101 protein-coding genes and 1 tRNA gene (1 of these 102 running past the window's edge) are annotated in these 115,343 nt (G+C 68.1%); 39 read left to right on the forward strand and 63 right to left on the reverse strand.

All coding sequences use genetic code 11. From position 1 onward, the window contains the following. Window positions 1–265: 265 nt before the first annotated feature. Window positions 266–772, reverse strand: a complete 507-nt coding sequence (locus DI276_RS36260) for a hypothetical protein (RefSeq protein ID WP_112272055.1) — start codon at window positions 770–772, stop codon at window positions 266–268. Window positions 773–917: 145 nt separating this feature from the next. On the opposite strand from DI276_RS36260, the gene DI276_RS36265 reads away from it, so the two are divergent. Then, window positions 918–2,051, forward strand: coding sequence for an integrase core domain-containing protein (locus DI276_RS36265; RefSeq protein WP_232837156.1), 1,134 nt, complete (start codon window positions 918–920; stop codon window positions 2,049–2,051). After that, the gene (locus tag DI276_RS36270; protein ID WP_112272068.1) at window positions 2,048–2,371 is read left to right on the forward strand and encodes an ImmA/IrrE family metallo-endopeptidase; all 324 of its coding nucleotides are present in this window, start codon (window positions 2,048–2,050) and stop codon (window positions 2,369–2,371) included. Before DI276_RS36265 ends, DI276_RS36270 begins: the two co-directional genes overlap by 4 nt. Window positions 2,372–2,569: 198 nt before the next feature. On the opposite strand, the gene DI276_RS36275 is transcribed toward DI276_RS36270, so the two are convergent. The 15 genes from DI276_RS36275 to DI276_RS36345 all read right to left on the reverse strand — a co-directional run bounded on the left by DI276_RS36275 (window position 2,570) and on the right by DI276_RS36345 (window position 21,760). After that, entirely contained in the window at window positions 2,570–3,538 is a 969-nt protein-coding gene (locus DI276_RS36275) for a hypothetical protein (protein ID WP_157985156.1), read from the reverse strand. Window positions 3,539–4,444: 906 nt separating this feature from the next. After that, window positions 4,445–4,518: transfer RNA gene (locus DI276_RS36280), tRNA-Pro, on the reverse strand. A gap of 205 nt (window positions 4,519–4,723) precedes the next feature. Further along, window positions 4,724–5,842, reverse strand: a complete 1,119-nt coding sequence (locus DI276_RS36285) for a sensor histidine kinase (RefSeq protein ID WP_232837157.1) — start codon at window positions 5,840–5,842, stop codon at window positions 4,724–4,726. After that, on the reverse strand, window positions 5,839–6,471 hold the full coding sequence (locus DI276_RS36290) for a response regulator (RefSeq protein WP_232837158.1): 633 nt from the start codon (window positions 6,469–6,471) through the stop codon (window positions 5,839–5,841). The genes DI276_RS36285 and DI276_RS36290 overlap by 4 nt, the downstream gene beginning before the upstream one ends. A 43-nt stretch (window positions 6,472–6,514) precedes the next feature. Beyond that, window positions 6,515–7,933 carry a ribosome biogenesis GTPase Der gene (der, locus tag DI276_RS36295; RefSeq protein WP_112272077.1) on the reverse strand — a complete coding sequence of 473 codons (1,419 nt, stop codon included), beginning with the start codon at window positions 7,931–7,933 and terminating at the stop codon, window positions 6,515–6,517. After that, window positions 7,930–8,562 (reverse strand): lysophospholipid acyltransferase family protein, encoded by a 633-nt coding sequence (locus DI276_RS36300; protein ID WP_112272080.1) that lies wholly within the window; start codon window positions 8,560–8,562, stop codon window positions 7,930–7,932. Before DI276_RS36300 ends, der begins: the two co-directional genes overlap by 4 nt. Continuing rightward, window positions 8,559–9,245, reverse strand: a complete 687-nt coding sequence (gene cmk, locus DI276_RS36305) for a (d)CMP kinase (RefSeq protein ID WP_232837184.1) — start codon at window positions 9,243–9,245, stop codon at window positions 8,559–8,561. The genes DI276_RS36300 and cmk overlap by 4 nt, the downstream gene beginning before the upstream one ends. A gap of 112 nt (window positions 9,246–9,357) precedes the next feature. Next, complete coding sequence (locus DI276_RS36310; RefSeq protein WP_112272084.1) at window positions 9,358–10,113, reverse strand: hypothetical protein; 756 nt, start codon at window positions 10,111–10,113, stop codon at window positions 9,358–9,360. Between the two features lie 196 nt (window positions 10,114–10,309). Next, window positions 10,310–16,375, reverse strand: coding sequence for an RHS repeat-associated core domain-containing protein (locus DI276_RS36315; RefSeq protein WP_157985157.1), 6,066 nt, complete (start codon window positions 16,373–16,375; stop codon window positions 10,310–10,312). A 203-nt stretch (window positions 16,376–16,578) separates the two neighbouring features. Next, on the reverse strand, window positions 16,579–16,941 hold the full coding sequence (aroH, locus tag DI276_RS36320; RefSeq protein WP_112272088.1) for a chorismate mutase: 363 nt from the start codon (window positions 16,939–16,941) through the stop codon (window positions 16,579–16,581). 10 nt (window positions 16,942–16,951) lie between these two features. After that, window positions 16,952–18,250, reverse strand: a complete 1,299-nt coding sequence (locus tag DI276_RS36325; RefSeq protein ID WP_112272090.1) for a hypothetical protein — start codon at window positions 18,248–18,250, stop codon at window positions 16,952–16,954. A 289-nt stretch (window positions 18,251–18,539) separates the two neighbouring features. Then, window positions 18,540–18,860, reverse strand: coding sequence for an STAS domain-containing protein (locus DI276_RS36330; RefSeq protein WP_157985158.1), 321 nt, complete (start codon window positions 18,858–18,860; stop codon window positions 18,540–18,542). A gap of 10 nt (window positions 18,861–18,870) precedes the next feature. Then, window positions 18,871–19,617 carry an ATP-binding protein gene (locus tag DI276_RS36335; protein WP_157985159.1) on the reverse strand — a complete coding sequence of 249 codons (747 nt, stop codon included), beginning with the start codon at window positions 19,615–19,617 and terminating at the stop codon, window positions 18,871–18,873. Next, window positions 19,617–20,507 carry a hypothetical protein gene (locus tag DI276_RS36340; RefSeq protein WP_157985160.1) on the reverse strand — a complete coding sequence of 297 codons (891 nt, stop codon included), beginning with the start codon at window positions 20,505–20,507 and terminating at the stop codon, window positions 19,617–19,619. The genes DI276_RS36335 and DI276_RS36340 overlap by 1 nt, the downstream gene beginning before the upstream one ends. 152 nt (window positions 20,508–20,659) lie before the next feature. Continuing rightward, a complete protein-coding gene (locus DI276_RS36345) occupies window positions 20,660–21,760 on the reverse strand; it encodes a DUF1015 family protein (RefSeq protein ID WP_112272099.1) in 1,101 nt (366 codons plus the stop codon). Between the two features lie 18 nt (window positions 21,761–21,778). On the opposite strand from DI276_RS36345, the gene DI276_RS36350 reads away from it, so the two are divergent. From DI276_RS36350 to DI276_RS36370, 5 genes are all read left to right on the forward strand, one after another. Next, on the forward strand, window positions 21,779–22,252 hold the full coding sequence (locus DI276_RS36350) for a cation:proton antiporter regulatory subunit (protein ID WP_112272101.1): 474 nt from the start codon (window positions 21,779–21,781) through the stop codon (window positions 22,250–22,252). 27 nt (window positions 22,253–22,279) lie between these two features. Next, window positions 22,280–23,431 (forward strand): cation:proton antiporter, encoded by a 1,152-nt coding sequence (locus tag DI276_RS36355; protein WP_408610613.1) that lies wholly within the window; start codon window positions 22,280–22,282, stop codon window positions 23,429–23,431. A 63-nt stretch (window positions 23,432–23,494) separates the two neighbouring features. Beyond that, window positions 23,495–24,652: a S8 family peptidase gene (locus DI276_RS36360; RefSeq protein WP_112272105.1), complete on the forward strand. Its 1,158-nt coding sequence runs from the start codon at window positions 23,495–23,497 to the stop codon at window positions 24,650–24,652. Next, entirely contained in the window at window positions 24,649–24,870 is a 222-nt protein-coding gene (locus DI276_RS36365) for a hypothetical protein (RefSeq protein ID WP_232837159.1), read from the forward strand. Before DI276_RS36360 ends, DI276_RS36365 begins: the two co-directional genes overlap by 4 nt. A gap of 94 nt (window positions 24,871–24,964) precedes the next feature. Beyond that, complete coding sequence (locus DI276_RS36370; RefSeq protein ID WP_232837160.1) at window positions 24,965–25,396, forward strand: DUF6319 family protein; 432 nt, start codon at window positions 24,965–24,967, stop codon at window positions 25,394–25,396. A gap of 60 nt (window positions 25,397–25,456) precedes the next feature. On the opposite strand, the gene DI276_RS36375 is transcribed toward DI276_RS36370, so the two are convergent. Both DI276_RS36375 and DI276_RS36380 read right to left on the reverse strand, forming a co-directional pair. After that, a complete protein-coding gene (locus tag DI276_RS36375; RefSeq protein WP_112272107.1) occupies window positions 25,457–26,428 on the reverse strand; it encodes a quinone oxidoreductase family protein in 972 nt (323 codons plus the stop codon). 1 nt (window position 26,429) lies between these two features. Next, window positions 26,430–27,224 carry an SDR family NAD(P)-dependent oxidoreductase gene (locus DI276_RS36380; protein ID WP_232837161.1) on the reverse strand — a complete coding sequence of 265 codons (795 nt, stop codon included), beginning with the start codon at window positions 27,222–27,224 and terminating at the stop codon, window positions 26,430–26,432. A 134-nt stretch (window positions 27,225–27,358) separates the two neighbouring features. On the opposite strand from DI276_RS36380, the gene DI276_RS36385 reads away from it, so the two are divergent. Next, window positions 27,359–28,111, forward strand: a complete 753-nt coding sequence (locus DI276_RS36385; RefSeq protein WP_232837162.1) for an SDR family oxidoreductase — start codon at window positions 27,359–27,361, stop codon at window positions 28,109–28,111. Window positions 28,112–28,114: 3 nt separating this feature from the next. After that, window positions 28,115–28,567 carry a MaoC family dehydratase gene (locus DI276_RS36390; protein ID WP_112272113.1) on the forward strand — a complete coding sequence of 151 codons (453 nt, stop codon included), beginning with the start codon at window positions 28,115–28,117 and terminating at the stop codon, window positions 28,565–28,567. On the opposite strand, the gene DI276_RS36395 is transcribed toward DI276_RS36390, so the two are convergent. Beyond that, a complete protein-coding gene (locus DI276_RS36395; protein ID WP_232837163.1) occupies window positions 28,554–29,123 on the reverse strand; it encodes a TetR/AcrR family transcriptional regulator in 570 nt (189 codons plus the stop codon). The genes DI276_RS36390 and DI276_RS36395 overlap by 14 nt on opposite strands. A 38-nt stretch (window positions 29,124–29,161) precedes the next feature. Here DI276_RS36395 and DI276_RS36400 point away from each other — a divergent pair, with 38 nt between their 5' ends. Continuing rightward, entirely contained in the window at window positions 29,162–30,211 is a 1,050-nt protein-coding gene (locus tag DI276_RS36400; RefSeq protein ID WP_112272117.1) for a DUF2855 family protein, read from the forward strand. Window positions 30,212–30,320: 109 nt separating this feature from the next. On the opposite strand, the gene DI276_RS36405 is transcribed toward DI276_RS36400, so the two are convergent. The 7 genes from DI276_RS36405 to DI276_RS36435 all read right to left on the reverse strand — a co-directional run bounded on the left by DI276_RS36405 (window position 30,321) and on the right by DI276_RS36435 (window position 45,001). Continuing rightward, window positions 30,321–30,695: a hypothetical protein gene (locus tag DI276_RS36405; RefSeq protein ID WP_112272119.1), complete on the reverse strand. Its 375-nt coding sequence runs from the start codon at window positions 30,693–30,695 to the stop codon at window positions 30,321–30,323. Further along, window positions 30,696–37,325 (reverse strand): polymorphic toxin type 30 domain-containing protein, encoded by a 6,630-nt coding sequence (locus DI276_RS36410; RefSeq protein ID WP_112272120.1) that lies wholly within the window; start codon window positions 37,323–37,325, stop codon window positions 30,696–30,698. Between the two features lie 23 nt (window positions 37,326–37,348). Then, the gene (locus DI276_RS36415) at window positions 37,349–41,170 is read right to left on the reverse strand and encodes a LamG domain-containing protein (protein WP_198681130.1); all 3,822 of its coding nucleotides are present in this window, start codon (window positions 41,168–41,170) and stop codon (window positions 37,349–37,351) included. 148 nt (window positions 41,171–41,318) lie between these two features. Further along, entirely contained in the window at window positions 41,319–41,861 is a 543-nt protein-coding gene (locus DI276_RS36420; RefSeq protein ID WP_112272124.1) for a 3'-5' exonuclease, read from the reverse strand. A gap of 29 nt (window positions 41,862–41,890) precedes the next feature. After that, the gene (locus DI276_RS36425) at window positions 41,891–42,649 is read right to left on the reverse strand and encodes an SDR family NAD(P)-dependent oxidoreductase (protein WP_112272126.1); all 759 of its coding nucleotides are present in this window, start codon (window positions 42,647–42,649) and stop codon (window positions 41,891–41,893) included. Further along, window positions 42,649–43,845, reverse strand: coding sequence for an acetyl-CoA C-acetyltransferase (locus tag DI276_RS36430; protein WP_112272128.1), 1,197 nt, complete (start codon window positions 43,843–43,845; stop codon window positions 42,649–42,651). The genes DI276_RS36425 and DI276_RS36430 overlap by 1 nt, the downstream gene beginning before the upstream one ends. A gap of 10 nt (window positions 43,846–43,855) precedes the next feature. Further along, window positions 43,856–45,001 carry an acyl-CoA dehydrogenase family protein gene (locus DI276_RS36435; protein ID WP_112272130.1) on the reverse strand — a complete coding sequence of 382 codons (1,146 nt, stop codon included), beginning with the start codon at window positions 44,999–45,001 and terminating at the stop codon, window positions 43,856–43,858. A gap of 92 nt (window positions 45,002–45,093) precedes the next feature. Here DI276_RS36435 and DI276_RS36440 point away from each other — a divergent pair, with 92 nt between their 5' ends. Further along, window positions 45,094–45,717 (forward strand): TetR/AcrR family transcriptional regulator, encoded by a 624-nt coding sequence (locus DI276_RS36440; RefSeq protein ID WP_112272132.1) that lies wholly within the window; start codon window positions 45,094–45,096, stop codon window positions 45,715–45,717. Here DI276_RS36440 and DI276_RS36445 read toward each other — a convergent pair. Together DI276_RS36445 and DI276_RS36450 are read right to left on the reverse strand one after the other, a co-directional pair. Continuing rightward, complete coding sequence (locus DI276_RS36445; RefSeq protein ID WP_112272139.1) at window positions 45,710–45,982, reverse strand: GlsB/YeaQ/YmgE family stress response membrane protein; 273 nt, start codon at window positions 45,980–45,982, stop codon at window positions 45,710–45,712. The genes DI276_RS36440 and DI276_RS36445 overlap by 8 nt on opposite strands. A gap of 85 nt (window positions 45,983–46,067) precedes the next feature. Further along, window positions 46,068–46,847, reverse strand: coding sequence for a sporulation protein (locus tag DI276_RS36450; RefSeq protein WP_112272141.1), 780 nt, complete (start codon window positions 46,845–46,847; stop codon window positions 46,068–46,070). 180 nt (window positions 46,848–47,027) lie between these two features. Between DI276_RS36450 and DI276_RS36455 the strand changes: the two genes are divergently transcribed. The 3 genes from DI276_RS36455 to secA2 all read left to right on the forward strand — a co-directional run bounded on the left by DI276_RS36455 (window position 47,028) and on the right by secA2 (window position 53,876). Further along, entirely contained in the window at window positions 47,028–50,039 is a 3,012-nt protein-coding gene (locus DI276_RS36455; RefSeq protein WP_332874731.1) for a carboxyl transferase domain-containing protein, read from the forward strand. A gap of 70 nt (window positions 50,040–50,109) precedes the next feature. Then, the gene (locus tag DI276_RS36460; protein ID WP_232837164.1) at window positions 50,110–51,345 is read left to right on the forward strand and encodes an MFS transporter; all 1,236 of its coding nucleotides are present in this window, start codon (window positions 50,110–50,112) and stop codon (window positions 51,343–51,345) included. 245 nt (window positions 51,346–51,590) lie between these two features. Continuing rightward, on the forward strand, window positions 51,591–53,876 hold the full coding sequence (gene secA2 / locus DI276_RS36465; protein ID WP_112272147.1) for an accessory Sec system translocase SecA2: 2,286 nt from the start codon (window positions 51,591–51,593) through the stop codon (window positions 53,874–53,876). Here secA2 and DI276_RS36470 read toward each other — a convergent pair. From DI276_RS36470 to DI276_RS36485, 4 genes are read right to left on the reverse strand one after another with little or no spacing between them, the layout of a single operon-like run. After that, window positions 53,873–54,136: a hypothetical protein gene (locus DI276_RS36470; RefSeq protein WP_112272451.1), complete on the reverse strand. Its 264-nt coding sequence runs from the start codon at window positions 54,134–54,136 to the stop codon at window positions 53,873–53,875. The two genes, secA2 and DI276_RS36470, sit on opposite strands and share 4 nt — an antisense overlap. A 43-nt stretch (window positions 54,137–54,179) precedes the next feature. Further along, a complete protein-coding gene (locus DI276_RS36475) occupies window positions 54,180–55,292 on the reverse strand; it encodes an aromatic ring-hydroxylating oxygenase subunit alpha (RefSeq protein ID WP_112272149.1) in 1,113 nt (370 codons plus the stop codon). After that, entirely contained in the window at window positions 55,289–56,395 is a 1,107-nt protein-coding gene (gene solA / locus DI276_RS36480; protein ID WP_269814330.1) for an N-methyl-L-tryptophan oxidase, read from the reverse strand. The genes DI276_RS36475 and solA overlap by 4 nt, the downstream gene beginning before the upstream one ends. Further along, entirely contained in the window at window positions 56,392–58,761 is a 2,370-nt protein-coding gene (locus tag DI276_RS36485; protein ID WP_112272152.1) for a GcvT family protein, read from the reverse strand. Before DI276_RS36485 ends, solA begins: the two co-directional genes overlap by 4 nt. A 149-nt stretch (window positions 58,762–58,910) precedes the next feature. Here DI276_RS36485 and DI276_RS36490 point away from each other — a divergent pair, with 149 nt between their 5' ends. From DI276_RS36490 to DI276_RS36500, 3 genes are all read left to right on the forward strand, one after another. After that, a complete protein-coding gene (locus DI276_RS36490) occupies window positions 58,911–59,252 on the forward strand; it encodes an MmcQ/YjbR family DNA-binding protein (protein WP_112272154.1) in 342 nt (113 codons plus the stop codon). Continuing rightward, the gene (locus DI276_RS36495) at window positions 59,245–60,231 is read left to right on the forward strand and encodes an acyl-CoA dehydrogenase family protein (protein WP_112272156.1); all 987 of its coding nucleotides are present in this window, start codon (window positions 59,245–59,247) and stop codon (window positions 60,229–60,231) included. Before DI276_RS36490 ends, DI276_RS36495 begins: the two co-directional genes overlap by 8 nt. A 108-nt stretch (window positions 60,232–60,339) precedes the next feature. Continuing rightward, window positions 60,340–60,630 carry a hypothetical protein gene (locus DI276_RS36500; protein WP_157985161.1) on the forward strand — a complete coding sequence of 97 codons (291 nt, stop codon included), beginning with the start codon at window positions 60,340–60,342 and terminating at the stop codon, window positions 60,628–60,630. Window positions 60,631–60,806: 176 nt separating this feature from the next. Here the strand turns inward: DI276_RS36500 and DI276_RS36505 are convergent, their stop codons facing one another. Further along, window positions 60,807–61,577, reverse strand: coding sequence for an IclR family transcriptional regulator (locus DI276_RS36505; RefSeq protein ID WP_198681131.1), 771 nt, complete (start codon window positions 61,575–61,577; stop codon window positions 60,807–60,809). A gap of 120 nt (window positions 61,578–61,697) precedes the next feature. Between DI276_RS36505 and DI276_RS36510 the strand changes: the two genes are divergently transcribed. The 5 genes from DI276_RS36510 to DI276_RS36530 all read left to right on the forward strand — a co-directional run bounded on the left by DI276_RS36510 (window position 61,698) and on the right by DI276_RS36530 (window position 67,586). Continuing rightward, window positions 61,698–62,018: a bifunctional 3-phenylpropionate/cinnamic acid dioxygenase ferredoxin subunit gene (locus tag DI276_RS36510; RefSeq protein ID WP_112272160.1), complete on the forward strand. Its 321-nt coding sequence runs from the start codon at window positions 61,698–61,700 to the stop codon at window positions 62,016–62,018. Beyond that, entirely contained in the window at window positions 62,015–63,118 is a 1,104-nt protein-coding gene (locus DI276_RS36515) for an NAD(P)/FAD-dependent oxidoreductase (RefSeq protein ID WP_112272162.1), read from the forward strand. The genes DI276_RS36510 and DI276_RS36515 overlap by 4 nt, the downstream gene beginning before the upstream one ends. A 78-nt stretch (window positions 63,119–63,196) precedes the next feature. Continuing rightward, a complete protein-coding gene (locus tag DI276_RS36520; protein WP_232837165.1) occupies window positions 63,197–64,636 on the forward strand; it encodes an aldehyde dehydrogenase family protein in 1,440 nt (479 codons plus the stop codon). Beyond that, complete coding sequence (locus DI276_RS36525) at window positions 64,633–66,105, forward strand: GMC family oxidoreductase (protein ID WP_232837166.1); 1,473 nt, start codon at window positions 64,633–64,635, stop codon at window positions 66,103–66,105. Before DI276_RS36520 ends, DI276_RS36525 begins: the two co-directional genes overlap by 4 nt. Further along, window positions 66,105–67,586, forward strand: a complete 1,482-nt coding sequence (locus DI276_RS36530; protein WP_112272169.1) for an APC family permease — start codon at window positions 66,105–66,107, stop codon at window positions 67,584–67,586. Before DI276_RS36525 ends, DI276_RS36530 begins: the two co-directional genes overlap by 1 nt. On the opposite strand, the gene DI276_RS36535 is transcribed toward DI276_RS36530, so the two are convergent. From DI276_RS36535 to DI276_RS36585, 11 genes are all read right to left on the reverse strand, one after another. Further along, entirely contained in the window at window positions 67,566–69,116 is a 1,551-nt protein-coding gene (locus DI276_RS36535) for a helix-turn-helix domain-containing protein (protein ID WP_232837167.1), read from the reverse strand. The two genes, DI276_RS36530 and DI276_RS36535, sit on opposite strands and share 21 nt — an antisense overlap. Then, a complete protein-coding gene (locus DI276_RS36540; RefSeq protein WP_112272171.1) occupies window positions 69,113–70,396 on the reverse strand; it encodes an MFS transporter in 1,284 nt (427 codons plus the stop codon). The genes DI276_RS36535 and DI276_RS36540 overlap by 4 nt, the downstream gene beginning before the upstream one ends. A 10-nt stretch (window positions 70,397–70,406) precedes the next feature. Further along, the gene (locus tag DI276_RS36545) at window positions 70,407–71,138 is read right to left on the reverse strand and encodes a 3-hydroxybutyrate dehydrogenase (protein WP_112272173.1); all 732 of its coding nucleotides are present in this window, start codon (window positions 71,136–71,138) and stop codon (window positions 70,407–70,409) included. A 295-nt stretch (window positions 71,139–71,433) separates the two neighbouring features. Beyond that, window positions 71,434–72,450 (reverse strand): LCP family protein, encoded by a 1,017-nt coding sequence (locus DI276_RS36550; protein ID WP_112272175.1) that lies wholly within the window; start codon window positions 72,448–72,450, stop codon window positions 71,434–71,436. Between the two features lie 75 nt (window positions 72,451–72,525). After that, on the reverse strand, window positions 72,526–72,912 hold the full coding sequence (locus DI276_RS36555) for a DUF3037 domain-containing protein (RefSeq protein WP_112272177.1): 387 nt from the start codon (window positions 72,910–72,912) through the stop codon (window positions 72,526–72,528). Beyond that, window positions 72,896–73,663, reverse strand: coding sequence for a HipA family kinase (locus tag DI276_RS36560; protein ID WP_232837168.1), 768 nt, complete (start codon window positions 73,661–73,663; stop codon window positions 72,896–72,898). Before DI276_RS36560 ends, DI276_RS36555 begins: the two co-directional genes overlap by 17 nt. A 22-nt stretch (window positions 73,664–73,685) precedes the next feature. Continuing rightward, complete coding sequence (locus DI276_RS36565; RefSeq protein WP_112272181.1) at window positions 73,686–74,141, reverse strand: SRPBCC family protein; 456 nt, start codon at window positions 74,139–74,141, stop codon at window positions 73,686–73,688. Beyond that, complete coding sequence (locus tag DI276_RS36570; RefSeq protein WP_112272183.1) at window positions 74,138–74,440, reverse strand: ArsR/SmtB family transcription factor; 303 nt, start codon at window positions 74,438–74,440, stop codon at window positions 74,138–74,140. Before DI276_RS36570 ends, DI276_RS36565 begins: the two co-directional genes overlap by 4 nt. Window positions 74,441–74,465: 25 nt before the next feature. Then, entirely contained in the window at window positions 74,466–75,188 is a 723-nt protein-coding gene (locus DI276_RS36575) for an SGNH/GDSL hydrolase family protein (RefSeq protein WP_198681132.1), read from the reverse strand. 49 nt (window positions 75,189–75,237) lie between these two features. Further along, window positions 75,238–76,314 carry a lactonase family protein gene (locus DI276_RS36580; RefSeq protein ID WP_232837169.1) on the reverse strand — a complete coding sequence of 359 codons (1,077 nt, stop codon included), beginning with the start codon at window positions 76,312–76,314 and terminating at the stop codon, window positions 75,238–75,240. Between the two features lie 121 nt (window positions 76,315–76,435). Beyond that, complete coding sequence (locus DI276_RS36585; RefSeq protein ID WP_112272188.1) at window positions 76,436–77,266, reverse strand: PPK2 family polyphosphate kinase; 831 nt, start codon at window positions 77,264–77,266, stop codon at window positions 76,436–76,438. A gap of 140 nt (window positions 77,267–77,406) precedes the next feature. Between DI276_RS36585 and rocD the strand changes: the two genes are divergently transcribed. The 3 genes from rocD to DI276_RS36600 all read left to right on the forward strand — a co-directional run bounded on the left by rocD (window position 77,407) and on the right by DI276_RS36600 (window position 80,597). Then, the gene (gene rocD, locus DI276_RS36590; protein ID WP_112272200.1) at window positions 77,407–78,636 is read left to right on the forward strand and encodes an ornithine--oxo-acid transaminase; all 1,230 of its coding nucleotides are present in this window, start codon (window positions 77,407–77,409) and stop codon (window positions 78,634–78,636) included. A gap of 79 nt (window positions 78,637–78,715) precedes the next feature. After that, the gene (locus DI276_RS36595) at window positions 78,716–80,095 is read left to right on the forward strand and encodes a DUF2252 domain-containing protein (protein ID WP_112272202.1); all 1,380 of its coding nucleotides are present in this window, start codon (window positions 78,716–78,718) and stop codon (window positions 80,093–80,095) included. 97 nt (window positions 80,096–80,192) lie between these two features. After that, complete coding sequence (locus DI276_RS36600) at window positions 80,193–80,597, forward strand: GNAT family N-acetyltransferase (protein WP_112272204.1); 405 nt, start codon at window positions 80,193–80,195, stop codon at window positions 80,595–80,597. A gap of 238 nt (window positions 80,598–80,835) precedes the next feature. Here the strand turns inward: DI276_RS36600 and DI276_RS36605 are convergent, their stop codons facing one another. The 4 genes from DI276_RS36605 to zapE form a co-directional block, all read right to left on the reverse strand. Next, on the reverse strand, window positions 80,836–81,135 hold the full coding sequence (locus DI276_RS36605) for a hypothetical protein (RefSeq protein WP_157985162.1): 300 nt from the start codon (window positions 81,133–81,135) through the stop codon (window positions 80,836–80,838). Between the two features lie 98 nt (window positions 81,136–81,233). Then, a complete protein-coding gene (locus tag DI276_RS36610) occupies window positions 81,234–82,829 on the reverse strand; it encodes an ABC-F family ATP-binding cassette domain-containing protein (RefSeq protein ID WP_112272208.1) in 1,596 nt (531 codons plus the stop codon). Window positions 82,830–82,877: 48 nt separating this feature from the next. Further along, complete coding sequence (locus tag DI276_RS36615) at window positions 82,878–83,123, reverse strand: DUF3040 domain-containing protein (RefSeq protein WP_157985163.1); 246 nt, start codon at window positions 83,121–83,123, stop codon at window positions 82,878–82,880. Window positions 83,124–83,196: 73 nt separating this feature from the next. Continuing rightward, entirely contained in the window at window positions 83,197–84,186 is a 990-nt protein-coding gene (zapE, locus tag DI276_RS36620) for a cell division protein ZapE (RefSeq protein WP_112272213.1), read from the reverse strand. Window positions 84,187–84,252: 66 nt separating this feature from the next. On the opposite strand from zapE, the gene DI276_RS36625 reads away from it, so the two are divergent. The 5 genes from DI276_RS36625 to DI276_RS36645 all read left to right on the forward strand — a co-directional run bounded on the left by DI276_RS36625 (window position 84,253) and on the right by DI276_RS36645 (window position 89,565). Next, window positions 84,253–84,897, forward strand: a complete 645-nt coding sequence (locus DI276_RS36625) for a dihydrofolate reductase family protein (protein WP_232837170.1) — start codon at window positions 84,253–84,255, stop codon at window positions 84,895–84,897. Between the two features lie 17 nt (window positions 84,898–84,914). Further along, window positions 84,915–85,979 carry an ATP-dependent DNA ligase gene (locus DI276_RS36630; RefSeq protein WP_112272217.1) on the forward strand — a complete coding sequence of 355 codons (1,065 nt, stop codon included), beginning with the start codon at window positions 84,915–84,917 and terminating at the stop codon, window positions 85,977–85,979. An 81-nt stretch (window positions 85,980–86,060) separates the two neighbouring features. Continuing rightward, window positions 86,061–87,218 (forward strand): glycosyltransferase family 4 protein, encoded by a 1,158-nt coding sequence (locus tag DI276_RS36635; RefSeq protein ID WP_112272219.1) that lies wholly within the window; start codon window positions 86,061–86,063, stop codon window positions 87,216–87,218. A gap of 5 nt (window positions 87,219–87,223) precedes the next feature. Beyond that, window positions 87,224–88,303, forward strand: a complete 1,080-nt coding sequence (locus DI276_RS36640; protein ID WP_198681133.1) for a glycosyltransferase family 4 protein — start codon at window positions 87,224–87,226, stop codon at window positions 88,301–88,303. Beyond that, on the forward strand, window positions 88,300–89,565 hold the full coding sequence (locus tag DI276_RS36645; RefSeq protein ID WP_112272223.1) for a lipopolysaccharide biosynthesis protein: 1,266 nt from the start codon (window positions 88,300–88,302) through the stop codon (window positions 89,563–89,565). The genes DI276_RS36640 and DI276_RS36645 overlap by 4 nt, the downstream gene beginning before the upstream one ends. 67 nt (window positions 89,566–89,632) lie before the next feature. Here DI276_RS36645 and DI276_RS36650 read toward each other — a convergent pair whose 3' ends face one another. Next, window positions 89,633–90,370 (reverse strand): class I SAM-dependent methyltransferase, encoded by a 738-nt coding sequence (locus tag DI276_RS36650; protein ID WP_112272225.1) that lies wholly within the window; start codon window positions 90,368–90,370, stop codon window positions 89,633–89,635. A 49-nt stretch (window positions 90,371–90,419) separates the two neighbouring features. Beyond that, window positions 90,420–91,619, reverse strand: a complete 1,200-nt coding sequence (locus tag DI276_RS36655) for a glycosyltransferase family 2 protein (protein WP_112272227.1) — start codon at window positions 91,617–91,619, stop codon at window positions 90,420–90,422. Between the two features lie 135 nt (window positions 91,620–91,754). Here DI276_RS36655 and DI276_RS36660 point away from each other — a divergent pair, with 135 nt between their 5' ends. Beyond that, window positions 91,755–93,287, forward strand: a complete 1,533-nt coding sequence (locus DI276_RS36660; protein ID WP_112272229.1) for a DUF2142 domain-containing protein — start codon at window positions 91,755–91,757, stop codon at window positions 93,285–93,287. A 96-nt stretch (window positions 93,288–93,383) separates the two neighbouring features. On the opposite strand, the gene DI276_RS36665 is transcribed toward DI276_RS36660, so the two are convergent. From DI276_RS36665 to DI276_RS36675, 3 genes are all read right to left on the reverse strand, one after another. Beyond that, complete coding sequence (locus DI276_RS36665; protein WP_232837171.1) at window positions 93,384–94,457, reverse strand: class I SAM-dependent methyltransferase; 1,074 nt, start codon at window positions 94,455–94,457, stop codon at window positions 93,384–93,386. Beyond that, window positions 94,454–97,102, reverse strand: coding sequence for an HAD family hydrolase (locus tag DI276_RS36670; RefSeq protein WP_112272231.1), 2,649 nt, complete (start codon window positions 97,100–97,102; stop codon window positions 94,454–94,456). Before DI276_RS36670 ends, DI276_RS36665 begins: the two co-directional genes overlap by 4 nt. Window positions 97,103–97,244: 142 nt before the next feature. After that, the gene (locus DI276_RS36675; protein ID WP_232837172.1) at window positions 97,245–98,114 is read right to left on the reverse strand and encodes an EamA family transporter; all 870 of its coding nucleotides are present in this window, start codon (window positions 98,112–98,114) and stop codon (window positions 97,245–97,247) included. Between the two features lie 175 nt (window positions 98,115–98,289). On the opposite strand from DI276_RS36675, the gene DI276_RS36680 reads away from it, so the two are divergent. Both DI276_RS36680 and DI276_RS50405 read left to right on the forward strand, forming a co-directional pair. Then, window positions 98,290–99,792 carry an alpha/beta hydrolase gene (locus tag DI276_RS36680; protein WP_232837173.1) on the forward strand — a complete coding sequence of 501 codons (1,503 nt, stop codon included), beginning with the start codon at window positions 98,290–98,292 and terminating at the stop codon, window positions 99,790–99,792. A gap of 34 nt (window positions 99,793–99,826) precedes the next feature. Then, window positions 99,827–99,976, forward strand: a complete 150-nt coding sequence (locus tag DI276_RS50405) for a hypothetical protein (RefSeq protein ID WP_157985164.1) — start codon at window positions 99,827–99,829, stop codon at window positions 99,974–99,976. 273 nt (window positions 99,977–100,249) lie between these two features. On the opposite strand, the gene DI276_RS36685 is transcribed toward DI276_RS50405, so the two are convergent. From DI276_RS36685 to DI276_RS36705, 5 genes are all read right to left on the reverse strand, one after another. Next, a complete protein-coding gene (locus DI276_RS36685; RefSeq protein ID WP_112272237.1) occupies window positions 100,250–100,930 on the reverse strand; it encodes a DUF6319 family protein in 681 nt (226 codons plus the stop codon). A 102-nt stretch (window positions 100,931–101,032) separates the two neighbouring features. After that, window positions 101,033–101,947: a DUF1996 domain-containing protein gene (locus DI276_RS36690; RefSeq protein ID WP_112272239.1), complete on the reverse strand. Its 915-nt coding sequence runs from the start codon at window positions 101,945–101,947 to the stop codon at window positions 101,033–101,035. A gap of 88 nt (window positions 101,948–102,035) precedes the next feature. Beyond that, complete coding sequence (locus DI276_RS36695) at window positions 102,036–102,236, reverse strand: hypothetical protein (RefSeq protein WP_112272241.1); 201 nt, start codon at window positions 102,234–102,236, stop codon at window positions 102,036–102,038. A gap of 74 nt (window positions 102,237–102,310) precedes the next feature. Beyond that, the gene (locus DI276_RS36700; protein WP_112272243.1) at window positions 102,311–103,114 is read right to left on the reverse strand and encodes an aminoglycoside phosphotransferase family protein; all 804 of its coding nucleotides are present in this window, start codon (window positions 103,112–103,114) and stop codon (window positions 102,311–102,313) included. Between the two features lie 30 nt (window positions 103,115–103,144). Beyond that, window positions 103,145–104,023, reverse strand: coding sequence for an NAD(P)-dependent oxidoreductase (locus DI276_RS36705; RefSeq protein ID WP_112272245.1), 879 nt, complete (start codon window positions 104,021–104,023; stop codon window positions 103,145–103,147). Window positions 104,024–104,161: 138 nt separating this feature from the next. Between DI276_RS36705 and DI276_RS36710 the strand changes: the two genes are divergently transcribed. Next, window positions 104,162–104,491: a winged helix-turn-helix transcriptional regulator gene (locus DI276_RS36710; protein ID WP_112272463.1), complete on the forward strand. Its 330-nt coding sequence runs from the start codon at window positions 104,162–104,164 to the stop codon at window positions 104,489–104,491. Here the strand turns inward: DI276_RS36710 and ligD are convergent. Both ligD and DI276_RS36720 read right to left on the reverse strand, forming a co-directional pair. Then, complete coding sequence (ligD, locus tag DI276_RS36715) at window positions 104,488–105,492, reverse strand: non-homologous end-joining DNA ligase (RefSeq protein WP_112272247.1); 1,005 nt, start codon at window positions 105,490–105,492, stop codon at window positions 104,488–104,490. The two genes, DI276_RS36710 and ligD, sit on opposite strands and share 4 nt — an antisense overlap. Before the next feature lie 9 nt (window positions 105,493–105,501). Next, window positions 105,502–106,101: a TetR/AcrR family transcriptional regulator gene (locus DI276_RS36720; RefSeq protein WP_112272249.1), complete on the reverse strand. Its 600-nt coding sequence runs from the start codon at window positions 106,099–106,101 to the stop codon at window positions 105,502–105,504. 40 nt (window positions 106,102–106,141) lie between these two features. Here DI276_RS36720 and DI276_RS36725 point away from each other — a divergent pair, with 40 nt between their 5' ends. From DI276_RS36725 to DI276_RS36740, 4 genes are read left to right on the forward strand one after another with little or no spacing between them, the layout of a single operon-like run. Then, entirely contained in the window at window positions 106,142–107,287 is a 1,146-nt protein-coding gene (locus tag DI276_RS36725) for an acyl-CoA dehydrogenase family protein (RefSeq protein WP_112272251.1), read from the forward strand. Window positions 107,288–107,300: 13 nt separating this feature from the next. After that, a complete protein-coding gene (locus tag DI276_RS36730; RefSeq protein WP_112272253.1) occupies window positions 107,301–108,470 on the forward strand; it encodes an acyl-CoA dehydrogenase family protein in 1,170 nt (389 codons plus the stop codon). Between the two features lie 15 nt (window positions 108,471–108,485). Continuing rightward, window positions 108,486–109,232: a MaoC/PaaZ C-terminal domain-containing protein gene (locus DI276_RS36735; protein WP_112272255.1), complete on the forward strand. Its 747-nt coding sequence runs from the start codon at window positions 108,486–108,488 to the stop codon at window positions 109,230–109,232. Beyond that, window positions 109,229–109,789, forward strand: coding sequence for a LuxR family transcriptional regulator (locus tag DI276_RS36740; protein ID WP_157985165.1), 561 nt, complete (start codon window positions 109,229–109,231; stop codon window positions 109,787–109,789). Before DI276_RS36735 ends, DI276_RS36740 begins: the two co-directional genes overlap by 4 nt. Window positions 109,790–109,998: 209 nt before the next feature. On the opposite strand, the gene DI276_RS52630 is transcribed toward DI276_RS36740, so the two are convergent. After that, on the reverse strand, window positions 109,999–111,945 hold the full coding sequence (locus tag DI276_RS52630; protein ID WP_232837174.1) for a helix-turn-helix transcriptional regulator: 1,947 nt from the start codon (window positions 111,943–111,945) through the stop codon (window positions 109,999–110,001). Window positions 111,946–112,131: 186 nt separating this feature from the next. On the opposite strand from DI276_RS52630, the gene DI276_RS36750 reads away from it, so the two are divergent. Beyond that, window positions 112,132–112,515 carry an SsgA family sporulation/cell division regulator gene (locus tag DI276_RS36750; protein ID WP_112272259.1) on the forward strand — a complete coding sequence of 128 codons (384 nt, stop codon included), beginning with the start codon at window positions 112,132–112,134 and terminating at the stop codon, window positions 112,513–112,515. Window position 112,516: 1 nt separating this feature from the next. Here the strand turns inward: DI276_RS36750 and DI276_RS36755 are convergent, their stop codons facing one another. Next, window positions 112,517–114,838, reverse strand: a complete 2,322-nt coding sequence (locus DI276_RS36755; RefSeq protein WP_112272261.1) for an ATP-binding protein — start codon at window positions 114,836–114,838, stop codon at window positions 112,517–112,519. Continuing rightward, window positions 114,835–115,343, reverse strand: partial view of a helix-turn-helix domain-containing protein gene (locus tag DI276_RS36760; RefSeq protein ID WP_112272263.1) — the end only. It continues 1,597 nt past the right edge of the window; 509 of the gene's 2,106 nt are visible here — the last part of the coding sequence; its start codon lies beyond the right edge, outside the window — the gene reads right to left on this strand; its stop codon occupies window positions 114,835–114,837. The genes DI276_RS36755 and DI276_RS36760 overlap by 4 nt, the downstream gene beginning before the upstream one ends.

The raw sequence follows: 115,343 nt of genomic DNA on the forward strand, positions 1-115,343 counted from the left end.
GCCAAAGACTCCAAATGGGCTAATCAAGGCATACTTCCCGTCACAAACCAGAAGCCACCGTCAGAGACAATGGCCTGGTGCACGCCGCCACCGGAAGCCATCTACACGCGGCGTAGCCGAAGTCGCACAACGACTCCTCAACGCTCCCGATACCATCAACCCACACGTCGCCGAGCCGAACGCCCATCCACGCAACGGTCGACCACGCCGGTAGCAAGATCTTTAGCGAACAAGGCTGCCCCCCAGAGGGACAGCCTTGAGCGCCCTAACGTGTCTGTGCCGGAGAAGTGGTGTTGGCACAGCTATAGGTGCCGCCGTTGAAGTGGAACGCCACGAACAGATCAGTGTCCGGATTATCCCCGAGCCCCAGGAATATCTCCAGCGTCACGTTCGGCTCTGCCGGGTTTTCGTAGCACTGGTGGGGCTCACCTGTGCGCAGCCCGTCGGGTTCACGAGAGAGTCCTGGCAGTTCCTGCCGCAGCCCCCATCCCTGCTTGGGAAACTCCTCACGGAAGTAGGTGAGCAGCTCACGGTCCTTCAGCGTGGACGTCAACTGCCTGCTCACCGAGCCGAGATTGTCGTCATCGTCACACGGTCTCTTCGAGTACGGTTCATGAGCCGTCGTATCAGGAGGGATGAGCTGGAGCACCGGGCTTGCTTCCAGCCTCCTCATGACGGCGTCGGCCTCCGGGGTGCACTTCCGCCCCACGATCCCGCCGAAGCCACATCCGGCCAGGCCGGGCGTGGCCACAAGAAGCGCCACACCCAGCACCGACCAACGAAACGTTCGTCTCACACAGTCCTCAATCGTCCAGTTCTCAAAAGTGCGTAACAGCTACTAACCACTACGCCCCACGATGCCCACATTCCAACCCTGTGGGTGCCGGAAACCCTGTCCGCGGTGCACGACCTGCAGGTTGTTCACCTACCAGATCATCCAGAAGGCATCATCGCGAACCGTGCTCCTTCGCCTGTCCTACCTCGCCCTCACCGGAATGGTCACCTGCCTCAGGCTGCTGCCGCTGAGCAGCACTGATAAGGACATCGAGATCCTCGTACTGCGACACCAACTCGCGATCCTGCAGCGCCAGGTCGACAAGCCACGCCTGGCCACACCCGACCGCATGCTCCTCGCCGCCCTGCTACAGCACATACCCCGACCAACCCTGCGACGACTACAGCTGATCGTCTCCCCCGACACCGTTCTACGGTGGCACCGCAACCTCCTCCGACGCAGACACGCGCAGGCATCCCGCCCAAAGCGACCAGGCCGGCCGCCCACCATCCGCAGCATCCGTGCCCTCGTCCTGCGACTCGCCCGCGAGAACCCCAGTTGGGGTTACCGCCGCATCCACGGAGAACTCGCCACACTCGCGATCAAGGTCGCGCCCTCGACAGTCTGGAAGATCCTCAAGACCCACGGCATCGACCCGGCACCCCGTCGCCACCAGGTCACCTGGGCGACTTTCCTCCGCAGCCAGGCACACGCCATCCTCGCAACCGACTTCTTCGAAACCAGAACCCTGACCGGCGCACGGCTGTACGTCCTCGCTGTGATCGAACACGCCACCCGCCGCATTCACGTCCTCGGCGCAACCGCCCACCCCACCGCGGCCTGGACCACACAGCAAGCCCGCAACCTCGTCATGGACCTGCAGGACGCGGGCACCGCCGTGAAGTACCTGATCCGGGACCGCGACAGCAGATACACCGCGCAGTTCGACACCGTCCTCGCCGACAGCGAGATCACGATCGTCAAGACCGGGATCCGCATCCCGCGAATGAACGCGATCATGGAACGCTGGATACGCACCTGCCGAGTCGAACTTCTCGACCGCACCCTCATCCTCAACCGCACACACCTACTGCACGCACTCCGCGAATACGAAACCTTCTACAACCAGCACCGGCCCCACCGCGCACTGAACGCCGCCGCACCCACTCGTCCGTCACCCACGCCAATCACCAATCCCTCCGCACTCACTCACCTCACCATCAGTCGACAAGATCGACTCGGTGGCATCCTTCACGAGTACCACCACGCCGCTTGACGTGGCCGGACGAGGTTTTCGGCACCTACAACGTCGACCCCGACCACTACATCGTCGAGGAGATCGACGACCCGCAATCGGCCCACAGCGCACATGAAAAGGAAGCCGACGACGCCGCAGGAGACCTGCTGTTCCCCGACGGACCCCCGCGGGTTCCGGCGCGGATCAGTGGGCCGTGGGTCGACCAGATCGCCGCCGAGCTCGGCGTCCCGCGCATCATCGTCATCGGCCACCTCCAGCACCTGCGTCGCCTGGACTGGCGCACCACGCTGGCGAAGAACGCACCGTCGGTCAGCGACGCCTTGGAGTCATGGGAGTAGTCGCCGAGCCTCTGGGAAGCGCGAAACTGGGGCCCGGCCGATCGGCATCCCATCAGCCACGGCCGCGCGAGCAGGCGCCACCAGGTCGCAGCAACAGTCGTCCACACATCGGCATGAACGAGCGACCTGCGGCAGAAGAGTGCGTTGGTGGCGGCTAACGGTGCGCGTTGTGAGTGCGCGTGGCCCTGTAATGCTCGTTCAACCGAGTGCTGTCGACACCGTTGGGAGGACGTCGGCAATGTTGCGGTGGTGGACGTGTGCGGCGTGTCGGGTGAGGAACTCGCGTACCGGGATGCCATCGGTGCCGTAGCGATCGTGATAGCGGGTGCGGAGGTGGTGTGAGGCCCTCGACAGCAGGTCGCCGACGAGGATGGTGCTTGTCCGGAGGAACCGCGTTGGTTCGGTGCCGGCGACCCAGAGTTCGGGGCGGCGGCCGGACTGGTCGAGGGCAAGGTGGACGAGGTCGGCGGTCAAGGTGCGTTTGCGCATCATGTCGCCGCTGGACCAGAGCGCGACCTTGAATTCGGCGACTCGGCGGTTGGTTTCCAAGTCGTAAGGGCGGGTCTTGTCGTTACCGGGGCCGAGCGAGGGCCGGTTCGAGATGACTTCGCCCGGTTCGAGGATCTTGGGGAGCACCAGCGCTATGACAGTGGCATGGATGACATCGCTGACCCGACCGACGTCACGACGTACGACCAGCGCCGCTTCGAGCAGCTCCTCGCTGAGCCCGGCGGCGCCGGTCACTACGGGCGCTGAGGAGATGTCGGTGTCGACCAGGTCGCGTTCAAGGCGATCGATGCTCGCGGTGAATGGGGCATGGCGTAGGAACGCGACCAGCGTGGCGAACGCCTCTCCCGCTTCCTCAATGCTGACTGCCGAACCTGACGCAGGTGGGCGCGGCTCGGCGCGGCCGTGCCTCTGGTCCGGGGCGTTGCTGGTCAGGAAGCCGAGCCTGGCGAACTGGGAGCGCGCCATGTGTGACGTGAAGGTCGTACGACTCACCCCGAGCACTGCTTCGAGGGCCTGCTTGACCGGGAATCTCACTCCGCCGACTTCGACCCAGTGAACCTGTACGGGTTCAGGTTCTCGCCCCAGCAGTCGACCAATTACCGTGCTGGCGTCGACCTCGAACTGATCGCCGTTCAACGTAAACCGCACTGCCAACACACCCTCTCGACGGCTCCTCGGTCCACCAGGTGGATCGCCACCGCGCCGATCCTGTTTCAGACACTCGGCGGTATAGAAAGACGTTCTGCGTGTCGGTTCGTGGGATGGGAATGCCCTCCTGATGCGCATGTCGGGCTTGGTGTCCCATCGCAGGAGGAGGACGTTCACGAGTGACGGTAGCGGGGTGTCCTGGGGTGATCGCAACCGCAACGTCGCCTCGCTCATCGGCATGTGCGGACACTGCCTTGTCCCCCGCGCGGGGAGCTACTCGCTGAGCAAGCGCAGGTTCGAATCCAGGTTCTGGAACACATGAAGCTTCAGGTGAACCCCAAAGACACCAGAAACACCAGGTCAAAGGCTTGCAGGGGGTTCATCTGTCGCAGGCCGGTCTCTTGCCGGGATTCGAACCTGCGCACGCCTTGACAAAGCAGAACTGCCACTTGATCACTCACACAGTGAGCCACGCGCTGGCGAGTAGACCGAAGTTGACGATGACGTGCCGCACTTGCAGGTACAGCACTGTCCCGCAAGAAACCCGCCCGTCGGATGAGCTGTCTTGCGGGACAGTCGCTGCGGTTCAGGTCAGCACGGCGCAGTTTGGACACAGCGCCAGCTTCGAAGCACCCGTCGGTTACTGCCTGTCACGGCAGCACGCCGCCATGCCAGTTTGACGCCGACGACGTCAGTGCGCGCAGGTTCACGCTTGTTCAGCACCGTTCGGGAAGTCACCCATTCGTGGCGACCCCATCTGACGTTAGTCAAAACGAAGGAGCCAGCGGCTCCAGTTTCACTCCTTCATCCGCCTGTTGATCATGAAAATGATGATCAAGCGAAGATCATTTCCGGCGCACGAAAAAGCCCGCCGACCTGGGCTTTCACCCAGAATCAGCGGGCTGATTCAGACCGTCGGGACGACAGGATTTGAACCTGCGACCCCTTGACCCCCAGTCAAGTGCGCTACCAAACTGCGCCACGTCCCGGCCACACTCCCGGTTCCCCGGCGTGCAGGAAGAATCCTACAGCACCGCGAACAGAGATCAAAAACGGCCCCTCACACAGCCCCCGAGCTGCGGAAACCCCCAGGAGAGCCCCAGGAGAGCCGCCGGAAATACGGCGGGGACCCGACGTCGGGTCCCCGCGTCCCTCGGTCCGACCGATCCCCCGATCCTCGACCGACACCAAGAACTATGCGTTGGCGGAGGATCGTGCACCACCGCCGAAAGTCGAGTCTTGTCCGTCAACCTTCGACTTACCCGGCGGTAGGACGGCCGTGACGCTGAAGCCGCCGTCCGCGCGGTAGGAGGTGGTCAGGGTGCCGCCGACCAGGCGTACGCGTTCGGAGAGGCCGTGCAGGCCCGCGCCGCCGCCTTCGGCCAATGACGGCAGGTCGCCAGGGCCGTTCACCACCGAGACGCGTACGGGGGATGAGCGGTCCACCGTCACCGAGACCGCTGCGCCCGGGGCGTGTTTTGTCACGTTGGTCAGGGCTTCTTGGACCACTCGGAACAACGCTCGGGAGACGGCTGGGGTCAGGACGGCTTCGCCCGTTTCGGACAGCGTCACGTGCACGCCGGCCACGCGGGCGCGGTCTACGAGTTCCTGCAGCGACGGGTACGAGACCTCCGAGGAGGAGTTCAGCAGGCCCAGGGCTGTGCGCATCTCCGACAAGGATTCCTTGGCCAGGGCACGTAAGCGCAGGGCCGTCTCGCGGACTGCGGGATCGGATGCGGTGGCGGCCAGGGCTGCCGATTCGACGGCGATGAGAGTGGCGTGGTGGCCTACGGCGTCGTGGATCTCGCGGGCTATGCGGGCTCGTTCGGCGGCTCGGGCGGACGTTTCCTGGGCTTCCAGTTCGGCGGCTCGGGCTCGGCGGGTTTCGTACAGCGACCGGGTCAGGTCCTTGCGGGTTGTCACCAGTGCGCCCAGTGCTGTGGGGGCGGCGGCCAGGCCGAAGACGAAGGCTGTGGCCAGCAGCAGCGGGCCGAACGGGATGTCTTCGGTCAGCAGGACCGGCGCTATCGCGGCCACGGTCATCAGGACTACCCAGAACACCTGGATGGGGATGGACTTTTCCTTGCGGCCCAAGCGGTATTGGGCCACCAGGGCTGGTGCCCAGCCCAGGCCGCCGGCTACCGCGGGGACGCACAGCAGAGAGGCCAGCCACGGCCAGCGCAGGCGTATGGGCAGCAGCAGTGACGCCGCCACGGCGGTCCACAGCGACCAGGAGAACGGGCGGTCCTGGGTCAGCAGCACGACTCCCGTGGTGATGCCCACGGTGAGGACCTCGCGGACGACGACCCTCACCACACACCGACCTGGTGTGCCACCAATGCCGCCTGCACTCGGTTTTCGACGCCGAGTTTGGTCAGCACGGTGGAGACGTAGCTCTTCACCGTCGCCTCGGACAGGCAGAGCTCGTCGGCGATCGCGTGGTTCGAGCGGCCGCCGGCCAGCAGTTCCAACACCTGGCGTTCACGGGCCGAGAGCGAGTCCAGCTGGCGGTTGGCCCGGAAACCGCGCAGCCGGGGCAGCAGGCGCGCGGTGATGCGCGGGTCCAGGACGGCGCCGCCGGCTGCGAGGTCGACGACGGCGCGGACCAGGGTCTCGGGCTCGGCGTCCTTCAGCAAGAACCCCTGAGCGCCCAGGTCCAGGGCCGTTGCGACGTAGTCGTCCAGGTCGAACGTGGTCAGCACGGCGATCGCGGGCGGGGTGGCCCACGTTCGCAACCGGCGGACCGCCTCCAGGCCGTCCACGCCCGGCATCTGCACGTCCACCAGGACGACGTCGGGCAGACAGGCCAGCACGACTTCGACCAGTTCGGCGCCGTCGGCGGCCTCGCCGACCACCTCCACTCGGCCGTCGGCCTCCAGGAGGACTTTCAGGCCCCGCCGCAGCAGGGCCTCGTCGTCGGCAAGCACCACTCGTACGGCCACGAACCCAACCAACCGCACTCAATGCCAAAGGGCAACCAAAGAGCTACCTCTTGGCGGCGCCCGCCTTCTTCTTCTCGCGCACGCGCACGGAGATGCGGACCGGGCTGCCCTCGAAGCCGAACTCCTCACGCAGCTTGCGCTCGATGAACCGGCGGTACGAAGCCTCCAGGAAACCCGTCGTGAACAGCACGAACGTCGGCGGGCGGGTCGAGGCCTGGGTCGCGAACAGCACCTTCGGCTGCTTGCCGCCACGAACGGGCGGCGGGGTGGCGGCGATCAGGTCCGAGAGCCACTGGTTCAACCGGCCCGTGGGCACGCGGGTGTCCCACGAGTTCAACGCGGTCCGCAGAGCAGGCGCAAGCTTGTGGACGGAGCGGCCGGTCAGGGCCGAGATGTTCACCCGGTCGGCCCACGGCACGCGCACCAGGCCGCGCTCGAGCTCGCGGACCATCTCGTTGCGGCGGTCCTCGTCGACCAGGTCCCACTTGTTGAACGCCAGCACGCACGCGCGGCCCGACTCGACGACCATCGTCAGCACGCGCAGGTCCTGCTCGGACAACGGCTCGTGCGAGTCCAGCAGCACGATCGCGACCTCGGCCGTCTCGATGGCCGACTTGGTGCGCAGCGACGCGTAGTACTCGGCGCCGCTCTCGAACTTCACCCGTTTGCGCAGGCCCGCGGTGTCGACGAAGCGCCAGATCTCGCCGTCCAGCTCGACCAGCGAGTCGACCGGGTCGACGGTGGTGCCGGCGACCGAGTCGACGACCGAGCGGTTCTCGCCCGTCAGGCGGTTCAGCAGCGACGACTTGCCCACGTTCGGCTTGCCGACCAGCGCCACGCGCCGCGGACCGCCGGCACCGGAGCGGAAGTCGTCGCGCGGCGTCTCCGGCAGCTTCGACAGGATCACGTCGAGCAGGTCACCGGAGCCGCGGCCGTGCAGACCGGACACCGGGAACGGCTCGCCGAGGCCCAGCGACCACAGCGACGCGACGTCGGCCATCAGGCGTTCGTCGTCCACCTTGGACGCGCAGAGGATCACCGGCTTCTTCGACCGCCGCAGCACTCGAGCGACGGCCTCCTCGGTCGTCGTCGCGCCCACCGTCGCATCCACGACCACCAGGATCACGTCCGCGGTGGCCATCGCGAGCTCGGCCTGCGCGGCGACGGCGGCCTGCAGGCCCACCGCGTCCGGCTCCCAGCCGCCCGTGTCGACCACGGTGAACTTGCGGCCGTTCCACAGCGCGTCGTAGGCCACGCGGTCACGCGTCACGCCCGGCACGTCCTGCACCACGGCCTCACGGCGGCCGATGATGCGGTTGACCAGCGTGGACTTGCCGACGTTCGGCCGGCCGACCACCGCGAGCACCGGCTGCGGCGGCGTGGCCTCCTCCTCGTCGGAGGAAAGGTCGTCGAAGGCTGACCAGTCGGCCTCGTCCTCCCAGGTGCCGTCCAGGTCCGTCATCGTCTTCCCTCACTCTTGCGATGTCCATCAAGTTCGGCGACCAGTGTCGCCAGGCGATCGCGCACCTGCTCGGTGGCAACGCCGAGGGCCGCCCGTCCCTTCCCGTCGGGGAGGTGGAACGGCTCACCGATCAGCACGTCGACCTCGGGCCGCCAGCCCTTGGCCTGAAAAGTCCCGCGGCACGCGACCGGCAGCACTACCGCACCGCCGACCCGGGCCAGCCACGCCGCGCCGTTCTGCGCCGAGGCCACGTCGCCCTCGCCGCGCGTGCCCTCGGGAAAGATCCCGACCACACCACCGGCCTTGAGCACGGACAACGCGCTGGTCAGCGCTGTGCGGTCGGCTTCTCCCCGCTTGACGGGGATCTGCCCGATCTTGCCCAGCAGATAGCCCACGACGCCCTTGAACATCTCCTGCTTGATCAGAAACGTCATGCGTCGGGGCACAACACCGAACAGGATCGGTCCATCAGCCATCGAGCTGTGGTTGGCGACGACGACCACGCCGCCGCTCAAGGGTACGCGGTCGCGTCCGTGCACCCGAATCCGGAACTGCCACGCGTACGGCCGGCGCGCGATCCAGCGGCCGAGGTCGGTCAGCCATCCCCAGCTGCCGGCGGGAACGGTCACCCGGTCACCCGCAGCCCGCGCCGTTCCACGAGGTCCAGCAGAGCGTCCACAGTGCCCGCGAGGTCGAGCTCGGTCGTGTCCACCTCGACGGCGTCGGAAGCGGCCTTCAACGGCGACACCGCCCGCGACGAGTCGTAGTTGTCGCGCCGCTGCACGTCCTTGAGCACCGCGTCCACAGTGGACTCGCGCCCGGCCGCGTTGTCCTGCTTGGTCCGGCGAGCGGCACGTGCGTCCGCGGAGGCCGTCAGGTAGACCTTCAGCGGCGCGTCCGGCGACACCACGGTGCCGATGTCGCGACCCTCGACGACGATGCCCCCGACGTGGTCGACGGCGTCCGCGATGATCGCCCGCTGCTGCGCCACGAGCAGCTCCCGCACGTGCGCGGTGGCCGACACCGGCGACACCGCCAACGTCACTTCGGGCCCGCGGATCTCGACCGACACGTCGTCGCCGTCCAGCGTGATGCCCGGCGCCGTCGGGTCGGTGCCCACCACGAGCTTCGCGCCGCCGGCGACCTCACCGACCTTGACCTCGTCCGTCGGGTCGACCCCCGCCCGCAGCACGGCGACGGTGATCGCCCGGTACATCGAACCCGTGTCGAGGTAGCGCGCGTCCAGCGCCATCGCGAGGCGCTTCGCCACCGTGGACTTCCCGGTGCCGGACGGTCCGTCGAGAGCCACCACACCGCGCAACTGACCCTGGCCCACCACAGCTCCCTCCGAGACGCCCACGGGCACCATTGTGCCTGGTGCGGAGGCTCACATCGGCAGCGGGACGGTCCATGCGGCGGGACGCTCACCGATCTTCCTCGCCGGCATCCGGAAACCGCCGCCTGAGATCGAGCTCGACGCAGGTTGCCTGGACACGCTCGGCGCACGAACTCGCCTCCGCGGCCGCCGCGGCAAGAGCGCTGTTGCCCTGATCACCGAGCCGGCGCGCATCCCGCCACCACGAGTGGTCCTCCAGCTTGGCGAGTCCGCTTTCCACCTTGCCGTCAACCAGGTGAAAGGCCTCAAAAACCCGCTCTGTGCAACCCGCGATGGAGTTGACGTCCCCCCTTCTCGACACGTCATCAAGAAGGGAACGCAGCCCCAGCAGCAATGAGGCCAAACCAGCCCATTCAGGGGATGCACCAACAGGATCATCGATGCGAGCGATGGTGTTTCCCACGGCCTGCAGGACCTCACGCTCCCCTCCTCCGGCCGAGATGCGTTCAGCCAGACGCCGAAAGTCACTCGCTTCCCCGGCCAACGCGGCCACCAACGGCTCGAGGCGCACCAGTGACAGGGCCAACCAGTTCAGCTGAAGGGTGACCGGGAGAGGCTGGAGCAGGTCGCGCCGCTGCCGCATGAACTCCGGATACCGGGCTCTCGGAACCGCGCCGATCAGCCACAGCCTGGCGATCCGCTCATCGATGCGACGCCAGGTCACCGAGGCGGCACCGATGCGCATCGGCTCCGGAAGCGAGCTGTCGTAGTCGCAGATCATCGTCAAGATCCCCGGCTCGGAAGCCTCGAACCGGACCTGCATGACAGCATCGGAGTCCTGCACAGCCAGAGAATCTGCCCTCGCCATCAGTTCTCGGGCCGGAACTTGGTCGAGGGTCCGCAGATCCCACCTTGCCCGCTCACGACCTTCTCCGAGATCGTCGGAAGGCGGCCAGGAGACGACATTGACCCTGATGGACCTCGATCCCGCCCAGTCAAAGCTCATTGCTGTCCCCTGCCCGCTCTTCCGAGTACGCGTGCTACAGCGGCACGTGGGCGACCACCTTCAGGAAGGGAAGTGCTCCTGGCCCGAAGATGGTCTCCTCAGGCATGCCCTGTCCCGTCACCCGGGTGGTGATGTGCCCTTCCCGGACGAGTCGATCATAGGTGCACTTGCACATCCTGGTGATCACGACCGAAGCGCCGTCGATGAGACCGCCGTTCCTGGTGACTCCCCATTGAGCGGCGATGCTCAGGTTGGGATCTTCACCCCCGGAGACCCGGTAGGTGAAGAACTTCCCAGGCTGACCGACACTGCCACCGCTCGAAGCGGCCCTTGCGGCAGCGGAGTTCAACCCGTTCTCCGTGATGTTCTCCGCGTGCGCCGTCGTCGTCCCATGGGCGAAGTCCATGGTCTCGCCGCAGTTGTGCACCAACAGCGGAGTCGAACCGGCGAGCGCGTAGTACGTGCTGGTGCCGTTGATGGTCAGGTCGTACGTGCGTTGCGAGGCCTTGTAGGCACGCACCGCCGAGATCTGCACGAACGTCCCGGCCGCGGTCTTGAGCAGGTCACCGGCGCGAAGATCACCCGCGTCCACCCAGCGTCCCGCGGTCACCGACCAGAACGGGTGGTTGTCCGTCGCCGTGATCGTGGACTTCGACCCGTCCTCGGCCACCACGGTGACGTCCACATAGGACTTGTCGTGGTCGGTCCGGATCGTGAAGTACACCTGCTGCGCCGCCGACTTGCCGGACTTCTCGCCGGTGGACACGACGGTGTCGCCGGGCTGGACCTCCTCGATCGGCTTGGTGGTGCCGTCCGCGAGCAGCACCCGCGTACCCGCCGGGAAGCTGTGCTTGCGGCCGGCCGGACACGTATCGGGTTTCTTCTTGGTGGCCGCTTTCGCCTTGGCCGCCGCAGCTTTGGCACGTTCAGCGGCCTGAGCGGCAGCCTTGCGCGCCGCTTCCTCCGCCGCGGCACGGACCTTCGCCGCCTTCTCCGCCGCTGCCTTCGCGGCCGCCGCGGCCGCCGCCTTGGCCGCCTCCGCGGCCTTCTCCGCGCCTTGGATGATGGCGCGCGCCCACTTCAGCTCCTGGAAGAAGGTGACGACGGCCTTGCCCGCCTTGAAGATCGCCCCGATGATCTTCGGCGCCTTGAAGATCTTGCCCCACGGCAGCGCGCCCACGACCAACGAGACACACGCGCCCAAGTCGCCCTTGAGGCAGCTCATCAGGTCGTTGATCCCCAGGAACTCCATGAGGATCTGACCACCGGCCTCCAGGATCACGTCGAGCAAGCTCTTGCTCTGGATCTGCTGGGCCTTCGCCACGTCCTCGGGGCTCGGCCCGGTCGGTTCGGTGGCGCCGTTCTCCAGCGTCGTGCCGCCGCCTCCGCCCGCGTCGACCACCGCACCGGTCGGGTCGGTGAACGCCAGCGGGTTGTTCTCCGCGTAGGCGTAGGCGGAGATCGCGGGCCCCGGTTGCGGCATCGGGTCGGTCGAGGTGAACCGGCCGGTGTCCGGGTTGTAGTTGCGGGCCCGCAGGTAGTAGTTGCCGTCGCCGGAGGTGGAGTCCTGGTACTGCCCGGTGAACTTCAACGGGTTCGCCGGCCCGGCAGGATCTCCCGGCGTCAGGGTCGGGCCCTGGCGCGGGTTGCCGAACGGGTCGTAGTCGTAGCCCGCCAGCGGTTTTCCGTCCGGCGACACCATGTTCGCGATGCCGCCGAGCCAGTCGTGCGTGTACGAGTGCACGCCCGCGGCCGGGTCGATCAACGCCAGTGGCTCGTCGTCCGGGCCGTATGCGAAGGTGCGCTTCTCCAGCACCCCACCCGAAGCGTTCACAGTGGAGTCCACCGCGATCTGCGGCAGCGTGCCGTTGACGTCCCACGCCCAGCGCTTGGTGTTCTCACCACTCACACCCGCGAGCCGCAGACCCGTTGCGTCGTAGGAGAACGTCGTCTGCTGACCACCGGCGTTCGTGGCCGTCGCGAGTGAGTTGTCCAGGTTGTAGGTGAACTTCTCGCGACCGGCCTTGGTCTGGTTGCCGTTGAGGTCGTAGTCGTAGTCCGTGATCGTCGGGCTGCCACCACGCGGATCAAAGATCTTCTTGGTGAGCTGGTTCGCCGCGTCGTAGTGGTACCGGGTGATGTCGTCGCCCGCGGTGCCGGACCTCTTCTGCGACAGTCGGTTGCCGACCAGGTCGTAGGAGTAGTCGATCCGGCCCGCCGACGGCGTGTGCTTGCCGCAATCCGCCGCCGCGTAGCACGCCGACGTCACGCGGTCCGCCTCGTCGTAGGAGTACGCGACGGTCTCGGTCACGCCACCTCGGGTCGTGTCGACCTTCGTCGCGTTGCCGACCGGGTCCAGCGTCAACTTGTAGGCGGAGACCGGGTCCTGCACGTCCGGCCGCGCCGGTCCGACGCGCTCGGTGCCGATACCGGTGAGCCGGCCCGCGTCGTCGTACGTCCGGTTCTCCGCCAGCCCCGTGGCACCGGGCAACGTCGTGCGCGTCCGTCGGCCGGCCACGTCGTAGCCGAAGTTCCACGTCGCGCCCGCCGCCGTCACCTGCGTGACCCGGCCGTCCTTGTCGTAGCCGGACGTGACCCGCGTGCCGTCCGGGTACTCGCGGCTGGTGATGTCGCCGCGGACGTCGTACTCGTAGTTGAACGTCTCGGTGCGGCCACCCGCTTCGCGACGAACGACCTTCTTGATCTGGTCCTCGTCGTCGTAGGTGACCTCGCGGACGCCCAACGGGTCGCCGTAGGACGTGACACGGCTCTTTGCGTCGTAACCCCACGTGTAGACAGGGCCTGCACTGCCCAGCGCACGGCGTTCGCGCCGGTTCACGATGTCGTAGGTGTCGACGATCGTGCGCTTGGCCCGTTCCTCGTCGGAGATGTGCTCGCCCTGCCGGCGGGTCATCGCCGTGACGAGGTTCGCCTCGGCGTCATAACCCGCTTCGACCTTGCGTCCCAAGGCGTCCACCGAGCTCACCGGACGTCCGGCCCGGTCGTACTCGATGCGCGTGCTGTGGAAGTTCGGGTCCCGCACCGACTTCAGCAGACCGTCCTCGTAGTAGTCGTAGACGGTCGCGTTGATGTCCGGCGCGTGCGGGAAGTACTTCGCATCCGCCTGGTGGACGCTGTGGACCTGGTCGTCCTCCCGGTAGCGGTAGCGGGTGGTGTGGTTGTTGGCGTCGGTGACCGAGGTCATCCGGTTGTTGGCGTCCCAGGCCGTCGTCGTGGCCTGGTCGAGCGCGTTGATCACCTTGGCGCGGTTGCCCGCGAGGTCGTACTCGACGTGGGAGGTGAACCGCTCCTTGTCCGCACCGGGCACGTTGCCGCGCGGCTCGGTGGTCGCGACCATCAGGCCGTCGTCGCTGTACTCCCACGTCGTCTTGCCACCGGACGCGTCGGTGCGGCTGGTCTTGTTGCCCGCCTCGTCGTAGGTGAACTTCGCGGAGTTGCCGCCCGCGTCGGTCTGCGAGGTCTGCCGCCCGTTGCGGTCGTAGCCCATCTCGAGCTCACGGCCGAGCGTGTCCGTCGCCGAGGTGACCTGGCCGTTGTTGTCGCGCCGGTTGGACGACGTCTTGTTGAACTCGTCCACAGTGGACGTCGTGCGGTCGAGTTCGTCGACCTTGATGTCGCGGTGCACGACCTGGCCGCCCGGATACGGCCGGGACATGCGGACCAGGTTGTCGTTCGCGTCGTAGCGGTACGTGGTGGTGAAGTCCGCCGGGTTCGCGCCGGGCACGTTGCCGCGCGCCGACGTGGTCGACTGCAGCAGACCCTTGGCGTTGTACTTGTACGACGTGACGAGGTCAGGACCGTCGCCGCGCATCTCGACGCGCGTGGCCAGGCGCCGGCCCGCGTTGGTGTAGGCGATCGACGTCGTCTTGCGCGGGTCGATCACCGCGTCGAGGCGGCCGTTGTCGAGGTAGCGGTTCCTGATCTCGAGGCCCTCGGGGTTGATCGTCGCCCGGACCCGGCCCACCTCGTCGTAGAACGTGCGGTACGAGTGGTCCTTGCCCGGTTCCTGCACCTCGACGACGTGATCCAGCTCGTCGTAGCTCGTCTTCGTGGTGTAGTCCCAGCGGTTCGCGCCGGGAACCGTGCCGCGCGGGTCGGTCTCGAAGACGCGCCGGCCGGTCTTGTCGTAGCCCAGCTCGGAACGCCTGCCCTCTGGCGAGACGACCGCGGCGAGCAGACCAGCGTTCTGCTGCCCTGCCGCGAAGTACTCGTACTTCGTCACCTTGCCGCGCTGGTCGGTCTGGCTGGTGCGCAGGCCGCGTTCGTCGTAGGCGTAGGTGATCGAGTGGTTCTCCGCGTCCGTGCTGCGGATCAGCTCGTCGAACTCGTTGTACGTGTTCTTCCAGACGTTGCCGTTCGCGTCGGTGAACTCGATCGGGTTGTTGTGCGCGTCGTACTTCGTCTTCTCGTCGAACCGCATTGGCGCCGGCGCACGACGAGTGACCGGGTTGCCGTTGAGGTCGTAGAGCGACTCGTGCTGGTTGTGGTTGCCGTTGACGACCAGCGCGCGGTTCAACGACTTGTCGTAGCGGTGGTTGTCCGTGTCACCAGCACCACGACGCGTGTAAAGCAGCACGTTGCCGCGGTATCCGTCACGGATGATCACACCGTCCGCGTCGGTGGTGGTGGCCTCCTGCGTCTCGCCGTTCCACGCGAACGACGTGGCGTTGCCCAACGCGTCGAGCTGCTTCGTGACGCGGCCGTCGGCACCGTACTCGTTGCGCACCAACAGGATTCGCTTGTGATCCTGCGGGCTCTGCACCTCGGTCAACCGGCCGTCCGCGCCGTAGCCGTACTTCCACCTGAAGCCGCGCACGTCCTTGAAGGCCTTCAGCCGCCCGGCATCGTCGTAGTCGTAGAACGTCTTGCGGTGGTCGGGCAGCTGGATCCAGCGGATCCGCTCGTTCTCGACCCGCACCTTCACCACTCGGCCGGACGGATCGGTGATCTCGATGCCCTCACCGGTGTACGCGAACTTCGTCGTGACACCGCGCGGCGTGCGGATCGCGATCAGCCTGCCCTGGCCGTCGAACTCGTGCACGATCTGCGTGAGGGTGACCAGTTCCCAGCCGGTCGCGGTCTTGCGCAACGTCGAGCGCACGCCCGGCGGACGCTGGAACCCACCGCCGTCGGCGTTCTTGTAGAGCACCTGCGCGCCGTCGTCGGCCAGCACGAGAGCGCCCTGGTCGGTCGGCGTGACGCGCATGTTGTAGGACCAGGCCCAGCCCGGCCCGAACGGCCCGGGAATCGTGAGGCTGGACGAGTACACGCGGTTCGAGGCGAACGGGATGCCGAACGACGCCATCGCCAGGTCGGGTTCGAGCCGGCTGTACGCACCGGTCGCGGTGTTGACGCCGTCACCGCGGAACGCCGGCCGCGCACCGGTGCTGCTCAGCGCCGCACCGCAGCCGCAGCCGGACACCTGCTCGATCGGCAGCGGATCCGGCAGCTCCGTCGTGCGCGGCCTGCTGTTCGGGCTCGGCGCCGACACGAGCTCGCCGCCCTCGTCCAGCAGCGCGGCGATCGTGACGAAGTAGTCCTTCTCGCGGTCGAGCACCCAGCCGTCAGCTGCGCCGAACGACCGGCAGAACTGCCGCACGGCTCCACATTGGACGTTCAGGTCGGACCGCGGCAGCGTGGTCGAGGCCTGCTCGGTTCCGCTGGCCGTGTCGAACACCCTGACCCGCCAGGACTGCCACGGCCGCGGGTCGTCCTTGACGTCGAAGTAGGCCACCAGCGAGGTGTCGCCGAGCACGAAACCCGAGCGCAGCTCGACGTTCGCGAAGACCTCGTCGGCTTCGGCCCTGACCTGCGCGAGCCGCGCCCGGTCCACCTTGGCCGGTCCGCCACCGGCCTTCAGTCCGGCCGGGACGACCGGCGGCCACTTGTCCGGTGGGACGGCCTCGTCCGGCCGTGCGGACGCGGGCGCGGGCCGGTCGACCGGCCCGGCACCCGCGGTGACTCCGGGCGCGGCCCCTGCCGCCGGCCCGTAAGTCACGGCCTGGAGCAGGCTCGCGCCCACCACCACGACACAGCTCAGCGCTAACAGGCGCGCACGGCGCGCCGCTCGAACCCCCACGGTTCCCCCTGCCCCCAAGGTTTCCGCCTGTTCGCGTCAACGCCGGTCACGACTTCCCCTAGGTGACCCAGAACAATGCGCGATACGAACCAGACGGGTGGTTTCCCGTCCTTCCTAGCGGTATCCAGGCAGGGGCAAAACACCCATTTGGGTGAGCCGAGGCATTCCAGGTCGCACAGAAAGAAGGGTATTCCCGAAAACGATCAGTGATTCAGATCGGTGCGCAACGCGGCCGCTCCGCGCAGATACACGTGCTTCACCGACGACCGCGGCAGGTCGGTTTCGACGTGCGCCAGCAAGCGGATCACGCGCGGCATCGAGCCCGGCACTGCGATCTCGGTGGCGGACAGCAGCGGCACGTCCGAGAGCCCCGCCTGGCGCGCGGCGTAGGCGGGGAACTCGGACGTGAGGTCGGGTGTGGCGGTTAGAACGACGCTGATCAGGTCGTCGGGCGAGAGGGCGTTGCGCTCCAGCACCTCGCGCACCAGCTCGGCCGTGGCCTCCAGCAGCAGGTCGCGCGAGTCCGCGTCGATCTGCGTGGCTCCCCTGATCGCTCGTACCGCCATACGCCCGACCCTAGCGCGGTACGACCTCGTACGCGCGGATCACCGTGTGCGTCGCCGAGTTGCCGAGGGAATCGACCACGGACATCCGCAGCGAAACGAACGATTTACCTTGCGGATGGCACAGCAGGGCATGTTCACCCACAACCAGAGCGCGCTCCCACGTTTTGCCGTCGTCGTACGAAACGTCGACGCGGCACACCAATTCGGCCGTAATTGGCCCCCTTCCGCTTGTGCACCCTGAGTTCGAGCGGGAAACAGCGACCGGACGGCGCGAGCCCCTCGCTGTCCGTCTTGCCCGACGCACGGACGACCAGCAACGGCAGTGCGGTGCGTGCGGTAGTCGTGCCGGGCGAGTTGAAGGTCCACGAAGCCGAAGCGTGCCGAACGCCGAGTAAGGCGCGGGCCGGTCCGTCACCGTCGACAGCGCGTACCGGCCGACAGCACCGGCGTTGGCGGAGATCCAGCCGGGATAAGGCGACGCCGCGATCTCCTTGCCGTCCAACGACAACTTCGTGGCGGCGTTCGCATAGGAACCCCACGACTCGGTGTACGACCAGTCCCACGCCGTCGAGAACAACGGGATCGAGGCGTTCAGCACGTCACCGGTTCGCGAAAGTCCCCAACCGTCCTCATAGGACCCCAGCGATGGCCCCAAAGGCGATCTGTTCCACACCACCGTGTACGAACGCACCGAGTACGCGCGGCGAGGTGAACGCTGGTACTCGCCCCAGCCGCCGCCGCGGAACCCGAACGTGCTGTCCCACTCGACGTCCGGCCCTGGCGTGTAGAACTCGGTCCGCTCGGCCGGCACCGGCATGTCCAGCAGCACGGTCACGTTAGGCGCCACGCCCTTGTAGTAGCCGTAACCGCCACGCACACCAACGGCCGGAGCACCACCCTGGGACTGATAGGTCGCACGGATCCGCGCCAACGAGGAATCCTTCGCCACCAGCGAAGCCGGATCCGGAATCTGCCCGTCCCGCACGAACATCAGGTTAGTCACGCGCCTCGGCGACCCCGGTGAGATCCGGTGCCCCTGGTCCCAGCCGCTGTCCAGATCGGCGATCGTCACGCCCTTGCCGGTGATCCCCGCATCCCACGCCGCAGGCGCCCCGACCTGCCGCGTGCTCTGGTCCAGCACGAAGCGAGCCCGTCCGTCCAGCCACACGCGAGCCGACCCGTGCAAGGCCGCCTGCCACACCTCGGCCGAGGCGGGCACGACGGCGGCGTTCAACGAGGACAACGCGGTGCGGCCGGGGCCAGGGCGGTCCGGGGTGAGCTTCGTGCAGCAGACCGGCACCCCGGACATCTCGGTCGTGCCGTCCGACGCGCACCGTTGCTGCGGGACGGCCGGCTGGATCCGCGGCTGTTCAACATCTCAGAGCTGGAACGGCAGGGCTCGCCGGTTCTCCGCTGCCGCTGTCCGGGTTGCCCGGTGCCTCGAGGAGGAGCAGCCGAAGCAACCGCGGGCAGGCCCAACGCAACTAAAGCAACCACCAAGAGCACAGGTCTGCGCATGAACGTTCCATCGTCACGTGGAACATCCAGCGACCCGCGGCAGACGGAAAACTAACGCGTCAGTCGGTTTTGAGGAAGACTCATTGGTCGACGACGATGTTGGGATACCGCAACGTGAGATCGAGCAGGTTCACCACGTAGACGGCCCACCCGCCGCCGTGCAGCACCAGCCGCCGCTGCCCCAGCGCCGTCGCGGTCTCGATCAGCACGTGCAGGCCGCTCGACCCGATGAACGTCAACGCGCTGAAGTCGATCACCACGTCCCCGGCGCCGTCCCCGGACGCGCAGGCCAGTGCCAGCTCCGACCTCAGCAGCTCACTGGTGTTGAGGTCGACCTCGCCTGCCAGCGCCACCACCGCGCCGTGGCGACGTACCTCCAGCAAGCCTGGTTGCGGTTCCATGTCGGGTGCCTCACGGGTCGGGAGACAGCAGGTCGCGAACCGCCGCGAGCACACGCAGTGGATGCGCCGGTTTCGGTAAGTAAGCATCGGCAACGTGAGTGGCCGGCTCGATCGCCGAAACGGCTACAACCGGTACTCCGAAGCTCCGTGCGACGGCCGCGAACCGTGTCCCCTCACCATGAGACGTCAGCAGGTCGACCACCGCCAGTGCCGGATGGCTCTGCAACGCCGACTCGGCGGCCGCGATCGTCGTCACGAGCGTCACCTCGTAGCCCTCGGCGTGCAGGAACGCCGCGAGCGACTGGCCGGAGAACCGGTCACCGTCCACGAGCAACACACGTGGGCGTCCCGGTGGCGCGGGCAGGTCCGGAACGCCCGCACGGGACCAGACCCGCACGAGCGCGCGCACGACCGTACCGGGCCACGTCGGTTTGCCCGGCCGCACCTGCACTTCGTCGGCGACGCCGAACAGCAGGCGCAGTCCCAGCGGCCGGCCGTCGGTGCCCGCCGCGACGTCGAACACGCCGTCGTCCTCGATGGTCAGCAGCACGGCGTGGTCCTGCGGCTCCCACGTCACCCCGACGACGGACGCGCCCGCGCGTTGCACCGCGTTGTCCGCCGCCTCGGACACCGCGAGCAACACGTCCCGCGCGTCGTCACCGTTCAGCCCGGACGCACCGGCGAGATCGCGCACGAAGGCCCGGATCTCGGGCAACGACCCCGGGATCGCCGGAAACCACCGGGTCTGCGCGCTCATCACGCGGCGTGCGAAGGAGTCACCAGCAACGGCGTGATCAACTCCCTCAGTCTGGTCGCGCGCCGTCTGTCCGCTTCGGCGTGCAGCGGTTCCAGCTTCTTGCGCGTCCGTGCCGACATGATGTCCCCGGTCTGCGTGACGGCCAGGCCCGCGACCACCGCCGCTTCGTCCGCGTCTCCCTCCACGAGATGGTTGAACGACAACGCGATCAGCGCGAACGTCCGGCTGCGCGCCATGTCGTCGCAATAACCCGTCACGGCCTGCCCCAACGACGTGATGGCCGGCCGCGCAAAGCTTGTGTCCACCGTGCGCGCGAGACTCGTGTAGACGGCACCGGTGATGCCCGCCAGATCATTCACGTCGAAGAACGCGGCCCACGGCGCCGCACCGTCCACATCCGCGCGTGCGAACTCGTCGTGCGCACGCCCCAGCAGTGCCAGCGCAGGCACCCGCTGCCCGAGCTCGGCGTAACACCACGCCTGGTTCGCCGCCAGGATCGCGTTCGTGTGGTGACTCGTCGCGACGAGACCGGCGAGCCGGAACATGCCGAGCGCTTCGGCGGGCCCACCGTGGTGCAGGTGGACCCGCCCCATCCGATAGCGGATGTTCGCCACCAGATCACCGTCCTGGGCGAAGTTCAGGGCGAGATCGAAATGGCGGTGCGCGGACCCACCGAGCCCGGCGTCGAAGGCGGTCCAGCCCGCGAGCGCGTGCAGTTCCGCGATGGCGCAGCCGAAGTCACGACGTACCGCGGCACTGGCCGAATGCGCGAACGCCTTGTCACACCACGACAACAGCGCCTGCACCTGCATACGGCACGACCCGCCGCCGTAGCGGTAGTCGACCGCGCGCAACGCCGCCGTCATCGCCCTCAGGTGCCTGACGTGCACAAGTCCAATCTTGGAGTGAGGTGGCGGCAACGAGGGTGACGGCTCGTAGCGCATCTGCAGTTCTCCATACGCGGCTCGGGGGGACCGTGCTGTCGAGTCTGTTCCCGAGTCCTCGCGGTCAACAGGGCCGAACGAATCCGCCCAGCAGGGCCCTACGGTTTCAGGTCCGCCAGCAACAGCCCACTCCGCGGCTTCGGCGTGAAATACGTGCTCTTGCGCGGCATCTTGGTGCCCGCCAGCACTTCTTTCATCGGCACCGGCGCGATGAGCAGCACCGCTTCGGCCTCCACCGAAGCGTCCACAACGGGCCGGACGCAAGGACTCTCGGGGTCGAGCCCGAGCGCCCGGTCCAGCAGCAAGGACTCCACCACCGCGTGGTCGATCCCTTGTCCCGCAGGCAGTTCGACCCGCAACACCTCGTCCGGGCAGCGCACCACGACCACGCCGGGCTCCGGCTCGACCACGTAGGGCAACGTCGACACCGCGAGCCCGACCCGTTCCCACGCCGTCACCAGATCGGACGCGCCCAACCCGGTGCCCACGATCGCCCGGTGGATCGGCCCGACCCGCAGTCCCGGCCCGGACGTGACGAGCGCCAGCAGCCCGGCCAACCCGGCCGACCGCGCCGCCGCCACCCGGTGGTTGCCGTCCGCCACGAGCAACGGATGGGCGCCCGCGGCTTCGAGGAACGCGTCCTGCAGTGCCCCTGGTGCCACGAGCCACACCCAGTGCCTGCGCCCGCCGGAGTCCACAAGCGACACCGCGGGCTCCTCGTCCATGCCGAGCACCAGGTCGGTGAGTTCGTCGTGCGGCGTGATCGGGATGAGCATCGCAGCACTCGTGGCGGTCCCGAGCGAGGCGAGCACCTGACCGCGTTCGGCGACCACGTCCGGGTAGACGTCCTCGGTGTGCGCGATCGCGTCGGGGTCGACGAGACACAACACCCCGCACGCCGTCCCGTCCGGTCCGTCCACCCGGTACGGCGCGACGACGTCGGTCACCTCCCGGTACGCCCGCCGGATCAGCGCCGCGAGCTCGACCCGCGCGTGCGGCAACGCGTCGAGCAGCCCGGTGCCCGCCGCCAGTGCCGCCGGCGTGCGGTGGGGGTGCTGAACGGCGAGCAGCGTGCCGTGCGGGGCTCTGGCGAGCGCCCCGATCACCTGACCGGGTTCGGCGAACTCGTCGACATCGGGGCCGGGCACGCGGTCGCGCACCACCCACCCGCGTCGCACTGGGCGTACTCGCAGACTCATCCACGTATCATGATCTGTGTGAACGTAGAGATCACGCCTTTGCCCGGAATCGGAACGCGCCAGGACTTCATGATCCGCGCCGGCCGCCGCGTCGGCGTGATCACATATCGGGACGGCCGGTTCGAGCTGATCCTCTCGAAGGCTTCGGATCCCGATTCATGCGCCGCCTCGATACCCCTCTCACCGGAAGAGGCGAGCACCCTCGCGGGCCTGCTCGGCGCGCCGCAGCTCGTCGCGCACCTGCAGGAGGAGACCCGCGGCATCGGCGGCATCACGACCCGTCAGCTGCCGGTCACCGCGTTCGCCAACCACACGCTCGGTGAGACCGCTCTGCGCACGAGGACCGGTGCGTCCATCGTGGCCGTCGTGCGCTCGGGCAACGCGCATCCGTCGCCCGGCCCCGACTTCATCTTCGAAAACGGTGACCTCGCTGTCGTCGTCGGCACCGCGGAGGGCCTCGACGCCGCCGCTGAGATCCTCCACGGCGGTTAAAGCACAGTGCACGAGACAACTATCGCCATGATCCAGCTCGGCGCGGTGTTCTTCGGCCTCGGACTGCTCGGCCGCGTCGCCAGGCGGATCGGCATCTCGCCCATCCCTCTTTACCTCATCGGTGGCCTCGCGTTCGGCACCGGCGGGTTCGTGCCGTTACACGGAATCGACGAGTTCACGCACATCGCCAGCGAGATCGGCGTCGTGCTGCTGTTGCTGCTGCTCGGGCTCGAGTACTCGGCGTCCGAGCTCACGACCGGCCTGAAGAAGTCCTGGATGGCCGGCGTGCTGGACCTCGTCCTGAACGCGGCACCGGGCGCGATCGCGGCGTTGCTGCTGGGCTGGGGCTCGGTCGGCGCGCTGGCGATGGCCGGCGTCACCTACATCTCGTCGTCCGGCATCGTCGCGAAGGTCCTCGGCGACCTCGGCCGGCTGGGCAACCGCGAGACACCGGTCGTGCTGTCCGTCCTGGTGTTCGAAGACCTGGCGATGGCCGTGTACCTGCCGGTGCTCACGGCGGTGCTGGCGGGCGTGAGCTTCGTCGGCGGGCTCACGTCGGTGGGCATCTCGCTGCTCGCGATCACCGTGGTTCTGGTGGTGGCGCTCAAGTACGGCCGGTTCATCTCGGCCATTGTGGACAGTCCCGACCACGAGGTGTTCCTCCTCAAGCTGCTCGGCTCGGCGTTGCTCGTGGCCGGTATCGCCTCGCAGCTGCAGGTGTCGGCGGCGGTCGGCGCGTTCCTGCTCGGCATCGCCATCTCCGGCTCGACGGCGGAGAACGCGACGCGCCTGCTGGAACCGTTGCGCGATCTCTTCGCCGCGATGTTCTTCGTCGTGTTCGGACTGAACACGAACCCGAAGTCGATTCCACCTGTTCTTGGAATCGCCCTCGCCCTGGCCGCCGTCACGACCATCACCAAGGTCGTCACGGGCTGGTGGGCGGCCCGGCGGCAGGGCATCGGCAAGATGGGCCGCATGCGTGCGGGCGCGGCCCTGGTCGCGCGCGGCGAGTTCTCCATCGTCATCGCCGGCCTGGCCGTCGCGTCCGGTCAGGTGAACGACGACCTGGCCGCGTTGGCCACCGCGTACGTGCTGCTGATGGCCATCCTTGGGCCGATCGCGGCGAAGTACGTTGAGCCAATCGGGGAATTCTTCCAGCGCAGACGGCAAACGGCCTGAAACACAAGCCCCCGGATGACGACTCTCTCTAGTAGGGCTACAGGAGAGTAGGGGCGAACCGTCATGACCGAACCCGCGGAAGTGGAGACCACCGGCCGGTTCCTGGTATTGCTGCAGGAAGACGCCATCGAGGAGGGGCTGGCCGAGCTCGGCGCGATCGCCGGGTTCGACCCGAACACCGGTGAGCTCGGCTCAGACACCTTGCAGGTGTTCCCCGAGCTCGGCGTAGCAGTGGTGTCCGGAGACCCGAACCTGCTGGCCGAGCTGAACGGCGCCGCCGAGCGCCCCGGCCCGGTCCAGATCGTCGAGCCGGAACGCGTGGTGCACGTCTTCGACGCCGCACCGGCCGAGGAAGAGGTCGAACCGGCCGCCGACGAGTCGGTGCTGACCTGGGGCCTGCAGGCGGTCGGCGCCGACGTCAGCACGGCCACCGGCAAGGGCGTCAAGCTCGCCGTCCTCGACACCGGCTGGGAGAAGAACCACCCGGACTTCACCGGCCGCGCGATCACCACGAAGTCGTTCATCACCGGCGAGGACGTCCAGGACGGCCACGGCCACGGCACGCACTGCGTCGGCACGTCCGCGGGCCCGCGCAAGCCCGCCACGGCCCCCGGCTACGGCGTCGCGCACGAGGCCGAGATCTTCGCGGGCAAGGTCCTGTCCAACGCGGGCTCCGGCTCCGACGGCGGCATCCTCGCGGGCATCGACTGGGCGGTCGCGAACGGTTGCGCGGTCATCTCGATGTCCCTGGGCGCCGACGTCCCGGCGGGCACCCCTTACTCGCAGATCTACGAGACCGTCGCCCAGCGCGCGATGGCCAAGGGCACGCTCATCATCGCCGCGGCGGGCAACGCCTCCCAGCGCCCGGCCCGAGTCGCGCCGGTGGGCCACCCGGCCCGCTGCCCGTCCATCATCGCGGTGGCCGCCATCGACGTGAACCGCGCCATCGCGTCGTTCTCGTCCGGCACGGCGGACAAGATCGGCCAGATCGACCTGGCCGGCCCCGGCGTCGACGTCTACTCGTCGTTCAAGCTGCCGGAGAAGTACCGCCGCCTGCGCGGCACGTCGATGGCGACCCCGCACGTGTCCGGCGTGGCGGTCCTGATCGCCGAGAAGACCGGAGCCCGCGGCTACGAGCTGTGGGCCCGCCTGGCCTCGACGGCCCTCCGGCTGCCGCTGCCGTCCACCGACGTCGGCGGCGGGCTCGTCCAGGCACCATGACCACCTCGGTGGACCAGGTGATGGTCTCCGTGACCGAAGGCAGCCTCCCGGGGGTCCTCGACGACCTCCGGGAGGCCGGCCTGGTGGTCGACACGGTCCTGGAGGCCCTCGGCGTGGTGACCGGCACCGCCGAGGTCCGCGTCATCCCGTCACTGCTCTCGGTTCCCGGCGTGATCGACGTCGAACGGCAGTGGCGCGTACAGCTCCCGCCGTACTGACTAGGCTCTGCGTCGACCCCATCGCCGTCCGATCGAACACGTGTTCTAGGATCCTGCGCGGGGTCATGTCGTTGCGGAGAGAGGAAACCTGATCGTGTCGGACACGCTCACCGAGGTGCAGGCAGTCGAGGAGACCGTCGTGGAGGAGACTCCGGCGCCTGAAGCCGAGGCTGCGAAGCCGGTCGAGGCACCGAAGGCCGAGGCCCCGAAGGCTGAGAAGCCGAAGGCGGCCCGCCCCAAGAGCACGGCGAAGAAGACCCGCACCGTGGAGCTCACGCTCACGGTGACCGGCACGGCCGAGGGCGAATGGCAGGCCGACCTGGTCCACGGCACGCAGCGAGTCGTGTCGGGCCTGGTCATCCCGGCCATCGCCGTGGCCAAGGCGGCGAAGGAGCTGCACGAGGACATCGCGGAGGGCATCGAAACCGTGCTGGAGGCGGCGCGCGACCAGCACCGCACCCGCATGGAGGAGCTGGAGGCCGAGCTGGCCAAGGTGAAGGCCCAGCTCGCCGAGCTCTCCGAGTAACACCAACGTCGAATGGGGCGGCCCGCACCACGCGGACCGCCCCATTCGCGTCTTCGCGAGCTAGCGCGAGGGGTCGAGCAGCAGCTTGCCTGCGGTCTTGCGCGACCGCAGGTCCTCGTGCGCCTGCCGAATCTGCCCCATCCCGTACTCCCCACCGGGAACGGCCTTCAGCTTGCCGTCGACGACGAGCTGGAACAGCTCCGCCATCGCGCGATGAGCCAGCGTGCCGTGTTCCGAGTCGCGCACCCTCAGAGCGTGCGGCAGCCACATACCCGCAACGGTCGTGGAGTGCACCAGCAACGCTCCGAGGTCAACCGGCTTCGGCCTTTCCCGCGAGGCCATCCCATAAAACGCAAGCCGCCCAAACGGAGCCAACGCCACCAACGACTGATCAGTGGTAGCACCCCCAGTCATGTCCAGCACCACATCAACCCGACGCCCGTTGTTCGCCTCGATCAACGCCGCGGTCATGTCCTCGGAACGCGAGTCGATCGCCACGTCCGCACCCAGATCCAGCGCCAGCTTCCGCTTGTCGTCGGAAGAAGCCGTGGCGATGACCCGGCCGGCACCCCACAACTTGGCCAGCTGCACCGCGATCGTGCCCACACCACCGGCAGCGGCGTGCACGACAACCGACTCACCGGGCTCCATGTGAGTCGACTTCCGCAGCAACAACCAAGCAGTGGCACCCTGCACGATCAACGACAGAGCCGTGAGGTCGTCCACCCCGTCCGGCACGTCGAAAGTGGTGAGCACAGGCGCGACGGCCTTCTCCGCGTAGCCGCCGGAGTTCTTGGTCAACGCGACGACCCGACGGCCATCCGCGGTCGTGCCAACAACTTCGCCACCGGGCACCAGCGGCAGCGTCATCTTCGCCAGGTAGGAGTTCTCGGCCTGGTGCGTGTCCGCGTAGTTCAACCCAGCACGCGAAACGTTGATCAGCACCTCACCGTCACCCGGCACCGGGTCCGGCAGCTCCACCTGCTGCAGCACCTCGGGCCCACCGAACTCGGTGATCTGAATAGCACGCACGTCAGCTCTCCTTGAGCGCGATGGAAATGGGGTCCTGGCGAGCAGCCTCGACCCGCGAGCCGTCAGCCGCACGCGGACCGGGCGGGTTGCGGAAGCCGAACGGCTCCGACGAACGCCCGGACTGCACGAACCACGCCTCGCCGGTTCCCGAACCCTCCACAATGGACATGAACGCGTCCACCACGGCGGAGACCGGCAGGATCGGCATCCCGATGTCCTCCAGCGTCGACCGCAGCGGCGTGATGATGTTGGTGTCGGCGAACGCCGGACACAAAGCGTTGACCCGGACGTCCGGGTAAGCACCGGCCAACGAACGAACCAGCCCGACCACCGCAGCCTTGTTGGCGCCGTAGACAGGGTCGCCCGGCATCGGCATGAGGCCGGCCATCGAGGCGGTGGCGATGATCTGCCCACCCCGCTTCTGAATCTCCGGCAACGCGTGGTGCGCGCCGTAGACGACGCCGTCGAGGTTGATGGCCATCGCCCGGCGATAGACCTCCACGTCGAAGTCGTCACCCAGCGAGCAGCCGGTGCCGATACCGGCGTTCAGGAAGGCGATGTCGAGGCCACCGAACTCGCGCACAGCCAGAGCGACCGCGTCGGCGGAGTCCGCAGGCTGGGTCACGTCGCAGCGCACGAACACGCCGCCGACCTCGTCAGCGACGACTTTGCCCTGGTCAACGTCGACGTCGGCAACGACGACACGGACGCCCGCAGCAGCGAGGCGCCGGGCGGCACCCGCACCGATGCCGTTGGATCCGCCGGTGATGAGCGCGACCTTGCCGGTGAGTTCCACGGCTGCTGCCTCCTCGCATGCGTACATTCCGACCAGTCGGTATGGTCGTCCGCACAGCGCTGGACGTCAAGCGGACTGATAGGTACGTTACTAAGCGCTTGCTTAGCTCACCATCCCCCAATGAAGGAGGACCCGTGGCCGACAGGGTTGCCATCGTCACCGGCGCGGCTCGCGGTATCGGTGCCGCCGTCGCGCAGCGTCTCGCCGCGGACGGCCTGGCCGTCGCGTTGCTCGACCTCGACGAGCAGGGTGTGCTCGACGGCGCCGACAAGATCGTCGCGGGCGGTGGGCGCGCCATCGGCCTCAAGGTCGACGTGTCCGACGAGGAGCAGGTCAACGCCGCGGTGGCGAAGGTCGCCGAGGCCCTCGGCGCGCCGACCGTGCTGATCAACAACGCCGGCGTGCTGCGCGACAACCTGCTGTTCAAGATGACCGCGGCCGACTGGGACACCGTCATGAACGTGCACCTGCGCGGCGCGTTCCTGATGAGCAAGGCCGTCCAGGCGTTCCAGACGAAGGAAGGCTTCGGCCGCATCGTCAACCTGTCGAGCACGAGCGCGCTGGGCAACCGCGGCCAGGCCAACTACTCCGCCGCCAAGGCCGGTCTGCAGGGCTTCACCAAGACCCTCGCGATCGAGCTCGGCAAGTTCGGCGTCACGGTCAACGCGATCGCGCCCGGCTTCATCGCCACCGAGATGACCAAGGCGACCGCCGAGCGCATGAAGATCTCGTTCGAGGACCTGATCAACGGTGCGGCGCAGACGATCCCCGTCGCGCGCGTCGGCCAGCCGGAGGACATCGCGCACACCGCGTCGTTCCTCGCCAGCGAGGGCGCCGGGTTCGTGTCCGGCCAGGTCATCTACGTCGCCGGCGGACCGAAGGACTGATCGATGCGCGTATTCGAAGGTGTTGACGAGCTCGTCGCCGCGAAGGGCGAGCACCTCGGTTTCGGCGAGTGGCACGAGGTCACGCAGGAGCAGGTCAACCTGTTCGCCGACGCGACGCTGGACCACCAGTGGATCCACATCGACGTCGAGAAGGCGAAGCAGGGCCCGTTCGGCGGCCCGGTGGCGCACGGCTATCTGACGCTGTCGCTGGTGCCGTACCTGGTGCGCGACATCTACACCGTCAAGAACATCAAGATGGGCGTCAACTACGGCAGCAACAAGGTCCGCTTCCCGCAGCCGGTGCTCGTGGGCGCCAGGGTGCGCGGCGGGGTCGAGCTGCTGGACGTCTCGGACATCGCGCTGGGCAAGCAGCTCGTGACCAAGGTCGTCATCGAGATCGAGGGCAGCGACAAGCCCGCCTGCGTGGCCGAAATCGTCTCGGTCATCGTGCCGTAAGACTGTGGATCAGCAGATCCGCGTAGTGCTCTGCCAGCCGCCCGGCCGGGATCTCCCCGTCCGGGCGGTACCACGTGCCGAGGTGGTGCAGCGACCCGAAGAAGTAGTGCGTGGCGAGGTCAGCGGGCACGTCACCGCGAAACGTCCCTTCGGACTGCCCTTCCTCGACCAGACCGCGGAACTTCTCGTGGTAGCGCCGCCGTTCCGCCCGCACTTCCTTCTGCTTCTCGGCCGACAGGTGGTCGATCGACCGGAAGAACACCTTGGCGGCGTCGAAGTTCTCGACGCTCGTGACGATCACGTCGACGGCCGCCTCGCGCAGCCGGTCGGTGATCGGCCCGGCGCCTTCCGCGATCTTGTCCAGCCGTTCGGTCTGCATGCGCAGCAACCGCCCGTAGATCTCGTGCAAAAGGTCGTCCTTCGACCCGAAGTAGTGGTACATAGCGCCTTTGGTGACACCGGCGCGCTCCACGATCTCCTGCACGGCGACGCGTTCGTACCCCTTGTCCGCGAACAGGCGGGTGGCGGCGTCGATCAGTCTTTCAGGCACGGTCACGACCGGAGCGTACCTCCCGACCAAGGAGAATCCTGGCAATGATCAGTCGCTGGACCGTCGTCGTCGACCGCGACGACCTCACCAAAACCGAAGTCCTGCACGACGAACTCTCCCCCGAGCTCGGCGACTGCGAGGTGCTCCTCCGCGTGCATCACGTGGGCTTGACCGCCAACAACGTCACCTACGGCGTGATCGGCGAGATGATCGGCTACTGGCGCTTCTTCCCCTTCGCGCCCGAAGGCCGCGGCGTCATCCCGGTGTGGGGCTTCGCCGACGTCGTCGACTCCACATTGGACGCCTTGCCCGCCGGCACCCGCGTCTACGGTTACCTGCCGATGGCGAGCCACTTCGTCGTGCGCGCCAAGCTGACCTCGTCCGGGTTCGTCGACACGGCCGACCACCGAGCCGAGCTGCCGGCCGTCTACAACAGCTACCTGGTCACCTCGCAGGACCCCGCATACGACCCCGCGCTGGAAGACCTCCAGGCGTTGTACCGCCCGCTGTTCCTGACGTCGTTCCTGCTCGCCGACCAACTGCAGGACAACGACTTCCACGGCGCCCGCACCGTGGTGATCTCCTCGGCCTCCAGCAAGACGGCGTTCGGAACGGCCCAATGCCTGAGCGGTGCCGGCGTGCGACTGGTGGGCCTCACCTCGCCGCGCAACGTCGAGTTCACCACCAGCCTGGGCCTCTACGACACCGTGCTCCCCTACGACGCTGCCGTGGACGTCGAACCTTCGGTGTACCTCGACTTCAGCGGCTCGGCCGACCTGCGCACCACATTGCACGACCGTCTGGGCGACGACCTGGTGAAGGACACTTCGATCGGCCTCACGCAGCAGAAGGCCTCGGCGGACCCGCGCTCGGAGTTCTTCTTCGCCCCGGAGCAGCTGCGCAAGCGCACCGCCGACTGGGGTGCGGACGGGCTCGCTCAGCGCTTCGGTGAGGCCTGGCGGGCGTTCACCGCTCAGGCGGCCGGCTGGGTCAGCGTCGCCCGGCACAGCGGCCCGGACGAGCTGCTGGAGGTGTGGCAGGCCGTGCTGGCGGGCAAGGCGAACCCGGACACGGCCGACGTGATCACTTTCTGAGCAGCTCGCAGTCGATCCTCGCAAGTGAACGGACGCAACCGGACACCGCACCTCTGATGTTGCAGTGGTGCTGTCGATCAAACTCGACAGCACCACCACCACATGATCCTCAACCTGCCCAAGGAGCTACCTTCAGCCCAGCTCTCGACACCGCTGCCAGTTCTTCGCCCAGGCCTTGAACGTACTCCTGCTCGGACGGATCGAGCGTGCCCTCCTCTATGGCAAAAACTGGCGCGACGTCATGCACGTCCATAAAGGACGCGTCGAATATCTCCGCCGCGGCGTGGAGCATTGCTTCTCTCACCGAAGAGACGCCTTCGATCGCAGCAGCCGCCGACAGCACCCGAACCAACAGACGCGCTTCGACCTGCGCTAGAGACCCAGACCAGTCGCACACCGTCTCCGCACCCACTTCACGAGCCTGCGGTTCAACGGCGACCAGTTGCCGCAACAACTCTCCGAGATGCTCCCCGCCAATGCTCATCTAAAGTCCCGGAAATTGTGATGGCCATGGAATGTGCGTCTTGTTCGCTGCAGACGGATCGTAATACGGGCTAGCCTCCTTGTGCACGTTCTTGTGGTACAGGTTGCCGGCCTCGTCCTGATACCTGGCACCGATCTGCACCCGGTACGTTTCACCCATCGCGGAGTTGGATCCCGCAGGAGCAGTGCCGTCCGGACCATGAATCCTCATGCGCACGGTCTGCCCGGCCTCGCTCGTCCACTTGTACTCAAGCCCGTACTGGGACCCACCATTCGGATGCGGTGTCAGCTCACGAATCGATGCGTTGTCCGGCACGATGCTCATCGGATCTTTACCCCGGAGGTCGTAGCCGCCCTCACCACAGTTGTGGTTGAGGACCGCTTGTGCACCCGCCACCACGAAATAGGTGTGGATGTCGGTGACGGTCAGGTTGTAGACCCGCTCGTAGGCCGTCCACTTCCGCAGCGCCTTGACCTGCACCTGGGTGCCGGCCGAGGTCTGCAGCCACGCGCCTTCCTGCAGCTGATCAGCCTTGACCCAAACACCCTTGTCCGGCAACCAGAACGGGTGCCCGTCGGTGGCTGTGACCTTGCCCGTGGCCGGCCCTGCTGCACCATCGGTGTCCACCGTGATCTCGACGAGGTTCTTCTTGCCCTTGCCGATGATCAGGTTGGCGACCGCCTTGGCTTCAGCCTGACCTGTCTCCGGGTCTGTGGCGAGCACCTTGTCGCCGACTCGTACCGCGGCGATCGGTTTCCGCTTCCCGTCCGCCATCAACACCTGAGTCTCAGGCGTGAAGCTGTTGCACTTGCTGAACAACCCGCGAGCCTTGGCCAGCAGCCCCTTGGCCCACTCCTGCTGCTTCAGGAAGGACCGCACCGCGCTGACCGCGTTCTCGAGCGCCTTGACGATCTTCCCGGCCTTGAGGATCTTCCCCCACGGAATGACGCCGAGCACCATCATCGCGCAAGCGCCGATGTCGCCCTCACCGAAGCACTTGGCCATGTCGTTGATGCCCAGGATCTCCTTGAGCACCTCCCCACCAGCCTGCAGCGCAACGTCCACCCAGGACTGCCGCTCCAGCTCCTGAGCCTTGCGGTAGTCGGCCTCCGAAATCCCAGCGGCCGCGAGCTGTTGCTGCTTCTGCGACCGCAGCACGCCCATCCCGGACAACTGCTCCTGCGTGTACTCGCCGTAGATCGACGAGCCTTCCAGAGTCGTGTTGTCGATGCCGCAGTCGCCGTAGATGCCGACGCAGATCGGACGCTCGTCCTCCCGCTTCAGCCCGGTCGGGTCGGAGTAGGTCAGCGGGCTCGAGTTCGCGTAGGCGTAGCCGTTGATCTGCTGCGGGTCCTCCAGCATCATCACCGGGTCGGCGGAGATGAACCTGCCCGTCGCGGAGTCGTATTCACGTGCTCCCAGGTGGGTCAGACCGGACGACTCCTTGGTCCCACCGACGAAGCCCTTGTCGTCGGGCCACGAAGCGGGTGCGGCGCCACGCGGTTCGCCGAACGGGGTCTGGCGGCGTTGTGTCACCGCCAGGGTCGTCACGGCGAGCGAGACCTGTTGCGTGCCTTGGTGATCGCTGAACTGCCACGAAATTCCCGCGGCGGTCCGGACGGCGACGGTCTGGCCGGCGATGGCGTAGTAACGCGTGCCCCTAGGCGCCGTCGACCCCGAGATCAGGGTCATCTCCTGGGTGCCCATGTACAACGTCGTTGCGCCAGGCGCCTTGCGCAGCAGCCGGTTGCCATCAGCGTCGTAGATGAACGACGTGTCCTGGCCGGACGCCTTGTCGGAAACCATCTGGCCTTCGGCGTTCCACTCCATCGTGTGAGTGGTGCCGGAGACCATGCGACGGGTCATGTTGCCGGTGCTGTCGTAGCCGAACTCCGACAGCTGCTGACCCGACGGGCCGGTGCTCGTCACCTTGGACAGCAGGTGACCGCCGGTCTGCGGGTAGGAGTACTCCGAGACCGTGTCGCCCGCCGCCGCGTGATCGATCTCCTTGGTGCGGTTGCCCGCCTTGTCGTACTGGAACGACTGCCAGTACCCGGCCGGCCCGCCCACGACAGCCTGCGAAGGCTCCGAAGCACACTTCGAGGTACCAGCCCACGCCTCAGTCAGCTGGCGCACGTGGTCGTACTTGAAGCACTGGTAGTCGACCGAGTTCGGGTCGTTGTTGGGCAACGTGGTGATGTTGCCCTCGGCGTCGGCCTTGAACGAGGTGGGTGCCTCGATCACGGACTTGACGTTGCCGACCGCGTCGTAGTTGTACTGGGACCTGCTCGGCACCGCGTTGGTCGACGCCCGGCGCAGGACGTCCGCAGTGGACAGCCGGCGGGTGTCGGCCTCGTAGGTGTAGTTGAGCTGCACCCACTTGGTCTTGTTCTGGATGCCGGTGTCGAGGTGGAGCTGGGAGAGCTGCGAGTACTCGTTGTAGGTGGCCTTCTCCACGTACGGCGTCACGCCGCTCAGGTAGTCCGCCTGGCCGGTCTTCGTGTACAGGTACTGCAGCTTCTCCGCCGGCAGGTCACCGGCCTTCGGCAGGTCGACGGTCGAGACGCTGCCGTCCTGGCCGTACTTCGTCTTCGTCTCGTACGTGCCCGCCAGAGCGCCTTCCACTCCCGGGATGACGACCTTCGAGGCGGTCGCCCGGCCGGCGACGTCGTAGGCCGTCACCTCGGAGCGGTACTCCTGGCCGCCCGAGTAGCGGATCGACGCGGTCGGCAGGCCCTTCGCGACCGTGTCGTAGGTCCACGCGGAGAGCTGGGTCGTGCCCTCGAACGAGCCGGTCTTGCGGCCCAGCACGTCGTACTCGAAGCGCACGGTCTTGCCGCGCGAGTCCGTTGTGGACGTGATCTGCCCGGCGTCGTCGTACGCGACAGTGGTGTGACCACGGTCGGGATCATCTGAAGCGATCTTGCGGCCGCGCAGGTCGTAGGTGTTGCGCCAGATGTTGCCCGCCGGGTCGGTGACGGTCTCCAGCTCACCGGAACGCGAGTAGGCGTAGCGGGTCGCGTCGTAGTCGCCGGTCGGGGTCGGCTGCTTGTGCTGCCGCAGCTCGGTCGTGCGGCCGCGCGCGTCCGACAGGGTCGTGGTGGCGGTGCCGCCGGGCGGCGGCGTGGTCATGATCCGGTCGCCGCCGTAGACGACGGAGGAGGTCCACTTGTCCTGGCCGAGGCCGATGAACTTCTGGCTCACCGCACGACCGAGAACGTCGTACGACGTCACCGTCTGGGAGGGAAGCGCGACCTCGTTGCCGTTGGGCGGTGCCACCAGCTCGGAGGTCGGACCGGAGTCCTTGTTGTAGTAGAGCGACGCGGTCCGCTCGACCAGGCCGCGGTCGTTGTAGAACGTGTCGGTCAGCTGGCGGCCGGTGTACGGCGCCTCGGACTGGGTCTGGCGCGGGCGGAGCAAGCCGTCGTAGATGGCCCACGCGGTGACCTTGTTGCCGGTCGCGCCGAGGGTCGTCGTGGAGACGGCGGTGACCTTGTCCTTGCGCACCAGGTACTCGAACTGCGCGGTCGGCGAGTGCGTGCCCGGCACACGGCCCGGCTCGTACACCTTGAACAGGCGGCCGAGCGCGTCGTACTCCAGGCGCGTGACGCCGTTGTTGGCGTCGGTCTTCTCGATCGGCTGGCCCAGCACCGGATCCAGCTTCACGGAGGCGCTGAAGTTCTTGGCGTTGGTCATGACCTGACCGGTGAGCAGGCCGTTGGTGTGCGAGTACGACGTCGTCGACTTGCGGTCCAACGCGTCGTAGGACTCGGTGACGCGGCCGTAGTCGTCAAAGGCGGCACGAGAAACCTGGCGGAAGACGTGTGCGCCGTTCTCGACGTGCGCGGCCTGTTCGGACTTCGTCGCGTTGCCGAGGCCGGGGATCGCGCCCAGCGTGGAGCTGCCGTCGAAGTAGGTGCGGTTCTTCTTCAACACCTGCGCGACGGTGGCCGTGCCGCTGCAGTCCTTGCCCCAAGTCTCGGTCTCGACCACCAGGTTGCGCAGCCACAGGTCGTCGCGGCTCGCGTAGACGTTCTTCATGCACAGGTCGTCGTCGGCCGTGGCGTCGTCACCGCGGTCGTCGACCTGCAGCACCACGCCGTCCTTGTCGTGGTACGTCGGCGTGGACGTGGTCGTCCGCGTGGCGCCCGACGACAGTGCCGTGAAGGTCCGGGTTTCGCCGGACCTGAGCATCCACGCTTCCAGCGAACCCTTGCGCGCGAACGGGCCGAGCGGCACCGGCTTGGTGATCGTCTTGATCAGCGGCGCGCCGTCGGGACCGTTGCGAACGATCTCCTCGCGCTGGAAGCCCTGCGCGGCGGGGATGTCGTCGAACTCCTGGTTCTCCGAGTCCTTGAGCTTCACCGACTTCTGGCCGCCGGTGCGGGTCCGGTCGCCGTTCATGCCGCGGTAGAACAACCGCTCGGTCTGCGTACCCGCCTTCGTGACCTTCACCCGCGCGTAGCCACGCCACTCCGACCACGTCCGCAACCGCTCCGGCGTGATCTCGTCGTCCGTGTAGTGCCAGGCGGGGTCACCGATGTAGTCGTAGGTGGTCTTCTGGTCGGGAGCGCCACCGGTGCGGTCGGTCTCGGCCACCGCGCGGACGAGGTACTTGTGGAACCAGTCCACCGAGTCCGGCCGGTTCGGCGGTGCCCAGGTCACCGGGAAGCACCTCAGCACGTTCCCGTCCAACGCGTTCACGTCGGGCAGCCGAGAGTTCCGCTCGCAGTCACCGTCGTGGTAGTCCAGCGTGATCCGGCCACCCGACTCCGAGTAGATGTTCGTCAGCCGGAACTTGTAGAGCGGCAGGTACCCGCCGAAACCCGCGGTACCGCCCACGCGGTTGGCCAGGCGCTTGCCGTCGAAGGTCACCTCGGGCAACGTGATCGTGCCGCCGACGTGCCCGGAGTGCGTGATCCCGGTCAGCCACAACGCCGCCGACGACGAGTCCTCAGTGGACGGGAAGCTGTGACCGAGTGACCACGAGTCGACGTCCTGCCAGCCGCCATCGGTCTTCTTCGCCCTCGTGACGATCTTCGACAGGCGCTTGGTCGACCAGAACGTGGGCGAGATCCGGTCAGGACAGGTTCCGCCGTCGCACTTCTGGTCGAACGGCACGTCCGGGTAGTCGGAGGTGTTGCAGGCGCTGCCCGGCACGCAGCGCTCGGACTTCTCGAACGAGAGCTGCGCCGGAGCACCGTCGTACTCGTGGCCCTTGCGCGTGCCGTACTCGACGCGGTTCAGCGTGCCGCCGCGGATGTAGCGCGCCGCGGCGTCGTTGCGGTGCCGTCCGTAGAAGTTGGCCTCGGCGTCGTAGTAGTACGTCATCGAGTTGCCGTACTTGTCCACGACGTAGTCGAGGTTCCACTTCCACACCCGGTCGCACCAGGAGTCCTTGAAAGCGGGCTTGTTGCACGGCTGGCCGGCACGCCGCTCGAACACCGGCACGGTCCACGCCGAGTTCGTCTCCGGCTTGCCCGACGACCAGCCGTCCAGCTTGTTGCGGCCGAAGTGGTACTGCGTGCCGTCGGTCTTCGTGACGACCCAGTACTCACCGTCGACGTCGCCGTTCGCGGCACCGGTCCGACGCTCGACCTTCGAGCCGTCGTCGTTCTTGAGCCGCAACGCACCCGTGTTCGCGTCCTTGACGATCTGCGTCGCCTGGCCGCCCAGCACGATGGAGGCGTTGTCGTCGAACCAGCACTTGTCGGCCGTCTTGTCCGCGATGACGTCGGTGTTCTCGGCGCACGAGGTGAACCGCCGTTCGACGTGACCGGACGACATGTCCCAGCCTTCGCCGATCCAGGACGGCTGGTTGTTCGTCGACGCCGTGTGGCCGTCGATCCGCGAGGACGAGTAGCCCAGCGCGAACTGCGGCTGCAACCCGCCCGGCACCGCAGGCACCTTCACCGGGTAGGTCCAGTTGAAGTCACCGGTCTGCTGCGACACCTGCCAGCTCGCCGACGGCGCCAGCGGCGTCGCCGCGTAGTCACCCTGACCGTCGCCGGATGCCGAGGCCGCGACCAGCGCGAACAGCACGCCACCCGGAGCAGCGCTCTGCACGACCGTCGCGTTCCCGGTACCCGGCAGCTCGACGTCCGCCGTCAACCGCCCGGCCGCGCTGTCGTTCTTCGACGGCACAACCGTTCCATCGAACACCCGCACCAGCTGCAGCCGCGTCGCCCAGTCGCCACCGAACGCCCGCCGGAACCCGCCGTAGTCCACACCGACCGAGAGCGGGCCGCCGTCGCCGGAGACGCGGAACGCCACACCGTGCACGCCGGCCTTCTCCGTGGCAGCGCGGTCGAGCAGCTCGACCCGGACCCGGCCGTCCCGGTCCCCCACCCAGATCGGCAGGTTCCCGGCACGCACGTCCTTCCCGGCAGCCACGTCGACATCGGCGGATCCGGCACCGGGCCAGTCCACAGCGGACGACCCGCGCAGCGCGAGCCGCGCGGCCTCGTCCTGCTCGACCGGCCGCACCGGAACACCGCCGACCGCCACGTTGTGCGCGGCAGGCGGGTCCAGCGCGAGCCGGGCCAGCTGGCTCACCGACGACGGCACCACAGCCGCGGCGCCGAGCACGGCGACGCAGGCGAGCAGCGTCGATCTACGCAGGTACCCCATGACAAGTCCCCCAGGTCTCGTGCTCAGGCGTCGGCGAGCAAACGGATCTCGTTGGGCGTCAGCACGCCCTGGTACAGCCGGGCGTCGTTGACGGTGCCCGGGAAGTACTGCGCCGGCTGGCCGTTGAACCGGCCCTGACCGACCTGCACCGGCCCGTTGGCGTGCCACTCGGACACGTGCAACGCCGCGTTGCCCTGCGGCACACCGTTCACGTAGAGCCGCAGCTCACCCGCCGCCGCGTCGTAGACCGCCGCCAGGTGCACTTCCTCGTCCTTCACGGCGGGGCTGTTCGCCGTCACGAACCTCTCGGCCGGGCCGTCCTTGTCGGCGTCGGTCATCCTGAGCTGCCAGGTCTTGACGGTCTCGTCGTACTCCAGGGAGAAGCCGCTGGTGCGGCTGCCGATCTGGCTCAGCACGGGGTACCGGCCGCCGGTCTTGGTCAGCTTCGCCTTGGCCACCACGCTGAAGCTCTGGTTGGTGCGCACGACCGGGCCGGCCGTCGTCGCGTACCCGTCCGTCCCGTTGAGCACCAACGAACCGCTCGACAAGTACGCACCGCCGATCACTGACGCGGTGTGCTTGCGATCGGTGGAGTCCGCCGCGGTACGAGCGGCCGGGTCGAGCTTCCACATCTGGCCTGGAATGGTGTTGCCCTGGTACAGGTAGTTGGCCTCACCGGGGCCGAAGGCGTTTCGGTAGACATGAGTGCCTTCGACCGACCCCGAGAGGAACATCTGGTAGAAGTTCGGGGGAACCGTCGGATCGAACTGGGAGTTCCGGACTGCCCTGCCGAGGTGCACCTGGCCGGACCAGGGCCACAATGCCCCCGTCCGCGTCACTGTCTGATCGGTGCCGTTGACGTACATCCGGAGCTCGTTGCGCTGGGGGTCGAACGCGCAGACCAGGTGTGTCCACGTGTTCACCGCGACTCCCGGCTTCGAGAAGACGTGCCAGCCAGCCGTTCCCTTGTCGTTCCAGACGCTGCACTTCCAGGCGTCCGAACCCGCCTGGTAGACGAGCGTCGCGGCGCTGTTGCGGTTCGAACCGCCGTCGACGCTGAACACCGCCTGGTCGTTCCCCTTGGCCCGCAGGTTCACCCAGGTCGACACGGTGAAGGAACCGGCCGTCGACAGCCCGTCCTCCACACGCGCATACCCCTTTGTGCCGTCGAACGAGAGCGCGTCCGCCTCGTCGCCGACCCGGCCGCGCACCCAGCTCGCGCCCGGCTGCAGATACGTCGGCGGCTGGTTGACGTACCCGGAGTCGTCGAACGACCAGTGCGCCTCCATGACGGCGGGCCGGTTCGACAGCTCCGAGATGTCCTCGGCCACCAGCACGCGGTCGTACACCACGACGTCATCGATCCCGCCGGGGAAACGAGCCCACGGGTTGCCGTTGAGCTTGCCCCGGCCGACCTGCAGGCCACCGGTCGCCGACCACACCGCGGATCGCTTGGCAGCACCCTGGAACACGCCGTTGACGTACAGCTTGGCGTCGCCGGACGCGGCGTCGTACACGCCGATCAGCCGCGTCCAGACACCGGTCTCCGGCGAGGACTTCGAGCTGACCGCGCTCTCACCACTGGTCTCGCCCGGCAGGTTGAACACCCAGCGGTCCAGCGAATGCGAGTACTGCAACAGGAATCCGCTGTTGCTGGCCCCGTCCTGGCTGACGGCGACGAACGAGTCGCCCTTGCGGTCGAGCTTCACCCACGCCGCGACGCTGAAGCTCTTGTCGGTGCGCACCACCGGCTGGGTGGTCGACAGCCCGCCGTTCACACCGTCGAGCTGCACCGCCTGGCCATCGCGGCCCGGCGTCCAGCTGAGGCCCGACGACGACGGGGTCAGGTCGTGCGGGACGTCCGCGGTGTCGGTGCCGTCACCGTCGAGCAGCCAGCGCCCGTTCCACAGGGTCTGCTGGTCGGTCTGGAAGCTGTAGGCCACCGGCTGGCCGGCGTGCACGTTGCCGGCGCGGTCCACGCTCTGCACGTAGATCACGTTGCGGCCCAGGTGCTTCGCGGTGATGTTCACCGTGGCGCTGCCGTTGGTGGCGACGACCGAGTTCACCGGAGGGTTCTCGTAGCCGTACCGGAAGCCGGTCACGTCCGCGACGCCGTTGGCGTTGAAGGTGAAGCTGCCGACGGTGCCGGCGTTGCCGTGGAACTGGTCACCGGTCGGGAACTCCGGCGAGGACACCAGTGGCGGTTTGTCCGGCGGTGTCGCGTCGTAGGTGAAGGTGCAGTCCGCGGACGCTCCGGACTCCAACCGGCCATCACCGGCGTAGGCCTTCCAGGTGTAGGTGTTCCCGTCGACGAACGCCGTGGTCCCGAACCTGGCGCGGGCGATCTCGCCGTTCGGGTGGTTGTTCACCTGGGCCTTGAGGCCGTTCATCTCGAAGCGGGCGAACAACAACGGGTTCTCGGCACCGTCCGGATCGGACACCCGGGCGGCGACCTCCGGGTTGGGCTCACGGATGTAGAGCGGCCTGCCCGGCAAACGCGCGCAGCTGGCACCGGCCACGGTGAGGAAGGCGGGCGGGTTCGGCCGCGTGTTGTAGGTGATGTTCAACGCGGGGTTGGGGTCGAACTTGCGCCAGCCGTCGACCGTCGACTCGTTGGTGGCCCACAGCCCCAGCCCGACCTTCGTCTCACCATCACCGACCGCGTCGCTCACGCCGGCTGCCACGTCGAAGTCGTGGCCGTTGTGCTGGCTGCTGCAGTTCGGGCCCTTCTCGTCGGTACCGCCCAGTTTCTTGCGCCACCACACGTTGTTCCAGTTGGTGCCGGTGTCGATGATGCTGGTGCGCCACGCGTCGATGCGGCTCTTGTTGCAGTTCCACGCGTACCGCTGGGTGGTCTGGAGCCACGCGGTGAGGACCTGCTTGCCCGCCAGTCCCGAGATGTCGAAGGTCCACGCCGACCTGACCGTCACGCCGGTCTGGGTCTCGTAGCCGGCCCGCGCCACGCCCTGGAACCAGTTGTTCCAGTTGTTGTCGCCGGGCGCGTGCTTCCACAGCTCCGTGCCACCGAACCGGCCGGCGTTGAGAGGCGGGTCGATGTAGACCGGGTAGACCGTGTCCGGCGAGGTCAGCAGTTTCTGGTCGGGGACCACCTCGACGGAACCACCGGAGACGACGGTGTCCATCGCCTTGCGCCCGGCCTTGTCCGCGGGGCCGGTCGTGGTGGAGCCGCCGGCCGAGTCCCACATCATGGGCGTGGCACCGGCGAAGACCTCGGTGCCCGCGTGATCGGTCGCCTCGGGGTTGCCGGTGGCCTGGTCCTCGCGCAGGCTCAGTCCGGTGGTGCGCGCGCCGAGCTTGATTCGCTCGAGCGCGGGGTTCTTGGCGGCCTCGCGGTTCTTCACCACGAGCACCTGGGTGAAGCCGTCGGTCTTGGCGTGCAGCACGAGGTCGACGCCGGGGTACACCTCGGGGTAGGTCGCGCTGTCGCCGTCGAGCCGCGGTTCGGGCAGCTTGCCCGGCCACGTGAGCGCGAGGTCCTTGCCGTCCTTGCTCAGCTTGACGAGCTGGTCGTCGCCACCGCCGGAGAACACCAGGCCGGTCGTGGTGGCCGCCGGTTCGACGGCGCCGTCCGCCCGCTCCCGCAGGCCGGTGTCGATCGGTACCCAGCCGTTGTCTCTGCGCACCCGCGTCGGCTCGGGTCTGGACTGCAGGGTCCTCGTGCCGTCCGGGTTCGCGAAGATCTTCGTGCGTTCGCTGCCCGCTTCGGGGATCTCGACCGGCTTCCCGGTTTCGCGGGCCTGCGCCTCAGGAGACTTGGCGACCGCAGGTCGCGGTGGACTCGCCTGCACGGCGGGCAGGGCTCCGCACGCCAGCGCGAACGCCATGACGGCAGCACAAATTCGGCTCAACATTGACTTGCCCCCCAGGACTCACACAATGAGCCCGTGAATCTTCAGGGCAAGCTCACACCGTCCACAAGGGGCTGTTCGGGCTAACGGCCAAGATCACACCCACTCTGAGTGGTCTGAGAGCTCACCTGCCGAGCAGTCCGGCCAGCAGCCCCGCGATGTTGTAGGCGTCGTCGTGGCCGCGGTGGTGCGTGCCGTCGAGCTTGTGCCCGGCGAGTCGCACCGCCTCGGCCATCCCGACCTCACGCGGCAAGGCATGCGTCAAGGCGAAGAGCGTCTTCACGTTCAGGTGCCGCGGCCCGAACGGATACCCCACGCCGACGTCCTTGCACTGCCGTTCGAACATCTTGCGGTCGTAGTCGCCATAGGACGCCCACACCCGGCGATCCGACCGAAACTCCTTGCGCAGCACCGCGCACGCCTCAGCGAAGGAGATGCCCTCGGAGACTTGCTCCTGCGTCAACGTGGTCAGCCGAGTACAAAAAGGACTGACGGACGACCGTGCAGGCCGCACCAGCACGCTGCGCCGTTCGCCGCGTTCACCCGACGCGACCTCGAGCGGGCAGATCCCGATCTCGATGATCTCCGACACCTCACCGGGCGGCGGAGATCCTTCCCAACACGTCGACTCCACGTCGACGACCAGCACGTGGTCCAACGCAATCACGTGCTGATCGTCCCTGACGTGTCCAACGACTAAACGATGACAGCGCCACCGTCGACGACAAGCGTCTCGCCCGTCACGTAGCCACCGGCGGGCGAGGCCAGGAAGACGACCGCCGCCGCCAGCTCCTCCGGGTCGCCGATGCGGCCGGCGGGCAGCGCGGCCTGCATCTTCTCCAGGTAGCCGGGCGGGTACTGGTCGGTCATCTCCGAGGCGAAGAAGCCGGGGCAGATCGCGTTGACCCGGATGCCCTTGCGTCCGGTCCACTGCTGCGCCAGGTCGCGCGTCAGGCCCAGCAGGCCGGCCTTCGACGCCGAGTACGCGGCCTGCGGGATGCCACCGGTCACCAACCCCAACACGGAAGAGATGTTGATGATCGAGCCACCGGACTTCATGACGGACGCAGCCGCCTGCGCCATCCAGTACGCGCCGTTCAGGTTCACGTCCATGACGCCGAGGAACTCCTCCGGCGTCTCCCGCGAGGCCGGCACCGCTGACGCCACACCAGCGTTGTTCACCAACACCGACACGACACCGAACTCGGCGGCCGCACGCGCCACCTCACGGCAGTCGTCGGGCTGCGACACGTCGGCCTGCACCACGAGAGCACGACGACCCACCGACTCGACCAGCGCGGCCGTGTCCTTCAGCTTGTCCGCACGACGAGCGGCCAGCACGACGTCCGCGCCCGCCTCTGCCAGGCCCTTCGCGAACGCCACGCCCAGGCCCGAGGACGCGCCCGTGACGATCGCGACCTTCCCGTCGAGCCGGAACTTGTCCAGGATTCCCACTACGCCAGCCTTTCCAGGATGATCGCCATGCCCTGCCCGCCACCGACGCACATCGTCTCAAGGCCGAACTGGGCGTCGCGCGCCCGCATGCCGTTGATCAGCGTGGTCATGATCCGCGCACCGGTCGAGCCGAACGGGTGCCCGAGAGCGATGGCACCACCGTGCACGTTCAACCGGTCGATGTCGATGCCCAGAGCACGCTGGCTGCCGAGCACCTGCACGGCGAACGCCTCGTTGATCTCGACGAGATCGATGTCCGAAATGGACATACCGGCGTGATCCAGTGCCTGCTTCGTGGCATCCACGGGACCGAGGCCCATGATCTCCGGCGACAACCCGGATACACCAGTGGAAACGATGCGCGCCAACGGAGTCAGGCCGAGCTCGCGAGCCCGCGTGGAACTCATGATCACGACAGCGGCCGCACCGTCGTTCAACGGGCAGCAGTTGCCGGCCGTGATCGTGCCCTCGGGCCGGAACGACGGCTTCAACGAAGCAACAGCCTCGTAGGTGACGCCGGCCCGCGGCCCGTCGTCCTCGGACACCACAGTGCCGTCGGGCAACGTCACCGGCGTGATCTCGCGGGCGAAGAACCCGTCCGCGATCGCCTTCTCCGCGAGGTTCTGCGACCGCACGCCGAACTCGTCCTGGTCGTGCCGCGAGATGCCCATCTGCGTGGCGACGTTCTCGGCCGTCTGCCCCATCGCGATGTAGTAGTCGGGCAGCTTGCCTTCCAGCCGCGGGTCGGTCCACGGAGCGTTGGAAGCAGCCGTGGCCAACGTCCGCTGCTGCGCCTCGTCGAACAGCGGGTTGAACGACGGCGCACCGGAGTGCATGTACCGCGACACGCACTCGACGCCGGCCGAGATGAACCCGTGCCCTTCCCCCGCCTTGATGGCGTGGAAAGCCATCCGCGCGGTCTGGACGGACGAGGCGCAGAACCGGTTGACGGTCGTGCCGGGCAGGTTGTCGTACCCGAGCTGCACGGCGACGCGGCGCGCGATGTTCTGGCCGTGCTCGTCCTGCGGCTCGGCACACCCGAGGTGCAGGTCGGTGATCTCGGACGCCGGCAGGTCGCCCAGCGCCGCCGAGATCACCTGCGCGGCCAGGTCGTCCGGCCGCATCGACACGAGCGAACCCTTGCGCGCCCGGCCGATGGGCGACCGCGCGGTGGAGACGATGACTGCTTCAGGCACAAGACACCCCTTACAGGCCCAGCTCGCGGCCGATGAGTTCCTTCATGATCTCGTTGGAGCCCGCCCAGATCTTCGTGACGCGGGCGTCCATCCAGGCGCGGGCGACGCGGTACTCGGTCATGTAGCCGTAGCCACCGTGCAGCTGCACGCAGGCGTCGATGACCTCGTTCTCGATGTCGGCGCTCCAGTACTTCGCCTGCGCCGCCTCGACCGAGCTCAGTTCACCGCGCACGTGCTGCATGGTCAGCGTGTCGATGAACGCCTGCGAGACGTCCAGCTTGGTGCGCAGCTCCGCGAGCAGGAACTTGTTGTGCTGGAACTTGCCGATGGCCTGCCCGAACGCCTTGCGCTCCTTGACGTACTCGAGCGTCTCGTCGAAAACGCCCTGCGCGTGCGCGAGGTTCGAGATCGCGCCGCCGATCCGCTCCTGCGGCAGGCGTTCCATCATGTAGATGAAGCCCTGGCCCTCTTCGCCGATCATGTTCGCGGCCGGCAGCCGGACGTCGGAGAAGAACAGCTCCGCCGTGTCGGACGGGTGCTGGCCGACCTTGTCGAGCTTGCGGCCGCGCTCGAAGCCGGGCATGCCGGTCTCGACGGCGAACAGCGTGATGCCGCGCGCGCCCTTCGACGGGTCCGTCCGAGCCGCCACGACGATCATGTCGGCGGTGTAGCCGTTGGTGATGAACGTCTTGGAGCCGTTGAGGATCCAGTCGTCACCGGCACGAACGGCGTTGGTCTTCAACGCAGCGAGGTCGGAGCCACCAGAAGGCTCGGTCATCGCGATACCGGTCTTGAGCTCGCCGGTGCACATGCCGGGCAGCCAGCGCTGCTTCTGCTCCTCGGTGCACAGGTCGACGAGGTACGGCGCCACGACATCGCCGTGGATGCCCAACGACGACGCGACGGCCGCGTTGACCCGGCACAGCTCCTCGGCGAACACCGTGTTGAACCGGTAGTCGTTCGCGCCGCTGCCGCCGTACTCCTCGGGAATCTCCAGCCCGAGCAGGCCCTGGCGACCGGCCTCGAGCCACACGTCGCGGTCGATCACGCGCTGCTCGATGAACTTCTCGACGTTCGGCGTGATCGTGCGCTCGACGAAAGCCTTCGCCGACTCCCGGAACGCCTCGTGATCCTCGTTGAACAGCGTCCGCTGCACGACTACCTCCATACTAAGCGGTTGCTTAGCGCTAAGCGCCCGCTTAGCGTGCAGTACGATCCATCACCTGTCAACACGCGAGGAGCAGCCCGATGACGACGACCGGACTGGACGAGTTCGCGCTGCTCGACGAGACCTGGCGCGCTGTCACCCCGGACGCCGCCCGCCGCATGCTCATCGCCGCCGCGCACGCGTTCGCAGGCAAGGGATACCACGCCACGACGACCCGGGACATCGCCTCGCTGGCAGGAATGTCACCCGCGGCCGTGTACATCCACTACCGGTCCAAAGAGGAACTTCTCTTCAACATCTCGCGCGTCGGCCACGAGCTGTCACTCACCGCGCTGTCGTCGATCGAAGGCCGTGACGCGACGGAACGGCTGCACAACGCCGTCAAGTCGTTCGCGAGCTGGCACGCGGAGTTCCACACGACCGCGCGGGTGGTGCAGTACGAGCTCGGCGCGCTCTCCCCGGAACACCACGCGGAGGTGGCGGAGCTGCGCCGGCAGATCGACCAGCAGATGCGGTCGTTCATCGAGGACGGCGTCCAGGAGGGCGTGTTCGACGTCCCCGACCTCAAGGGCGCGACGCTGGCCGTCCTGTCGCTGTGCATCGACGTCGCGCGCTGGTACCAGCCGGGCGGGAGGCGGACCCCCGACGAGATCGGCGCCTTGTACGCCGATCTCGTCCTCAGGATGGTCCGGCCCGCTACCTGACCGCTTTCCGGCCGTACACCCCGGCCACGATCGAGACGCCGACCGCTGCGACGACGATCTGGACGATCACCTCGATCCAGTCGATGCCCGGCGTGTCCTGCACACCGAGCAACCGCGCGATCCACGACCCGATGAACGCGGCCGCGATACCGACCAGCAGGGTCAGCCAGATCGGGATGGCCTGCTTGCCCGGCGCGAACAGCTTGCCGAGCAAGCCCAGGATCAGGCCGATGATGAGTGCGCCGAGAATGCTCTCGATGGTCACGGACGCCTCCTCCGCTACTCCCCGACACGTACGGGGATCTCGCAGAAAATCATCCCGTCACTCGGCATGATCCGCAGCTTGAGCGCTACCAGCGGCTGCCGGAGACCTGCGCCATCCACTGGTTGATCGTGGCGGTCCAGTCGGTGCCGACGGCCTGCTGGTGCGACACGGCGAACCGGCCGTACGCGTCGCCGCCCGAGCGGAGCAGCCCGGCGCGCTTGTCGGCCTCCAGCACCACGTGCAACTCGGTGGGCGTGGTGACGAACGTCAGCTCCACCTGCTTGAGGCGCCCGGCGAACTGCGGCGGCGGGTAGAACTCGATCTCCTGGTAGAACGGCAGCTGCTGCGGCACGCCGTAGATGCGGCCGCGCTCGTTGTCCGCCTTGGTGAAGCGGAAGCCCATCTGCCCGAACGCCTGCAGCACCGCGTCCTGCGACGGCAGCGGGTGCACCCAGATCGGGTCGAGGTCACCGGGGTCGACCGCGCCGCGGACCTCGAGCTCGGTGCGCAGGCCCAGCTGCATGCCGGACAGCTGCATGCCGCCGACGACGTTGAGCGGGCACTCGAACGGCACCGGCACCTGGAAGGGCAGCGAGAGGTTCTGGTGCGGCTGCGCGATGATCCGCTGTCCCACGGAGAACTTGTGGAACTCCATGTTGGTGTTGTACTCGTTGTCGCCGCTCTCGACCTCGACGCGGGTGAGCAACGCCAGCGTGACGTGGTCGATCTCGGCGGGGTGGTCGCCGCCGGCGATCCGCACCTCACCGGAGAGCACTTCACCGGGACGCACGTTCGGGTTGGTCAGCACCGTGTCGACAGTCGGCCCGCCCACGCCGAACGCGCGCATCATCCTCTTGAACACCACTGCGGCCTCCTGAGCCACTCGCAACTTTGCGGGGAGTTTTGCCAACTGAATCGCCCGTTTGCGGCGAAGTGTTCCGTTGACGCCTCAGTACCCAGATCGGTTCCGTATGGACTTCCGTTGACTTCAGATGGCAGCATGCGACCGCCGTCACATACTAAGCGGTCGCTCAGGAGGATTGCCGTGTTGCTCGTCGCCAACCGGGGTGAGGTCGCCGTCCGCGTGCTGCGCGCGGCCGCTGACCTGGGTATTCGCACCGTGGCGGTGTACGCGGAGGACGACGTTTCCTCGTTGCACGTGACGCTCGCGGACCGTGCCGTCGCGCTGCGTGGAGATGCCCCGTACTTGGACGTTGATCAGATCCTGGACGCTGCTTCCGACTGTCAGGCGGTGCATCCGGGCTGGGGCTTTCTGTCCGAGAACGCGGCTTTTGCGCGGGCCTGTGCCGCGCGCGGGCTGACGTTCGTCGGCCCGTCGCCCGAGGTGCTGGAACTGCTGGGCGACAAGCAGCGCGCCCGGTCGCTGGCCGCGTCGCTGGGGATTCCCGTGCTGGACGCCGCGCCCGGCGAGTTCCCGGTGATGGTCAAGGCGGTCGCCGGCGGTGGCGGCAAGGGCATGCGGGCTGTTTTCGCGCCCGAGGACCTCGACAGTGCCGTCGAGGCGTGCCGGGCGGAGGCGCTGGCGGCGTTCGGGGTCGGGGATGTCTACTTCGAACGGTTGCTGCCCTCCGCCCGGCACATCGAGGTGCAGCTGGTCGGCACGTCCGTGATCGGTGACCGCGACTGCTCGTTGCAGCTGCGGCACCAGAAGCTCGTCGAGATCGCGCCGGCGCCGCTGCTGGACCCTGTGCTGCGCAAGGCTTTGCACTCCGCCGCTGCCTCCTTGGCCTCTGCCGTCGGCTACACCGGCGTCGGCACGGTGGAGTTCCTGGTGGCCGGCGACGCGTTCTACTTCATGGAGGCCAACCCGCGGCTGCAGGTCGAGCACACCGTCACCGAGATGGTGTCCGGTGTGGACCTCGTGCGCACCCAGCTGCTGCTCGCCTGGGGCGGTGACGTCGACTTCACGCCTTCTGACCGCGGTTCTGCCGTGCAGGTGCGCGTGAACCAGACGTCCGGTGGCGTGCTCTCTGCTTTCGGGCTGCCTTCCGGACCCGGAGTTCGCGTCGACACGCACGGGTACGTCGGCTACCGGACCGGGACGCGGTACGACGGATTGCTCGCGAAGCTCGTGGTGCACGGCGAGGACCTCGACGTCGCCCTGAACCGGGCGCGGCGGGCGTTGGGCGAGTTCCGGATCGAGGGCGTCCCGACGAACCTGGAGTTCCTCCGGTCGTTGCTGGCTCAGGACATCGTCGGCGCGACGACCGACTTCGTGGTCCCCGAGCCTGCTTCGGGGATGCGGGCGCCGTTGGCCGGCACGGTGGTCGCGGTTTCGGCGGACTCCGTGGTGCTGGAAGCGATGAAGATGCAGCACGTCGTGCGGGTGTCCGGTGACGTTCTGGTGTCGGTCGGCGACACGGTCTCCGAGGGCCAGCTGCTCGCTTCGGGCTCCGGTGAGTCCACTGAGGACGTCGCTGAGGTCGACCTTGAGCATGTGCGGTCCGATCTCGCCGAGGTGCTGGCGCGGCACGACTTCTCGCGCCCCGAAGCTGAGGCGCGGCGACACGCTGCCGGTGGCCGGACCGCCCGGGAGAACATCGCGGATCTTTGCTCTTCCTTCGTCGAGTACGGCGGCTTGGCGATCGCCGCCCAACGCCAGCGCCGCTCGCTGGACGAGCTGATCGAACGCACCCCCGCCGACGGCATGGTGGCAGGCATCGGCGTCGTGAACGGCCAACGCATCGTTGCGATGTCCTACGACTACGCCGTCCTCGCCGGCACGCAAGGCCTGCGCAACCACCAGAAGAAGGACAGGTTGTTCGCACTGGCCCAGCAGGAGAACCTGCCGGTCGTGCTCTTCGCGGAGGGCGGCGGCGGACGTCCCGGCGACACCGACCACAGCATGGTCAGCGGCCTCGACTGCGGCTCGTTCCACGCGTTCGCCCAGCTGAGCGGCCAGGTGCCGCTGGTGGGCGTCGTCGCGGGGCGGTGCTTCGCGGGCAACGCGGTGCTGCTCGGCACGTGCGACGTGATCATCGCGGTCGAGGGCGCGAACATCGGCATGGGCGGCCCGGCGATGATCGAGGGCGGCGGGCTCGGCGTCTTCCGCCCCGAGGACATCGGCCCGTTGGACGTGCAGGTGCCCAACGGCGTCGTGGACATCGCCGTGGCGACAGAAGAAGAGGCCGTCGCCGTCGCGAAGAAGTACCTCTCCTACTTCCAGGCTTCCGCAGGCGTCCCCCGCACGAGCGCGCAGCCTTCGCCCGCGCCGCAAGGGGGTCCCCTTGACTCAATTATCCCAGACGACACCGACAATTTCGGATCGTGGAAGTGCGCGGACCAGCGCCTGCTCCGCCACGCCATCCCGGAGAACCGCCTCCGCGCCTACGACATCCGGACGGTCATCGAAACCCTCGCCGACACCGACAGCGTCCTCGAACTCCGCAAGGGCTTCGGCAAGGCCATCGTCACCGCCCTGATCCGCGTGGAAGGCCGCCCCATCGCCCTGATCGCCAACGACCCCAACGTCCTCGGCGGCGCGATCGACGCCGACGCAGCCGACAAGTGCGCCCGCTTCCTCCAACTGGCAGACGCCTTCAACCTCGCGGTCGTCTCCCTGACCGACACCCCTGGCTTCATGGTCGGCCCGGAAGCCGAACGCACCGCCACCGTCCGCCACCTGACCCGCATGGTCGTGACGGGCGCGAACCTGACCGTCCCCTTCGGACTCGTCGTCCTCCGCAAGGCGTACGGCCTGGGCGCCCAAGCCATGGCGGCCGGCAGCCTCAAAGTCCCCCAGTTCGCCATCTCCTGGCCCACCGGCGAGTTCGGCCCGATGGGCCTCGAAGGCGCCGTGAAACTCGGGTTCAAACGCGAACTGGACGCGATCGACGACGAACAAGAACGCCAGCACCGCTACGACCAGATGGTCGCAGGCGCGTACGAACACGGCAAAGCGCTGAACGTCGCGAGTGTCTTCGAGATCGACGACGTCATCGACCCCGCCGACACGCGCCGCTGGATCGCCACCGCGCTGGCCCCCGCAACTTCCCGCCCCCAAGGGAAGAAACGCCCGTTCATCGACACGTGGTGAAGGAGAAGCCGTGGTCAGTGTTGCCCCGACTGAACAGAAGACCTTACGCAGGCTGATGGCAGCCGGACTCGTGGGAAGTTCCCTCGAGTGGTACGACTTCTTCATCTACGCGACCGCCGCGGCCCTGGTTTTTCCCAAACTGTTCTTCCCAGAGGCGACGCCGATCGTGGCGCTGCTGCTCTCGTTCAGCACGTTCTGGGCGGGCTTCGTCGCCCGCCCGATCGGCGGCCTGGTCTTCGGCCACGTCGGCGACAAGTTCGGCCGCAAGCCCGCGCTGGTCATCTGTCTGGCCCTGATGGCGGCCGCGACGTTCCTCATCGGCCTGCTGCCCACCACAGCGAGCATCGGCGTCGGAGCACCGCTGCTCCTCGTCCTGCTGCGCTTCCTGCAGGGCATCGCGGTCGGCGGCCAGTGGGGCGGCGTGGTCCTGCTGCTCACCGAGACCGCAGGGCCGAAGAAGCGCGGCTTCGCGGGCACGTTCGGCCAGGCCGGCGTTCCGATCGGCGTCCTGCTGGGCAACATCGCCTTCATCAGCGCCACGACATCTCTCTCGCCGGAAGCGTTCGCGTCGTGGGGCTGGCGTGTGCCGTTCCTGGCGAGTGCGCTCCTCTTCCCCGTGGTGCTCTTCATCCAGATGAAGGTCGAGGACAGCCCGGTCTTCCGCGAACTGCAGGCCAAGCGCGCGGACGCACCCGCCGTCGCCCAGGCGCCGCTGAAGGAGGCCCTGCGCACCCACCGCAAGCCGATCCTGCTCGGCGCGGGCCTGATGTTCGCCTCCAACGCGATCTTCTACGTGTCGATCGCCGGCGTCCTCTCCTACGCGACGGCCACGCTCGGCCTCTCGCGCGAATCGGTGCTGATCGTGAGCCTGCTGTCATCGATCGTGAGCATCCCGGTGATCCTCTACGCCGGCCACCTCTCGGACCGCCTGGGCCGCCGCCCGCTGATCATCGCCGGCGCGGTCGGTCTGGTCCTGTGGGCGTTCCCGTACTTCCTGCTCGTTGACACCGGGTCGCTCGTACTGCTGTTCGTCGCCGCGACGGTCGGCGGCATCGCGTCCTCTCTCGTGTACGGCCCGATCGCCGCGTACCTGGGCGAACTGTTCGAGCCGCACGTCCGCTACTCGGGCGCCTCGCTCGCCTACCAGCTGGCGTCGATCCTGGTCAGCGGCGGTACGCCGTTCATCATGACCGCGCTGCTCGGGGCGACCGGGTCGTCGATGTCGGTGTCCGCGTTCCTGTGCCTGATGGGCCTGGCCACGCTGTTCTCGGCCCTCAAGCTGCCCGAAACCCACCGCGCCGCCTGACCACAGGCCCGGTTGGTGTCTGCCTGGCACCAACCGGGCTGCCGGCGCAGGGTGCTGGTCGTGCCGGAGGACGCGTGTGGGTGGAGTTGGATCGGGAGCTCTGACAGGACCTCGTCGACGAGTTCAGGTTCGACCGCCCCCTGAGCTGGGAGTTTCGTGAACCAGAACTCAGTTAACCGGACATTTCGGGCTTCACAGTCAAGACCTCTGCGGAACCTGGCGCCGATGCCGTACGTTCCTGCGTCGTGACCACTCTCATGGCGCGCTTCAAGCAGCGGATGCGCCGGTTCGCGCAGAAACCGGCGTCGGTTGACCTCGCCCCGTTCCAGGCACTGCTCAAGGACGTGGAGAAACACGCTGAGACGTTCAAAGCGTTCAGCGACGAGGAGCTGACGGCACACGCCGCGAAGCTGCGCGAGGAGAGCGACGACCCCGAGCTGGTGGCCCTCACGCGTGAGGCCGCCGAGCGCGCCATCGGGCAGCGTCCGTTCGACGTGCAGGTGCTGGGTGCGCTGGGCCTGCTCAGCGGGCTCGTCGTCGAGATGGCCACCGGTGAGGGCAAGACGCTCGCGGGTGCCATGGCCGCTGCCGGGTTCGCCATCAAGGGCAAGCGCGTCCACGTGGTCAGCGTCAACGACTACCTCGCCCAGCGCGACGCGGAGTGGATGGGGCCGCTGTACCGGCTGCTCGGCGTCACGGTGGGCTGGCTCAACGGCGGCTCGAAGACCGAGGAGCGCCGCGAGGCCTACCAGTGCGAGGTCACGTACGCACCGGTCAGCGAGATCGGCTTCGACATCCTGCGCGACCGGATCGTCACGAAGCCCGAAGACCTGATCGTGCCGGAGCCGGAGGTCGCGCTGATCGACGAGGCCGACTCGGTGCTCGTCGACGAGGCCCGCGTGCCGCTCGTGCTGGCCGGTTCGACCAGCTCCGAGGCCGCCGACCCCGTCATCGCCGACCTCGTGAAGCGCCTGCGGCAAAACCTGCACTACGAGATCGACGACGAGGAGCGCAACGTCTTCCTCACCGGTGCGGGCTCCGAGGCCGTCGAGCGCGCGCTCGGCGAGATCGACCTGTACTCGCAGGAGCACGTCACCTCCACGCTGTCGAAGGTGAACGTCGCGCTGCACGCGCAGGTGCTGCTGCACCGCGACGTCGACTACATCGTGCGCGACGGCAAGGTGCACCTGATCAACGACACCCGCGGCCGCGTCGCCAAGCTGCAGCGGTGGCCGGACGGTCTGCAGGCCGCGGTCGAGGCCAAGGAGAACGTGCAGACGACCGAGTCGGGCGAGATCCTCGACTCGATGACGGTGCAGGCGCTGCTGTCGCGGTACCCGACGCGCTGCGGCATGACCGGTACCGCGGTCGCCGTCGCGGAGACCCTGCGCGAGTTCTACGAGCTCGAGGTGCTCGTGATCCCGCCGAACAAGCAGAACATCCGCGAGGACGAGCACTTCCGCCTCTACGCGACGCTGGAGCAGAAGGAAGACGCGATCGTCGAGGAGATCAAGACCGTCCACGAGACCGGGCGGCCGATCCTCGTCGGCACGCTCGACGTCGCGGAGTCCGAGCGGATCTCCTCCAAGCTGCGCGACGCCGGGCTCGAGTGCGTGGTGCTGAACGCGAAGAACGACGCCGAGGAAGCGGCGATCATCGCCGACGCCGGCTCGTACCAGCGCATCACCGTCTCCACGCAGATGGCCGGTCGCGGTACGGACATCCGCCTCGGCGGCCACGAGGGTGAGGACCACGACCGGATCGCCGAGCTGGGCGGTCTCTACGTGATCGGCACCGGCCGCCACTCGTCGTCACGCCTGGACGACCAGCTGCGCGGCCGCGCCGGCCGGCAGGGCGACCCCGGTGGCTCGGTCTTCTTCTCGTCGCTGCACGACGAGCTGATCACCCAGTACGCGCCGGACGCCGAGGATCCGTCCGATGTGGACAACGACGGCCGGGTGAACGACAAGGGCCTGCTGCACACCTTCGAGCACGCGCAGCGCGTGGCGGAGGGCGTGAACCTGGAGATCCACCGCAACACGTGGCGCTACAACAAGCTGATCGAGCACCAGCGCGACCTGCTGCTCAAGCACCGCGACGTGGTGCTGCGCACGGACGCGGCGCTGGAGAAGCTCGGCGAGAAGGAAGGCGTGTCGAACGAGGTGGCCGGTGAGGCCGCCCGCAAGATCACGCTGTTCTTCCTCGACGACCTGTGGACGCACCACCTGACGTTCCTGTCAGACCTGCGCGAGGGCATCCACCTGCGTGCACTGGCGCGGCAGAACCCGCTGGACGAGTTCCACCGCGAGGCGATCCCGGCGTTCAACAAGATCGTGCCGGAGTCGTGGGAACTGGCGAAGGAGAAGTACGAGGCCGCGAAGATCACCGACGACGGCTACGACCTCGCCGACGCCGGCGTGAAGCGCCCGAGCTCCACCTGGACGTACCTGGTGCACGACAACCCGTTCGGCTCCGGGCTGGAAGAGACGATGAAGGGCCTCGTGAAGATGGTGCGCGGCCAGCGCCGCTAACCGTTTGGCACCAAGTCATCCGCAGGTCTGGCGGGCCGGGGCAACGCCTCGGCCCGTCTCTCTGTTCGAGAGCTGGCTGTGGTCATCTCCTCGGTGAGGGCCCTGATCTCCGCGAGGATGTCCAGGTGCTCCTGCGACGGCGGCGGGCCAACGAGGTTGGACCGGTTGTGCGCCGTCCGTTCCGCGCGCTCGGCCAGCTGCCGGATGCGGCGGAGGAGATCGTGCTCCCCGTCCGGGAGCATGAAGTCCGTCTGCTCCATCACCCGTGCAAGCTTTCGCGTGCACGGGTGACCCGTCGATCCCCTAGTCGGCTGATTCCAGTTTCTGGACCAGCCAAGCGTGGAACTCACCGATGTGGTGCTCCGAAGGCACCAGCACCCCACCGCGCGCGTAAGCACGCGACGACATCGCGGGCTGGCAACGCTCGCATGCTTCGAAGTCCTGCTCGTTCACCCGGTGGAACAGCTCGACCGAGCGAGAGACGTCACGCCCGGTGCTCACCACTTCCTTGGCGTAGAGCCAATCGCACTCGACGATCGTGCGATCGGCGGCCACCGGGTACATCCGGTGCAGAATCACGTGGTCCGGCACGAGGTTCACGAAGACCTGCGGCTTGACGGTGATCGCGTAGTACTTCCGGTCGCGTTCCTCTTCCAGCGCCGCGAGTTTTCCGAAGCCCTCGCTGCCGTCGACGGTGAAGCCCTTGATCTCGTCACCGAACTCCGCGCCGTGCCCGACGTAGTACTGCGCCGCATAGCCGTCGGCGAACTCGGGCAGCACCTCGGTGAGCTCGGGGTGGATCGTCGCGCAGTGGTAGCACTCCATGAAGTTCTCGATGATCAGCTTCCAGTTGGCCTTGACGTCGTAGACGATTCGTTTGCCCACGGACAACTGGTCGATCTCGTACCCGTCGATGGCGGCCAGGTCGCCCAGCCGTTCCGTCACGGCCTGGAGCACATCTTGTTCGAAGCTCGGCGGTTCGTCGGCGAGGCAGACCCACGCGTAGCCGAGCCATTCTCTGAGATGCACTTTCGTCAGGCCGTATTCCACCCGGTCGACGTCCGGCATCGAGGTGAGGTTCGGCGCGGCGATCAGCTTGCCGTCCAACGCGTAGGTCCACGCGTGGTAAGGGCACTGGAACGCCCGCTTGACGCTGCCCGCCTCGTCCACGCAGATGCGCGCGCCGCGGTGCCGGCAGACGTTGAGGAACGCGTTGAGGGCGCCGTGGCGGTCCCGCGCGATGAGCACGCTTTCCCGCCCCACCTGCACGGTGCGGAAGTCGCCGGGATTGGCGAGGTCGCCAGAACGGACCGCGCAGAACCACATCTGCTCGAAGATGTTCGCCTGCTCCCGCTCGAAGATCGCGGGATCGGTGTAGTAGCGGCCTTCCAGGGTGGAGATCAGGCTGCCGGTCATGCTCCGCCTCTCAAGCGAGCAGGGTCGAAAAGAGCGATCGGGTGCCGCGTGGCCCCGTCGATCGTGAGGTCGGCGAGGATCTCGCCGACGACCGGCACGAACTTGAAGCCGTGCCCGGAGAAGCCGCACGCCACGGTCACGCCGACGTGGCCGGGGTGCCGCGCGATGACGAAGTGCTCGTCCGCGGTGTTGGTGTACATGCAGGTGGCGCCCCGCAGGAACCGACCGGCGAGGCCCGGCAGCACCGGCCGGGTGGCGGCCGCGATCGCCTCCACCTCGTGGGCGTGCACGGTGCGGTCGATGGTCTCGGGCGTGCAGATCTGGCCCCCGGTGTGGAAGGCGACCTTCACGGCGCCGTCGATCTCCGGGAACCCGTAGAACTGGCTGCCCTCGCGATCCCAGATGTAGACCGGGTGGTCGCGGAAACCCTCGACGTCCGGCGCGAAGTAGTACTGCACCTGACGTTCGATCTCAAACGGGATGTCGAGGTCTGCCACCAGCTCCGGTGCCCACGGGCCGGGGCAGACGACGATCTGCTCGGCCTCGTAGGTCGTGCGGGTCGTGGTGACCCTGCCGTCCTCCCAGTGCGTCACCGGCTCCTCGAAGCACAGCTCGGCACCCGCCCGAGCGGCGAGGTCGAGGTGGGCCCGCACCGCCTGCTCAGGCACCACGAAGCCCGCGCCGGGCTCGTACAACCCGACCTCGTCCGGCGTCGGCCGCATCGTGGGAAAGCGCTCGCGGAGTTGTACCGCGCCGAGCAGTTCGTGTTTCAGACCGAACTGCTCGGCGCTCGCCCGGCTACCCGTGATGGTGCCGCTGTCCGGGGCGCCGACGAGAACTCCGCCGACGCGGTGGAAGATGCGCTGCCCGCTGTCGCGCTCGATCTCGTCCCACATCTCGTGCGCCCTGAGCAGCAACGGCACGTACGCGGGGTTCTCGAAGTAGGCCTGCCGCGTGATCCGCGACCCTCCGTGGCTCGAACCCTGCGCGTGCACCGCCGTGAACTTCTCCAGCCCCAGCACCCGTTTCCCGCGCTGGGCGAGCCGGTACGCGGCGGCACTGCCCATGCCGCCGAGCCCGATGACAATGACGTCGTACGTCACGCCTTGAGCCGCTTCATCTCGGGGTCGAACAACGGCTCCTGGGCCGGACGCGCCGTGACCCGCTCACCGAAGTACTCGATCTCCACCTCGCCGTCGACGTCGCTGGGCAGCCACGCGTACGCGATGTTGAGCCCGGTCGTGTACCCGTAGGCCGCGCTCGTCACGTACCCGACCGCTTTCCCTAGGTGGAACACGGGTTCGCTGCCCATGACGACCTGATGCGAATCGTCGATCGTGAGGCACGTGAGCTTCCTCCCGGACGTGCGGGCCTCCAGCGCGACCTTGCCGAGGAAGTCCTTGTCCTTGCGCACGGCGAAGCCCAGCCCTGCCTCGAACGGGTCGTGCTCGTCGGTCATGTCGGTGCCCCACGACCGATAGCCCTTCTCCAGCCGCAAGCTGTTGAACGCCCCGCGCCCGGCCGCGATGACCCCGAACTCCTGCCCTGCCTCCCAGAGCGTGTCCCACAGCTTCGGCCCGAGGTCCGCGGTCGTGTAGAGCTCCCAGCCGAGTTCGCCCACATAGGACAGTCGCAGTGCCGTCACCGGCACGTTCTTGATGAACGCCCTCTGCGCCGTGAAGTAGCCCTTGTGCGTGTCCAACGTGTGCGGGATCCGCTCGACAAGATCACGCGCGTGAGGTCCCCACAGCCCGATGCAGCACGTGCCTGCCGTGATGTCCCGGATGAAGACATCGTCCGGCGCGTGCTTGCCGAGCCACGCCAGGTCGAGGTTGCCGTTCGCGCCGACCTGGAACGTGGTCGCGTCGAGCCGTGCGATCGTGAGGTCGCTCCGGACGCCGCCCGTCTCGTCCAGCAGCAACGTGTAGACCACCGCGCCCGGCTTGCGGTTCAGGTTGTTGGTCGTCATGCGCTGCAGGAACTCCAGCGCCCCCGGACCGCTGACCTCCAGCCGCTTCAACGGCGTCATGTCGAACATCGCGACCCGCTTGCGCGTCACCAACGCCTCGGCCCCGCAGATCGGCGACCAGTACCGCGACGCCCACTCGTTGCGGCTGGGCACTTCCGCGATTTCTGGCAGGTTCGCGTTGGCCTCGTACCAGTGCGGCCGCTCCCACCCGGACGCCTCCAGGAAGAAGGCGCCCAAGGCTTTCTGGCGCTCGTAGAACGGGCTCGTGCGGATCGGCCGCGGGCTTTCCATGGGCTGCAGCGGGTGCAGCAGGTCGTACACCTCGACGAAGTTCTGGCAGCTGCGCTCCAGCACGTAGTCCGGCGCCAGCTGAACCTGCTCGAACCGGTTGAGATCACTCGAATGCAGGTCCAGCTCCGGCTGCCCGTCGACGATCCACTCGGCCATCGCCTTGGCCACCCCGGCGGAGTGCGTGATCCACACCGCCTCCGCCACCCAGAACCCTTCAAGCCCCGAATGCTCCCCCAACAACGGCATCCCGTCGCTGGTGAACGAGAACAGGCCGTTGAACCCGCGATCCACCCCGGCCTCCGCGAGCGCCGGGATCAGCTCGACGGCCGCGTCCCACGACTCCTCGAAGTCCTCCTTGGTGAACGGCAGCTCCGACGAGGTGATGTCGTGCGCCTTGATCGGCATGGGCCGGTGCCCGTACGCCCCGATGCCCAACGCCTCGCCGTGCGAACGGAAGTAGAGATCGGCTTCTTGGTGCCGCAAGATCGGTTGCCGCGCAAGCGCTCCCACGTCGGCGTTCGGCAGGTTTCCGGTGAACACGTACTGGTGCGCCATGGGCACGAGCGGAACCGTCAGCCCGACCATCTCCCCCAGCACGGGCCCCCACATCCCGGCGCACGACACCACGATGTCGGCGGGGAAGACGTCCGTCTCGGTGCGCACCCCGGTGACCCGGTCCCCCGCAGTCTCCACCGCGACGACCTTCTGCCCGAACGCGAACCGCGCCCCGCGCTCAACGGCCCGCCGCGCCTGCACCTCAGCCGCCACAACGGGTTTCGCGAGCCCGTCGCTGGGAATCAGGAACCCGCCGAGGATCTGCGACCGGTCCAGCAACGGGTGCAGCCGTGCGACCTCGTCCGCATCGATCAGCCGGCTCTCCACACCCCACGACGTGGCCCAGCCGTGCCGCCGCGAGAGATCGGCCAGCCGTTCCGACGTGGTGGCGATCTCCAGCCCGCCGACCTGGTCGAAGCACCCCAGCGCGGTGTACTTCTCGACCGTGTAGCGCGCGAAGGCCGTCATGCTCCGGCAGGGGTTCGTCTGGAACACCAGCCCCGGCGCGTGGCTGCTCGAACCGCCGGCGGCGAAGCCCTGCGCCTGGTCCAGGACCGTGACGTCGGTGCAGCCCCGTGCGGTGAGCTCGTCGGCCAGCGCGCAGCCGACGATCCCCGCACCGACGAGCACCACGCGAGGCATTTCCCCAGGCATCTGGACACCCCTTCGCCGCCGTTGCGCGAAACGGAACCCGTTCCGCGATCAGCAACAAAGTGCGGCAGCGCACCCCGGTAGTCAATACCGCCGTTCGGTGTTTCCATTCGTACAAGGCGTGGAGCGGCCGCGACCGTCAGCATGAACTCATGCCAACGTGGGACGAAGTGGTCGAATCGGCGAAGCGCCTGCCGGAGGTGGAGGAGTCCACCTGGTTCCGGACGCCCTCGCTGAAGGTGGCCGGCAAGGGGTTCGCCCGGCTGCGGACCGAGGCCGAGGGCGGGCTCGTGCTCATGTGCGACCTGGACGAGAAGGCCGCGCTGCTGGCCTCCGGCGACCCGGCCTTCTACACGACGCCGCACTACGACGGCTACGGCGCGATCCTGGTCGATCTTGACAAGGTCGACCCGGGCCAGCTGGCCGAGCTGGTCGAGGAAGCGTGGCGGCTCAAGGCCCCCGCCAAGGTCCGCAAGGCGCACCACCGTGAGTGACGCCCTGCGCGAAGCAGAACGGATCGCCGACGAGGTGCTGCTCCCAGCGGCACCCGAGGTGGACGCCCAGGACCGCGTCCCGCACCTCGACCTGCTGGCCGACGCCGGGTTCTACGGCCTCGCCTCGCCGGAGTCCGCCCTCGACGTGCCCGACTACCCGACGGTGCAACGGATCGTGGAAACGCTCGCGAGCGGCTGCCTGGCCACCACGTTCGTCTGGGTCCAGCACCACGGCGCCGTCATCGCCGTCGCGGAGACCGCCAACGCCGACCTGCGCGCCGAGTACCTCTCCCCGCTGACCACCGGACGGTGCCGCGCCGGACTCGCGGCCACCGCGGCGGTGCGACCGGGACCGCCGCTGCTCACCGCAGAAGCCGTCCGGGGCGGCTGGGTGTTCGACGGTCAGGCGCCCTGGGTCACCGGCTGGGACATGATCGACGTCCTGCACGTCGCGGCCAGGGACGAGCACGACGTCCTGGTGTGGGCGTTGGTCGACACGGCAGAACTCTCCGCGTCGGAGCCGCTGAGCATGGTCGCGGTGCAGGCGAGCCGCACGGTGACGCTCCGGTTCGACCGGATGTTCGTACCGCACGAGCGGGTCACGTCCACGATCTCGCGGACCGAGCACCTCAAGGGCGATCCGGAGTCGTTGCGGTTCACCGGATCGCTCGCTCTCGGGGTCGCGCGCCGGGCGATCAAGCTGATGGGGCACGACGAAACCGAGCTCGACGCGGCGCGGAAACGGCTGCACGAAGCCGGCCACGACGTGATCCCCGCGGCCAGGGCGCAGGCGGCAGAGCTCGCGCTCAGGACGGCCGCGGCCCTCGTCGTCCACGACGGGAGCCGGGCCGTCCTGCCGCGGGAGCACGGTCAGCGGTTGCTGCGCGAAGCGACGTTCCTGCTGGTGTTCGGGACACGGCCGGGGATCCGGGCCGCGCTGCTCGATCGGCTGCTCAGCGGGGGAAACCGCCTGGGGTGAGCATGCGGTAGAGCGTCCCGCACGCTTGCGGGCGAGCGGACGCAGTATCGGCGGCAACAACACCGACGAGGAGAAGCGGATCTACCGCGGTACCACTTGGTCGGCGCGATGCTGAGCGAGGTCGAGCGGCTCGACCCGGACGACCTGTCGCCACCCGAGCGGCTCGCCACGGCCGCCAACACGGCGCAGTCGGTGTTCACCACGAACCTCGGCCCGGTCGAGGCCGAGGCGACCGCGGCCGAACGCGACCTGTTCCGCAGGTCGATCAAGAGCTGGCTGACCGCGAAGGACCTCGTGGGAAGGCCCCGGCATCGAGCTGGTCCGGGCGGCGTTGCGGGACATGGGCCTGCGCCGGGTGGTCGAGATCAGGGAGCACGGCGAACCGGGCTCCCTGCTTGACCTCGACGCGTTCCAACCGACCTACACCGGTGCGGAAGGCATCTGGACCGACGAGACGCTCGACTGGATCGCCTACGCCTCGCACGAGTCCTCGGTGGCGTTCGGCGGCACGCTCGCCGAACGCCTGAGGACCTCCTGGACCGACCTCGCCGACTGGACTGGGTCCCGTGGTGGGATCAGCCCGCGAAGTAGCCGAGCTGCGCCGAGAGGTCTGCTGCGGCAGCGGTCATGGCGGGCACGATCTCCTCGACCCGCTGCCGTGACAACCGGTACGACGGCCCGGACGCGCTCATCGCCGCCACCACTTCGCCCCGATGCCCGCGCACCGGAACGGCCACCGCGTGCAGCCCGAGCTCCAGCTCCTCGAAACAGGCCGCGTACCCCTGCGCCGCGACCTCCTTCAGTTCCGCCAAGAGCCGCGAACCGTCCACGACGGTGTTCTCGGTGTACGAGTCGAGGGGCAACGAGACCAGCCGACGACGCTCGTCGACCGGCAGGTACGCGAGCAGGATCTTGCCGGACGACGTGGCGTGCAGCGGCGTGCGCTGGCCGATCCAGTTCACGGCCGACACGGCTGCGGAGCCGCGGGCCTGGGTGATGTTGATGGCGACGCCGGCATCGTGCACGGCGATGTTGACGGTTTCGCCGAACGAGTCCGCCAGCGTCTGGCAGACGGGCTGGCCGAGCTTGGTCAGGTCCATGCGGCCGGTCGCCGCGCCGGCCAGTCTGACCACTCCGAACCCGATGGCGTATTTGCCCCTTTCGCCCAGTTGCTCGACCAGGCCGCGGGCCTCCAGCACGGACACGAGTCTGGACACCGTGGACTTGTGCACACCCAGCTCACCAGCGATTTCGGTGATACCGGCCTCGCCTTGCGCCAGTAGTTCGAGCACGCTGATGGCTCTGTCGACGGACTGCACCTGAGCTGCCGAATCGGAGTTGCTCATCGCGCAACAGTAACCGGCAGGCAAAACAACCCGCTCGAACTCTTGACGGCGCGTCGCCGGAGCCGCACATTGTGTTGCGTCATTCGGAACGTGTGCCGCGTCACGCAACGGAGGCCGACGATGATCCGCGCCTGCGCTCTCATGGACCTGCCCCCGGGAGAGGCGGTGCGCATCGTCGGCCCTCATGCACCGATCGCGGTGTTCAACGCCGACGGTGTCCTGTACGCGATCGACGACACCTGTACCCACCAGGACGCCTCCCTCAGCGAGGGATGGCTGGAGGGCTGCTTCGTCGAATGCCCGCTGCACGCCGCGAGCTTCGACCTTCGCACGGGCGAGCCCACGTGTCTGCCCGCCAAAAGACCGGTGAAGACCTACCCCGTCTTTGTGAAGGATGGAGAGGTCTATGTCGATGTCGAGGTGAACAAGGACGTGGCGTGAGGACGATCGCGATCATCGGCGCTTCGCTCGCCGGTTTGAGGTCGGCGCAGGCACTGCGCCGGCAGGGGTTCGACGGACGGCTTGTCATCGTCGGCGACGAAGTGCATCTTCCCTACGATCGACCGCCCCTCTCGAAGGACTTCCTCCTCGGCAAGGTCGAGGCGGTACCGCTCGCCGACCAGGAGGACCTCGACGCCCTCGACGCCGAGTGGCGGCTCGGCAACCAAGCGACCGCCCTGCTCTCCAGCGGTGAGGTCGCGCTGAGCGACGGCACCACGGTCGAGGCCGACGGACTCGTCATCGCGACCGGCGGTATACCGAGGACGATCTCCAATACACACGTCCTGCGCACGCTCGACGACGCCGTCAAGCTCCGCGACGCGTTCGCCAACGCCCAGCACGTCGGCGTCATCGGCGCCGGCTTCATCGGCGCGGAGATCGCATCCAGTGCGCGCGCTCTGGGCAAGGACGTCACCGTCGTCGAGGCACTCCCCACGCCGCTCACACGCGTACTCGGCGCCGAGATGGGCGCCGCGTGTGGGCAACTGCACGGCGACCACGGATCAACGTTGATTACGGGAGTCAACGTTGATTCGGTCAACGTTGACGGCGGAATCAACCTCGCAGATGGACGCAAGGTCGACGCCGACGTCGTCGTCGCGGGCATCGGCATGCGCCCGGCGACGGACTGGCTCGCCGGCGGACCGGTCAAGGTCGACAACGGCGTCGTGTGCGACGCGGGCGGCGTGACGAACGTGCGGAACATCGTGGCCGTCGGCGACGTCGCGAACTGTGCGGGCCACCGTGCCGAGCACTGGACGTCCGCGACCGAACAGGCGCAAGTTGCCACCCGCAACCTGCTCGCGGGCGAGACCGTCGCGACGCACACCAACGGCGGCTACGTCTGGTCCGATCAGTACGGCGTGCGGATCCAGTTCATCGGACGAGCGACGAACGACGTTCGCATCGAAGACGGGTCCATCGAGGACCGGAAGTTCGTCGCGACCTATCGAGACACTCAGCACGAAGAAGACATTGTCGGCATTGTGGCAATGAGCAACGCTCGGCTTTTCACCCGACTGCGCAGGAATCTGAAGTAGAGACGGCCGTCACGGTTTAACCGCCACCGGCGACCGGCTATACCCCATTGTCCTACGTGGACATACGAACAGGGAGGCGTGTCGCCGGTGCGGCAGATCATCAACCCCTTCGACCAGAGTGTTCTCACCGAGGTCGAGGACCAAACCCGCGAACAGGCGATCTCAGCGATCGCGAAGGCGAGAAACGCCTTCGACCACGGCGACTGGCAGCACGCGAGCCCGGAGCACCGCGCCGCCGTGCTGAACCGCGTCGCGGACCTGCTGGAGCGCGACAAGGAGGACATCGCCCGCACCGAGACGCTCGACACCGGCAAGACGCTGGTCGAGAGCCGCATCGACGTGGACGACGTCGTCTCCGTGTTCCGCTACTACGGCGGCCTCGCCGGGCTGCTGCACCCGAAGATCGTCCAGGGTGCCCCGGCGGACGTCATCAGCCGCATCGACTACGAACCAGTCGGCGTCTGCGGCATGATCGCGCCCTGGAACTACCCGCTGCTGCAGATCTCCTGGAAGGTCGCGCCGGCCCTGCTCGCCGGCAACACGATCGTGGCGAAGCCGAGCGAGATCACCCCGCTCACCACCATCAAGCTGTTCGAGCTGCTCCAGGAAGCCGGACTGCCCGACGGCGTCGCGAACCTCGTCCTCGGCACCGGCCCCGAGGTCGGCGCACCGCTGAGCGAGCACCCGGACGTCGACCTCATCTCGTTCACGGGCAGCCTCGCCACCGGCCAGCGGATCATGGCCAGTGCGGCCAAGACCGTGAAGAAGGTCGCGCTCGAACTCGGTGGCAAGAACCCGAACATCGTCTTCGCGGACGCGGACATCGACACCGCCGTCGACTACGCGCTCACCGCCGCGTTCTTCCACGCGGGTCAGGTCTGCTCGTCCGGCACGAGGCTCATCGTGCACTCGAGCATCTACGACGACTTCGTCAACGAGGTCGCGCGCAGGGCCGACCTCATCAAGCTGGGCAACGGTTTCGACGAGGACACCGAGTCCGGGCCGCTCGTCAGCGCCGAGCACCGCGCCAAGGTCGAGAGCTACGTCCAGCTGGCCGCGGAGGAAGGCGCCACCCTCAAGGCAGGCGGCAAGCGGCCGGACGACCCCGAGCTGCAGAACGGTTTCTTCTTCCGTCCTACGGTCTACGCGGACTGCACCCGCACGATGAAGCTCGTCCAGGACGAGACCTTCGGCCCGATCATCACAGCCGAACGCTTCGAGACCGAGGAAGAAGCCGTCCACCTGGGCAACGACACCGACTACGGCCTCGCCGGCGGCGTCTGGAGTCAGGACGTCGACAAGGCCCAGCGCGTCGCGAAGAAGCTCCGCCACGGCACGGTCTGGATCAACGAGTTCGGCCCGTACCTGCCGCAGGCCGAGTGGGGCGGCTTCAAGCGCAGTGGCGTCGGCCGTGAGCTCGGCACCGCGGGCCTGCACGAGTACACGGAGCCCAAGCACGTCTACCAGAACCTCAAGCCCGCTGCCCAAAACTGGTTCGCGCGAAAGGACTCCCAGTGACCGCATATGACTACGTGATCGTCGGCGGTGGTACGGCGGGCTGTGTGCTCGCGGCGAGACTGACCGAAGACGAGAACGTCACGGTCGCGGTCATCGAGGGCGGCCCGTCCGACGTCGGCGACGAGAAGATCCTCAACCTGCGCAACTGGATCAACCTGCTCGAGACCGAGTACGACTACGACTACCCGACGGTCGAGCAGCCGCGCGGCAACTCGCACATCCGGCACAGCCGCGCGAAGGTGCTCGGCGGTTGTTCCAGCCACAACACGCTGATCTGCTTCAACCCGCTGCCCCAGGACTTCGACGACTGGGGCCACGGCTGGACGTGGGACGCGCTCGGCCCGTACTACGACAAGGTCGCGCTCAACATCATCCCGGTCGAGGAGAAGGACCGGAACCCGATCGCCGAGGACTTCGTCACCGCGGCACAGCAGGCCACGGGCGTCCCGGAGATCAACGACTTCAACCAGAAGCCGTTCGAGGACGGCGTCGGCTTCTTCTCCATCGCCTACCACCCGGAGAAGAACAACCAGCGGTCGTCAGCATCGACTGCCTACCTGCACCCGATCCTCGACAGCCGCACGAACCTCACCCTGCTGCTCAACACCTGGGCCGGCAGGATCGAGTTCGACGGCAACCGCGCCATCGGCGTGCACACCGACAAGGGCTACGTCGAGGCCACCAAAGAGGTTCTGCTCTGCGCGGGCGCGATCGACTCGCCCCGCCTGCTCAACCTGTCCGGCGTCGGCGACGCGGAACACCTGAGCAGCATCGGCATCGAGGTCAGGCACGACCTGCCCGGCGTCGGCGAGAACCTGCTCGACCACCCCGAGTCGGTCATCGTCTGGGAGACCACGAAACCGTTGCCGGAGAACTCGGTGATGGACTCCGACGCGGGCCTGTTCATCCGCCGTGACGAGTCCGACCCGCGCCCGGACCTGATGTTCCACTTCTACCAGATCCCGTTCACCACCAACACGGAACGCCTCGGCTACCCGAAGGTGGAGCACGGGGTCTGCATGACGCCGAACATCCCCAGGCCGCACAGCAAGGGCAAGCTGTGGCTGAAGTCCAGCGACCCCGCGGAGAAGCCCGCGCTCGACTTCGGCTACTTCACCAACCCCGACGGCTACGACGAGCAGACCCTCGTCGACGGCTTCAAGATCGCCCGCAAGATCGCCGAGCAGGAACCGCTGAAGTCGTGGCTCAAGCGGGAGATCGCACCCGGCCCGGACGTCACGAGCGACGAAGCCCTGTCGGAGTACGGCCGCAGAGCAGCCCACACCGTCTACCACCCGGCCGGCACGTGCGCGATCGGGTCCGTTGTGGACGGTGACCTCAAGGTCATCGGGCTGGAAGGCCTGCGAGTGGTCGACGCGTCCGTGTTCCCCACCATGCCGACCGTGAACCCGATGGTCACGGTCCTCATGATTGGAGAGCGCGCCGCCGACCTGATCAGGGAGGCGTAATGACCGCAACAGTGCCGAAAACCGGCCCCACCGCGGAAGACCGGCTCAAGGACCTCGGGTACACGTCGGAGTTCAAGCGGGACATGAGCCCGTGGGCGAACTTCTCGCTGGGCTTCACCTACCTCTCCCCCGTGGTCAGCACGTACACGTTGTTCGGCACCGCCCTCGCCCTGGGCGGTCCGCCGATGATCTGGAGCTTCGTCGTCGCGGGCGTGGGCCAGTTCCTGGTCGCGCTCGTGTTCGGCGAGCTCGTCGCGCAATATCCGGTCGCGGGCGGCGTGTACCCGTGGGCACGCCGCCTCTGGGGCAAGCGCTGGGCGTGGATGACCGGCTGGGTGTACATGATCGCCCTGCTGGTCACCATCGCGTCCGTCAGCTACGGCGCAGGTCCTTACCTGGCAACGCTGCTTGGCTACACGGCCACCGTCGGCAACACCGTGCTGTGCGCCATCGCGATCATCGTGGTGTCCACGCTGATCAACTACGCGGGCACGAAAGTGTTGTCATGGGCGGCTATTTTCGGGTTCGCCGCAGAGATCGTCGGCGCGCTCGCGGTCGGCATCTGGCTGTTGTGGGACAACCGGATCCACGGCCTGGGCGTGCTGTTCGACAGCTTCGGCGCCGGCGGGTCGGGCAGCTACCTGCCCGCGTTCTTCGCGGCGGGCATCATCGGCCTCTACCAGTACTACGGCTTCGAGGCCTGCGGTGACACCGCGGAAGAGGTCAAGGACCCCGGTCGCGTCATCCCGAAGGCCATGCGCCGCACCATCTACATCGGCGGCGCCGCGGCCACGTTCGCGTGCCTGTCGCTGCTGCTCGCGGTGCCGGACTTCGGCAAGGTCATCTCCGGCGAGGACGCCGACCCGGTCACGAACATCCTGACCAACGCGTTCGGCCCGGTCGGCTACAAGATCGTAATCGCGGTCGTGCTGATCTCGTTCCTGTCCTGCACGATGTCCCTGCAGGCGGCGGCGTCCCGGCTGACCTACTCCTACGCCCGCGACAAGATGCTGTTCGGGCACAAGGCACTGGCGAAGTTCAACCAGAAGCGGCACATCCCGCCGTACTCGCTGGCACTCGCGGGTGTCATCCCGGCAATCATCGTCTTCGCGTCCATGCTCTCCACGGACGCGCTGGGCAAGATCGTGTCGTTCGCGACGCTCGGCATCTACCTGGGCTTCCAGATGGTGGTGTTCGCAGCATTGCGGGCCAGGCTCAAGGGTTGGGTGCCCAGCGGCGAGTTCACGCTCGGCCGGTGGGGCATGATCATCAACGTGCTGGCGCTCGCGTACGGCGTCGCGGCGATGGTCAACATGGTCTGGCCGCGCACCCCGGACGCGCCCTGGTACGACAACTACGTCGTCATCCTGAGCGGCGCGCTCGTGGTCGGCATCGGCCTGGTGTACATGGTGATCGCCAAGCCGTTCGGCAACTCCGACGCCCCTGCCGGCGATGCCGTGCTAGCCCTGCAAGCGAAGTAGCCGCAGGGCGAGCTGCACCTCCAGCACCCGGTCCGGCGACTGCCAGTCGCCCAGCAACGACGACACCCTGTCAAGCCGTTGCGTGACCGTGTTGACGTGGAGGTGCAGCTCCGCCTTGGCACGACTCAGGTTCGCGCCACAGCGGAAGTAGACCTCCAGCGTGTGCACCAACTCGGTGCCGCGCTCGGAGTCGTAGTCCAGCACCGGTCCCAGCACCGACCGCACGTACCCGGACACGTCCGCGCGGTCACCCAGCAGCACGCCGACGAACCCCAGGTCGTCGAGCGTCGCGGCCTCCTTCTCCCGCCCCAGCTGCCGCAACGCCCGCAGGCACCGCCCGGCTTCCTCGTAGGCCGCCGCGATCGCCACCGGCCCCACGACCGGACCGCACGCACCGACCGTCGCGTCCAGCGCGCGAGCCACGTCCTTCGCGACGTCCGTGGAGGAAGAAGGCAACGCCAGCACGACGTCGCGCCCGCGCGACCCGGCCAGTCCTCTGTAGACCGACGCGTAATGCGTTGCGGCGGACAGGTTCCCGTCCGCCACCAGCACCACGTGCGGTTCGGAGAGCTCGACACCGACCCGGCGCGCCCGTGCCACCAGACCGGCCGGGTCCCGCCCGTCCAGGATGTCCGTGATCAGCTCGCCGCGGACCTTGTTCTCCGCCTCGGCCACGGTTCTTCGCAGCAGCAACAACAACGCCGTCACGCCCGCCGACCGCTCGAACACCCGCCGGTCCGCGTCCGACAGGTCCGGCCGCCCGGCCAGCGCGAGCCCACCCAGGAGTTCCGATCCGGCCAGCACCGCACACACCCACACGCCGTCGAGGAGCACAGCCCGTCCGTTGGCCCGGACAGCCGGCGAAGGCACCGTTTCCAGCACCTCGACCGACCCGCCGAGCAACTCCCCCACGGCCGCCGCCACCTCGGCCGAGGAACCACCGCGCAACACGAGGTCCGTGAGCCGGTCGTGCGCCTCCTCGGCCCGTTTCATGGCCTCGTTGTGCGACTGGATCGTGGCGAACAACGACGCCGTGTCGATCGCGATGGCCGCGTGGTCGGCCAGCGACTGCAGCAACGCCACCTCTTCCGCGGGGAACTGCCGCGAGGTCCGGTCGGCCGCGTACAGCACGCCGATGACCTTCGAGTCGAGCTTCAGCGGCACGCCCAGGATCGCGACGAGCCCCTCGTCGTGCACCGCGGAGTCGATCGGGTTCGTGTGGTTGAACCGGGCGTCCGCGAAGTAGTCGGAGGTGGCGTACGGGCGGGCGGTCTGCGCCACCAGCCCGCCGAGGCCCTCGCCCAGCCCGAGCCGCACCTTCTGGAACAACGGCGAGAACGACCCGTCCGTCACCCGCATGTAGGTGCCGTTCGGGTCGTCGTTCATCGACAGGTACGACACGTCGGTGCCGAGCAACGTCCTCGCCCTGCGCACGATCGAGCGGAGGACCGCGTCCGGGTCGCGCATGCCCGCGAGCTCGGACGCGGTCTCGAACAACGCCGCCAGTTCGGCCTCACGCCGTCGTGTCACACCCCAACCCTGTCACGTTCCTCCAGATCCGCACCACGGGTCTCCCGCGCCAGGGCGATGGCCGCCACCGTGATCACGCAGGTGATCACCACGTAGATCGCGATCGGGAACGACGACTTGTACGCCTGCAGCAACGCCGTCGCGATCAACGGGGCCAGCGCGCCGGCCACGATCGAGGCGAGCTGGTAGCCGACCGACGCACCCGAGTAGCGCACCCGTGTCCCGAACAGCTCCGAGAAGAACGCCGCCTGCGGGCCGTACATCGCGCCGTGCAGCACGAGTCCGACCGTCGTGGCGACCGTGATCAGCACGGGATCGCGAGTGTCGAGGAGCGCGAAGAACGCGAAGATCCACACCGCCATGCCGACCGCGCCGACCAGGTAGACCGACCGCCGCCCGAACTTGTCCGAGAGGTGGCCCCACACCGGGATCGTCACCAGGTGCACGGCCGAGGCGATCAGCACCGCGTTGAGCCCCACCGACTTCGACAGCCCGAGCCCGGTCACCACGTAGACCAGGATGAACGCCGTGATCACGTAGTACGACACGTTCTCGGCGAACCGCGCGCCCATCGCGATCAGCACCTCGCGCCAGTTGTGCTTCAGCAGTTCCAGCGCGGGCGCCTTCTCGAGCTTCGGCGCGTTCTTCTGCGCTTCCAGGAAGATCGGCGACTCGGACACCGACAGCCGGATCCACAGTCCGATCACCACGAGCACGCCGGAGAGCAGGAACGGGATCCGCCAGCCCCACGCGAGGAAGTCCGCGTCCGACTGCACCGCCGCCAGCACCGCGAGCACACCGGTCGCCAGCAGGTTCCCGCACGGCACACCGGCCTGCGGCCACGACGCCCAGAACCCGCGCCGCGCCGGATCGCCGTGCTCGGACACGATCAGCACGGCCCCGCCCCACTCACCGCCCAACGCGAACCCTTGGACCAGCCGCAGGAACGTCAGCAGCAACGGCGCGAGCACGCCCACCGACGCGTACGTCGGCAGCACACCCATCAGCATCGTCGCGCCACCCATCAGCAGCAGCGACAACACCAGCAACTTCTTGCGCCCCAACCGGTCCCCGTAGTGCCCGAAGACCAGCCCGCCCAGCGGCCGGGCGAGGAAGCCGATCGCGTACGTCGTAAAGGCCAACAACGTACCCGTCAAAGGATCCGCCGTTGGGAAGAACAGCTTGTTGAACACGAGCGCCGCGGCAGACCCGTAGAGGAAGAAGTCGTACCACTCGACAGTTGTCCCGATGAGTGAAGCGCCCACTACCTTTTTGATCATCGACAACTCCTCATTGAGCAGTCCAGCCGCCGTCGACGGCCAACGACGTACCAGTGACAAAACTGTTCTCGCACAACCACAAAACGGCGTCCGCAACCTCGGAGGGCTCGATCAGCCGTTTGACGGCACTGCGCTGCAGGAAGATCTGCGAGGAAACATCGTCCTCGGAAATGCCGTGCACCCGCGCCTGGTCCGCGATCTGCTTCTCCACCAACGGAGTCCGCACATATCCGGGCGCCACGCAGTTCGACGTCACGCCGAAGGGCGCGCCCTCCAGAGCAGCGACCTTGGAGAACCCCTCCAGGCCGTGCTTGGCGGCGACGTAGGCGGACTTGAACGCGGAGGCGCGCACCCCGTGCACGCTGGAGATGTGGACCAACCGGCCCCAGCCGCGGTCGTACATGTGCGGCAGCACGTGCCGGGTCAACCGGAACGCGGCCCCCAGCATGAGCTCGACCATCGCCGAGAAGCGCTCGGCGGGGAACTCGTGGATCGGTGCGACGTGCTGGACACCTGCGTTGTTGACCAGCACGTCGACCTCGGCGGGCAACGCGTCCACCGGTTCGGTCAGGTCGAGCACGTGCCCGACCCCACCTACTTCGGCGGCGATGTCCCGCACGCCGGGGTCGAGGTCGACCAGATGGACCTTCGCGCCGGCCGCGGCCAACGCGCGGGCGCAGGCCAGGCCGATGCCGCTCGCGGCTCCGGTGACCAGCGCGGTGTGACCCGTGACACTCGACATGACCGGAAACGGTAGGCGTCACACCGCGTGAGAAACATGTGGCTACTCCACATAACGCCTGGTCACAAGGTGGCTTTAGCCAACATTTAGCGTCTCATTGGCATAGGACGCGAGAGGAACGGGTACAGAGGCGTAAGCTCCCGTCACCTGAACGGGGGAAGATCCAGTACGAGGGGGCTAGACCATGTCAGCGACGCCGATTTACGACGACCTCCTGCGCGAGCTCGACGAGATCGCACAGGAGGCCGGGTTGACCAGCTCGGAGCCCACTTCCGAGCCCGTCAAGTCGTAGGAGCTACTTCGGTGGGGCGATCAGCTCAGCCGGCACCGGCTGGTCCTTGCTGATCAGGTCGAACAGCTGCGACGCCTTCTCCTTGTTCCACTGCACGACCGACTGGCCACCGATCGTCGGAGTTCCGCCGACCGGCACCGTGCCGGACGTCGCGTCGCTCATGTTCAGCGCGACGCTCGCCAGGTGCCACACGTGGTCGTTCTCGTTGACCGACACCGACCCGGACGCGGCGTTCATCAGCGGGATGACGCGGAACGGGTTCGCGAGCGTGGCCGGGCTCTTGACCTTCTCGAACAACGCCGACAGGAACTTCCGCTGGTTCTGCACGCGCTGCAGGTCAGCGGTCGCGAACGCACGTGTCCGCACGAAGCCGAGCGCCTGCGGGCCGTCGAGCTCCTGGCAGCCTGCGGGCAGGTCGATGCCGGCCAGCGGGTCCTTGATCGGCTGGTCGAGGCAGATGTCGACACCGCCGACCGCGTCGACCATGTCGGAGAACCCGCCGAAGCCGATCTCCATGTAGTGGTCGATCCGCACGCCGGTCGCGCCCTCGACGGTCCGTGCTAGCAGCTGCGGCCCGCCGAACGCGTACGCCGCGTTGACCTTGTTGCGGCCCTTGTCCGGGATCGCGACGTACGAGTCGCGCGGGATCGACAGCAGCACCGGCTTGGCAGCGCTGTTGTCCGGCAGGTGCAGCATCATGATGGTGTCGGTGCGCCGACCGGCCGCGTCACCGGTGGCGAGCGTGTCCTTCTGCTCCTGCGTCAGGCCCTCTCGCGCGTCGGAACCGACGAGCAGCCACGTGGTCCCCGGCGTCTCCGCGGGACGGCCCTCGTAGTCCGGCAGCGCGTCGATCCGCTTCAGCGTCGAGTCGACGTAGAAACCGAATCCGACTGCGGCCAGCAGCAGGACCAGCAGCAGCACCAGAATGACGCGTCCGGGACGCCTCTTCTTCTTCATCGGCCGCTGCGGCGGCATGGGACGCCGCGGCTGCTGGTAGCCGTGGTGATACCCAGCGCTCATGTGTCGCCAACCCCGATCGCTTTAGATTCGCTTTGCAACTGAGGACGCGACGCGCCCGTTCAGGTTGCGACGAACCTACCGGGGCGGCAGCACCAACGCTTCGAAAAGGCGGGTGACCTCGGCCGACGGGTTTTCGGTGAATCCCGTATGCGCAGGTGAGGTCTGCACGATGGTGCTGCGCGGGGCCGTCAGCCAGCGGAACCGTTGTCCAACCGTTGTCTTGCTCACCGGACCGGCGTCGGGCGTGCCGTCGCAGGAGTTCGTGAGGTGCTTCAGCGACGTCTCCAGCATTTCGACGTCCAGCTGCGGATCCAGCGCCCGCAGCCGCTCACCGTCCACATAGGTCTTCGCGCACAGGAAATCCAGGTCGCGGCAGTAGACGATGACGCCGACGTTCATGAACTCGCCCCGCTCCTGCCGCGGCACCGCCCGCAGCAGCGCGTACTCAAACACGTGCGGCACGCGCGGCCTCCAGCGAGTCGACCCAGCCGCGGTTGGCGAGGCGGTAGGTGAAGAAGTCCTTGTAGCGCTGCCGAAGTTCGGCCGGATCGCCTTCCAGCCACTCGTCCGGGACGAGCGCCAGTACCTCGTCGAGCAGCTCAGGCGTGACCTTGTCCGCCATCTCGCCGTCCACTTCGGACACCGAAGCCGCGTTCGGCAGCATCGCGTGGTCGGAGGCGTCGTACCGGAAGTCCTTGGTGGCGGGCTTGTCCGGACTCCACGAGTAGTGGAAGTACAGCGCGGCACCGTGGTCGATCAGCCACGCGTCCCGGTGCCACAGCAGCATGTTCGGATTGCGCCAGCTGCGGTCGACGTTGAGCACCAACGCATCCAACCAGAGCAGCTTGGTCGCGAGCTCGACACCGGGGTCGCGCACGACCGGGTTGAAGTCGAACGAGCCTGGCAGGTAGTCGAGGCCGAGGTTGAGACCGCCGCTGGCCCGCAACAGCTCCTGAACCTCCTGGTCAGGCTCCGCGCGCGCCAGCTCGGGGTCGAGGTGCACGAGGACGATCTCGGGTATCCGGAAGCCCAGCCGCCGTGCCAGCTCGCCGACGACGACCTCGGCGACCAGCACCTTCACGCCCTGTCCGGCGCCGCGGAACTTCACCACGTACATACCCAGGTCGTCGGCCTCGACCAGCCCCGGCATCGACCCGCCCTCGCGGAACGGCGTCACGTACCGGGTGGCCGTGACCTCCCTCAACGAATTCACTGCCACATTCACTGGCGCATGATCACACGAACGCCTTGGCGAAGCCGAGCAGAATTCCGCCCCAGCCGCCCTCGCCGCTGACCCCTTCCCGCAACCGCTCCGGCTTGACGAAGTGCCGCTCGAAGTTGCGATGCACCAGCTCAACTCGGGTGCCGTCGCCCTCGGCCGTGAAGGTGATCTCCACTTCCGACGCGCGCGCCGGATCGGGGTCGTAATCCCAGTCACCGTTGAGGTGCCACGCCAGCAGCAACCGCGCCGGGGGCTCCCAGGCCTTGACCGAACCCCAGTCGCACTCCGCGCCGTCAGTGCCGACCTCGTACCAGCGGCCGTGCTGGAACGGCTCGACGACGACGTCCTTCAGGTCCGCCTCGCCGATGTGGTGCCCCGCGGGCCACCACGTCACGAACTTCTCCGTGAACACCTTGAACGCGTGGTCGGCGCCGGCGTTCACCAGCACGGATCGCCTTACTTCCGTCATCGTTCCTCCACCACCGCAGCGAAGTTCGCGAGTGCCTGACCCCAGACGTCGTCGAGGTAGTCGCGCATGGCGGCCACCCCCACGTGGTCGACTGAATACCGTCGACGAGTGCCCTGCGCCTCGACACGGACCAGCCGCGCCTCCTTGAGCACCTTGAGGTGCTGCGACACGGCCGGCCGCGACACGGGCAGCTCGGCGGCGATCTCCCCCACCGCTCGCGGCCCGGCCACGAGCAGCGTGAAGATCTCGCGGCGGGTCGGGTCGCCGAGCGCCGCGAACGCCACTTGGTAAGTCTCCACGAACGGTAAGCTATAACTTACGGATTCACTCTGTCAACGCCTCGAAGTACGCGGCCTGCCCCGCTTTGTTCGGGTGGTAGGAATCGTCAACCGGGCGGATCAGCGGGTTGATCCACGGCTCGTCCGCGCAGACGCCGTGGTCCGCAAACGCTTCCCTCACGTCGACATAGCGCGCACCAGCCCGTCCAGCGGCCGCGCTGGTCACCTCGGACAGCTCGTCCGCGGCGTCGTTGAGCGCCTGCCGCTTCCGCTTGGACAGGTTGCGGCACTCGTCGTTCGGCGTGAACAGCCGCGGATAGCCGAGAACGACCAACTGGGCGTTCGGTGCGGCGGTCTTGATCGCGGTGTAGGTGGCGTCGAGCCGGGCGGGCAGCTGGTCGCGGGTGAAGGCCCTGGCCTTCCCGACCCGCTTCTCGCACGACTTGTCACCGTTCAACGTGCAGGTCGTCATGACTTCGACGAACCCGAGGTCGTTGCCGCCGATGGTGATCGTGACGAACGAGGTGGCCGGGGTGAGTGCCTTGAGCTGCGGCTTCAACGACTTCGTGGTCGCCCCGGTGCACGCCACGAACTTGAACGTCGGGAAGTCCGTGCCGTGCAACGCCGGATACGCGTTCTTGCTGCGCCGGCACGAGCCGTCCACATAGGAACCGGCACCCGCACCGGACGCGTAGGAGTCGCCGAGTGCGACGTACTCCGGCGCGAGCGGCACGGGCGCCAGCAACGCGACAGCCAGGACTCCAGCCATGAGACTCATAGAGCCGGAGTACCACTGTGGACGATCGACTTGAAGTGCGTTAACCCAGACGTGTGGGCAACACGCAGACGGGGATCTCGGTCTTCAGCGGCGTCCCGGACGGCGTGAGCCTGCCGGTCGCCCGGTCCACCGCGAACGACGTCACCAGGCTGGAGTTCTGGTTGGCCGCGAACAGGAACTGCCCGGACGGGTCCAGCGTGATGTGCCGCGGGTACTTGCCGCCGACCGAGGTGTGGCCGACCAGCGCGAGCTCAGAACCGTTGACCGCGAAGTGCGCCACGCTGTCGTGGCCGCGGTTCGACAGGTACACGAACTTGCCGTCGCCGGACACCAGCACCTCGGCCGGGTAGTTGCGCACAGTCGCGGGCGGCGCGGTCTTGAGCACCTGGCCCGGCGTGAGCTTCCCGTCCGCGTACGCGCAGGACACGATCGTCGAGTCGAGCTCGTTCGCCACGTACGCCGTCTTGCCGTTGGGGTGGAACGCGATGTGCCGCGGCCCGGCGCCCGGCTTGAACTTCGCCGTGGACACGAGCTTCAGCTGGCCTGCGGCGAACGTGTACCCGAACACCGCGTCGGCGCCCAGGTCGACCGCGAACGCGTGCCGGCCCGACGGGTCGAACACGATCTGGTGCGCGTGCGGGCCCTTCTGGCGTTCCGGATCCGGCCCAGACCCCTTGTGCTGCACCTTCTGCGTGCGCGCACCGAGGCTCCCGTCCGCCTTGACCGGGAACACGCTCAGCGAGCCCGACGAGTAGTCCGCGGTGATCAGGAACTTCCCGGACGGGTCGAGCGTCAGGTGGCACGGGTCGGCGCCGCCGGTCGGCTGCTTGTTGAGCACCTTGAGCGACCGGGCGTCGAGCGCGGTGACCTCGCCCTTGGTGTTCTCGTTGACGGCGTACAGGAACCGGCCGTCGCGCGACTCGATCACGAACGACGGGTTGACCACGCCGCTGATCACGCCGGTCGTCTTCAGCTGGCCGTTCGCCGTGTCGTAGGTGCCGACGCCGATGCCTTTGGCGCCACCACTCCACGTCGTGTAGGCGCCGAAGAAGACTCTCCGCGTGGTAGCCGCCTGAGCGGTTCCTCCGGTCATCAGCAGTCCAGCTCCCACACCCATGGCTCCGAGAAAACGTCGCCGGTCCACACCCACGTCCGCACCTCCGGGATACTCAACGGCGGCGCGGTCAACACTGGCCCAGACCTCTACGACGAGGCAATAGATGCAACGAAGATTGCGCCTAGCGCAACGGGTCGTGCGAGATCAGTCGTGCCTTCTCGGCTTCGAGGTCGTAGGCGGGTGGCGGGAACTTCGGATCCAGCTCGCGCAGGGTCTCCAGCAACAACCGGCTCACGGCCCAGTTCCGGTACCACTTGCGGTCAGAGGGAATCGCGTACCAGGGCGTGTCCGAGCAGTTCTGCAACGCCTGCGTGTACGCGGCCTGGTACCTGGACCACTTCGACCGCACGTCGATGTCGGCCGGGTTGTACTTCCAGTTCTTGCGCGGGTCGTCCAGGCGGGCGAGCAGCCGTTCCTTCTGCACCTCCGGCGAGATGTGCAGGAAGCACTTGATCACCGTGGTGCCGGCGTCCGCGAGCTCCTGCTCGAACGCGTTGATCTCCTTGTAGCGCTTGCGGAGCTCAGCGGCGTTGACGAGCCGTTCGACCTTCGGGACGAGCACGTCCTCGTAGTGGGAGCGGTCGAACGCGCCGATGCGTCCCTTCTCCGGCAGCACCTTCTTGATCCGCCACAGGAAGTGCTGGCGGCGTTCGGCGGGAGTCGGCTTCTTGAACGACGCGATCCGCACGCCCTGCGGGTTCACCAGGCCGACGACGTGCCGGACCACGCCACCCTTGCCGGAGGTGTCCATGCCTTGCAGCACGAGCAGCACCGCGCGAGAGTTCTCCGCGTAGAGCGCTTCCTGCAGGTCGTCCAGCTCGGTCCCGGTGGCGGCGAGGTCCTCGGCCGCCTCCTTCTTGTTCTTGGGACCGACCGGGCGGCCGGCGGGGTCGAGGGTGGAGAGATCCACCTCATCGAGTCGCAGGGCTTCACGAACCGACTTCTTCGCCATCACCGCAGAGTATCGATGAACCGTTGAGCACGCCGGTTGCGCAATATTCAGCCACTGTTCGGTGAATCTACGCAACGAACTGAGGTCAGGCGCAACGCTTGGCGGCTGAAATCGCTTGTTCACCACCCTAGCCTTGGAGGATGACCGCCATCGCTGAGCACCAGACCACCACCAGCGCTGACTACGTCGCCCTGGACGAGGAGTGGAGCACGCACAACTACCACCCGCTTCCGGTGGTCATCTCGCACGGCGAGGGGGCGTGGGTCACCGACGTCGAAGGCCGCCGCTACCTGGACTTCCTGTCCGGCTACTCATCGCTGAACTTCGGCCACCGCCACCCCGCCCTGGTGGCCGCCGCCGTCGAGCAGCTCGGCCGCGTGACGCTGACCAGCCGCGCGTTCCACCACGACCAGTTCGGCCTGTTCTGCCGGGAGCTCGCCCAGCTCACCGGCACCGAGATGGTCCTCGCGATGAACTCCGGCGCCGAGGCCGTCGAGTCCGCGATCAAGGTGGCCCGCAAGTGGGCGTACCAGGTCAAGGGCGTGCCGGAGGGCACCGCCGAGATCATCGTGGCCGGGTCGAACTTCCACGGCCGCACCACGACCATCGTGTCGTTCTCGACCGACGAGACGGCGCGCAACGACTTCGGCCCGTTCACGCCGGGCTTCAAGGTCGTCAAGTACGGCAACCTCGACGAGATCGAGTCCGCGATCTCCCCGCGCACGGCCGCCGTGCTGATCGAGCCGATCCAGGGCGAGGCCGGCGTCGTCGTGCCTCCCGCCGGGTACCTGGCCGGGATCCGCCGCCTGTGCGACGAGCACAACATCCTGCTCATCGCCGACGAGATCCAGTCCGGGCTCGGCCGCACCGGCGAGCTGTTCGCGCTCGACCACGAGGGCATCCGCGCCGACCTCTACACGCTGGGCAAGGCGCTGGGCGGCGGCATCCTGCCGGTGTCCGCGGTGGTCGGCTCGAAGGCGGTCCTCGGTGTGCTGAAGCCCGGCGAGCACGGGTCGACGTTCGGCGGCAACCCGCTGGCCTGCGCGGTCGGCCGGGCCGTCGTGCGGCTGCTGGAGACCGGCGAGTTCCAGGAGCGGTCCCGCGAGCTGGGCGCGTACCTGCACGCCGAGCTGAACAAGCTGGTCGGCCACGGCATCGCCGAGGTGCGCGGCCGCGGGCTGTGGGCGGGCGTCGAGATCTCCCCCGGCGGTCCGGTCGGGCGCGTGGCCTCCGAGGCGCTGGCCGCCCGTGGCGTGCTGTGCAAGGAGACCCAGGCGACCACCCTGCGCGTCGCTCCCCCGCTGGTCATCACCCGCGACGAGATCGACCTGGGCGTGCAGGCGATCGCTGAGGTCGTTCGTCCCGTTTAAGCCGATTTCGGTCCATTCCTAGGTCACAGTTGCGGCGGACGAGCCACGCGGTTCGTCCGCCGCAGGCATCATGACTCGTATGGGTGAACGGGTGCGTGCTGAAGCCGCTGTCGCGCTGGGCAGCTGGGTTGAGCCGGAAGAGGTCTACGCGCAGGGCCGCGCGTTGCGATCCTCAGTGGACTTCAAGGCGCACCGGACCGCCTCGCTGGCCGCTTCCCGCCCGTCCGTGCTGGAGTTCATGAACGCCAGCAACGCCGGACGGCTCGAGCACCTGATCCCGCTGCGGGTCGGCCGGATGCTCGCCAACCCGTTCGCGTTCTTCCGCGGCGCCGCCGGACTCCAGGCGAGCGACCTCGCGGCCGGCTGCGCGACCGGCCTGCACGCCCAGTTGTGCGGTGACGCACACGCCGCGAACTTCGGCCTTTACGGCACGCCCGAGGGCCAGATCGTCATGGACATCAACGACTTCGACGAGACGCTGCCCGGCCCGTGGGAGTGGGACCTCAAGCGCCTGGTCGCGTCTTTGGTGCTGGCAGGCCGCGTCGGTGGCGTGTCGGACAAGGGCTGCCGCGACGCCGCCGAGGACGCCGTGCGCGCGTATCGCAGCGTGATCAAGCACCTCGCGGAGATCCCGTTCATGGACTCGTGGACCGCGCTCGGCGACGAGTCCACGCTCTCGAAGGTCAAGGCGGACGACCTGATCAACGACTTCTCCAAGGCCGCCGAGAAGTCGCGCAAGAACACCAGCGCCCGCTTCGCCGCGAAGTGGACCGCGCACGACGGCGAGAAGTGGCGGTTCATCACGAACCCGCCGACGTTCACCGACGTTTCTCCGGAGACCGAAGCCGCCGTCATCGCGGCACTGCCGTCCTACGTGGACACCCTGCGCGAGTCGCGAACCAACCTGATCATGCGCTACGGCGTGTCGGACGTGGCTTTCCGCGTCGTCGGCACGGGCAGCGTCGGCCTGCGCAACTACCTGATCCTGTTGCACGGCAACGGTTCCGAAGCGCTGGTGCTGCAGGCCAAGGAGGCTCGGCCTTCGGCTTTGCAGCCGTTCCTCGACGTCGAACCCGCCAAGCACGAGGGCAAGCGGATCGTGCACGGCGCACGGCTCGTGCAGGCCGAATCCGACATCCTGCTGGGCTGGACGACGATCGAGGGCCGGCCGTTCATCGTGCGGCAGTTCCGCAACCGCAAGGGCGAGATCGACGCGACCACGTTGAAGCGCGACGACCTCGACGACTACGGCCGCTTCGCCGGAGCTCTGCTGGCGCGCGCCCACACCAGGTCTTTGGACCCGCGCCTGCTCGCCGGGTACTTCCAGAACGGTGACGGCGAGGCCCTGGACGAGGCCTTCGCCAAGTACGCCTTCGACTACGCGGACCAGACCGAGGCCGACCACGCATCGCTGGTCGACCTGGTCAAGAACGGGAAGCTGCCCGCACTGGTGGAGTGACCGTCCGGACCAGCTGCCGTTGCGCCGTCCGGCCCCGACGCGCTGCGTCACCCCGACGTCCGGGGCACACCCTGTTGCGCCAGTTAGCCTTGATCGCATGAAGATCCGCCGCGCCGCCTCCCCCGACGACGTGTTCGCCGCCGCGCACCTGTTCGACGCGCCCCCGCTGGCCGACGCGACCGCGCGGTTCCTCGCCCAGGAGCACAGCCACCTGCTGATCGCCTACGTGGACGACCAGCCGGCCGGGTTCGTGTCCGGCGTCGAGACGACCCACCCGGACAAGGGCACCGAGATGTTCCTCTACGAGCTGGGCGTGGACGACGCGTTCCTGCGCCGCGGCATCGGCACCGCGTTGGTCGAGGCTCTGAAAACCCTTGCGGCGGAACGGGGTTGCTACGCGATGTGGACCGGCACCGCCGCGGGCGACGCGGCTGCTCAGGCCACCTACAAGAAGGCGGGCGGGTCGATCGACGACGGCGCCTTCGTCAGCTGGGAGCTTTGATCTCGGCTCGGTTCGCAGGCCGCGAGGATCGCTGACGTGTTCCGCCGGCTTCTTCCGGGACTGTTCCTCCTCCCAGGCAACCGCGTCCAAACGCTCGAAGATCCGCCTGGTCCGCTCGCCGGCGGCGGAGGTCCTCGAAGAAGTCGATGTCCTTCCCGCAGGCCGTGAAGAGCTGCGCCAGGTCGATCTCGCCGGCAACCGGCGCAGCACCTTCGTTCGGGCGAAAACGCCGCAGCCGCTAGTTGCTGTCGCAGCGCCAGTACTGGTACCAGCTGCCGTTGTTGCTGACCAGCCAGGCAGGCGTCACCCCGCGAGCCCGGAACCCGTACTTCGAGAAGCACTCCCGGTCAGCGGCAGGTCGCGTCTCGTTCTGCGCGGCGGCGTCCGAAGGCCGCGCGCTGCCGTGGTAGCCGAGCTGGATCGGATAGATGGACCAGTCGGCCTGCGCCGGCACCGTCCCCAGAACAACCCCGGCTCCGAGCGCGAGGGCGAGCGCGCCGCCCACCGTCCGCACTGTCCTGCCGGATTTCTTGCGCACAACTACCTCCAATGTGGACTCAACGAGTGCGTGATCACATTCGTCGGTGCGCCCGGCTTCCCGCAAGGCATGCGCAAGATCTTTCGGCAGATTCGGAACTACGTCCAAATTGGCTCGTCCACTTCGGACACCCGGCCGTCCGCCCGGAAGTGCAGGAACCGGTCGAACGACTTCGCGAACCACCGGTCGTGCGTGACGGCGACGACCGTGCCCTCGAAGTCGTTGAGCGCGTTCTGCAAGGCCTCCGCCGACGCGAGGTCGAGGTTGTCCGTGGGCTCGTCGAGCAACAGCAACGTGGCGCCGGACAGCTCCAGCAACAGGATCTGGAACCGCGCCTGCTGCCCTCCGGAGAGGTTCTCGAACCGCTGGTCGCCCGCCTTGTCGAGCCCGTACCGCTTCAACACGGACATGGCAGCGCCACGGTCCTTACCGGCCCGTTGGTCGTCGCCGTGCCAGAGGATGTCCACGAGGGTGCGGCCGATCCACTCCGGGTGTTCGTGCGTCTGCGCGAACAGTCCGGGCACGACCCGTGCGCCGAGCTTCCAGTCGCCGGTGGTGCGCACGGTGTCGCCGCCCAGCAGCCGGAGGAAGTGGCTCTTGCCCGAGCCGTTCGAGCCCAGCACCGCGACCCGGTCGCCGAAGAAGATCTCCTGCGAGAACGGCTTCATCAGGCCGGTCAGCTCCAGCTGTTCGCACGTGATCGCGCGAACGCCGGTGCGGCCGCCCTTGAGGCGTGGGTTGACCGTCTCGTCCTGAGGGATCTCCGGTGGCGGACCAGCCGCCTCGAACCGTTCGAGGCGGCCACACATGACGCGGTACTTGGGCGCCATCGACTCGTAGTACTTCGCTTGCTGCTGCAGCGTTCGCACGAGCTCCTTCAACCGCTCGTGTTCTTCGTTCCAGCGGCGGTGATCTTCCTTGAGCTTCTCGATGCGCTTGTGGCGGGCGGCGTGCCAGGTGCCGAACGAACCGGCGTGCGTCCACGCGGAGTGGGCCTCGACCGTGATGACGTGCGTGGCGGCGTTGGCGAGCAGCTCGCGGTCGTGGCTGACGACGAGCACGGCCTTGTCGGTGGCTTTGAGGCGTTCTTCCAGCCAGCGCTTGCCGGGGACGTCGAGGTAGTTGTCGGGCTCGTCGAGCAGCAGCACCTGTTCGTGGCCGCGCAGCAACGTTTCGAGAACCAAGCGCTTCTGCTCGCCGCCAGAGAGAGTGCGGACCTCACGGAACCGTGCGCGGTCATAGGGCAGACCTAGTGCGGCGACGGTGACGGTGTCCCACAGGACTTCAATGTCGTATCCGCCGGCCTCGCCGTAGGTCGTCAACGCGTTGGCGTAGCGCATCTGGGCGACTTCGTCGTCGGTGTCCATCAGCGCGAGCTCGGCTTGATCGAGCTCCTCGGCGGCGTTGCGCAGCGCTGAGGGCGCGACGGAGAGCAGCAGGTCGCGCACGAGTGACTCGTCGCGGACGGAGCCGATGAACTGCGGCATCACCGCGAGCCCGCCCTGCACGTGCACGCTGCCCTGCTTGGGTGTCAGCTCGCCGGACAGGATGCGCTGCAGCGTCGTCTTGCCCACGCCGTTGGCACCGACCAGCGCGACGACGGTGCCGCCGCCGACCTTGAACGAGACGTCGCGGAACAGCTCCCGGCCGTCCGGGAGGGCGTACGCGAGCCCGTTCGCTTCCAGATAACCCACGCCGGAGATGGTCGGGGTCGCTGGTCGAGAGCGCCAGCGAGTTTCCGGCTACCGGAGGCGGAGCGGGTACCTGCGCAGCACCACGGCACCTGCCGTGACCACCAGGCACTGGAACGCGGGGCCGAACGCGCCGATCACCGTCAGCAGCACCGTGAGGCCGCCGAAGACGAGCAACAGGGAGTAGAACAGCCACGGTCGCACCTTGCGGTTCATGGTGCGAGCGAGTCTCGGTTCTTCGGCCAGCAACCGCTGCTCGATCTCCTCGAGCGAGCGGCGTTCGGCTTCACTCAGCATGGGTGCCTCCGGAAGACGTCGGGACGTCATCATTCCCGCTCGTCACCCAGTGGATACTCGAACGCCGCCAGAGTCAAACCCGAGAGAGGGCGACGAGCCGCGACACCGCCCGCAGGTACTTCTTCCGATAGCCGCCCTTGAGCATTTCCTCGGTGAACAGCTCCGACAGCGGCTGCCCGGACACCGCGACGGGGATGTCGCGGTCGTAGAGGCGGTCGCCGAACGCCACGAGCCGCAGTCCGACGCTCTGATCAGGCGCCGGCTTGACGTCCTTGAGGTGGACGGCGGTGACCCCGTCCAGCAGCCTGCCGTACTTCGACGGGTGGATGCGGGCGAGCGCCTTGCAGAGGTCGTCGAAGTCGTCGATCGTCGAGCCCTCGGTGTTAGAGGCTCTAACAATCAATTCAGTGTCTGACATCGGCGAGGGGGCCTCAGGCAGGCCGCGGTGGCGGTAGTCGGGGCCGTCGACGCGCACGACGTCGAACTTCGACGACATCGACTGGATCTCGCGCAGGAAGTCGGCGGCGGCGAACCGGCCCTCGCCGAGCTTGTCCGGCAGCGTGTTGGACGTGGCGGCGACGAAGACGCCCTGCGCGACCAGTTCCTTGATCAGGCGGGTGACCAGCATGGTGTCGCCGGGGTCGTCGAGCTCGAACTCGTCGATGGCGAGCAGCTTGTGGCCGGACAGTCGCTTGACGGCCTCGGGGAACGTGAGCACGCCGACGAGGTTGGTCAGCTCGACGAACGTGCCGTACGCCTTGGGGCCCGGCACGGCGTGCCAGAGGCTGGCCAGCAGGTGGGTCTTGCCGACGCCGAAGCCGCCGTCGAGGTACAGGCCCAGCTTGCCCTCGTCCTCTTTTCCGCCGAAGAGCGACCACTTCTTGCGCTTGAGGCTCACGCGGGCGGCGAACAGACGACCGGCCTCGACCGCGGCGGCCTGGCTGGGCTCGTCCGGGTTGGGGATGTAGGTGTCGAAGCTGACGGTGTTGAACCTGGGCGGTGGCACCAGGCCCTCGATGAGTTCGTCAGCCCCGATCTGGGGATCCCGGTCGGACAAGCGCATGCCCGCAGCCTATCGGCGTGATGGGATGGGTTAGTGCAGATGTTGTGGCCCTCACCGGGCGTTGAGATGACCGACACAGACCTCGAGTCGCTCTACGCGTACCCGCCGGACCGGACGTGGGTGACCGCGAACTTCGTGTCCAGCGTGGACGGTGCGGTGTCGGTCGACGGACGCTCCGCCGGTCTGGGCTCACCAGCCGACAAGCAGATCTTCCTGCTGGGCCGCCAGTTGGCCGACGTCGTGATGGTCGGCGCCGGGACCGTGTTGATCGAGGGGTACCGGCCTTCGGCGAAGCTGCCGATCGCCGTGGTGACCGCGCGCGGCACCCTGACCGCGGACCTGCCGCTGTTCAGCGATCCCGCGGTACGCCCGATCGTGATCACCTGCGCTTCCGCTTCGCTGCCGTCGCTGCCCGCCGACGTGATCGTCGCCGGGGACACCGAAGTCGATCTCTCCGTGGCGGTGTCCGAGCTCGCGGCACGAGGTCTGCACAAGATCAACCTCGAAGGCGGGCCGCGCCTGTTCGGGTCGATGATCGCTGCGGGACTGGTGGACGCGCTGAACCTGACCATGTCGCCGATGCTGGCGGTCGGTGACTCGTCGCGGATCGCCCACGGCTCGGTGATCCCGCCGGTGGACCTGACACTGGCATCTGTTCTGCGTGCCGACGACGTGTTGTTGTTGCGGTATCAGCGGCGCGATTCCAGCTGAAGAGGCAGGATGTGCGCGTGGACCTACCGCTGACGCCACCTCTGCAACCGATGCTCGCCACCGCGGTCGACGGCATACCGGATACCGCCGATCTGGTGTTCGAGCCCAAGTGGGACGGTTTCCGCTGCGTGGTGTTCCGCTCCGGCGACGAGGTCTTCCTGCAGTCGCGCAGCGGCAAGCCGTTGAACCGCTACTTCCCCGAGGTCGTCGCCTCGATGCTCGACGTCCTGCCGGAGCGTGTCGTCGTCGACGGTGAGCTCGTGGTGGCCAAGAACGACGAGCTGGACTTCGACGCGTTGTCCGAGCGCATCCACCCGGCGGCCTCGCGCGTGACGATGCTCGCCGAGTCGACGCCTGCCACGTTCGTGGCCTTCGACCTGCTCGCCCTGGGTTCCGACGTCCTGCTGGAGTCGCCGACCGTGGCCAGGCGCGAGGCGCTGCTCGGTTTGCCGGGCCTGAACATCACGCCCGCGACGACGTCAGTCGAGACCGCCCGCCAGTGGTTCACGCTCTTCGAGGGCGCGGGCCTGGACGGCGTGATGGGCAAGCCGGCGGACGGCCCGTACACGCCGGGCAAGCGCTCGATGATCAAGGTGAAGCACGCCCGCACCGCCGACGTCGTGCTCGCGGGCCTGCGCTGGCACAAGGACACCGAGCCCGGTACGGCCGTCGGCTCACTGCTGCTCGGCGTCTACGACTCGAACGACCTGCTGCACCACATCGGCGTCTGCGGCTCCTTCAAGGCCGCCGAACGCCGTGAGCTGGCCGCCGAACTGGCACCGCTGATCACCGAGTCCGACGACCACCCGTGGGCGAATCCCCAGCCGGGCCAACGAATTCCGGGCGAGATCAACCGGTGGCGCGGCAAGCAGGCCGAGTACGTGGCGCTGCGGCCGGAGCGCGTCCTGGAGATCCACTACACCCAGACCGAGGGCGAACAACCCGTGCGGCTGCGGCACAACGGCCAGTTCGCGCGGTGGCGGCCGGACCGCGAGCCGCTGTCGTGCCGCTACGACCAGCTGGAGATCCCGGCCCGCTACGACGTGGCTTCGGTGCTGAAGGGCGAGCTGCGGGCTCGCTGACCACATCGGATCGGGCCGATCCGCGGGCGATACCATCGGGCCTTTCCTGTGAGCGCCTGACTTCGACGGACGGAACCGCACGTGCGCATCGCGATTGCCTACGACTCCCTGTTTCCCTGGTCAAAGGGAGGTGGCGAGCGGCAGTACCGCAGGTTCGCGGAGGAGTTCGTCGCGGCGGGTCACGAGGTCACGTACCTGACCCGGCTGCAGTGGGACGAGCCTCCTGCCATCGAGGGCATCGAGGTCGTCGCGGTCAGCACCGACCGCGACCTGTACGACGCGAACGGCGTGCGCACGCTGGGCCCGGCCTTGCGCTACGCCAAGGGCCTGGCGCAGCACCTGCGCGCCCACCGCGGGCGCTACGACGCGGTGCTGGTGGCCGCGCTCCCCACCACGAACGTCCTGGCGGTGCGGGCCGCACTGGCCGGCACGAAGACCGCGGTCGCCGTGGACTGGCTCGAGGTGTGGCGACCGGACCAGTGGCGCAAGTACTCGGGCTTCGCGATCGGCACGGTGGCGAGCGTGCTGCAGTGGACCGCGGCGAAGCTCAGCCCCGTCGCGTCGTGCCACTCGCGGATGAACGCCGGCCGGCTCAAGGCGTCCGGCCTGCGGAGCGTTCCACTGGTCAGTCCCGGTCTGATCGATCCGCGCGGCGACGTCGAGCCGCAGCTGTCCGTCACCAACCCGCCGACCGTGGTCTACGTCGGCCGGCACATCCCCGACAAGCGGGTGGAGTCGCTGCCCGCCGCCATCGCGCACGCGCGCAAGCAGATCCCGGACCTGACCGCGACCATCTTCGGTGAGGGCCCGTCGCGGGCCGCCGTGGAAGCCGAGATCGAGCGGCTGGGCCTGCGCGACGTGATCCGCACGCCGGGGTTCGTCAGCCAGGAGGAGCTGGACCACGGCATCCGCACCGCGGCCGTCCTGGTGAACCCGTCGCAGCGAGAGGGCTACGGCCTCGTCGTGGTCGAGGCGGCGGCCGTGGGCACTCCGGTCGTGCTCGCCGACGCCGAGGACAACGCGTCGGTCGAACTCGTCGAGAACTCGGTCAACGGCCAGGTCGCGGCGTCGGTCGCCCCCTCGGACCTGGGCGACGCGATCGCGTCGGTGGTGACCGCCGGCGAGCCACTGCGCAAGTCCACCCACGACTGGTACACGCGGGTGAGCGCGACCAACACCATCAAGGCAGCCGCGTTGCAGATCCTGGATCGGCTGGTGCGCGCCGCCGACCTACGATGAGCGGCGTGCCATTGCGAATCGCCGTCGACCTCGTCTTCTTCACCGGCAAGAAGGGCGGCACGGAAAGCTACGCCAGGCATCTGTTCGCGAACCTGGCCGACCACGACGACCTGAGGTTCATCGGCCTCGGCAACCGCGAACTCGCCGCGAACCCTCCTTCGTGGTTCCCCGGCGAAGTGGTGCCGCTGAGGGTGTCCGGTGAGAACCGGGCCGCGTGGGCGGTGACCGAGGCGCTGGTCGTGGGACCCCGTGCCCGCGGCCTGCGGGCCGACGTCCTGCACTGCCCGTCGAACTTCGGTCCCGCGGTGCGACTGCTGCCGACCGTGGTGACCGTGCACGACCTGCTCGCCGCACGCCACCCCGAGTGGGTGCCCGGCGGCCGGGCCAGAGGCGTGCAGGTGCTGAGCCGGGCCACCGCACGGGCCGCCGACCGGATCATCACCATCAGCGAGAACTCGGCCCGGGACATCCGCGAGCTGCTCGGCCGCACCGAGGTCGACGTGATCCCGCTCGGCGTCGACCCGGTCGATCCGCTGCAGCGCCACGAGCCACCGGCCAGGCCGTTCGTCCTGGCCAGCGGGAATCGGATGCCGCACAAGAACTTCCCGCGGCTGGTCGAGGCGTGGGCGCAGATCCCCGCCGCCGAGCGCCCGAAGCTGGTGATCACCGGCAGCCACGGCGACGACCCGCTGCGCCCGCTGGTCAAGCAGCTGGGCCTGACCGATGACGTGGAACTGCTCGGCTGGGTGACGGACGAGGAGCTGGAGCGGCTCTACGACACCGCGAGCGCCTACGCGTTCCCCACCTTGTTCGAGGGCTTCGGCCTGCCCGTGCTGGAGGCCATGGCACGCGGGTGCCCGGTGGTCGGCTCCGACATACCGATCATCCGGGAGGTCGGAGGGGACGCCATGCGGTTCTTCGATCCGCACGACCCGGCGTCGATCGCCCGGACCGTGCGCGAGGTCGTCGCCGATCCCGGCACCCTCGCCGACGCGGGCAGGAAGCGTGCCGCGTTGTTCACGTGGCAGCGCACCGCCGAGGCCACCGCGGACGTGTACCGCCGGCTCGCGGAGTCGCGCCGATGAGCGCCGCCCGGCGCGCCGGTCTGCTCGTGCTGATCGCGAGCTTCGCCGGACACGCCGGCAACTACCTCTTCTACGTGGTGGCGGCCCGGATGGTGACTCCCCCGGAGTTCGCCGCGATCTCCGCGCTGGTCGCGTTCGGCACGATCACGTGGACGCCGGTCAACGGCGTGCAGCTCGCCATCACGCGCAACGTGGCCGTTCTGCGCACCTCCGGCACGCCCGGCGAGGTGTCGGCCTACCTGCGGCAGCAGGGTCGCCGCATGGGTCTGGCCGCGCTGCTGGTCGCGGGGGCGATCGTGGCGCTGAGTCCGGTGTTGTCGGACCGGCTGAACATCGGGTCCGTGCAGGCGGTGGTCCTCGCCGGGCTGTGGATCGGCACGACGTTCCTCCTGCTGGCCATGACCGGTGTGGCCCAGGGACTCGAGCGTTTCGGTTACGTCGCGTTCTCGCTGGCGGGGCCGCTGGGTGTGCTGCGACTGCTGCTGTTGCCGCTGTGTCTGCTCGCGGCCGGCATGACGGGCAGCATGTGGGCGATGATCATCGCTTCGGTGATCGGCCTCGCGGTGCTGGCCCGGCCGTTCGCGAGCGTGGTGACGGCGCCCCCGACCGAGGCTCCCGCCTCGACGAACACGCTGTCCGCGATGACAGGGCTGCTGGCGTTCTCCTCGCTGACCAACGTGGACCTGCTGGTCGCCCAGGCGATGCTGCAGGAAGCCGACCGCGGTCTGTACGCGAGCGCGGTGCTGCTGGGCAAGGTCGCGCTGTTCGCCCCGGCCGCCCTGGCGATGGTGCTGCTGCCGCGCGCGTCCGCGGCGCTGGAGCGTGGTGAGTCCGCCGATGGGGCGGTGCTGAAGACCCACGCGCTGACGGCGGCGGCCGGCCTGCTGGTCACCGGCGGCCTGTGGGTGTTGCCGACCTGGGTGATCAGTGTGACGTTCGGCCCTCAGTACGCCGCGTCCAAACCGCTGCTGCCACTGCTGGCGCTGGTGATGACCGGCGCCGCGGTGCTGTGGGTGCACCTGACGTTCTCGATCGCCCGGAAGAGCAAGCGGATGGTGGCCGGCATGGTCGGCGTCGCCTTGCTCCACTGGGCGCTGCTGGCGGTGCTGCACGACACCCCGCATCACGTGATCCTCGCCTCGGCCACCGCGGTCGGCACCGCGCTGCTGGGCGTGGAGTTCGGCTCCCGATCGGGGCTGGTGCGGCTGTTGCTGCGGTCGAGGCGCCTGCCGGACCGGCAGGCTGAGCCTCAGAGGAACTGACCGATGATGATGCCGACGTGGTCGTGGACCGCGTCGGCATCATCGTCTTCGAGCACTGAGCTCGTGGTCAGAGCACCATGCCGACGTAGAGGCCGTTGGCGCCGGTGTAGGGGTGGCCGTACTGCTTGGTCAGCGCCTCGTCAGCGTTGGTTTCGCGCCACTCGTTCCGGCGGTTGTCGCGCACCAGCCAGCTCTCCGCCGGGAACTTGATGTCTCCCGTGCGCAGCGCCTCGTCCAGTGCGTCGTTGTGCCCGAGGGGCACGGTCACCAGCACCCGACCGCCTGGCTTGGCGCACGCGCGGACGTTCGCGACTGCCTTGAAGACCTTTTCCGGCTCGCGCGGCGTCTCGTCCCAGCCCACGTGTTCGAGGGTGGAGATCGCCACCACCGAGTCGAACGGCTCCACCGGGCGGTAGTCGATGATGTCGTCGTTCAGCACGCCCGGAATGACCTCGTACTTGTCGACCACGGTGTCGGCCGCGAAGCCGTAGTGCGCGAGGACGTTGCCGACCTCCAGCACCCGACCGCGATTCTCCGACAGGAACCAATGGGCGATGGCGATCTCAACGGTCCGCTCGTTGAGGAACGCGTTGTTGTACCGAGCGAACCAGTACGGCAGCCGCTGACCGTGGAACTCGAAGGTCTCGTTCTGCCGCATCGCCTTGGTCACCGGAAACGCCGCCTGCCCGGCAGCAACCGCGGCCACCCTGCTCACGGTCGTGCCCAGGCCCTTCTGCCGGACCGAGTCCTTCAGGGCGCCGATCGTCCGATCTAGCTCGGTGCGCAAGACGTGGATGTTGGGCACGCATTCCTCCGTGGTGTGCCTTGGACGGATTGAGCTGACTGAAGGAGACTCAGTCCTCGCCGATCTTGGTCAGGCTGAGGGTGAAGCTGACGCTGATCATCTGGAAGCCGGACACGATGCTGACCATGCCGAGGATCGGAATGCGCATCGTCTCGACCACGTCGAGCGCGCCGAAGCCGGTGGCGCCCCAGGTGAGCACCGCGCCCACGAAGCAGCCGATACCGAGCAGGATGAGCAGCCCACCGATCCACACACCGCGTTCCAGCGACGCGCGGGCGATGCGCAGGATGATCCGACCCGACGGGGGTGGCAGCAGCCCGAGGTGGGCCGCGTAGGAGCGGGCCACCACGGCCAAGCCGACGCCCTGCAGGCCGAGGATGAACATCGTCGCGAAGGCGAGCATCGACTGCAGGCCGAAGCCGACGCCGCCGATCTCCACCGGGCCGATCGACAGCCACAGCAGGCCGAGCAGGCCGACCGCGCCGAACGCCACCGACGGGTAGTACAGCAGCCAGCGCGGGCTGAAGGCCAGCAGGAAGCGCAGGTGCCGCCAGCCGTCCCGCCACGTGCGCAGGTGAGGTGCCCGGCTGCGGCCGTCGGGACGCAGCGTGGTCGGCACCTCGACGATCTTGCGGTGGTGCAGCGCCGAGCGGACCACCATCTCGCTCGCGAACTCCATGCCGGAGGTGCGCAGGCCGAGCTCCAGCATCCGGTCGCGGCGGAACGCGCGGATTCCGCAGTGGAAGTCGCCGACCGGGATGCGGAAGAACACCTTGCCGAGCTTGGACAGCACCGGGTTGCCCAGGTAGCGGTGCAGGAACGGCATGGCTCCCGGCGCGATACCGCCCTGGAACCGGTTGCCCATGACCAGGTCGGCGCCCTTGCGCAGTTCGACCAGGAAGCCCTCGATGTCGTCGAGCGCGTAGCTGTCGTCGGCGTCGGCCATGAGCACGTACTCGCCCTCGGCGGCCTCGATGCCCGCCATGAGCGCCGCGCCGTACCCGCGCCGGGGCACGTCGACCACGCGGGCGCCGTTCGCACGGGCGATGTCCTGCGAGCCGTCGGTGGAGCCGTTGTCGGCGACCACCACCTCTCCTCGCACGCCCAGCCGCTCCAGGGACTGCCTGGCCTTGCGCACGCAGATCTCGAGCGTCTCCGCCTCGTTGAGGCACGGCAGAACGATCGTCAGCTCCAGGACCTCGGTCTGCTCCTCGGCCTGGACCTGAGTGATTTGGTTGGAAACGGTCATTGTGCGGTCGCTCCGTCGAACTGGGATCGAATGTGGACGCCCTTGCCGTGAGAGAAGCGACCGTAGCGGAACCAGACTTCCCCCTGGTGACCTGTCCACCCCCAGGGTCACCGTACCCCCATAAGATAAGCGCCCATGACGGAGCGACGTTCGGGTGGATGGCTCTGGGTCCTCGCCTTCCTCGGTTTTCTGCTGATTCACGCCGGTTGGTCGTTCGCCGCGCCCTATGACGGTCCGCCGGACGAAGAGCAGCACGTGCTGCGCGCGGCGGGCATCATGCAGGGCAACATCGTGCCGGAGGACCGCACCCAGCTGATCCCGCAGAGCCTCGACAAGAACAACAAGGTCGAGAACGGCGCGATCATGAACCGCAACTGCTTTCCCATGCACGTGAACGTGCCGGCGAGCTGCGCGGAGGAGCCTGGTGGCGACGCCACGCTGGTGCCCCGGTACGTGACCGAGGCCCGGTTCAACCCGGTCTACTACGCCACCGTGGGCTGGCCGTTGAGCTTCTGGCCGGAGTGGAAGGGCATCATGCTCTCCCGGCTGCTCAACGGGGCGCTGATGGCCGCGATGCTGGCCTGCGCCGTGGTCGCCGCGGTGCGCTGGACCAGGTACAAGGCTGCGCTCGCGGGTCTGGTCGCGGCCGTGACGCCGATGACCGCGCATCTGGGCGGGGCGGTCAACCCGAACGGCGTGGAGATCACCTCGGGCCTGACGCTGGCCATCGCGCTGCTCGCACTGCTGCACGAGAAGCGCGACGACGTGAACCGGGCGGCGGTCGCGCTGGCGGGTGTGTCGGGAGCCGTGCTCGTCACCCCGCGGTTCAGCGGCGTGATGTGGCTGTGCGTGATCGTCGGCGTGATGGTCGTGCCGGTGTCGTGGCGGCGGGTCAAGTTCCTGCTGCGGCAGCGGGTCGTCCAGGGCTGGATGGGTTTCGTGGCGCTGGCGACGATCGCGTCGGCGGCGTGGACGCTCTACACCAAGACCGCCGAGGTGGCCGACCGCGACCTCGGCTACCAGATGAAGGACGTGCTCCGCAGCGCGTTCCTGGACATGTGGCCGAACGTGGCCAACCAGATGGTCGGCGTGATGGGCTGGGCGGAGACGTTGATGCCGCGCCTGGTGTACGTGGTGTGGTTCGCCGCGCTCGGACTGCTGGCGCTGGCCGCGCTGGTCGTCGGCAAGCGGGTGGACAGGTGGCGGATGACGGCGTACTTCATCGGCACCTTCGTGCCGTACGCCGGCATGGAGCTGATCCTGATCAACCAGACCAACTGGTTCAACCAGGGCCGCTACTTCCTGCCGGGTGCGGTGGGCATCCCGCTGCTGGCGGCGCACATCATGGCGCACCGGCTGTTCACCGCGGACCACTTCCGGACCATGACGCGGCTGCTGGCCGGTCTGCTGCTGCCGATCCACTTCCTCTGCCTGGCCTACACCATGACCCGCTGGCAGTCCGGCCTCGCCATCGCCAACCCGCTGAAGGGCAGCTGGCACCCGCCGTACGGGTCGGTGCTGCCGCTCGTCCTCGGCCTGGCGGGCGTGATCGTGCTGTGGGTGATGTACTGGTGGGCTTCGCGGTTGCCGAAGGCGACGCCGGTCGTCACGCCGCAGTCGCGGGACGAGGCCGAGGAACGGATCCCGGCGGCGGTCGGTTCCGCATGAACATCTGATTAACAATTCCTGGCACGATTCATAGTTCAACAAAGAAAACGGCTCCCGGCGATTCGTCTTCGCCGGGAGCCGTTTTCTTCGGATTGATCAGTGGTGTCGTGCCTTGCGCACGAAGTGTTCGGCCGCACGCTTGAGGTTGCGCGCCGCAGACAGCAGATCCGGCGGCTCCGCGGAGTGCGGATGGCGGAGTTCGTCGACGGTCCGGCGCAACTCGGCCGCCTCCTGCAGAGTGCGCGCCAGCTCGGCGTGCATCTGCTCGATCTCGTGCCGCTGTGCGGAGACCGTCTCGGCCAGCCGGTCGGTGTCGTTGGCGTGCGCGACGGCCTCGTACTGCATCTGCAGCACCCTGGTGTAGAGGGCGATCCTGTTCGCCTCCAGGGTGGCGATCAGCTTGGAGGACGTGTAGGGCCGCAGTCCCGCCATGATCTTCTCGGCGCCCGGCGCGGTCTTGCGCATCAGGATCCCGAACCCGAACACCGCCGGCACGATCTCGAAGTACCAGTCGTCCGCCCCGGCGGCGGCGACCGCGTCCTCGACCGCGGTCAGCACGCCGTTGCGCTCACCGCCCGCCTCGACCGACCAGGTGAACGCGCCGAGCCCGACCAGGCCGGCCGGGGTCAGCTCGTCGTGGAAGACGGTCGGTCCGTCGGCCGACGACTCGTGCCTGTCCGCACCGGTCAGCGGGGACGGCTCGTAGTACATGTCGCGGCGCGCGCACGGCCACAGCACGTCGTTGAACACGACCACCGCGTTCGGTGCGTTCGCGATGATCCACGCGACCTCGGCGTTCACCACGGCGTAGTTGTGGTCGCCGTCGATGACGTACAGGTCCGCGACCGGCAGCTCGGCCAGCACGGCCGGCGACAGGCTCTCGACGAGGTGCAGGCGCGGGTTCTTGGCCAGCGTCGAGCGCAACTCGTCACTCGGATACGGATCGACGCAGTAGACCTCGTCCGCACCCAGGTCCGTGTAGATCGAACTGACCTGACCGGACTCGACGCCGACCTCGACCACCTTCTTGATCTTCCGGTGGGCGAACACGATCTCGAACTGCTCACGCAACAACGACAGCGAGTGCAGCATCAACGGCAGGCCGCGAGCCACGCGGATCGGGGCGTGCGGATCCTCCCGGCTGCCGATGACGTCAACACCATGGTTCACGAAGCGCCTCCCAATTTGCGGATCGCCACGCGTGCGGCACCGGCGGCCACACCCTTCGCGCCGCGCGCACGATACTCCACGCGCAGACGGCGGCTGATGCGCTCGGCGCGCGAGGTGAGCGACGGCGGGCGTGCGGAGAGATTCGAGAACGACTGCGGCAGCACGGCGAACGCGACGGTGACCTGTCCGGACGACATCGGCGCGCCGAGCCGGTCGGCGATCTTCAGCATGATCGACGCTTCCGGGCTGCCGAACTCGATCATGTTCGCGCCGAGCAACCTGGCCTCGTGGTAGCCCATCCCGACGAAGTCGTCCGGTGTCTCCCAGCGCAACGGCTGGTCCATCGGACGACGGCCCGCGTTGCCGCGCACCTCGATCCAGTCGATGCGCACGACCGCGGGGCGTCCGGGAACGCGCAGACCGAGTTCCAGGGTGTCGTGGTGCTCGAAGTACATCCGGGCGAACGACAGGCCGTTGCGGTTGATCCGCACGCGGCGGCTGCCCGCCTTCTCCCAGCCACCGCCACCGGTCCGGTAGTACAGCGACGTCTTGAACTCCTCGCCGGCCGCCTCGAACACGTCAGGGCTGACGTGTCCCGCCGCAAGAGCCGAACCTGCCGAGGCGAGGCCCGTGTCGGAGGCGGCGAGCAGCGCGGGCCAGAAGGAGTCGCGCATCTTCAGGTCGGCCAGGTCGAGCGGCGACAGGTAGGGCAACGCGGCGACCAGGTCGTCCGGCACCAGCCTGGTGACCGCGCTGGAGCCGAAGTTGTCCTCGTGCACCCAGCTGCCGAACACCGCGGCCTCGCCGGGGGTGGGCGACTTCAGCGCGGACACGAGGATGTTGGCCAGCCGGTCCTTCGCGGTCTGCGACCGGGCGAGGGTCGGCCACGAGCCACCGGAGGCGCGCACGTAGTCGTTCCACAGCCGCTGGAACGCCAGGACACCCTGCTGCACGGCCTGGCGCTCGGCCTGCTGCGTGTGCGGCTCGCTGACCCGGCCGAGCACCGGGGAACCGTCCTCGTTGAACCCGACGAGGGAACCGCACAGGGCGTTGACGCTCTGCTCCAGCACCTCGGGGCTGCGCACGATCGTGTGACACACGTCGGCGGGATGCCCCGCCTGCGCCAGGTAGCCCTCAAGACGCAGGCCCGCACCGTACGCCCGCGCGGAACGGTCGTCGGTGGCCAGGTAGAAGCCGGCGGGCTCGACCTGGATGTCGGCGATCTTCAGCGCGGTGGCCAGCTGACGCTGGATGGTGCCGCCCCAGCCCAGGTCGACCATGATCATTTCCGGCTCGGCAAGGGCACCGACGTCGCTCAGGTGGCGCACCATGCGCTCACGGGTGGCGGTGATGGTGGCCTTGATCCGGTTCTGCAGGTGGGCCGACTCGGTCAGCGCGACGGCGACCCGCTCGGCGATGTCGCCGTTGTCCACCACGGAGTCCAGCTCACCCGCCAGCGCGGGCACCTCGCCGACGCGCAGGTGCAGCACCGACAGCAGCTCGCGAACGCTCAGCTGGTGGCCGCGGCGGACGAACTCGTGCAGCGAGTCGGAGTCGAAGCTGTCGAGTGCGGCGAGGGAGGTGACGTGCCGGGAGAGCCACAGCGGCTTGGCCTCGACGGACCACCCGCGCTCCCGCGCGGCCGCGTTGATCAGGGCGGACAGCATCTCGCCCTCGCGCATCGGGCACCACACCACCTTGGTGCCGTCCTCGTGCGCCCGCCACGCCACCCACTCCGCGAAGCCGGTCAGCACCGGGCCGAGCACGGCGGCGCCGTAGCGCCAGGCGACGTCGGTGCCGGACTCGCTGTCCGCACCGGACGCCTGCAGCGCCTTCGCCCTCAGGCTGGTGATGCCGAAGTCGCCGTGCACGTCGTCGAGGTTCGGGGCGTAGTCCCCGAAGGGGTCCTCCGGCTCGCCCTCGCGCGCGAGCACGACGGACAACGGCTGGTCGATGCGCCGGTAGTGCACCACGCGCATGCCGAGCTCGGCGCCCACCTCGATGTCGGCCACCTCGTTGTCGCCGATGTGGACCACCTGCTCGGCGGACAGGCCCAGTTCGTTGAGCACGATCTCGAACAGGCCGTTGGTCTTGTCGAGGCCGTGCTGGTGGGAGCGGAAGACCTTGGCGTCCTTCAACGCCTCCAGCTCAGGGCGGTCGAGGAGGTAGGACAGCTGCTCTTCGGTGAAGTAGGTGTCCGAGACGAGGACCAGGGGCACGCCGTTGCGGTGCGCCGCGGCGATGAGGTCGGCCATGTGCAGGTCGACGACGGTGAACTCGCGCTCGACCTCCATCTCCACCGCGACGAGCTTCTCCAGCAGGGCGCGGTCGAAGGTGCCGGACGGCATGGCCCGCCAGATGTCGAACAGCGACACCTCGGGACCGAGGTCGCCGTGATCACGGCGGGCCTTGCGCTCGGCCTCGATGCGCATCCGGCGGAAGGTCGCGTCGGTCAGCCACGCAGGGGCGAGTCCTGCGACCCGCAGGCGGGAGCCGATGAGACCGAAAACGTCGGCCGGCCGCGGTACGCGCCGCCACAGAATCGTGTCGAAGATGTCGAACGAGAGCGCTGCGCACGACTTGTCGGCGACTATCCGGTGCACGTCCTCAAGAAGGGCGTGCGCACTCTTATCCGCATCGATCATTACGTCCACCCCTACTGATTGGCTTGCTATGAAGAGCCATGGGGCGGTGCAGCGTCGCGAACGCCCACGTGCCTCCCATCGACATTCGGCGCCACCTTACCCGTCGTTTGAATCGCGCAGACGCGACCTCGTGGCGACCCGACTACGCCTCTGGGCGTGCCGACCTCGTCGCACCCACGGACGCGATGACGACACAGCACACGGCGACCCACTGCGCCGGCTTGAGATGCTCGCCGAGCAGCAGCAGACCGGCCAGTGCGGCCACCGCCGGCTCCAGCGACATCAAGATCCCGAACACCCGCGGAGGCATGCGCCGCAACGCTTCCAGCTCCAGCGAGTACGGGATCACCGACGACATCAACGCCACCGCGAACCCCGCGGCCAGCACGACCGGGTCGAGCATCGCGGTCCCGGCGGACGAGACGCCGAACGGCAGCGCGACCGCCGCGCCCACCACCATGGCGAGCGCGAGGCCCTTGCCGTCGGAGGTCTTGCTGCCCAGCTTGGCCGTCACCAGGATGTACGCTGCCCAGCACGCGCCCGCGGCCAGCGCGAAGAGCACGCCTGACAACGCCAGCCCGCCCTGCACGCGCGTCAGCAGCACCACGCCGACCCCCGCGAGCAGCACCCACAGTCCGTCGAGCCATCGCCGGGAGCCGGCGACGGCCACCGCCAGCGGGCCGAGGAACTCGATCGTCACGGCCGCGCCGAGCGGGATGCGGGCGAGTGCGGCGTAGAAGCAGAGGTTCATCACGGCGAGCACCACGCCGTAGGTCACGACGACCAGCAACGTCCTGCGGTCCATGCGGAGCGACGGACGCCAGATCACGACCAGCACGAGCGCGGCGACGACGAGGCGCAGCGTCACCGTGCCCGCCGCGCCCGCGACCGTGAACAGCTGCTTCGCGACGGCCGCGCCGACCTGCACGCTCACGATGCCGAGCAGCACCAGCGCGGTCGGTGGAATCCCGCCCATCAGCCGTGCGACTGGGAGCCGGTCCGCGTGAGCCATGGCCCCATCCTGACTCACGGCCTTGCGGCGAAGCATCCGAGTAAACGGCTCGGTGGGGCAGCACACACGGACCTCACTCACCGTGTTCTCACTTTCGGCGTGCGACGCTCACCTCCCTGGAGTGAGAACGAGAGTGAGGACATCTGTGCGTCGCGCTGCCTTGGCCCTATTGGCAGTGAGCGTGCTGACGGCGTGCAGCGCGGGACCTTCGACCCGGCCGGTGATCGCGGTCAAGGGCGAGGAGAACCAGCCCGTCGACCAGAGCACGCTCGCCGGGCCGCAGCCAGTGCCGCCGCTCAGCGAGTACAAGAAGGACTCGCTGGGCTGGTCGCCGTGCAACGAGCAGATGAAGGACCGCCTCGGCACCGACGTTCCCCAGGGCGACCTGACCTACGAGTGCGCGCGCATGACCGTGGTGCTCGACCCGCCCGGACGTCCGGGACGCGGCACGCTCGGCATCGGGTTGATGCGCGTCGGCACGGGCAAGAGCGCTCTGGTCGTCGTCAACGACCCCGGTGGCGAGCCAGGCACGATGAAGGCCGCACGGCTCGCGGCGGCGTTGCCGAAGGACATCCTCAGCACGTACACGATCATCGGCATGGACCGCCGCGGCACGGGCCGTTCGGACGGCATGTCGTGCGTGCCACCGGCAACGCGCGCGCAGCTCGTCGAGTACGACCCCGCTCAGACCGAGCAGTCGAGCCTGGTCGTCGCCGCCGGTGAGGCGTCGCAGGAGTGCGTGCTCGACCTCGAAGGCAGGCTGACGGCGTTCGACTCGTGGCGAGCGGCCGCCGACCTCGAACGCCTCCGCGACTACCTCGGCACCGATCGCCTCAACGCCGTGGGCGTCGGCGAGGGTTCGCGCGTCCTCACGACCTACGCCCAGCGCTACCCGAACCGCATCGGCCGCATGGTGCTCGACGGCGCCCCGGACCCGGCGCTCGACCAGGTCGGCGTCCTGGAGTCCCGTGCCACGGCCGCCGAGGCGACGTTCGAGGCGTTCAGCCGCGACTGCAAGACCCGCGGCTGCGCGTTGGCCGACCCACGCGGAGACGTCCAGGCACTCCTCTCACAGCTGCGCAACACCCGCTTGCGCGGCGAGTACGTCGACCTCACTCCCGGCTCCGCACTGAACGCGATCCTGACGGGCCTCGCCGACCGCAAGCGCTGGCCCGCGCTGGCCGACGCGATCGCGAAGGCCCGCGGCGGCGACGGCAGCGGCCTGTTCACGCTGCTCGACCCGCTCGTGAACGACCTCGACGAGAACCCGCCCCGCTTCGACGCGGGCCTGGTGATCGGCTGCAACGACACCGCGACCCGCATCCCGCCGGACCGCGTGAAGGCCCTCACCGCCGACTGGCAGAGCAAGCACCCGATGTTCGGCGCCCTCCTCGCCCGCCAACTGCTGCACTGCAACCCGTTCCCGCCGCCCAAGGCCGAGAAGCTCGACCAGCTGAAGAGCGCGCCGCCGATCGTGGTGCTCAGCACGGCCAACGACGTCGCGACGCCCGCGTCCGGCACCGAGCACACGGCGCAGCGGCTGCCGGGGTCGGTGTTGATCGGCTGGCAGGGCAGCGGGCACGGGGCGTTGACGCTCTCCGGCTGCGCGACGACCGCCGTGCGCGACTACCTGATCGACGCGAAGGTGCCGTCGAACGGCACCGTCTGCCCTCCGTGACAGGACCCTAGACCTGTTGTCCCGCCACGATTCGATGACCTTGCTCCGCGACCTCGTCGGCGCCGGCCGGGTCGACACCGAGGCGTGGACGGGAGCTCTCGCAACGTTCACCGATCTCGGCGCACCCCAGGCTTCGGATGTGCGCCAACAACTTCAAGCACTCGGGGACCCCGAAGAGGCGTGACAGCCGGACATGACTCGGGGAGTTCTCCGCGACCACAGCGCGGAAAACTCCCCAGGCCGAATTCTGATGTCAGCAGCTGGAACAGCAGCCGCAGCCGGGACCCGTGCACCCGGAACAGCACCCACACGTACCCATCAGGGCCTCCCCGTACTCCAAGCCGGACCTGCGCGGGACCTCCGCGTCTCCCACGGTCCGCCCCGGCACCAGCCCTGGGAAGCCCCCTCACCCGAACGCGTGCGGACAACCACCGAGGCGTCGCAGCGCGTGACCCCGCTACGCGCCCAGGTCGTCCAAAGCCTTCTGCGCTGCCTCCAGTTCGGCGCGCAACTGCTCCACGCGGGCCAGTTGCTGAGCACGCGCCGCGTTCAGGACGCCCTCGACGATCTCGGCGACCTCCGGTGTGAGCAGCTTCGCGGCCTGGGCGACGGCGGCCGGCGACACCGGGGTCGGGCGGACCGACCTGCGCGTGCCCTGCAGCACCTCCACGGTCCACTCGCCCTCGCCGGCGGACGTGAGCGTCACGGTGACCTCGGGTGTGGCGCCCTTGGCGGACGACTTGCGCGCCGGCTTGGGCGCGGGAGCTGCTTCCACCACGGGAGCGGGCTTCGGCTTGGGGGCCGCGGGCTTCACCGGCGCCTCCGGAACGTAGGGGTAGAGGATCTCAGTCTCTCGCGGCGGCTCCGGCGGCGCAGGGGCCGGTGGCTTCTTGCGCGGCGGCGGCTTCACCAGCGTCAGCTCGGCAGGGCCGAACGACATCTCGTCCTTCGACCCGGTCGGCCGCACCTGGATGAAATCGCCCTCTTCCGGTTCGGTGAAGGCGAGGAGCTTCGCCGACCTCCCCGCCTCCATGCCCACCGCGGCCGCCGTGAACCACACCATCGGCTGCGTTCCTTCGTTCAGCTGCGAGCGCAGGCTGTCGACGTCCTCCGCCGACAGCCCGCTCTTCTTCGCCATCGCGCTGCCTCCCGCCGTTCGAACACCTGTGCCCCAGCATGCCCTACACCCCTGACAATTCTGAGCACCGGGTCCAACAGCAAGATCAGTTACCCAAAAGTTCTACGGAGTTCCGTCGGTCCCGCAGATGTAGCCCGCGTTGATGCAGTTGCGGACCCGTCGTTCCAGCTCGGCCTGGTCCCACGCGTTCATGAAGTCACCGTGGAACGTGTAGCCGGGCGCGCTGGTCACGTTCACCCCGTTGACCGTGCCTCCCAACGACAACCCGGTCCCGTTCACCGGATAGGTGATCAGGAACTCGAGCCGCGGCACCACCACCGGGTGCGAGGCCGGGCAGACCAGCCCGACCGCGAACGCCATGTGGTCGCGGTGGTTCGCCGAGTCCAGGTCGTGGCCGTTCCAGCAGGTCGGGAAGTCCAGATAGGTCTCGACCTTGGTGCCGGGCGGGCAGTTGAGGAAGTTGCGGTCCGACGGCGACTGCGTGGTGCACGACCACCGCGCCGCCGGGTTCTGGTCGGGCGACGTGGCCTTCGAGTTGCCGACGACGTACCGCAGCCCCTGCGGATGCGCGACGGCCCGCTGCCGGTCGTGAATGCCCTGGTAGTAGATCGTCACGCTGTCCGGCGCGACGGCCTGCCCGTTCTTGTACAGCGTCGGCACCCAGTACGCCGACTTGTCCGCGATCGGGTTGCAGTTCGTCGTCCCGGCTTTGAGCGACGTCAACGTCGACCGCGCGTCCGTCGTCCGGTTGCCGAAGAACTCGTGCATGTGCGACACGCCCGACTGGTTCTGGAACACGATCGGGTCATCCTGCCGGCGATGACTGGCCGCGCAGGTGGCCCGGAACTCCGAGCCCGGAATCGCCTGCTGCTCCACCATGGCCTGCGCCTGCTCGGCGCTGTAAACGTAACTGTGCCCCGCGTGGGACACCGACGGCCGGCTTACGACGTGTCCTGCCGCCATGAGCGACACCACCACCGCCGCGATGCCGATCGCTCCTCGAATCCGCACGTGCATGGAATCTCCTCTCGCACCACAGTGTGTGAGAGCGCTCTCATGACAAACGGTAAACCCTATTGCCAGTGCGTGTCCACGTGAGGGTTGCTCAGGCTTCTTCGGCGCGCAGCCGGTACTCGCACCCGTACTCGACCGCGTACGACAGGTCGTAGATGTGGACGATCTTGGGTCCACCGTGCAGGTGCACGTACGTCACGGTCTGCTTCGGATCTTCGGGCGTGGCCGGCAACGAGTCGACCCGCCCGTCGAGAGGGCCGCCGACGTACCGCACGACATACGGCTGGGACACAGGCGACCTCCTCTCACGTCCCCCACATTCTACGAGGTCGGCAGCTGGATTCGTCCCCTATGCAGCCGGTTGGCTCACTGCCCGAACCACCTTTCGGCCAGTTCGTCGAGCGTGTCAGCCTGCGGCATGCCTTCCATGAACCACGGCACATTGCTGTACACGTGCAACAGCGTGTAAGCCATCACCCGCCGCGGCTCCGGCACGCGCCCGTACGCGTCGACCATCGCCTTCCAACACTCTTTGTCACCCTTCGTCACGAAGATGCCCGCTCCGACGAACTCGTACTCGAACGCCCCGCGCATCGCCGGCTCGAAGTCGAACAGCCCGGACAGCTTCCCGTTCTGCTGCAACAGGTGCACGCTCATCACCTCGGTGTGCAGCAACACCTCTCCACTCGGCAGATCCACACTGTCGAGGAACTCCGGGATCTGCTCCAGCCAACGCTCGTCCAGCTTGCGCTTCCGTTGCTGCTCAACACATCCGGCACGTTGCTCAGCCACGAACGCCGCCCAGTCCCGCGGCTCCAGCACGGCCGGCGGCTCGACCTCGTGCAGCGCCTTGAGCGCCTCCCCGAGCTGCACGCTGATCTCAACGTCCGGCACCGCGGGCTCCTCGCCGTGCAGCCGCGACATCAGCACGTACGCCCACTCGTCGAGGACTCCCGTGTCGTGCAGCTTCGGCGTCGGCACCGGCAACCGGCCGTGCAGCGCCTCCATGACCGCGACCTCGGTCGGCACCTCGTCGTGGTGCTCCGGCGGCCACAGCTTCAGCACCAGGTCGTCACCGATGGCGAAGACGGGCAACGAGCCCTCCTCGAACCGCACCACATCCCCGCGCAGGCCGAGGCGGTCGCGCAGCAGTTCACCGTCAGGCTCCATGCGGTGATCTTGACCTGGCAGGCAACCGAATTAGCCCACCGGCTTCCTGAGCACCTCGGTGAGGGCCGACACGCTGTGCTCGCCGTGCCCGGCCGCGAGCGCCCGCCGCACCAGGTCGTGCAGCGGCGCGAGCCAGGTGGTGTCGACGTTCGTCTCCGCGGCCAGCTCGTGGTCGTGCGCCTCGGCCGCGAGGAACAGGTTCACCGACGAGGCGGCATCGGTGTAGTCGCCGCGGTCGATCTCCCCGGCGTAGAGCGGCAACAAGGACTTGATCATGTCCAGCCACTTCCCCGCGAACCGGACCATGCTGCTCACCGGAAGCCCTCGGGACTGCAGCACGGCGGCGCCCTGGAAGTAACCCACGAGCGCGGGCAGCAGCATCGCACCCACCGCCATCTCGTACAGGGCGGCGAGATCGGCCTCGTCCCCGAGGTGGACGGTGTCACCGCCCAGCACCTTCAGCGTCGTCTCGTACTCGGCGAACACCGTGCTGTCGCCGCCGTAGTACAGCAACGTGTCCGGCGCTCCGACCGCCGACGGCACGTTCTTGACCGCTCCTGCCAGGAAGCGGGCACCGCGGCCGGTCGCCCAAGCGGCCATGGCACGGGCACCGGCGGGCGAGCCGCTGTTCAAGGTGACGAGGGCACGCCCCGACAACGCGGCCGGTTCCAGAACGGAACTGGTGTCCTCGAACGTCGTCAGGCACGTGATGACGAGCGGGCTCGCCTCGGCCGCGGCCGCCGCGGTCTCCGCTTCCACAGCCCCCTTGGCCACCAGCGGTGCGGCCTTGGCAGGCGTGCGGTTCCACACCGTCGTCGGGTGGCCGGCGTCGACCAACGCCTCCGCCAGCGCCCGGCCCATCGAACCCAGCCCGAGCACGGACACGGGCGTGCGGCTTTCCCCAGACATGCGTCAACTCCAAAGGATTAGTCGAATCTGCGCGAATTCGCTGATCAGCGCTTCGTTCTCATCCTGAGCCGCCGCACACAATTGATCAAGTACCTACAATTTTGTCAGGTACCAACACTTTTGTTCGTGGGAGTGCTCATGGCCAAGCGGACCTACACCTGCGGCCTCGACGCCGCCATCGCCGTCATGGGCGGCAAGTGGAAGGGACTGATCCTGTTCGCACTGGGCGACGGACCGCTGCGCTTCGGGGAGCTGCGGCGTGCGGTGCCCGGCATCAGCGAACGGATGCTGATCCTTCAGCTGCGCGAGATGGAGGCCAGCGGCCTGCTGAGCCGCGAGTCCTACCACCAGGTGCCGCCCAGGGTGGAGTACTCGCTGACCGACTTCGGCCGCTCCCTCAACGAGGTGCTCGCCCCACTCGGCGAGTGGGGCGAGCAGCACCTGGAGCGCATCGAGGCGATTCCCTAAGGCTTGCGAGCGCGCGACGGCTGCACCCGCATCGGCTCGCCCGGCATTTTCGGGTAGTCCGGCGGATACGGCATCTCGCCACGCGGATCAGCGGCGTACCACTCCAGCAACGTCTCGATCCCGAACGCCTCCGAATCCAGCCCCTCGTGCGGATTGCCGCGCTCCTCCAAGTACTTCGGCACCGTCAGCACGTCGAAGTCGTCCGGATCCACAGTGGACAGTTCAGCCCAGGTGACCGGCGTCGACACGGTAGCGCGAGGAGTCCCCCGCACCGACCAGGCAGAGGCGATCGTGCGGTCACGAGCCGCCTGGTTGAAGTCGATGAAGACGCGAGAACCGCGCTCTTCCTTCCACCACGCCGAAGTCGCCTGATCGGGGGCCCGCTTCTCCACCTCGCGAGCCAGCGCGATCACCGCGTGCCGCACGTCGATGAAGTCCCACTCAGGCCGAATCCGCACGGCAACGTGGATGCCACGACCACCGGAAGTCTTCGGATAGCCCACCAGCCCAGCGTCAGCGAGCACCTCGCGCAGAACACCAGCAACGGCAGCCGCATCACGGAAATCAGTCCCCGGCTGCGGGTCCAGGTCAATGCGCAGCTCATCCGGGTGGTCGACGTCGGAACGACGCACCGGCCACGGGTGGAAGTCGAAAGTGCCGAGGTTGGCGGCCCACACGATCACAGCTTCGGAGGTCGGGCAGATCTCGTCGGCAGGACGGCCGGAAGGAAAACGCACCTGCACGGTCTCGACGAACGATGGGGCGCCCTTGGGCACGCGCTTCTGGTAGAACGCCTCGCCCTCGACGCCGTCGACGTAGCGCTTCAACACCACCGGACGGTCACGCAGCACGGTCAGCAACACCGGAGCGACGGTGCGGTAGTACTCGACCACCTGACCCTTGGTGATTCCCCGCGCGGGGAAGTACGGCTTGTCCGGGTTGGACACCCGCACCAGCTGGTCACCGACTTCGAGCTCGATCGCCTTCGACTTGGCAGCCACGTCAGAACACTAAAGGCCCCGGACGAACGCCGCGAGCGCCAACTCGAAGCTGTCGCGGTCCAGTTCGCGGGCAACGCCGGGCAGCAGGTGGGCGCGGTCGAGGTGCGGGTAGCGGCCGGAGTAGTCGGCGGGGTCGGCGGAGAAGCCGCTGGAGAACGTGCTCAAAGCAGAGCCGAACACGATGTACATCAGGCCCGCGGCGATCATCGTGGCCTCACGTCGTGACCAGCCGGCCTCGACCAGGGCGCCGTGCAGCAGGTCCAGCCGCTGAAGCGACTCGTCACGACCGGCCGGGCCGTATGCCAGGAACGGCACGATGTTCGGGTGCGACGACAGAGCCGCACGGTACGAGCGCGCGCACCGCAAAAGCCCCTCACGCCAGTCCACGGAGAAACCCGAGACGTCGACCGACGACAAGATCGACGATGCGATGTCGTTCAGGAGCTGGTCCTTGGTGCGGACGTGCCCGTACAGCGAGGCGGCCTGCACGCCCAGCTCAGCGGCCAGCTTGCGCATCGACAGGCCGTCGAGGCCGTCGCGGTCGATGATGGCCAGAGCCGTCGACCGGATGCGATCGGGGCTCAGCAGAGGGGTGCTCGGCCGGGGCATGTGGGTTAACCTAACACTGTTCGGTTAATCGGGAGGACCCGTGGACTTGATGCTTTCGGACGAACACCGGCAGCTCAGGGAGCTGGCGCGGCGCTTCACTGACGAGCGCATCGTCCCCCACGCGACGCGCTGGGACCGCGAGGAGGCGATCGACCGGGACCTGGTCCCGCAGCTCGGCGCGACGGGGTTCCTCGGGCTCGGCATCGACGAGCGCTACGGCGGGTCCGGCGGCGACAACCTGGCGTACTGCCTGGTCCTGGAAGAGGTCGCACGGGGTGACAGCGCCGTGCGAGGCATCATCTCCGTGTCGCTCGGCCTGGTCGCCAAGTCGATCGCGAAACACGGCACCGAAGAGCAGAAACAACGCTGGCTGCCCGGTCTCACCAGTGGCACGCAAGTCGGCTGTTTCGCGCTCACCGAACCCGGCACCGGCAGCGACGCGGGCAGCCTCGTCACCAAAGCCACCAAAACGGACAACGGCTGGCGGATCAACGGCCGCAAGGTCTTCATCACCAACGGCACGTGGGCGGACATCGCCTTGACGTTCGCCCGTACCGGCGGACCAGGCCCGAAGGGCATCTCCGCGTTCCTGATCCCCACCGAAACCAAGGGCTTCACCGCCACCGAGATCAAGGGCAAGCTCGGCATGCGCGGCCAGGCCACCGCCGAGATCACCCTCGACGACGTGGAGGTCGGACACGACGCCCTGCTCAGCGAACAGGGCTTCAAGCTGGCGATGCAGGCGCTCGACAAGGGCCGCATGTCCGTCGCCGCGGGCTGTGTCGGCGCGGCCAGAGGAGCCCTGGAAGCCGCCCTCGAGTACGCCAAAGAACGCGAGCAGTTCGGCAAGCCCATCGCAGGCTTCCAGCTCGTTCAAGAACTCCTGGCCGACATGGCCGTGGAAACCGACGCGGCGAGGCTCCTGACCTGGCGCGTCGCCGACCTCGCCGACCGGGACCAGCCGTTCAGCACCGAGGCGAGCATGGCCAAGCTCTACGCCAGCGAGGCCGCGGTCAAAGTCGCCAACAACGCCATCCAGGTCTTCGGCGGCTACGGCTACATCGACGAGTACCCGGTGGGCAAGTACCTCCGGGACGCCCGCGTCACCACCCTCTACGAGGGCACCAGCCAGATCCAGAAGTTGCTCATCGGTCGAGCCCTGACCGGCATCAACGCGTTCCAGTAAAGGAAAAAGGACCATGGACTTCACGCTCGACGAAGAGCAGAAGGAGATCCGCGACTGGGTGCGGACCTTCGTGCGCAAGGAGATCATCCCGCTGGAGCCGGAGGTGCTGCGCCGCGAACGCGCCGGCCAGCCCGGCCTGCCGAAGGACGAGCTGAAGGCGCTGCAGGACAAGGCGAAGCAGGCCGGGTTCTTCGGGGTGCTGACGCCGCAGGAGTACGGCGGCATGGGCCTCGGCGGCATGATGACCGCGCTCATCGAGGCCGAGCTCGGAAGGTCGTTCGTCCCGTTCCGGTTCGGCGGGTACGCGGACAACATCCTGTTCCACGGCAACGAGGAGCAGAAGCAGCGCTACCTGCTGCCGACGATCTCCGGCGAGCGGGTGTCGTGCTTCGCGATCACCGAGCCCGGCGCCGGCAGTGACGCCAAGGCGATCCGCACGACTGCCGTGAAGGACGGCAACGAGTGGGTCATCAACGGTGAGAAGACGTTCATCACGCAGGGCAACGAGGCCGACTTCGTGATGGTGTTCGCCATCACCGACAAGGAGAAGGGCGCCGACGGCGGCGTCACGTGCTTCCTCGTCGACCGCGACATGGGCTGGAAGTCCGAGCCCATCCCGACCATGGGCCAGTGGGGTCCGGCGGCGCTGGTGTTCGACAACGTCCGCGTGCCGGAGGAGAACATCCTCGGCGAGGTCGGCAAGGGCTTCAACCTGGCGATGCAGTGGATCGGCCAGGGCCGCTACCTGCTGCCCGCCCGCGCGCTCGGGTCGGTGGAACGCCTCGTCGAGATGGCGATCGAGCAGGCCAAGAACCGCGTCACGTTCGGCCAGCCCATCGCCGAGTACCAGGCGATCCAGTGGATGATCGCCGACTCCGCGGTCGAGATCGAGGCGCTGCGCTGGCTCGTGCTGCACGCCGCGTGGCTCGTCGACCAGAAGCAGGACTCGCGGCAGGCGCAGTCCATCGCCAAGCTCTACGGCGGCATCAAGGCCAACGAGATCGTCGACCGCGTCCTGCAGATCCACGGCGGCATGGGCTACACGCGCGAGTTGCCGATCGAGCGCTGGTACCGCGAGCTGCGGCTGCTGCGGATCTACGAGGGCACCGACGAGATCCAGCGCCGCACGATCGCCCGCAACCTCCTCAAGGGTCACGCCAGCATCCGGGGCACGCTCGGTTAGTTCTATCTTGGGACAGTGCTCAACCACCGCATCCTCGGCGTCGTCGAACGACAGGTCCGCACCTGGTCGGCCGACGACGCCGAGGTGTACGCGGCGGCGACGGGCGGCTACTCCCCCGCGTTCGCCATCCCCCTCCTGCAGCACGGCGGCCCGCAGCTGGGACTGACCGGCGCCGACATGACCCAGGTCCTGCACGCCGAGCAGTCGCTGTGGCTGCACGGAAGACTCCCGCGAAGCGGCTCCACGATCGTCACCAAGACCGTGACCGGCATCCACGACAAGGGCTCGGGCGCGATCGTCGTCAGCACCTGGGAGTCGGAGTACGCGAGCACGCGTTCGTCGTGCTTCCTCAAGGGCGAAGGCGGTTTCGGCGGCGAACGCGGCGAAACGCGCAGGTTCGGGACACCCGACGCCGAACCCGAGATCAGCTTCTTCCAGACGTCCAACGACCAGGCGTTGCGCTACTGCGAGACCGGCGACGTGAACCCGATGCACCACGACCCGGAGTTCGCCGGACGGGCCGGGTTCCCGAGGCCCATCCTGCACGGCCTGTGCACGCTCGGAATCACCGTGCGCGGCAAGGACTTCACCGAGCTGCACGCCCGGTTCACCGCCCCGGTGCTGCCCGGCGACGAGCTCAGGATCGAACACTGGCCCACCGGCGAGTTCCGCACGTGGGCAGGCACCAGCCAGGTAATCATCGGATGGCTTCGGTTTTCCGAAGTGGACGGCCGCCGAAATTCCGGACGATCGGGGGCATGAGCACTGCCCTGGCGACCGTGGACTCCGGACTCGAACCGGTGCGCGTTGCGGTGGAGTCCCGAGACCTGATCAGCGCGGCCGGCGTGACCCATCTGCTGAAGACATCACCGCGCGTGCGAGTGGTGCAGGACCGCACAGACGCGCATGTCTTACTCGCCCTCGTCAACGAGCTGTGCGCGCAACAGGCGGCACGGCTGCGAGCCATCGGCTCGTCGAGAATCGTGGTCATCGCCGCACGGGTGCACGACCTCACACCGTCGATCGCCGCACAGGCCGGACTCGCGAACCCGTTGCGGCGCGCGGACGTCAACGCCGAACGCCTGATCCGGCTGCTCGTCAACGGTCATGCGGTGCAGGAACGATCTCCGGTGCTCAACGACCGCGATCTGCAGCTGCTGCGGCTGCTCGCCGACGGCGCGACGATCGCCGAGGTGGCCGCGCGGCTGTTCTGCTCGGAACGGACCGTGAAGTACGCGTTGCACCAGCTACTGGAACGGTTCGGGCTGCGCAACCGGGTGCACGCGGTGGCCTGGGCCATCCGTTCCAACCTGCTCTAAGCCGCGCGGGAAGCGTGGTACTGGTCCCAGGTGATCGTGCCCTGCAGCACGTCGTGCACGTCGTGCTCGGGTGCGGCGGGCACGATCGGTTCGGCGTTCCCGGACATGGTGAAGGCTCCCGTCGTTTCGTTGCTGTTGATGGCAAAGACGACGGGAGCGACGGGAGCGGTTCACATCCGTTTGGGTGACAACGAGTCTCAAATGGGGTCTCAACTGGGACCGAAGACCGAGGACAGCTGCACCCGCCTGCTGATCCCGGCCTTGCGGTAGACACGGGTCAGGTGCAGCTCCACCGCGCGTTGGGTGACGTTGAACCGCGTGGCGATCTCGCGGTTCGTCTCCCCTTCCAACGCCAGCTCCACGATGCGCGACTCGTGCGGCGTGAGCTTTCCCCACGCGCCACCGCGCACCAGTGCCGGACGCTCGGTCAATGCCGAACGCGCCAGATCCACCAGATCGGCCGCCCCGGCACGTTCGGCGTCGGCCAGCGCGGCCCGCGGCGCACCGAGCGCGAGGTGCAGGCGCGCCCGCTCGTGCAGCAACCAAATGCACACCCACGCCGGTGGCAAGTCACCCGTGTAACCGAGCCGCACCAACATCTCCCGCGCCTCACCGGACCGTCCGCTGTCCACACAGCACGCGACGAAAGCTGCCGCGCCCAACGCCACGCAGCCCCGAGCCGGCGACGCCTGAGCAAGATCGCGCATGAGCTGGAACACCTCGGCGTGGTGACCGCCCGACCGGTGCGCCCACATCTCCAGCGCCGTCAGCCAGTCGTTCTCCGCTCCGACGAGCCGGGCCCGCAGCCGCGGCAGGTGCTCCAGCACCGCGGCCGATCCGGTGCGCAGCAGGCCGAGCCCGGCGAAGACGAGCGCCGGCAACACCAGCGGCCCGCTCTCCGGCAGATCGCGCAGTGCCGCCTCCGGATCCGCCGGAACGACAGGGGAACTCGCCAGCACACCCAGGACGTCCTCGTCGCACTGCCAGTCCAGCGCCACCGCGGCGAGCCAGTCCAACGGCTCCCCGGTCGCGGAAAGCCGTTGCCGCGCAAGCTCATCGGCCCGCGGCGCAATCCCGCACCGCAGGTGGAGATCCGCCATCCCGATCGTCAGCTGTGCGGCGGTCGGCGAGTCCGCCGGTTCCCGCAGAGCCGCGCGCAGGCACCTCACCGCCTGCTCCGGCCGTCCAGCCGCCCGATGCAGTCGCGCCGCGCTGTGCAACAGTGGAGCAACCCACTGCGCCCCAAGGGGTTGGGCGCACGCCACGACGTGCTCGGCCACCGCGACCGGCGGTTCGCACCGCCGCTGCATGACGTCGGAAGCCCTGCGGTGCAGGCGGTCCCGGGCCTCGGGCTCCATCTCGTGCCGGATCGCGTGGCCCAGCGCAGGTGACTGGATCCGCATCGGATCGGCCACAGCCAGGCGTGCGTCGACCAGGCGCTCGAACGCGCCGAGCGTGCGGAACGAGTCCATCCCGGCGACCTCGCCCAGCAGATCCAGGGGTGCGTTCCCCAGCACGGCGAGCGCGCGGGCCACCGTGACCGCATCGGCGTCCAGCACCTGCCAGTGCCGCCGCACCGCCCGCAACAGGCGCGGCAACCGCAGCCAGGGCAGCTTTTCCCGCAACGAGAGGTCCGGCACGAGGTCCAGCACGTCGCTCACCACTCCCGGTGCGCCCCCGCTGTACTCGAGGCACAGCGCGGTCAGCTCGGGCGCGGCCTCGACGTCGAACCGGCGCCGGATCAGCTCGGCCACGGCGTCGGCGTCCACCGGCCGCAACGGCACCCGCACGGCGTCCGGCACGAGGCCTTCCACGGCACCGTCCGCGGCGAGCACCACGGGGCCGCGGAACCGGGCCAGCCGCTCGACATCCTCGGCGGAGAGCTGTTCGACGTCGTCCACGAGCAGCAACGTGTCGCCCTCGGACAACACCCGCAGCCCGCGCACCGGTCGCATCCCGCTGCGCACCGCGATCGATGACGCGACGGACAGCATCGCGCTCTTGCCCATGCCAGTCGCGCCGTGCACGACGCACGACCGTTCACCACCACTGAGCGCGTCTGTCAAGGCGGCGATCTCGCGCTCTCGTCCCACCAGCACACCACCGGCCTGGCGCACGACGGCCTCGACGAGACCGGGGCGGAGCGGGGCAACCATGCCTTCCAGCAAAACGTGCGCGACGGGCAAGAACCATGCAGAAGAACCGGCAGAAGTTCCGCAGGTCTGCCCGTTCGCACAGCCCGCGCGGACCGCATTGGTAAATGACAACGACCGACCTTGAACCAATTCACCGCCGGTTACGTGACACCTGCTGAACACCGGCGAACATCTCAGGGAGTCCCGATGCGGGTCGCGTCACGCACCGTCTTCGACTTCGTCCGCCCGGACGGCAACACCGCTCCGGTCGAGACCGAGCTGATCTACCAGGCGGACGACCCGTTCGCGGTGACGATGAACTTCCACGCGGGCGGCGGGGTCGCGGCCTGGATCATGGGCAGGGACCTGCTCGCCGAGGGCATGACGGCACCGACGGGCCTCGGCGACGTGCGGTTGCGTCCCGCCGGCGGCCGCGCTCTCATCCTGGAGCTGGTCTCCGACCGGCACGTCACCGTGTTCCGGCTGCCGGCCGGGACGCTGCGCAAGTTCCTCGACGCCACCTACCGGCTCGTGCCGCCCGGTGCCGAGCACTTCGACGCGGACGCCTTCCTCGCGACCGTTCTGCAGTGACCTACACAGCGAGGCTCAGCGCCTCTTTCAGCTTCTGCCGCAAAGCGGTCATACCGGGCGACGCGTAACCGTCCGACTCCGCGAGCGCACGAACTCGATGCCTGGTCGCCGCGTCGTGATCACCCATGCGGTCGCACACGTCCGCGAGAGAGATGAGCACGGACACCGTCACCTCCGGGTCCACCACCCACTCCGCGGCGACGGCGAGCAGGTCACGGGCCTCGGCGAGACGACCGGCGCTGCTCAACGCGAGGCCACGGGTGTGCTGCACGAGCGCGCGCACGCTCGGCACGGACTCGCCGATGAGCGCCTCCGCCTCGGCCACGACGCCGAGCGCCGCCTCGTGGTCACCGGCCGCCGTGAGGCTGTCCGCGAGCCGCAGCAGCAGTTGCGCGAGGTTCTCGTTACCGACACCTTTGCCGTGCACGGCGCGTTCCTCGGCGATGCACGCGCGATGCGTTTCGACGGCGTCGTCGAAACGTCCCATGCGTTGCAGCAGCACCCCGGCGTACGACAGCGCGATCACCACACCGAGCGGCAACCCGGCTTCGCGGAACAGCTCGGCGGCGAGCCTGGCGTGCCTGACGCCCTCGGCGTGGCTGCTGACGCGGGTCTCGATGGCCGCGCGGTAGTAGTGCGCCCAGGCCGTTTCGAGCACTGAACCGCACTCCTCCGCGACCCGCAGGGCTTCGTGATGCGCCTCCAACGCCAACGGGATGTTCGTGACCCTGGCGACGTGCACCCAAGTCGTGAAGTTGAGCTGCTGCGCCAGCTCCACCGGCCGGTCGAGCGCCCTGGCCGCCTCGACACCCGCCGAGTAGACCTCCAGCCACAGGTCGCCGGCACCGCGGTGGTCGGAGTACCAGTGCATCGACTGCGCCAGCGCCAGCACCTGCTCGGTCGAACCATCGGCGATGGCCTCCCGGAACGCGCCACGCCAGTTCGCCAGCTCGGCGGAGAGCCAGCGGTCCGCGCTCACCAGGTCTGACGCACCTTGCTCGTCGGGGTGGAACGACGACGCGGCGAGCGTTGCGGTCGTGAGCAGCCAATCGCGCGTGCGCAGGCGGTGTGTCTCGAGGTCGGGTTCCTCGCTGTGCAAGCGTTCGCGCGCGTAGTCACGGATCAGGTCGTGGCACGAGTACCGGCCAGGAACGTCCGGCCGCAGCAGCGATGCGTCGACGAGTTCCTCCAGCAACGTCTCCGCGTCGTCCGCCGGAATGTCCGCGGCGATCGCGGCCAGCGCAACGGACGTGTCCGGCCCGTGCACCAGCGCGAGCCTGCGGAAGATCGTCTGGGTTTCCGGGGCGAGCTGGCGGTAGGACAGCCCGAACGCGCTGCGGACCTGGACATCCCCGGTCGCGAGCACGTCGAGGCGTGCGCGTTCGTCGGAGAGCTGGTCGGCGAGGTGGCGCACCGACCACGCGGTGCGGCCGGTCAGCCGGTGACCCGCGATGGCGAGCGCCAGCGGAACTCCCCCGCACAGCGTCGCGACCAGGTCGGCGGACTCCTGGTCGGCCCTGATCCGGTCGGCGCCGGCGGCCGCGGCGAGCAGTTCGACGGCATCGTCGTAGCACAGCGGGCCGAGGTCGAAGCGGTACCGGCAGTCCAGGCCCGCCAGCACGTTGCGGCTGGTCACGAGCACGAGCGAACCGGGGCTCGCGGCGAGCAGCGGCCGGACCTGTGCCTCGTTCGCGGCGTTGTCGAGCACGAGCAGCACGGTCCGTTCCCGCAGCATCGACCGGTACAGGCGGAAACGGTCGTCCGCGTCCGACGGCATCCGCGCGTCCTGCACCCCGAACGCCCGCAGCACCCGTTCGGACGCCCGTTCCGGTATGAGCGGGGCGGGATCCTTGCCGCGCAGATCGAGGTAGAGGCAACCGTCGGTGAACGTGGTGGCGAACTGGTGGGCCGCGTCGACCGCGAGAGAGGTCTTGCCGACGCCGGGCGGTCCGTGCAGGACGACGACGTCCAGTGCCGACGACGCCGCCGCGCGCTTGATGCACTCGGCGAGGTCCTGCTGCTCCTGAGTGCGGCCGATCAAAGCCTTGGCGGGTGGCGGTGCGCAGTCGGTGCGTACTGGCCGGGAACCGGTGGTCTCGGACGACCGGGCGAGCGCGACGAACTCGGTCGCCTCCGTGCCTTCGAGGCCGAGCCCGGTCACCAGCAGGTCGACCGTCTGCGCCTGCGGGGTCTGCACGCGGCCGCGTTCGAGGTCGCTCAACGCACGCACGCTCAGGCCGGTGCGGGCGGCGAGATCTTCCTGGGTGAGGGCCGCCCGGCGCCGGTAGAACCTCAGGAACTCGCTGAAGGTGGTCGCCCTCATTCCCGCGAGTCTCGCAGATGATGTTGATACGCGCTGCTGTCGCCGAGCGCGCGCAACGTCTTGAGGTCCTCATCGGACTCCGCGATCCGGCCGGCCGAACGGTGAGCCTCGGCGCGATGCCAGAGTGCGCGCGCACGCCAGGACTTCATCTGTGCGCGTTCATAGACCTGTTCGGCCTCAGTCAGCGCTGAGACTGCCTCGTCCGGTCTGTCGGCGTCTGTCAGTGCGAGGCCGAGCCACCAGAGCGTGCGGCCGAGCGCTGACAGTTCGTAGGTGGTGCTTGCGAAGGCCCTCAGCTCGTTCGCGACATCTGTGTGTACGGCGACGGCGGCTTGCGGACGGTTCATCCGTTGCCACAGCACGCCGAGCACAGACCGCGCGTAGAGCACGTCCACCGGCTCACGCATCCACTCGATCGCCTTGAGACACACGCGTTCCGCCTCGTCGAGGTCGCCGAGCCCGCTGTGCGAGGCCGCCGCGACGAGCCACACCCACCCGATGTGCC

It is taken from the genome of Lentzea terrae (genome assembly GCF_003265345.1).
GTDB lineage: Bacteria > Actinomycetota > Actinomycetes > Mycobacteriales > Pseudonocardiaceae > Lentzea > Lentzea terrae.

Excerpts from the sequence above, each read along its gene's own strand:
- der (WP_112272077.1), bottom strand. The coding sequence starts at position 7,933 with ATGACGGACCTGGACGGCACCTGGGAGGACGAGGCCGACTGGTCAGCC.
- aroH (WP_112272088.1), bottom strand. The coding sequence starts at position 16,941 with ATGGCGGTACGAGCGATCAGGGGAGCCACGCAGATCGACGCGGACTCG.
- DI276_RS36325 (WP_112272090.1), bottom strand. The coding sequence starts at position 18,250 with ATGTCCGGGGTGCCGGTCTGCTGCACGAAGCTCACCCCGGACCGCCCT.
- DI276_RS36330 (WP_157985158.1), bottom strand. The coding sequence starts at position 18,860 with ATGGAACCGCAACCAGGCTTGCTGGAGGTACGTCGCCACGGCGCGGTG.
- DI276_RS36335 (WP_157985159.1), bottom strand. The coding sequence starts at position 19,617 with ATGAGCGCGCAGACCCGGTGGTTTCCGGCGATCCCGGGGTCGTTGCCC.
- DI276_RS36345 (WP_112272099.1), bottom strand. The coding sequence starts at position 21,760 with ATGAGTCTGCGAGTACGCCCAGTGCGACGCGGGTGGGTGGTGCGCGAC.
- DI276_RS36355 (WP_408610613.1), top strand. The coding sequence starts at position 22,280 with ATGATCCAGCTCGGCGCGGTGTTCTTCGGCCTCGGACTGCTCGGCCGC.
- DI276_RS36360 (WP_112272105.1), top strand. The coding sequence starts at position 23,495 with ATGACCGAACCCGCGGAAGTGGAGACCACCGGCCGGTTCCTGGTATTG.
- DI276_RS36365 (WP_232837159.1), top strand. The coding sequence starts at position 24,649 with ATGACCACCTCGGTGGACCAGGTGATGGTCTCCGTGACCGAAGGCAGC.
- DI276_RS36390 (WP_112272113.1), top strand. The coding sequence starts at position 28,115 with ATGCGCGTATTCGAAGGTGTTGACGAGCTCGTCGCCGCGAAGGGCGAG.
- DI276_RS36400 (WP_112272117.1), top strand. The coding sequence starts at position 29,162 with ATGATCAGTCGCTGGACCGTCGTCGTCGACCGCGACGACCTCACCAAA.
- DI276_RS36405 (WP_112272119.1), bottom strand. The coding sequence starts at position 30,695 with ATGAGCATTGGCGGGGAGCATCTCGGAGAGTTGTTGCGGCAACTGGTC.
- DI276_RS36410 (WP_112272120.1), bottom strand. The coding sequence starts at position 37,325 with ATGGGGTACCTGCGTAGATCGACGCTGCTCGCCTGCGTCGCCGTGCTC.
- DI276_RS36415 (WP_198681130.1), bottom strand. The coding sequence starts at position 41,170 with ATGGCGTTCGCGCTGGCGTGCGGAGCCCTGCCCGCCGTGCAGGCGAGT.
- DI276_RS36440 (WP_112272132.1), top strand. The coding sequence starts at position 45,094 with ATGACGACGACCGGACTGGACGAGTTCGCGCTGCTCGACGAGACCTGG.
- DI276_RS36470 (WP_112272451.1), bottom strand. The coding sequence starts at position 54,136 with ATGGAGCAGACGGACTTCATGCTCCCGGACGGGGAGCACGATCTCCTC.
- DI276_RS36475 (WP_112272149.1), bottom strand. The coding sequence starts at position 55,292 with ATGACCGGCAGCCTGATCTCCACCCTGGAAGGCCGCTACTACACCGAT.
- DI276_RS36485 (WP_112272152.1), bottom strand. The coding sequence starts at position 58,761 with ATGCCTGGGGAAATGCCTCGCGTGGTGCTCGTCGGTGCGGGGATCGTC.
- DI276_RS36490 (WP_112272154.1), top strand. The coding sequence starts at position 58,911 with ATGCCAACGTGGGACGAAGTGGTCGAATCGGCGAAGCGCCTGCCGGAG.
- DI276_RS36500 (WP_157985161.1), top strand. The coding sequence starts at position 60,340 with ATGCTGAGCGAGGTCGAGCGGCTCGACCCGGACGACCTGTCGCCACCC.
- DI276_RS36505 (WP_198681131.1), bottom strand. The coding sequence starts at position 61,577 with ATGAGCAACTCCGATTCGGCAGCTCAGGTGCAGTCCGTCGACAGAGCC.
- DI276_RS36510 (WP_112272160.1), top strand. The coding sequence starts at position 61,698 with ATGATCCGCGCCTGCGCTCTCATGGACCTGCCCCCGGGAGAGGCGGTG.
- DI276_RS36530 (WP_112272169.1), top strand. The coding sequence starts at position 66,105 with ATGACCGCAACAGTGCCGAAAACCGGCCCCACCGCGGAAGACCGGCTC.
- DI276_RS36540 (WP_112272171.1), bottom strand. The coding sequence starts at position 70,396 with ATGATCAAAAAGGTAGTGGGCGCTTCACTCATCGGGACAACTGTCGAG.
- DI276_RS36545 (WP_112272173.1), bottom strand. The coding sequence starts at position 71,138 with ATGTCGAGTGTCACGGGTCACACCGCGCTGGTCACCGGAGCCGCGAGC.
- DI276_RS36550 (WP_112272175.1), bottom strand. The coding sequence starts at position 72,450 with ATGAGCGCTGGGTATCACCACGGCTACCAGCAGCCGCGGCGTCCCATG.
- DI276_RS36565 (WP_112272181.1), bottom strand. The coding sequence starts at position 74,141 with ATGACGGAAGTAAGGCGATCCGTGCTGGTGAACGCCGGCGCCGACCAC.
- DI276_RS36575 (WP_198681132.1), bottom strand. The coding sequence starts at position 75,188 with ATGGCTGGAGTCCTGGCTGTCGCGTTGCTGGCGCCCGTGCCGCTCGCG.
- DI276_RS36580 (WP_232837169.1), bottom strand. The coding sequence starts at position 76,314 with ATGGGTGTGGGAGCTGGACTGCTGATGACCGGAGGAACCGCTCAGGCG.
- DI276_RS36585 (WP_112272188.1), bottom strand. The coding sequence starts at position 77,266 with ATGGCGAAGAAGTCGGTTCGTGAAGCCCTGCGACTCGATGAGGTGGAT.
- rocD (WP_112272200.1), top strand. The coding sequence starts at position 77,407 with ATGACCGCCATCGCTGAGCACCAGACCACCACCAGCGCTGACTACGTC.
- DI276_RS36595 (WP_112272202.1), top strand. The coding sequence starts at position 78,716 with ATGGGTGAACGGGTGCGTGCTGAAGCCGCTGTCGCGCTGGGCAGCTGG.
- DI276_RS36600 (WP_112272204.1), top strand. The coding sequence starts at position 80,193 with ATGAAGATCCGCCGCGCCGCCTCCCCCGACGACGTGTTCGCCGCCGCG.
- DI276_RS36615 (WP_157985163.1), bottom strand. The coding sequence starts at position 83,123 with ATGCTGAGTGAAGCCGAACGCCGCTCGCTCGAGGAGATCGAGCAGCGG.
- zapE (WP_112272213.1), bottom strand. The coding sequence starts at position 84,186 with ATGCGCTTGTCCGACCGGGATCCCCAGATCGGGGCTGACGAACTCATC.
- DI276_RS36625 (WP_232837170.1), top strand. The coding sequence starts at position 84,253 with ATGACCGACACAGACCTCGAGTCGCTCTACGCGTACCCGCCGGACCGG.
- DI276_RS36645 (WP_112272223.1), top strand. The coding sequence starts at position 88,300 with ATGAGCGCCGCCCGGCGCGCCGGTCTGCTCGTGCTGATCGCGAGCTTC.
- DI276_RS36655 (WP_112272227.1), bottom strand. The coding sequence starts at position 91,619 with ATGACCGTTTCCAACCAAATCACTCAGGTCCAGGCCGAGGAGCAGACC.
- DI276_RS36660 (WP_112272229.1), top strand. The coding sequence starts at position 91,755 with ATGACGGAGCGACGTTCGGGTGGATGGCTCTGGGTCCTCGCCTTCCTC.
- DI276_RS36670 (WP_112272231.1), bottom strand. The coding sequence starts at position 97,102 with ATGATCGATGCGGATAAGAGTGCGCACGCCCTTCTTGAGGACGTGCAC.
- DI276_RS36675 (WP_232837172.1), bottom strand. The coding sequence starts at position 98,114 with ATGGCTCACGCGGACCGGCTCCCAGTCGCACGGCTGATGGGCGGGATT.
- DI276_RS50405 (WP_157985164.1), top strand. The coding sequence starts at position 99,827 with ATGACCTTGCTCCGCGACCTCGTCGGCGCCGGCCGGGTCGACACCGAG.
- DI276_RS36685 (WP_112272237.1), bottom strand. The coding sequence starts at position 100,930 with ATGGCGAAGAAGAGCGGGCTGTCGGCGGAGGACGTCGACAGCCTGCGC.
- DI276_RS36690 (WP_112272239.1), bottom strand. The coding sequence starts at position 101,947 with ATGCACGTGCGGATTCGAGGAGCGATCGGCATCGCGGCGGTGGTGGTG.
- DI276_RS36700 (WP_112272243.1), bottom strand. The coding sequence starts at position 103,114 with ATGGAGCCTGACGGTGAACTGCTGCGCGACCGCCTCGGCCTGCGCGGG.
- DI276_RS36705 (WP_112272245.1), bottom strand. The coding sequence starts at position 104,023 with ATGTCTGGGGAAAGCCGCACGCCCGTGTCCGTGCTCGGGCTGGGTTCG.
- DI276_RS36710 (WP_112272463.1), top strand. The coding sequence starts at position 104,162 with ATGGCCAAGCGGACCTACACCTGCGGCCTCGACGCCGCCATCGCCGTC.
- DI276_RS36720 (WP_112272249.1), bottom strand. The coding sequence starts at position 106,101 with ATGCCCCGGCCGAGCACCCCTCTGCTGAGCCCCGATCGCATCCGGTCG.
- DI276_RS36730 (WP_112272253.1), top strand. The coding sequence starts at position 107,301 with ATGGACTTCACGCTCGACGAAGAGCAGAAGGAGATCCGCGACTGGGTG.
- DI276_RS36740 (WP_157985165.1), top strand. The coding sequence starts at position 109,229 with ATGAGCACTGCCCTGGCGACCGTGGACTCCGGACTCGAACCGGTGCGC.
- DI276_RS52630 (WP_232837174.1), bottom strand. The coding sequence starts at position 111,945 with ATGGTTGCCCCGCTCCGCCCCGGTCTCGTCGAGGCCGTCGTGCGCCAG.
- DI276_RS36750 (WP_112272259.1), top strand. The coding sequence starts at position 112,132 with ATGCGGGTCGCGTCACGCACCGTCTTCGACTTCGTCCGCCCGGACGGC.
- DI276_RS36755 (WP_112272261.1), bottom strand. The coding sequence starts at position 114,838 with ATGAGGGCGACCACCTTCAGCGAGTTCCTGAGGTTCTACCGGCGCCGG.